At 50.1% G+C, this 115,343-nt stretch carries 89 protein-coding genes, 1 tRNA gene, 1 rRNA gene and 1 riboswitch (1 of these 92 running past the window's edge); of the genes, 44 read left to right on the plus strand and 47 right to left on the minus strand.

Annotation, left to right across the window (positions count from 1 at the left end; translation table 11 throughout):
* A 16S ribosomal RNA gene (locus tag GJJ30_RS07060) occupies positions 1–123 on the minus strand; the annotation flags it as partial.
* 247 nt (positions 124–370) lie between these two features.
* Positions 371–2,002: an L-glutamate gamma-semialdehyde dehydrogenase gene (pruA, locus tag GJJ30_RS07065; protein ID WP_154174463.1), complete on the minus strand. Its 1,632-nt coding sequence runs from the start codon at positions 2,000–2,002 to the stop codon at positions 371–373.
* Positions 2,003–2,160: 158 nt separating this feature from the next.
* On the opposite strand from pruA, the gene thrC reads away from it, so the two are divergent.
* Positions 2,161–3,465 (plus strand): threonine synthase, encoded by a 1,305-nt coding sequence (thrC, locus tag GJJ30_RS07070; RefSeq protein WP_154174464.1) that lies wholly within the window; start codon positions 2,161–2,163, stop codon positions 3,463–3,465.
* 38 nt (positions 3,466–3,503) lie between these two features.
* Here thrC and GJJ30_RS07075 read toward each other — a convergent pair whose 3' ends face one another.
* The 6 genes from GJJ30_RS07075 to GJJ30_RS07100 all read right to left on the minus strand — a co-directional run bounded on the left by GJJ30_RS07075 (position 3,504) and on the right by GJJ30_RS07100 (position 14,384).
* Positions 3,504–5,312: a tetratricopeptide repeat protein gene (locus GJJ30_RS07075; RefSeq protein WP_229313015.1), complete on the minus strand. Its 1,809-nt coding sequence runs from the start codon at positions 5,310–5,312 to the stop codon at positions 3,504–3,506.
* A 452-nt stretch (positions 5,313–5,764) separates the two neighbouring features.
* A complete protein-coding gene (locus tag GJJ30_RS07080; protein WP_154174465.1) occupies positions 5,765–7,372 on the minus strand; it encodes an Ig-like domain-containing domain in 1,608 nt (535 codons plus the stop codon).
* A 57-nt stretch (positions 7,373–7,429) separates the two neighbouring features.
* A complete protein-coding gene (locus GJJ30_RS07085) occupies positions 7,430–8,320 on the minus strand; it encodes a class I SAM-dependent methyltransferase (protein ID WP_154174466.1) in 891 nt (296 codons plus the stop codon).
* Position 8,321: 1 nt separating this feature from the next.
* Positions 8,322–10,184, minus strand: coding sequence for a tRNA uridine-5-carboxymethylaminomethyl(34) synthesis enzyme MnmG (gene mnmG, locus GJJ30_RS07090; protein WP_154174467.1), 1,863 nt, complete (start codon positions 10,182–10,184; stop codon positions 8,322–8,324).
* 182 nt (positions 10,185–10,366) lie between these two features.
* Positions 10,367–13,882, minus strand: coding sequence for a DUF4175 family protein (locus GJJ30_RS07095; protein WP_310588208.1), 3,516 nt, complete (start codon positions 13,880–13,882; stop codon positions 10,367–10,369).
* 115 nt (positions 13,883–13,997) lie between these two features.
* Positions 13,998–14,384 (minus strand): hypothetical protein, encoded by a 387-nt coding sequence (locus GJJ30_RS07100; RefSeq protein ID WP_154174469.1) that lies wholly within the window; start codon positions 14,382–14,384, stop codon positions 13,998–14,000.
* A 133-nt stretch (positions 14,385–14,517) separates the two neighbouring features.
* Between GJJ30_RS07100 and GJJ30_RS07105 the strand changes: the two genes are divergently transcribed.
* Positions 14,518–15,234 (plus strand): ComF family protein, encoded by a 717-nt coding sequence (locus GJJ30_RS07105; protein WP_310588209.1) that lies wholly within the window; start codon positions 14,518–14,520, stop codon positions 15,232–15,234.
* Positions 15,235–15,269: 35 nt separating this feature from the next.
* Here the strand turns inward: GJJ30_RS07105 and GJJ30_RS07110 are convergent, their stop codons facing one another.
* The 6 genes from GJJ30_RS07110 to GJJ30_RS07135 all read right to left on the minus strand — a co-directional run bounded on the left by GJJ30_RS07110 (position 15,270) and on the right by GJJ30_RS07135 (position 22,617).
* Entirely contained in the window at positions 15,270–16,532 is a 1,263-nt protein-coding gene (locus GJJ30_RS07110; RefSeq protein WP_154174470.1) for an SUMF1/EgtB/PvdO family nonheme iron enzyme, read from the minus strand.
* Between the two features lie 89 nt (positions 16,533–16,621).
* Positions 16,622–20,035, minus strand: coding sequence for a transcription-repair coupling factor (gene mfd / locus GJJ30_RS07115; RefSeq protein ID WP_154174471.1), 3,414 nt, complete (start codon positions 20,033–20,035; stop codon positions 16,622–16,624).
* Between the two features lie 93 nt (positions 20,036–20,128).
* On the minus strand, positions 20,129–20,566 hold the full coding sequence (locus tag GJJ30_RS07120; protein ID WP_154174472.1) for a barstar family protein: 438 nt from the start codon (positions 20,564–20,566) through the stop codon (positions 20,129–20,131).
* A gap of 32 nt (positions 20,567–20,598) precedes the next feature.
* Entirely contained in the window at positions 20,599–20,895 is a 297-nt protein-coding gene (locus GJJ30_RS07125) for a muconolactone Delta-isomerase family protein (protein ID WP_154174473.1), read from the minus strand.
* A gap of 14 nt (positions 20,896–20,909) precedes the next feature.
* On the minus strand, positions 20,910–21,575 hold the full coding sequence (locus GJJ30_RS07130) for an alpha/beta hydrolase (RefSeq protein WP_154174474.1): 666 nt from the start codon (positions 21,573–21,575) through the stop codon (positions 20,910–20,912).
* Between the two features lie 100 nt (positions 21,576–21,675).
* Positions 21,676–22,617, minus strand: coding sequence for a ring-cleaving dioxygenase (locus tag GJJ30_RS07135; RefSeq protein WP_154174475.1), 942 nt, complete (start codon positions 22,615–22,617; stop codon positions 21,676–21,678).
* 166 nt (positions 22,618–22,783) lie between these two features.
* A riboswitch (TPP riboswitch) is annotated at positions 22,784–22,881 on the plus strand.
* A gap of 93 nt (positions 22,882–22,974) precedes the next feature.
* On the opposite strand from GJJ30_RS07135, the gene GJJ30_RS07140 reads away from it, so the two are divergent.
* Positions 22,975–25,356, plus strand: coding sequence for a TonB-dependent receptor (locus tag GJJ30_RS07140; RefSeq protein ID WP_154174476.1), 2,382 nt, complete (start codon positions 22,975–22,977; stop codon positions 25,354–25,356).
* A 108-nt stretch (positions 25,357–25,464) separates the two neighbouring features.
* Here the strand turns inward: GJJ30_RS07140 and GJJ30_RS07145 are convergent, their stop codons facing one another.
* The 3 genes from GJJ30_RS07145 to GJJ30_RS07155 are packed head-to-tail and all read right to left on the minus strand — an operon-like array spanning position 25,465 to position 27,051.
* Positions 25,465–25,659, minus strand: coding sequence for a DUF2283 domain-containing protein (locus GJJ30_RS07145; protein WP_154174477.1), 195 nt, complete (start codon positions 25,657–25,659; stop codon positions 25,465–25,467).
* Positions 25,656–25,904: a DUF4258 domain-containing protein gene (locus GJJ30_RS07150; protein WP_154174478.1), complete on the minus strand. Its 249-nt coding sequence runs from the start codon at positions 25,902–25,904 to the stop codon at positions 25,656–25,658. The genes GJJ30_RS07145 and GJJ30_RS07150 overlap by 4 nt, the downstream gene beginning before the upstream one ends.
* A 7-nt stretch (positions 25,905–25,911) precedes the next feature.
* Entirely contained in the window at positions 25,912–27,051 is a 1,140-nt protein-coding gene (locus GJJ30_RS07155) for a cystathionine gamma-synthase (protein ID WP_154174479.1), read from the minus strand.
* A gap of 66 nt (positions 27,052–27,117) precedes the next feature.
* Between GJJ30_RS07155 and GJJ30_RS07160 the strand changes: the two genes are divergently transcribed.
* The gene (locus GJJ30_RS07160; RefSeq protein ID WP_310588210.1) at positions 27,118–27,795 is read left to right on the plus strand and encodes a TVP38/TMEM64 family protein; all 678 of its coding nucleotides are present in this window, start codon (positions 27,118–27,120) and stop codon (positions 27,793–27,795) included.
* Here the strand turns inward: GJJ30_RS07160 and GJJ30_RS07165 are convergent.
* From GJJ30_RS07165 to GJJ30_RS07175, 3 genes are all read right to left on the minus strand, one after another.
* Complete coding sequence (locus GJJ30_RS07165) at positions 27,792–28,550, minus strand: alpha/beta fold hydrolase (protein WP_154174480.1); 759 nt, start codon at positions 28,548–28,550, stop codon at positions 27,792–27,794. The two genes, GJJ30_RS07160 and GJJ30_RS07165, sit on opposite strands and share 4 nt — an antisense overlap.
* Before the next feature lie 60 nt (positions 28,551–28,610).
* A protein-coding gene (gene prfB / locus GJJ30_RS07170; RefSeq protein WP_154174481.1) for a peptide chain release factor 2 occupies positions 28,611–29,688 on the minus strand; the annotation gives its coding sequence in 2 pieces (ribosomal slippage) (positions 28,611–29,627 and positions 29,629–29,688; 1,077 coding nt in all).
* A 122-nt stretch (positions 29,689–29,810) separates the two neighbouring features.
* Positions 29,811–30,335: an RpnC/YadD family protein gene (locus GJJ30_RS07175; protein WP_154174482.1), complete on the minus strand. Its 525-nt coding sequence runs from the start codon at positions 30,333–30,335 to the stop codon at positions 29,811–29,813.
* A gap of 361 nt (positions 30,336–30,696) precedes the next feature.
* Between GJJ30_RS07175 and lpdA the strand changes: the two genes are divergently transcribed.
* The 3 genes from lpdA to GJJ30_RS07190 all read left to right on the plus strand — a co-directional run bounded on the left by lpdA (position 30,697) and on the right by GJJ30_RS07190 (position 35,124).
* Entirely contained in the window at positions 30,697–32,097 is a 1,401-nt protein-coding gene (gene lpdA / locus GJJ30_RS07180; protein ID WP_154174483.1) for a dihydrolipoyl dehydrogenase, read from the plus strand.
* Positions 32,098–32,301: 204 nt separating this feature from the next.
* Positions 32,302–33,987, plus strand: a complete 1,686-nt coding sequence (locus GJJ30_RS07185) for a hypothetical protein (RefSeq protein ID WP_154174484.1) — start codon at positions 32,302–32,304, stop codon at positions 33,985–33,987.
* Between the two features lie 342 nt (positions 33,988–34,329).
* On the plus strand, positions 34,330–35,124 hold the full coding sequence (locus GJJ30_RS07190) for a Rossmann-like and DUF2520 domain-containing protein (protein WP_154174485.1): 795 nt from the start codon (positions 34,330–34,332) through the stop codon (positions 35,122–35,124).
* A 6-nt stretch (positions 35,125–35,130) separates the two neighbouring features.
* Here GJJ30_RS07190 and GJJ30_RS07195 read toward each other — a convergent pair whose 3' ends face one another.
* Positions 35,131–36,357, minus strand: coding sequence for an AGE family epimerase/isomerase (locus tag GJJ30_RS07195; RefSeq protein WP_154174486.1), 1,227 nt, complete (start codon positions 36,355–36,357; stop codon positions 35,131–35,133).
* Between the two features lie 169 nt (positions 36,358–36,526).
* Between GJJ30_RS07195 and GJJ30_RS07200 the strand changes: the two genes are divergently transcribed.
* On the plus strand, positions 36,527–37,081 hold the full coding sequence (locus GJJ30_RS07200; protein ID WP_154174487.1) for a KdsC family phosphatase: 555 nt from the start codon (positions 36,527–36,529) through the stop codon (positions 37,079–37,081).
* A 1-nt stretch (position 37,082) separates the two neighbouring features.
* Here the strand turns inward: GJJ30_RS07200 and GJJ30_RS07205 are convergent, their stop codons facing one another.
* The gene (locus GJJ30_RS07205; RefSeq protein ID WP_154174488.1) at positions 37,083–37,901 is read right to left on the minus strand and encodes an aminotransferase class IV; all 819 of its coding nucleotides are present in this window, start codon (positions 37,899–37,901) and stop codon (positions 37,083–37,085) included.
* A 156-nt stretch (positions 37,902–38,057) separates the two neighbouring features.
* On the minus strand, positions 38,058–39,725 hold the full coding sequence (ettA, locus tag GJJ30_RS07210) for an energy-dependent translational throttle protein EttA (RefSeq protein WP_154174489.1): 1,668 nt from the start codon (positions 39,723–39,725) through the stop codon (positions 38,058–38,060).
* A gap of 71 nt (positions 39,726–39,796) precedes the next feature.
* On the opposite strand from ettA, the gene GJJ30_RS07215 reads away from it, so the two are divergent.
* Positions 39,797–41,167 carry a DUF349 domain-containing protein gene (locus GJJ30_RS07215; protein WP_154174490.1) on the plus strand — a complete coding sequence of 457 codons (1,371 nt, stop codon included), beginning with the start codon at positions 39,797–39,799 and terminating at the stop codon, positions 41,165–41,167.
* A gap of 106 nt (positions 41,168–41,273) precedes the next feature.
* Here the strand turns inward: GJJ30_RS07215 and GJJ30_RS07220 are convergent, their stop codons facing one another.
* Entirely contained in the window at positions 41,274–43,094 is a 1,821-nt protein-coding gene (locus GJJ30_RS07220; RefSeq protein WP_229313016.1) for a glycosyltransferase, read from the minus strand.
* Positions 43,095–43,279: 185 nt separating this feature from the next.
* Between GJJ30_RS07220 and purU the strand changes: the two genes are divergently transcribed.
* From purU to GJJ30_RS07240, 4 genes are all read left to right on the plus strand, one after another.
* Positions 43,280–44,119 (plus strand): formyltetrahydrofolate deformylase, encoded by an 840-nt coding sequence (gene purU, locus GJJ30_RS07225; RefSeq protein ID WP_154174491.1) that lies wholly within the window; start codon positions 43,280–43,282, stop codon positions 44,117–44,119.
* An 81-nt stretch (positions 44,120–44,200) separates the two neighbouring features.
* A complete protein-coding gene (locus GJJ30_RS07230) occupies positions 44,201–47,035 on the plus strand; it encodes an AsmA family protein (RefSeq protein ID WP_154174492.1) in 2,835 nt (944 codons plus the stop codon).
* Positions 47,032–48,105, plus strand: a complete 1,074-nt coding sequence (locus GJJ30_RS07235; RefSeq protein ID WP_154174493.1) for a DUF4421 domain-containing protein — start codon at positions 47,032–47,034, stop codon at positions 48,103–48,105. The genes GJJ30_RS07230 and GJJ30_RS07235 overlap by 4 nt, the downstream gene beginning before the upstream one ends.
* Before the next feature lie 132 nt (positions 48,106–48,237).
* The gene (locus GJJ30_RS07240; RefSeq protein WP_154174494.1) at positions 48,238–49,902 is read left to right on the plus strand and encodes a sodium/sugar symporter; all 1,665 of its coding nucleotides are present in this window, start codon (positions 48,238–48,240) and stop codon (positions 49,900–49,902) included.
* An 89-nt stretch (positions 49,903–49,991) separates the two neighbouring features.
* Here the strand turns inward: GJJ30_RS07240 and GJJ30_RS07245 are convergent, their stop codons facing one another.
* Positions 49,992–50,732, minus strand: coding sequence for a copper homeostasis protein CutC (locus tag GJJ30_RS07245; protein ID WP_154174495.1), 741 nt, complete (start codon positions 50,730–50,732; stop codon positions 49,992–49,994).
* 196 nt (positions 50,733–50,928) lie between these two features.
* Here GJJ30_RS07245 and GJJ30_RS07250 point away from each other — a divergent pair, with 196 nt between their 5' ends.
* Positions 50,929–51,150, plus strand: coding sequence for a DUF2795 domain-containing protein (locus tag GJJ30_RS07250; protein ID WP_009284883.1), 222 nt, complete (start codon positions 50,929–50,931; stop codon positions 51,148–51,150).
* 80 nt (positions 51,151–51,230) lie between these two features.
* Here the strand turns inward: GJJ30_RS07250 and GJJ30_RS07255 are convergent, their stop codons facing one another.
* The gene (locus GJJ30_RS07255) at positions 51,231–51,674 is read right to left on the minus strand and encodes a sterol desaturase family protein (RefSeq protein ID WP_154174496.1); all 444 of its coding nucleotides are present in this window, start codon (positions 51,672–51,674) and stop codon (positions 51,231–51,233) included.
* 203 nt (positions 51,675–51,877) lie between these two features.
* On the opposite strand from GJJ30_RS07255, the gene GJJ30_RS07260 reads away from it, so the two are divergent.
* The 11 genes from GJJ30_RS07260 (at position 51,878) to GJJ30_RS07310 (ending at position 66,444) form a co-directional block, all read left to right on the plus strand.
* A complete protein-coding gene (locus tag GJJ30_RS07260) occupies positions 51,878–52,522 on the plus strand; it encodes an AlbA family DNA-binding domain-containing protein (RefSeq protein ID WP_154174497.1) in 645 nt (214 codons plus the stop codon).
* A 285-nt stretch (positions 52,523–52,807) separates the two neighbouring features.
* Complete coding sequence (locus GJJ30_RS07265; protein WP_154174498.1) at positions 52,808–54,562, plus strand: tetratricopeptide repeat protein; 1,755 nt, start codon at positions 52,808–52,810, stop codon at positions 54,560–54,562.
* A complete protein-coding gene (gene lolB1, locus GJJ30_RS07270) occupies positions 54,555–55,406 on the plus strand; it encodes a lipoprotein insertase outer membrane protein LolB1 (protein WP_154174499.1) in 852 nt (283 codons plus the stop codon). Before GJJ30_RS07265 ends, lolB1 begins: the two co-directional genes overlap by 8 nt.
* Positions 55,407–55,514: 108 nt before the next feature.
* On the plus strand, positions 55,515–56,867 hold the full coding sequence (locus GJJ30_RS07275) for a murein hydrolase activator EnvC family protein (protein WP_229313017.1): 1,353 nt from the start codon (positions 55,515–55,517) through the stop codon (positions 56,865–56,867).
* Between the two features lie 133 nt (positions 56,868–57,000).
* Positions 57,001–57,819, plus strand: a complete 819-nt coding sequence (gene panB, locus GJJ30_RS07280) for a 3-methyl-2-oxobutanoate hydroxymethyltransferase (protein ID WP_154174501.1) — start codon at positions 57,001–57,003, stop codon at positions 57,817–57,819.
* A gap of 55 nt (positions 57,820–57,874) precedes the next feature.
* Positions 57,875–58,600, plus strand: a complete 726-nt coding sequence (locus GJJ30_RS07285) for an RluA family pseudouridine synthase (RefSeq protein WP_154174502.1) — start codon at positions 57,875–57,877, stop codon at positions 58,598–58,600.
* A 531-nt stretch (positions 58,601–59,131) separates the two neighbouring features.
* A complete protein-coding gene (gene mutL / locus GJJ30_RS07290) occupies positions 59,132–61,072 on the plus strand; it encodes a DNA mismatch repair endonuclease MutL (RefSeq protein WP_154174503.1) in 1,941 nt (646 codons plus the stop codon).
* A gap of 36 nt (positions 61,073–61,108) precedes the next feature.
* Positions 61,109–61,882: a rhomboid family intramembrane serine protease gene (locus GJJ30_RS07295; protein ID WP_154174918.1), complete on the plus strand. Its 774-nt coding sequence runs from the start codon at positions 61,109–61,111 to the stop codon at positions 61,880–61,882.
* 3 nt (positions 61,883–61,885) lie between these two features.
* Entirely contained in the window at positions 61,886–62,806 is a 921-nt protein-coding gene (locus GJJ30_RS07300; protein WP_154174504.1) for a rhomboid family intramembrane serine protease, read from the plus strand.
* Positions 62,807–63,090: 284 nt separating this feature from the next.
* A complete protein-coding gene (dxs, locus tag GJJ30_RS07305) occupies positions 63,091–65,025 on the plus strand; it encodes a 1-deoxy-D-xylulose-5-phosphate synthase (RefSeq protein WP_154174505.1) in 1,935 nt (644 codons plus the stop codon).
* A gap of 141 nt (positions 65,026–65,166) precedes the next feature.
* Positions 65,167–66,444, plus strand: coding sequence for an aspartate kinase (locus tag GJJ30_RS07310; RefSeq protein ID WP_154174506.1), 1,278 nt, complete (start codon positions 65,167–65,169; stop codon positions 66,442–66,444).
* Here GJJ30_RS07310 and GJJ30_RS07315 read toward each other — a convergent pair.
* Positions 66,441–67,475, minus strand: coding sequence for a PorP/SprF family type IX secretion system membrane protein (locus GJJ30_RS07315; protein WP_154174507.1), 1,035 nt, complete (start codon positions 67,473–67,475; stop codon positions 66,441–66,443). The two genes, GJJ30_RS07310 and GJJ30_RS07315, sit on opposite strands and share 4 nt — an antisense overlap.
* 253 nt (positions 67,476–67,728) lie before the next feature.
* Here GJJ30_RS07315 and GJJ30_RS07320 point away from each other — a divergent pair, with 253 nt between their 5' ends.
* Positions 67,729–71,826 carry a PKD domain-containing protein gene (locus tag GJJ30_RS07320; RefSeq protein ID WP_154174508.1) on the plus strand — a complete coding sequence of 1,366 codons (4,098 nt, stop codon included), beginning with the start codon at positions 67,729–67,731 and terminating at the stop codon, positions 71,824–71,826.
* 111 nt (positions 71,827–71,937) lie between these two features.
* Entirely contained in the window at positions 71,938–72,966 is a 1,029-nt protein-coding gene (gene ruvB / locus GJJ30_RS07325) for a Holliday junction branch migration DNA helicase RuvB (protein WP_154174509.1), read from the plus strand.
* Positions 72,967–73,004: 38 nt separating this feature from the next.
* On the opposite strand, the gene GJJ30_RS07330 is transcribed toward ruvB, so the two are convergent.
* The 4 genes from GJJ30_RS07330 to era form a co-directional block, all read right to left on the minus strand.
* Positions 73,005–73,313 carry an ArsR/SmtB family transcription factor gene (locus tag GJJ30_RS07330; RefSeq protein ID WP_154174510.1) on the minus strand — a complete coding sequence of 103 codons (309 nt, stop codon included), beginning with the start codon at positions 73,311–73,313 and terminating at the stop codon, positions 73,005–73,007.
* Positions 73,314–73,482: 169 nt separating this feature from the next.
* The gene (locus GJJ30_RS07335; protein WP_229313019.1) at positions 73,483–74,406 is read right to left on the minus strand and encodes a DMT family transporter; all 924 of its coding nucleotides are present in this window, start codon (positions 74,404–74,406) and stop codon (positions 73,483–73,485) included.
* The gene (der, locus tag GJJ30_RS07340) at positions 74,403–75,710 is read right to left on the minus strand and encodes a ribosome biogenesis GTPase Der (RefSeq protein WP_154174511.1); all 1,308 of its coding nucleotides are present in this window, start codon (positions 75,708–75,710) and stop codon (positions 74,403–74,405) included. Before der ends, GJJ30_RS07335 begins: the two co-directional genes overlap by 4 nt.
* Before the next feature lie 117 nt (positions 75,711–75,827).
* Positions 75,828–76,745 carry a GTPase Era gene (gene era, locus GJJ30_RS07345; protein WP_154174512.1) on the minus strand — a complete coding sequence of 306 codons (918 nt, stop codon included), beginning with the start codon at positions 76,743–76,745 and terminating at the stop codon, positions 75,828–75,830.
* A 128-nt stretch (positions 76,746–76,873) separates the two neighbouring features.
* Between era and GJJ30_RS07350 the strand changes: the two genes are divergently transcribed.
* The 6 genes from GJJ30_RS07350 (at position 76,874) to GJJ30_RS07375 (ending at position 84,275) form a co-directional block, all read left to right on the plus strand.
* Positions 76,874–76,946, plus strand: a tRNA-Met gene (locus GJJ30_RS07350).
* Between the two features lie 298 nt (positions 76,947–77,244).
* On the plus strand, positions 77,245–78,837 hold the full coding sequence (locus GJJ30_RS07355; RefSeq protein WP_154174513.1) for a hybrid sensor histidine kinase/response regulator: 1,593 nt from the start codon (positions 77,245–77,247) through the stop codon (positions 78,835–78,837).
* 21 nt (positions 78,838–78,858) lie between these two features.
* The gene (locus GJJ30_RS07360; RefSeq protein ID WP_154174514.1) at positions 78,859–82,461 is read left to right on the plus strand and encodes a response regulator; all 3,603 of its coding nucleotides are present in this window, start codon (positions 78,859–78,861) and stop codon (positions 82,459–82,461) included.
* Positions 82,462–82,517: 56 nt separating this feature from the next.
* Positions 82,518–82,883, plus strand: coding sequence for a response regulator (locus GJJ30_RS07365; RefSeq protein ID WP_154174515.1), 366 nt, complete (start codon positions 82,518–82,520; stop codon positions 82,881–82,883).
* A gap of 10 nt (positions 82,884–82,893) precedes the next feature.
* Entirely contained in the window at positions 82,894–83,703 is an 810-nt protein-coding gene (locus GJJ30_RS07370) for a CheR family methyltransferase (RefSeq protein ID WP_154174516.1), read from the plus strand.
* Positions 83,685–84,275 carry a chemotaxis protein CheB gene (locus GJJ30_RS07375; protein WP_154174517.1) on the plus strand — a complete coding sequence of 197 codons (591 nt, stop codon included), beginning with the start codon at positions 83,685–83,687 and terminating at the stop codon, positions 84,273–84,275. Before GJJ30_RS07370 ends, GJJ30_RS07375 begins: the two co-directional genes overlap by 19 nt.
* A gap of 3 nt (positions 84,276–84,278) precedes the next feature.
* Here GJJ30_RS07375 and GJJ30_RS07380 read toward each other — a convergent pair whose 3' ends face one another.
* Positions 84,279–85,055, minus strand: coding sequence for a hypothetical protein (locus GJJ30_RS07380; protein WP_154174518.1), 777 nt, complete (start codon positions 85,053–85,055; stop codon positions 84,279–84,281).
* Between the two features lie 247 nt (positions 85,056–85,302).
* On the opposite strand from GJJ30_RS07380, the gene GJJ30_RS07385 reads away from it, so the two are divergent.
* Positions 85,303–86,928, plus strand: coding sequence for an amidohydrolase family protein (locus GJJ30_RS07385; RefSeq protein ID WP_154174519.1), 1,626 nt, complete (start codon positions 85,303–85,305; stop codon positions 86,926–86,928).
* 107 nt (positions 86,929–87,035) lie between these two features.
* On the opposite strand, the gene GJJ30_RS07390 is transcribed toward GJJ30_RS07385, so the two are convergent.
* Positions 87,036–88,631 carry a M28 family peptidase gene (locus GJJ30_RS07390; RefSeq protein WP_154174520.1) on the minus strand — a complete coding sequence of 532 codons (1,596 nt, stop codon included), beginning with the start codon at positions 88,629–88,631 and terminating at the stop codon, positions 87,036–87,038.
* A gap of 324 nt (positions 88,632–88,955) precedes the next feature.
* Between GJJ30_RS07390 and GJJ30_RS07395 the strand changes: the two genes are divergently transcribed.
* Entirely contained in the window at positions 88,956–89,804 is an 849-nt protein-coding gene (locus tag GJJ30_RS07395; protein ID WP_154174521.1) for an alpha/beta hydrolase family protein, read from the plus strand.
* 23 nt (positions 89,805–89,827) lie between these two features.
* Here the strand turns inward: GJJ30_RS07395 and GJJ30_RS07400 are convergent, their stop codons facing one another.
* Positions 89,828–90,817, minus strand: coding sequence for a lysylphosphatidylglycerol synthase transmembrane domain-containing protein (locus GJJ30_RS07400; protein WP_154174522.1), 990 nt, complete (start codon positions 90,815–90,817; stop codon positions 89,828–89,830).
* A gap of 149 nt (positions 90,818–90,966) precedes the next feature.
* Here GJJ30_RS07400 and GJJ30_RS07405 point away from each other — a divergent pair, with 149 nt between their 5' ends.
* Genes GJJ30_RS07405 through GJJ30_RS07420 form a run of 4 tightly spaced genes read left to right on the plus strand, consistent with a single transcriptional unit; the run spans position 90,967 to position 95,295 of the window.
* Positions 90,967–93,054 (plus strand): DUF7657 domain-containing protein, encoded by a 2,088-nt coding sequence (locus tag GJJ30_RS07405; protein WP_229313021.1) that lies wholly within the window; start codon positions 90,967–90,969, stop codon positions 93,052–93,054.
* A 3-nt stretch (positions 93,055–93,057) separates the two neighbouring features.
* A complete protein-coding gene (locus GJJ30_RS07410; protein WP_154174523.1) occupies positions 93,058–93,804 on the plus strand; it encodes a glycosyltransferase family 2 protein in 747 nt (248 codons plus the stop codon).
* Positions 93,785–94,189, plus strand: a complete 405-nt coding sequence (locus GJJ30_RS07415) for a DUF2304 domain-containing protein (protein WP_154174524.1) — start codon at positions 93,785–93,787, stop codon at positions 94,187–94,189. Before GJJ30_RS07410 ends, GJJ30_RS07415 begins: the two co-directional genes overlap by 20 nt.
* Positions 94,186–95,295, plus strand: coding sequence for a glycosyltransferase family 2 protein (locus tag GJJ30_RS07420; protein ID WP_154174525.1), 1,110 nt, complete (start codon positions 94,186–94,188; stop codon positions 95,293–95,295). The genes GJJ30_RS07415 and GJJ30_RS07420 overlap by 4 nt, the downstream gene beginning before the upstream one ends.
* Here GJJ30_RS07420 and GJJ30_RS07425 read toward each other — a convergent pair.
* Genes GJJ30_RS07425 through GJJ30_RS07435 form a run of 3 tightly spaced genes read right to left on the minus strand, consistent with a single transcriptional unit; the run spans position 95,272 to position 99,203 of the window.
* A complete protein-coding gene (locus GJJ30_RS07425; RefSeq protein ID WP_154174526.1) occupies positions 95,272–97,095 on the minus strand; it encodes a hypothetical protein in 1,824 nt (607 codons plus the stop codon). The genes GJJ30_RS07420 and GJJ30_RS07425 overlap by 24 nt on opposite strands.
* A gap of 24 nt (positions 97,096–97,119) precedes the next feature.
* Positions 97,120–97,983 carry an FkbM family methyltransferase gene (locus GJJ30_RS07430; RefSeq protein ID WP_154174527.1) on the minus strand — a complete coding sequence of 288 codons (864 nt, stop codon included), beginning with the start codon at positions 97,981–97,983 and terminating at the stop codon, positions 97,120–97,122.
* Between the two features lie 11 nt (positions 97,984–97,994).
* Entirely contained in the window at positions 97,995–99,203 is a 1,209-nt protein-coding gene (locus tag GJJ30_RS07435; RefSeq protein ID WP_154174528.1) for a glycosyltransferase family 9 protein, read from the minus strand.
* A gap of 144 nt (positions 99,204–99,347) precedes the next feature.
* Between GJJ30_RS07435 and gcvP the strand changes: the two genes are divergently transcribed.
* Positions 99,348–102,230 (plus strand): aminomethyl-transferring glycine dehydrogenase, encoded by a 2,883-nt coding sequence (gcvP, locus tag GJJ30_RS07440; RefSeq protein ID WP_154174529.1) that lies wholly within the window; start codon positions 99,348–99,350, stop codon positions 102,228–102,230.
* Between the two features lie 130 nt (positions 102,231–102,360).
* Here gcvP and GJJ30_RS07445 read toward each other — a convergent pair whose 3' ends face one another.
* The 3 genes from GJJ30_RS07445 to GJJ30_RS07455 all read right to left on the minus strand — a co-directional run bounded on the left by GJJ30_RS07445 (position 102,361) and on the right by GJJ30_RS07455 (position 104,946).
* Positions 102,361–102,744, minus strand: coding sequence for a DUF5618 family protein (locus tag GJJ30_RS07445; RefSeq protein WP_154174530.1), 384 nt, complete (start codon positions 102,742–102,744; stop codon positions 102,361–102,363).
* A gap of 86 nt (positions 102,745–102,830) precedes the next feature.
* The gene (locus tag GJJ30_RS07450) at positions 102,831–103,490 is read right to left on the minus strand and encodes a phosphatidylserine decarboxylase family protein (protein WP_154174531.1); all 660 of its coding nucleotides are present in this window, start codon (positions 103,488–103,490) and stop codon (positions 102,831–102,833) included.
* A 181-nt stretch (positions 103,491–103,671) separates the two neighbouring features.
* The gene (locus GJJ30_RS07455) at positions 103,672–104,946 is read right to left on the minus strand and encodes a Glu/Leu/Phe/Val family dehydrogenase (protein WP_205880542.1); all 1,275 of its coding nucleotides are present in this window, start codon (positions 104,944–104,946) and stop codon (positions 103,672–103,674) included.
* A gap of 336 nt (positions 104,947–105,282) precedes the next feature.
* Here GJJ30_RS07455 and GJJ30_RS07460 point away from each other — a divergent pair, with 336 nt between their 5' ends.
* From GJJ30_RS07460 to GJJ30_RS07475, 4 genes are all read left to right on the plus strand, one after another.
* The gene (locus tag GJJ30_RS07460; RefSeq protein ID WP_154174532.1) at positions 105,283–105,666 is read left to right on the plus strand and encodes a TraR/DksA family transcriptional regulator; all 384 of its coding nucleotides are present in this window, start codon (positions 105,283–105,285) and stop codon (positions 105,664–105,666) included.
* A gap of 207 nt (positions 105,667–105,873) precedes the next feature.
* Positions 105,874–106,299: a phage holin family protein gene (locus GJJ30_RS07465; RefSeq protein ID WP_154174533.1), complete on the plus strand. Its 426-nt coding sequence runs from the start codon at positions 105,874–105,876 to the stop codon at positions 106,297–106,299.
* A gap of 101 nt (positions 106,300–106,400) precedes the next feature.
* On the plus strand, positions 106,401–106,835 hold the full coding sequence (locus tag GJJ30_RS07470) for a hypothetical protein (RefSeq protein WP_154174534.1): 435 nt from the start codon (positions 106,401–106,403) through the stop codon (positions 106,833–106,835).
* Positions 106,798–107,586, plus strand: a complete 789-nt coding sequence (locus tag GJJ30_RS07475) for a phosphoglycerol geranylgeranyltransferase (RefSeq protein WP_154174535.1) — start codon at positions 106,798–106,800, stop codon at positions 107,584–107,586. Before GJJ30_RS07470 ends, GJJ30_RS07475 begins: the two co-directional genes overlap by 38 nt.
* 81 nt (positions 107,587–107,667) lie before the next feature.
* On the opposite strand, the gene GJJ30_RS07480 is transcribed toward GJJ30_RS07475, so the two are convergent.
* From GJJ30_RS07480 to GJJ30_RS07510, 7 genes are all read right to left on the minus strand, one after another.
* Positions 107,668–108,594, minus strand: a complete 927-nt coding sequence (locus tag GJJ30_RS07480; RefSeq protein WP_124908273.1) for an AraC family transcriptional regulator — start codon at positions 108,592–108,594, stop codon at positions 107,668–107,670.
* A 171-nt stretch (positions 108,595–108,765) separates the two neighbouring features.
* Positions 108,766–109,905, minus strand: coding sequence for an acyl-CoA dehydrogenase (locus tag GJJ30_RS07485; RefSeq protein WP_205880548.1), 1,140 nt, complete (start codon positions 109,903–109,905; stop codon positions 108,766–108,768).
* A 163-nt stretch (positions 109,906–110,068) separates the two neighbouring features.
* Positions 110,069–111,043 (minus strand): NADPH:quinone oxidoreductase family protein, encoded by a 975-nt coding sequence (locus GJJ30_RS07490; RefSeq protein ID WP_154174537.1) that lies wholly within the window; start codon positions 111,041–111,043, stop codon positions 110,069–110,071.
* An 84-nt stretch (positions 111,044–111,127) separates the two neighbouring features.
* On the minus strand, positions 111,128–111,664 hold the full coding sequence (locus GJJ30_RS07495) for a hypothetical protein (protein WP_154174538.1): 537 nt from the start codon (positions 111,662–111,664) through the stop codon (positions 111,128–111,130).
* Positions 111,665–111,675: 11 nt separating this feature from the next.
* Positions 111,676–112,896, minus strand: coding sequence for a pirin (locus GJJ30_RS07500; RefSeq protein WP_154174539.1), 1,221 nt, complete (start codon positions 112,894–112,896; stop codon positions 111,676–111,678).
* Positions 112,897–113,077: 181 nt separating this feature from the next.
* Complete coding sequence (locus tag GJJ30_RS07505) at positions 113,078–114,151, minus strand: phosphotransferase family protein (protein ID WP_154174540.1); 1,074 nt, start codon at positions 114,149–114,151, stop codon at positions 113,078–113,080.
* Positions 114,144–115,343, minus strand: the 3' portion of a protein-coding gene (locus GJJ30_RS07510; protein WP_154174541.1) for an acyl-CoA dehydrogenase family protein. 21 nt of this gene lie beyond the right edge of the window; the window shows 1,200 of its 1,221 coding nt (coding positions 22–1,221); its start codon lies off the right edge, out of view; its stop codon occupies positions 114,144–114,146. The genes GJJ30_RS07505 and GJJ30_RS07510 overlap by 8 nt, the downstream gene beginning before the upstream one ends.

Raw genomic sequence — 115,343 nt, forward strand, 5'->3', positions numbered from 1 at the left:
GAGGTAGATTGTTTACGCGTTACGCACCCGTACGCCACTAATCCCCGAAGGAATCCGTTCGACTTGCATGTATTAGGCCTGCCGCTAGCGTTCATCCTGAGCCAGGATCAAACTCTCCATTGTAAATGATTTGTACTTATACTTTACGCAGAAACCTTACTTCTTACTTACTTGGTCAACTTGTCAAAGAACGTGTTTTCCTCGCTTGGAAAACTGTTGCTGAACGCTTCCGTCCAGCCGTATTATCTATTTGGGACTGCAAAGATAGCGGTTTGTTTTGCTCAGCGCAAGTCCTTTTTTGAAAAAAGTTGATTTACCGAAACATTCTTTTTTCAATGCAATTCTATCTCCTTAATTACGCATTTTAACCTTATTCACCTGCCAAAAACGGATACCGGAAATCGGTTGGCGGCACCAATGTCTCTTTGATCGTTCGGGCCGAAACCCAGCGGTATAAATTCAGTAACGAACCGGCTTTATCATTAGTCCCGGACCCGCGGGCTCCGCCGAAAGGTTGCTGGCCAACCACCGCTCCCGTCGGCTTGTCGTTGATGTAGAAATTTCCGGCCGCGTTCGACAGTTTTTTGGTCACCAGTTCAATGGCGTAACGGTCTTTTGCGAAAAATGCGCCCGTTAAGGCATACGGCGAAGTCTGATCTACCAGTTCAATGGTTTGCTCGAAATTGTCGGGATGATAAATGTAAACCGTCAAAACCGGGCCGAATATTTCCTCGCACATGGTTACATAAAGCGGATTGGCGGCTACCAAAACCGTTGGTTCCACAAAAAAACCGTTGGTTTTATCCACATTTCCGCCCGCGATCACCTCAACTGTCGGGTCATTTTTTGCATTTTCAATGTACTTGCTGATCTTGTCAAACGCTTTTTCGTCAATAACCGCGTTTACAAAATTCCCGAAGTCTTCGACACTTCCCATTTTAATAGCCTGTAAGTCAGCTACAATATATTCCCGAATCTGATCCCAAAGAGTCGATGGAATGTAGGCGCGGGATGCTGCGGAGCATTTCTGTCCCTGATATTCGAAGGCTCCACGGACTAACGCCGTTGCTGCGGCTTTCGGATCGGCGGATTCGTGGATCAATACGAAATCCTTCCCACCGGTTTCGCCAACGACGCGCGGATAGGATTTGTACTGGTGAATGTTTTCGCCAATTTTTTTCCAGATTTGTTGAAAAACGCCGGTACTTCCCGTGAAGTGAATGCCCGCAAAATCCGGGTGTTTGAAAATGACTTCGCCGGCCAGCGGACCGTCTACGTAAATCAAATTGATGACTCCGTCGGGCAATCCGGCTTCTTTCAGCACTTCCATGATTACCTGCGCCGAATAGATTTGCTGATAAGCCGGTTTCCAAACGACGGTGTTTCCCATCATGGCGGGTGCCGTTGGCAAATTTCCGGCGATGGCCGTAAAGTTGAAGGGCGTCAATGCGAAAACGAAGCCTTCCAGCGGGCGGTATTCCGAGCGGTTCCAGACACCCGCCGATGAGCGTGGCTGCTGGCTGTAGATTTCCGTCGCATAATGGACATTAAACCGCAGAAAGTCAATTAGTTCGCAAGCCGAATCGATTTCAGCCTGATACGCATTTTTCGACTGACCCAGCATCGTGGCGGCATTGATCTTATAGCGGTAAGGGCCCGCCAGCAGCTCGGCGGCTTTTAGAAAAATGCTGGCGCGGTGTTCCCAGGATAGATTGGCCCATTGTTCTTTCGCATTTAAAGCGGCCGTAATGGCCTGCTCGACGTGGGATTGATCTCCTTCGTGGAAATAACCCAGAATCTGATGGCGGTTATGGGGGGCTACTAATTCTTTCTGAGCATCGGTTCGCACCTCGTCTGCCCCGATATACATGGGAATATCAACGGTTTTTGAAGACGCTTCGGCCAGTGCCGCTTTCAATTTTGCGCGCTCGTCGGAACCGGGACGATATTCTTTAACCGGCTCATTTTGTGGAATTGGTACCTGAAAAAAGCCTACTGACATACGTTTGTTGATTTTTGAAGCCTGCTAAATTAGATAATGGAAAGCAAACGATTAAGGTTCCTTATCCATTGTGAACCGGTTTTTGGCATTTGTCGAATCTTTTGTTCGGTTAACGGTTTGGGGTTTCGTAACTTGCGGCAATTTTTCAGCTCTTTATCATGAAGTTTTACAGTACGAATAATCCTTCTGTCCGGGTTTCGATGGAAGAGGCTTTGCTCCGAAGTTTGCCCGCAGACCGGGGCCTGTATATGCCGGAAACGATCCCATTTATGGGCGTAGATTTCTTTAATTCCATTTCGGGCGGCTCGCTGTCGGATATCGGATTTCAGATCAGCTCGGCGCTTTTCAAGGATTCGATTCCATCCGATAAACTGGAAGAACTGGTTCATCACGCTTTTCCGTTCGATACGCCGGTTGTGACGCTGGAAGACGGAAAGACGCACGTTCTGGAGTTGTTTCACGGTCCATCGCTGGCTTTTAAGGACGTTGGTGCGCGCTACATGGCGGCCATGATGGGCTATTTTCTGGAAAAATCGAACCGGGAAGTACACATTCTGGTAGCCACGTCCGGCGATACGGGCGGAGCCGTGGCGATGGGCTTTTTGGGCGTTCCCGGTATTAAAGTAACGATCCTGTATCCAAGCGGTCGCGTGAGTGAGCTACAGGAAAAACAGTTGACGACGCTCGGGCAGAACATTACGGCCATTGAAGTAGATGGTTCGTTTGACGATTGTCAGGCGCTGGTCAAAACCGCTTTTACCGACAGCGAATTGAATCAGCAGTTTAGTTTGGCTTCGGCCAATTCAATCAATATTTTCCGGCTAATCCCGCAAAGTTTCTACTACGCCCGGGCCTACGGTCAGGTGAAGCATTTAGGAAAACCGGTGGTTTTTTCGACGCCAAGCGGTAATTTCGGCAATCTGAGTGCCGGTGCGCTGGCTTATAAAATGGGATTGCCGGTTCAACAATTCATTGCGTCAACGAATCGGAACTACGTGGTCCCGAAGTACCTGGAAACCGGAATTTATGAACCGAAACCGTCGGTAGAAACCATTTCAAACGCAATGGACGTTGGCGCGCCGAGCAATTTCGTGCGATTAACTCACCTGTTTGACGACAATTTTGAAGCGTTAAAGCAAATTCTGAGCGGTTATTATTTTGATGATGAACAAACCAAACAGGCGATGGCGGCTGTTTATCAACAATTTGATTATGTCATGTGTCCGCACACGGCCGTTGGCTACTTAGGTTTGAAGAATTATCAACAATCCCACCCGGATGTGTGTGGAATATCACTCGCCACCGCGCATCCGGCGAAGTTCAAAGAACTCGTTGAGTCAGTTATCCACAAACCGGTGGAAATCCCGGCGGAGCTGGAAGAATTAATGAATCGTCCGAAACACAGTTTTAAGATGAAGGCCGACTTCACGGAATTCAAGGAATTCCTTCTGCAAACAGCCTGAAAATGAAAAAGTCCCGCCGAGTTGGTGGGACTTTTTCATTAATTGATCGTATCTCCCCGCAAGGCCCTAAACCGCTTTCGGGCTTCTGCACCGAAAATACTGCCTGGGTATTTCTGCAAAAGCTGGTTGTAAAGCTCCATCGCCCTGGGCTTATCCTGTTTGTTTTCCTCGTACGTTTTTGCCGTCAGAAAAAGCGCATCATCGCCCAGCACATCTTCGCTGTATTTGGCTGAAATCTGCTCCAAATCCTTCAAAGCTTCGTCAACCTTGTTTTGCTTAATGAGCGTGTTCGCCCGCAGCCACAAAATATTATCGGCCAGGCTGTGATCTTTGTATTTGGCGTACATTTCGTAGAGCGCCAAAGCCGCCGAATCGACTTTATTCTGGAACAGCATTAACTCAATCGAAGCGAACTCCTTCATGGCGGTTTCGTTGCTGTCCGAATCCATACCGGTATTGTCCATAATGAGCAAACTGAGCGCCCCGGCATCGTTGGCAATTTCCCGACTAGTGGCCTGTTTCAGAATATCCAATACCTCTTTCGACAGCTCAAATTCGCCTTTGTAATAGTGTAAACGGGCGTTCCGTAGTTTGGCTTCATAACCGAGCAATTCCTCTTTCTGCGATTTTTCAACCTGCGAATACAACAAGGTTGCTTCCCAGGGCTCACCTTTCAAGAGATAAATATCGCCCATGTCCAGCTTACAGCGGTCGATAAACGCTTTTTCGTTTTTGCTGATTTCGGTGGCCAGTTGCAGAATCGTTATCGCCGTATCTTTTTCGTCCAGGTAAAAAGCGTACAGATTGGCCGTGCTGCGGAGTGCTTCCAGCGTGCGGTTATTCTTGCCCAGTTCCTGGAACATCTTCTGGTAATCGGCAATCAGCTTCCGGATTTCGGAATTATCCACCGGATAGGTGTTCTTTACCTGCTCTTCCCGCGCCTTGATGACGAGCCGCCGGGCGAATGCGTAGAGCTGTCCCTGTGGATATTCCTTCGCTACGTACTCAAACATGGCCGCTGCGTTCTTATAATCTTTATTCTGGAGTGCAACCGCACCCAGATCATAAACGCGTACACCGGTCAATTTTAAGCGTTTGTCGAGGGCCCGTTCCTGAATGAATGCTTTATAGAAGTCCTTCTTCTGCGTCAGATACCAAACCAGCATTTCGGTGTAAAACATCTCGTTCGGATTTTCCTGCACTTTCTTGTACAAAACCGTCTCGAGCATTTTCTGATCGGCGTCTTTCAGATTGTCCTGCAACATGGCCTGCACGTTGTCCCGGTTACCCGGTATCAGTCCCCAATGCAGCAATTCGTCGATCATATTCTCCTTCTGGCCCACTGCGCCGTACAGACGCGCCAGTTCGCCGGCGTAGGCCAGCGGTTCCCGGCTTTGTTCCCGGCCTTTTTTCAGCACTTTAATGGCCCATGTAGCTTTGTGTTTTTCGGCAAAGTCCTGCGCCAGTTCAGGTAAGCCGTTTACATTGCTGCTGGCCACCGATATAGCCTTGTTAAAATAAACGTCCGCTTTAGCCGAGTCATTCCGGCTTTCTTCCAGAATACCGGCCTGCAGGAGTACATACGGATTTTTGTCGTCCGATTTTACCAGGCGCCGAATCACTTTTTCCGCATCCGCGATTTTGTTCAATTTTACCGCACTCTCCACATACTGACTCATGAGCTGTTTACTGGCTCCGGTTTTCATCAGTTTCTGATAGATCGTGTATGCTTTTTCAAATTCTCCTTTTTTGAAATATTCATCGGCCAGATCCGGACCTTCCTGGGCAAACCCACTAACCAAGCCGACTACCAGCAGCATAATCAGTACTCCTGCTATCTTCTTCATTTTTCTTTTTTATTAATTTAAAAAATAAAGGGTTTAAAAGGTTGTTGCCTGTGGATATGTGGACAAGTTCTTTTTGCACATTTGATTTTCAATACTGTGGATAAGTATTTTGAGTTATCCACAACCAAATTTTGTTTATCCACACATAACTAATTGAAAATCAATATAATTTTAATTTATCCACATTTGCAATCCGATAAAGTAAGGCTATTCAGACACATTTCCACAAGATACAATTTAAACATTTCCACGTGTTAATGAATGGTAGAATAAGTTGTGGAAAATAATGGAGTTGTACACTATCCACACCTGACAATTTTCTTATCCACATGGGTATGCGGTTTGTCCACAGCAACTTTTGTTCCCTTTCACATTTTCTCCACACTATCCACAGGGTTTTCCACTTACTTTTCCACTGATTATTTGTGTTTTTTTAATTTCACATTGACCTTTCAAAAGGCGTCCAAATCTTCTGTTATGTCAAAGTTGGCTTTAATGGGTATGATGCCTTTGTTTCGGGTGAAGAAGTAGATAGGTTCGGGCAGGCGGTTTTCGGTCAGATCGCCACTGTCCCACCGTCCGTTTCCATTTTCATCGATGATAACACGGAGCCGGTAGCGACCCGGTTTTATGTTAACGAATCGGTAGGTCAGGTTGTTTGATTGCTTATCGACGAGCTTGAAATTTTCATCCAATAATTCAATAATGAACTGCTTGGCTGTCGTGTTGATCTTCCCCGTTAGCACGCCGTACTTCTCGGGATCACGGATGAAGTAATTCAATTCCGCAGCCGTCGTCGAGTCGTTCAAGACACTAATAAATGCTCCTCTGCCCAACCGAAGTACGACGCTGTTTTTAGCCGTTGTTACTTTGGTTAGGATGAACCGGGTTTGGTTGTCTTCCCACCGATAGTCTTCAGGAGCCAGCGGGATGCGGTTGGTCGTGTCGCTGAAAAGCCGGAGCGAATCGGTGGTGATGTGTTTCATCGGTTTTGAAAATTGCAACACCACCTCCATCTTCCGGTCAACGTCGCCGTTGTCGGCGGGCTTGGCAGTGATCGTAACCGGCTCCAATGTTTCCCGGCGCGTAGGGGTTCGGAACTTGAATTTCTGGGTAAGCTCGGCTTTATTCTTCAACGAATCCGTCACTGTAATCTTTAATCGAACCGTATCCGTTGTCGCCCGTGAATTAAAAAAAGTGAGTTCCGTCGGCGTTCTGAAATACGAGGGGAGGCTGTCCTGGGGATTTGTAAACTGTACTTTATAGCTTTCTATACCTCTGTCAAAGACATATGTATACGTATTGACGAGCTGCTGCGTCCTCACGGAGCGTGGAGGAGTATTGTAAAACGAAAATAATTGCAATTTTATCGTGTCATTATTTGCTTTCAAATCAAGATCGCCCTTCAATAATGCCATTTTTTCGGTATTCGGATTTAGAATATAATTTAAATTTTTATCATCAAATGCGAAGATCTTATAGCGCCCATCCTTCACATTTTCCAATAAGAACACACCGGAGGTATCGGTTCGCGTGAAATAGTATGGTTTTACTTTGGTCGGCGTCAGTGTGTCGTTCACGACGTATAAGCCGACCAGCGTGTTCAAAGTAGGCTGTCCGGTTTGAATGTCCGTCACCTTCCCTCCTACCCTAAGCGAGTCAATCGTGCTGCCGGTACTGAAAACCAGTTTGAGACTCAGGGCCGGGTTGTTCTCCGTAACGTCTTTTACGGCATCCGTGAAATTGAACGTATAAGTTGTATTCTCCTTGAACGGTTTATCGAAAACCAGGCGCAAGCTGGTGGGCTTTATCTTGGGTTTAAAAGGCGATTCCGGTTCGGGCGTGATAAGCACTTTCTGGTTGGCATTTTCAACCCGAATGTATTCGTTGAAAAAGAGCTCGATCGATTTTTCATTGAAATTCTTCTGTTTATTGATCGGCGTACTCTTCACCAAAACCGGTGCCAGCGTATCTTTTTTACCTCCGATTGGTGCGGCATATTGCGAACACGAATTCAGAAAAACAGCAATGATGGCGAATAATGCGAGTGCTTGTTTCATTAGTTGGCATAAAAAACCCTGAACAGGTGGGCTATTCAGGGCGTGAGAATTAATTGATTATTGAGCCTGAGCAACGTAAATCAAGCTTGAATAATTACCTCCATTCTGATAAGCGGCCCAATTAGAACGAATGCCATTCCAAAAACTTTCAAGGTAAGCGGGCTTTCCGTCCCGGTTTTTCGTGCTGAGCATGTTCACATAAAAGGCATCGAACAGCATCGGGCGCTGTTCTTTCAACTCAAAACCGTATCGTTTCAACAACGTTTTCATAACGTCTGGCGCAAAATGGTAAAGGTGCCGGGGCACATCATAAGCGGCCCAGAACGCCTTGTAATGCTGCGCATCCCACGACTGATAGTTTGGAACAGCAATCACCAGATAGCCTTTTTGCCGACTGTGGTTTCGGATCCATTCCAGTGTTTCCGACAACTCGTGCACGTGTTCCAATACGTGCCACATCGTGATGACATCGTATTTCTGCTCCTCTTCCAGTTCAAAAATTGACTTTTTTAACGGTACTTTAGTTCGCTCAAAAGCCTGCTGACGCGTGTTTGCATCAGGTTCCGTACCCATTATTTTCCAACCTGCTTCCTGACTGGCCGAGAGAAAATAACCGGAACCGCAACCAATATCCAGTAGCTGACCTTTTCGTGGAGACAGGCTGGTGATCAGTTTGACTTTCTGCTGAACTGTAATTTTCCGGACCGAATGGTACAGCTGACTAATGATTCCCTTGCGCGTATCGCTGTGCGAAATGTACTCTTCGGACTGATAAAACCGCCCAATCTCCGCTTCCACCGGACGCGGATTCGTCGCTTTAAAACCGCACTGCTCGCAACTCTGAATAGTAAATTCGTTTTTCGAAACCAGAAAATCGGTACACGTTAGCCAGTTTGAAAACGACTGATTTCCACAAACCGGGCACTCCCTAAGGTGTTCAAGTGTCATGCTAGCGCCCTAAATAAATCATCAAAATGGAAATGTCTGAAGCACTGACACCGCTAATGCGCGATGCCTGGCCAATGGTTTGCGGTCGGATTCGCTTTAACTTTTCACGTCCTTCGAACGATAAAGCCGACAACCGGTCGAAGTCAAAATCCGGTCGGATCAGCAGCGTTTCGAGCTTTTCGGTTTTCTCAACCATCAGCCTTTCCTTCTCAATGTAGCTCTCATATTTTACCAGGATAACCGCTTCCTCGATGGTTTCTTCGTTGAACGCATGTAGGTAATCAGCGACATTTTCGCTCAGGGAGATGAGTTCCTTGTGGTTAATTTCCGGGCGCCGTAGCAATGAATATGGCGAGGTTTTCTCCCGAATCTGCGCGCTGCCCAGTGAATCTAAAACCGTATTGATGGTCTCCGGCTGCACGCGCATCTGCTTCATCTCCTCCAGAATAGCCGCTACGTTTGCTTTTTTAGCCTGCATCAAATCATACCGCTCCTGCGTTGCCAGCCCGATTTCGTAGCCTTTTTCGGTTAATCGGAGGTCCGCATTATCCTGGCGGAGGATGGTTCGGTACTCCGCGCGGGACGTAAACATACGGTAAGGTTCCTCAGTGCCTTTCGTAATCAGGTCATCGATCAGCACACCAATGTACGCTTCCGAGCGTTTCAGGGTAAACTCTCCCAATTCCTTTGCCGAATTATGGGCGTTTATTCCGGCGATCAAACCCTGACAAGCGGCCTCTTCGTAGCCGGTTGTTCCGTTGATTTGACCGGCAAAAAATAGCCCGCCGATCAACTGGGTCTCCAGCGTTTGCTTCAATTGCGTCGGCGGAAAGTAGTCGTATTCCACCGCATAGCCCGGGCGAAACATCTTGGCATTTTCAAAACCGGGTATTTTCCGCAGGGCTTTGATCTGCACATCTTCTGGCAATGAGGTTGAAAAACCGTTCACATAAACCTCGACGGTGTCCCAGCCTTCCGGTTCTACAAAAATCTGGTGCCGGTCTTTGTCCGCGAAACGATTTATTTTATCCTCTACCGACGGGCAGTACCGGGGCCCCAAACCCTTGATACGGCCTGTAAACATGGGTGAACGTTCAAAACCGGTTTTCAGAATTTCGTGAACTTCCGGGTTTGTGTAGGTAATCCAGCAGTGCCGTTGCTTGGTTAATGCCGGGGTGTTGAGGTAGGAAAACTTGCCGGGATTCTCATCACCGGGCTGTTCTTCCATTAAATTGTAGTTCAAACTTCGTCCATCCACCCGGGGCGGAGTACCGGTTTTCATACGCCCGGATTCGAATCCGAGCTGTACCAACTGCTCGGTTAAACCGCTGGCTGAGCGCTCGGCGGTTCTGCCTCCTCCGAAAGTTTTTTCGCCAATGTAGATTTTTCCATTCAGGAAAGTTCCGTTTGTAAGTACAACGGAATCGGCCTGAATTTCCATCCCCATGCTGGTTTTCACGCCGGTTACCCGTTGGTTTTTTACCGTGATTTCGGTGACCATATCCTGCCAGAAATCCAGATTTGGTGTTTCTTCCAGCGTTTTGCGCCACTCAGCCGCGAACAACATCCGGTCACTTTGGCAACGCGGACTCCACATAGCCGGACCTTTTGACCGGTTGAGCATCCGAAACTGAATCATTGATTTATCGCTGATGATTCCGGATTGTCCACCGAGGGCGTCAATTTCCCGAACGATTTGCCCTTTGGCCACACCACCCATTGCCGGGTTGCACGACATTTGAGCAATAGTCTGCATGTTCATTGTAATCAGTAAAACTGACGAGCCCATTGTGGCCGCAGCTGTAGCCGCTTCGCAACCGGCATGTCCCGCACCAACTACGATGACATCATACTTATTAAACATAAAGCGTGAAATTTTACAAAGTTTGAAAAAATGTTCCACGTGGAAACATTTCACAGTGCGCAACAAAAAAACGCAAATACAAAAATAGAAAATAAAATACGAGCAAAAGATGAGAATTGTTAAAATCAACGCAGCAACGAACGAAAAGATTCAAAATAAAAAAGGGGCCGGAGCCCCTTAACTTACTTTAACTTTTTGAGATACGAATCAACTTCGCGTTTGTAAAAAGGTGAAAAATCGGGCGGAACGGATCGCAACAATTCAACTTGTTTTTGCTTGTCCTTTACCAATTGTTCGTATTGTGGTGGCGGTTTTCGCATAACCGGTTTTGCCTGTTCCGCTTTCCGCTGCAAATCTTCTTCCTGCTCTTTAATGGCTTTTTCCGATTCCAGCAAGCGAATTAACATTTCCTGCTGGCGTTTAATAGTATTCTGGGTGACGCGTTTGTTGACAAGATCCGTTTCGGTCTCATCCATTTTATTCATGATGTCATTCATTTCACCACCCAATTTTTTGCCCAATTCAGTGCCTTTTTGAGCATCCTGAAGTTCTTTCAGCATCCGGCGCATCATAGCTTGCTCAGCCGCCAGTCGGGAAAGTTCTTCCGACATACCGCGTCCGCCTTTGCCGCCCTGCCCTTCTTTCATGAGTTTCTGCATGCGCTCGTTCAACTGCTTCTGCATCTCTCCCATCGACATAGCCTTGCCTTTCCCCTTCTTCTTACCCTTACTACCTTTGCCCGAAGCCGACATCTGACTCATCTGTTGCTCCTGCATTTGCTTGAACACATCGCTCAACATCAGGGCCAAATTATTGATAGATGTCATGGCAAATTGCTGCTTCGATGTAGCAACATTTAATCGACGTTCGCGGATATATTTGACGCTCTCATCCATGTAACCCTTCATGTTGTTGAGCTCACGAGTCACAAACGTCTGAATCTGGAGCACCCGATTGGCCAGCGCATAAAGACTATCTTCGATAATTTTAGCGTCATCCTGCAGCTTCAATTGATCCTGAGCGAGCTTTACAAAACGCGGATCCTGCAACGAAACTGCCTTGAAATCTTTCATAACGCGTTCCTGATCGAATGAAAGTTGTATCAGATTTTCAAGAATGTCACGCAGATCATCCATGTTTTCCTGCGACTCTTCCATCTCCGCCGACTGCATCTGCTGCTCCAGCTGCTCGCTCAACTTCTTCATTTGCTTGGCCGCATTCTTCTGGGATTTCGATGCTTTGTCGTTCTGTTTCTGATCCAGTTGCTTCTGGCTTTCCTGTTGCTCATTACTGATTTCCTGCTGAAGATCTTCGTGCGTATCCTGTTTTTCCGCATTCTTCATCTCCTCGGCCATCTTTTCAATATCCTTCAGATCTTCCCGAGTCTTTTCAAATTCCTTATTGAGTTCTTCCTGTTTTTTGCTCAACTCCGAATTCTCGTCCTTTTTGGCGTTATCGTCCTTTTTCGAATCGCCGTTTTGATCCTTCTTATCGCCATTTTCGTCCTTTTTGGACTGCTGATTTTCATCCTTTTTCGACTGAGCGTTCTCGTCTTTTTTCGACTTTGCATCTTCATCCTTTTTGGATTTGGCATCGTCTTTTTTCGGCTGCGCCTTATCGTTCTTATCTTTTTGAGCTTCCAGCTTCTCGGTTTCGCTCGCTAATTTCTCCTGCTTTTCGGCCTGCTTTTCGAGGTCTTTGATGGCGTTTTCCATCTTCTGTTCCATCTGAAGTTGCTTGAAAAGCTCCAATGCCCGCTCCAATTCCTTCTCCAGATTTTTCTCTTTGTTCTTCAGCCGATCGAGCATATCGATCATTTTGTCGTCCTGCTTCTGCTCCAGCATTTTTTTCAGTTCCTCGTAGAGCTTCTGCGTTTCGGGGTCCATCAGTTCATTCATGAGCTTTTGCAGCTGCTCGAATTTCTGAAGCATTTCCGGATTCTGATTATTAAACCGCTGCTGACGTTCGTTGCTGGTTTTGTTTTGCTCCTGCAGTTCTTTCAGTTCCTGCATCAATTCCTCCCGCTTTTTCAGCAAGTCTTCTGCCTGTTTCTTATCCTGAAAATCCAGATTCTTTTTCGTCTGAAGGCGGTTTTCCAGCGTGTTCAGATTCTTTTTCAGTTGCTGGGCTTTCGTCAGCGTTTTACTAATCTGGTTCTCAGTTTGCTGAGAGGAGCGTTCAGCCTCTTCGGCCAGCTTGGCCTGATCGGGAACGGCAAACTGAGCAAAGGTGGAACGAGCGCTTTTGTAGCCGTTAATCACGTCGTTGTCCCAAACCTGAACGAAGTATTCCAGCCGGTCGCCGGGCTGCATTTTCAGGCTGTCGAGGCCCCACTGATAATAAAAATTCTGCGTAGCCGCCGACCGGTTGAACGGAATGGCGCGGGTTAAGAATTTATCGGGAGCGTTCTGACCCGCCCGAATCACTTTGTACTGGACTTTCAAATTGGAAAAACCGTAGTCGTCGGTGATGGTCCCACCCAGCATTACATAGTTGTAGAACGTCGTGTCCTTGAAGTTTTCCAGTGAAACCTGCGGGAATTTGTCGTTAACGACATTCAGCGTATACTGAATATTATCGCGGCTGGCGGCCACTTTATTCTTCAGCGAAACCGAATACGTCGATGATTTTTTCACGACACGCGAAAATTCGAACTCGTCCGACGATTGTTTATCGGCGATCAAACCGCGCGGGTCGCCCGCAAACCGGATCAAAACCGAATCCGTATTGGCGGCCGAAAACCGCCAGGTGACTTGCGTGCCTTCCGGCACCAGCAAGTTGCCAACGTTCGAAAGTTGCTCAGACGGTTTATTCAAATACCCCGGATAAACCAGGCTAACGTCAAAAGAGAGTAGGCCCGGGCGATCCAGAACGACTAACTCATAACCCGGTGAAGCAAACCCGACGGATTCAAACCGAAACGGAATGTTCCGCTGAACATTGTCAAATGTGTAGGAAAAATGCCCCTTACCGTCGTTGTTGAGCTTAAAGCGCGTCTGATTGGAAACCAGGTAAACATCCTGCGGCAGTGTATTTCCTTTCAGTTCGAGTTCCAGCGTATAGTCCTCGTTCCGGAAGGCTTTGAGATTCTTATTCCGCAATTGAAACTGAAACGGCGCTTCTTCCGCAAACTCCTGATCGTAACTGATGATGCGTTTCGAGGTGCTGGTCAGAAATGCCGGATACAGCAACAGCAAACCGCCAATAATAAACGCCGGGATGATGGCGTATTTCACAAACCGGCGGTTCTGATTGATTTGAATGGCATCGGCAAACCGCACAATCAGCAATTGTTTAGACCGCTGGTTAATGCTGGCTTCGAGCAGGTCGCTCTGCTGGCGGGTCAGGGCGCGGAGTTGCAGCGTGTTCAGCAGCTTATCCCCTACTTCCGGGAAAAACCGCCCGATCTGTTGCGCGGCTTCTTCGTTGGTCAGCGATTTTCCAATGCCGTACAAATGCACCAGCGGGTTGATCACCCAGTAGTACAGCGCCGTCAGCATAACCGCTAAGGAACCAAAGAACAGAATGCCTCGGACGGGTGAACTAAACCGGCCGAAAAATTCAGCCGTGTTCATCAGCAAATAGACCGATAACGAAAAAGCAATGAAAAAAATGGCGCCTTTGGCAACCTGATTGATATAAAATTTCTTTCGGTATTCTTCAATACGCAGCAGCAGCGTTTGAATTGAGTCTTGCATCTGCATCGGTCAGTTCGAAAAGGGTTAATACTGCTTCATTAAATACACTTCGGGTATCTTGTAAATGAAGATAATCAATTGATCACTAACATCCTTCTGATAACGAAAAAGATCGTTAGACAATTTTATCCGATGGCCCGTCACCTGCGTTTTCGGGTTCGTCGAGGTATTCATTGAAGTACGTAATGACGTGGAGTTTCAGAAAATTTTCCTGCGTCAATAAGTCAATGTACGGAAGTTTCTGAACCAGCTTCCAGTGTGGCCAGCCATCCTGATCGGTGCCAACCAACTCGTAATAGCCCGACAGGCTCAGGACTTTGCAAATGGCGATGTGCATTAGATCCTGCTTTTGCTCTTTCGTGAAAACCTGAGTTCCACGACCCAATTCCTGCACACCAATCAAAAACAAGACGCTATTCAGATCCGCCGGGCGCTTGCCGACGGTTTTTTCCAGATAATCCAGCACCTGCTCCCATTCCTGTTCAATTTCCTGAGTGATCATACTTTTTACTTATTGTGCGTTTTTTATCTCGTTTTTATGACTTTTTACGACCTCATTCGTCACATAGTACAGAACAAAAGAGGACCGCAAAAACCGGTTTGTTGCATTAAAACTTTTTTGCCTGATTAAGTTCGTGAAAATCATTGGAAAACTAATTGTAGACGGCTTTCAGGAGCTGTTAAACCTGTTCTATCCAAACCCGTGTTTGCTGTGTCAGAATACGCTGCAAAGCCAGGAAGAACTGGTCTGTACCGCTTGCCGGTTTCAGTTACCCGAAACCGGTCAACACCGGGGTGAAGCGCTGGTGTCAGGACAGGCTAAGTTTGCCGGAAAAATTCCGGTGGAGTTTGTGTACGCTTATCTGTATTTTACCAAAAAGGGAAAAACGCAGAAACTGATTCACGCCTTGAAATACCGCGACTGCAAAGAAGTCGGCAGTTTGCTGGGACGCTGGTACGGTTTTCAGTTGAAGAACGATATCCGGTTACACGAGCAAATCGACCTGATTGTGGGCGTTCCCCTGCATTCGGCAAAACTGCGGCAGCGGGGCTACAACCAGAGCGACTGGTTTGCCCAGGGCTTGTCGGAAAGTCTGGAAATACCGTGGAGCGATCAGGCGCTCGTCCGAAATCAATATACAATCAGTCAGACCGGAAAAGACCGGATCGGGCGCTGGCAGAACGTCAGCCATGTGTTCAGCGTGAAAAACCCTGATTTAGTGGCAAATAAGCGGATATTACTGGTAGATGACGTTCTGACTACCGGAGCAACTTTGGAGGCCTGTACAGCGGCTTTACTGGCCGCAAACAGCCGTTCGGTCGGGATTATAACAGTAGCGGCCACCCGGTAGTCGAGTGGCCGCTGAAGGGTTTAGGAAGGAGTGTCTTATTTGTTCCGTCCTCCGGCAATCATCGCACAACGGAAACCAATCGTTGCGGTTGCCGAATCCTGTGCTAAAAACCGGCGGGTTCCCGGAGCCAGCCAGTAGGCTACATCAGCCCACGAGCCACCTTTGTAAACCCGTAATTTATCGTTAATGATTGAGTTACCATTTTTAGTATCGTAATTTTTTTCTTCATCCTGATAACCGTCCCGACGCAGCGGGTTCAGATCATTCATGTCCTGATACGACAACGGACGGTAAACGTCATAAACCCACTCGTTCACGTTACCGGCCATATTATACAAGCCGAAGTCGTTTGGCGGATACGTGTAAATCTCAGCCGTAATGATGGCAGCATCGTTCGATTTTCCGGCAATACCGGCGTAGTCACCACGACCGCGTTTGAAGTTCGCCAGCATCTGGCCTTGCTTGCGGCCTTTCTTGGCGTTCCGGACCGACGAACCATCCCAGGGATAAATCCGCTGATTCGACTGGTTTTCGTCGATATATTGCGTACCGATCATCGCTTTTGAAGCATATTCCCATTCGGCTTCCGACGGCAGACGGTAATTCGGCAACACGTTACCGCTTTCCATTGACGCTGTGGTTTGCGAATTTTTGGCTACGGCCTGTTCAGCAACCGGAGCGGCTTCTTCTTTTTTCTTCCGTTTCAGGGAGAAACCTTTTTTCTTGCCGGATGAGCTGCCTTTCGAAGCCAGGTTTGCATTAACCGCATCAGTCCGCCAGGTTGAATAATCCACGGCCTGCTCCCATGACACCCCAACAACCGGGTAATACCGGAAACCGGGGAAACGGAGGTATTGCGTTACGTAGGGGTCGTTATACGACAGCGGGTTTTTCCAAACGTTCGTGTCGGGCAACGCGCGGGTGTAAATTTCTTCCGATGAATCGCGCTGAATCGCGTCGAGGTATTCCAGGTAGTGAATGTTGGCAATTTCCGTTTCGTCCATGTAGAACGACTGAATACTGACGGTACGCTCCCGGTTGTCACGCGAGTTCATGACATCTTCTTCAAGTGCACCCATCGTGAAACGACCGCCTTCGATGAACACCAGGTTCGGACCAGCCGACTGACCTCTGTACTTCGCTACCTGAAATCCATTCTCCTTGTTGTAATTAATACCGGTGGCCGTACTCTCTTTTCCCGGCTTCACGCTGGTTGGGTGCTTGGGCTTACACGCGCCTAAAACTGCGGCAAACGCCAGCAGGTAGACCATCGACCGTAACGGTTGTTTTCGATTCATTGTGATTAGGTAACTAATAGAAGTTCAAAATTACAGTATGTCAGGCAAACTTTCACGATTACGAACAACCAGAAACGCAATTCCGGTTATTATTCCACCATCTGACTCAACACATCGTCCATCTGATCGACTGTATTTACGTCTCGTTGCGTAAAAATCAGTTTTCCTTTAAGGTCTTTTAATGAGCAGGTTGCCGAATTTTTCTTGACGTAATCAATTACTTTGCCAAACTGCCCGGAGTTGAAGAAAACGTCATTCCCAGAAGAAACGAAGGTTCCCTTCATGATATTATTCTTCAGCGTCAATTTTTCAAGCTGTAAACGCTCTGCTTTCCAGCGAACGGTCACTAATTTGATGAGATTTTCAACTTCTTCCGGCATCGGGCCAAACCGATCGATAATCGAATGTTGAAAACTCGTTAATTCCTTCTGATTTTGGATGTTATCCAGCTGATTATACAACGACAAACGCTCCGATATATTGGCTACGTATTTTTCAGGAATCAACACCTGCAAATCCGTCTCAATTAGCGTATCAGGCAGCAGCGTTTTCAGGCTATCCTCATTCGGCATGAAGAGGTTTTTAAACTCCGTTTCTTTCAGCTCCTGAACGGCTTCGTCCAGAATCTTGTGGTACATTTCAAAACCGAGGTCATTGACAAAACCGCTCTGCTCGGCTCCTAACAAATTCCCGGCGCCCCGGATATCGAGGTCGCGCATTGCAATCTTGAAGCCTTCGCCAAGTTCCGAAAAATCCTCGAGCGTTTGCAGCCGTTTGCGCGCGTCGGACGTAATGACCGATACCGGTGGCGTCATCAGATAACAGAAGGCCTTCTTGTTGGATCGCCCAACCCGACCGCGCATCTGGTGCAGATCCGACAAACCGAACATGTGAGCCTGATTAATGATAATCGTGTTGGCGTTCGGAATATCCAGACCGGATTCGATGATGTTGGTCGAAACCAGCACGTCCGATTCGCCTTCGATAAACCGGGTCATAACCCGCTCCAGGCGATCGCCTTCCATCTGGCCGTGGGCCACCGACACGCGGGCGTCGGGCACTAGGCGCATAATCAAATTGGCAATTGACTCAATGTCGCTGACGCGGTTGTGCACAAAAAACACCTGTCCACCCCGCCGGACTTCGTAACTAACCGCATCGCGAATCACGGTTTCGCTGAACGTATGCACTTCCGTCGTCACCGGCTGGCGGTTGGCTGGCGGTGTTGCGATGACGGAAAGGTCGCGCGCACCCATGAGCGAGAAGTGCAGCGTCCGCGGAATAGGCGTTGCCGTGAGGGTCAGCACATCGACATCCACCCGCATTTCTTTTAACCGGTCCTTCGTTTTGACGCCAAATTTCTGTTCCTCGTCGACGATGAGCAACCCTAAATCCTTGAATTTGATGTCTTTGTTTACAATCCGGTGCGTGCCGATCAGAATTCCGGTTTCGCCGGAAGCCACACGCTTCAGCGTTTCCTTGATCTGAGCCGCAGTCCGAAACCGGTTGATATATTCAATTTTCACCGGAAAATTGGCCAGTCGTTCCTTAAATGTATTGTGGTGCTGCATGGCCAGAATCGTGGTTGGCACCAAAACCGCCACCTGCTTATTGTCCGTCACGGCTTTAAAAGCCGCCCGAATGGCCACCTCGGTCTTCCCAAAACCGACATCCCCGCAGACCAGCCGGTCCATCGGGTGCGATTGTTCCATATCTGCTTTGACGTCCGACGTTGCCTTGGCCTGATCGGGCGTGTCTTCGTAGATAAACGACGATTCGAGTTCGGCCTGAAGAAAGCTGTCGGGCGAAAACGCAAAACCGGGCGCCTGCCGCCGTTTGGCGTAGAGCGAAATCAATTCTTTCGCAATGTCTTTAACCTGCTTTTTAACGCGCGATTTTTTCAGCTCCCATTCCTGCGAACCGAGCTTGCTCATGACCGGCGGAGTACCTTCTTTGCCGGTGTATTTCGCAATTTTGTGCAAACTGTGAATGCTGACCAGCAGAATGTCGTTGTCGCGGTAAATCAGCCGAATCGCTTCCTGCTCGCGCCCGCCCACGTCCACTTTTTCAAGACCCGCAAACCGCCCGATGCCGTAATCGACGTGCGTCACGTAATCGCCCGCCTGAAGTGTTTTTAACTCCCGCAGGGTCAGGGCTTTCGACTTGGAGAATTTATCGCGGACGCGGTATTTGTAATAGCGGTCGAAAATCTGATGATCCGTGTAACAAACCACTTTCGTTTGTTCATCGATGAATCCTTCTTTCAGCGAAATGCCCAGCGACTGAAATTTGAGAAACGGATCAAGTTCTTCGAAAATGGTTTTCAGTCGTTCCTGTTGCTTGTAGGACTCGGCCGCGATGATATTGGTGTAGCCTCTCGACTGATTATCCGCCAGATTGTCGACCAGCCGCTTGAAATCCTTATTAAACGACGGCTGCGCCTTAGAACTATATAGCAGAGGGCGTTGGGCAGAGGGTAAACCATCTTGCTCATCGGCAAGCTCCCTGCCCTCTGCCCTCTGCCCCTTGCTTTTAAAATAAAACCGGCGGCCAAATTCCACCGTCCGGAAGGTTTTGATCTGGTTGAGCAAACCCCGGCGGGTTTCGAACAGCACGTTCGGGTCCGAAACCACCTGAATGCCGCCTTTGCCGCCGATCAGGCTAGCCAGGCTTTGCTCGGCTTTCTCGAAATTTTTGTCGATAATTTCGAGCGTCAGTTCCACGTCTTTAAACCAGATCGTGGCCGTATTTGGGAGAAATTCCAGAAACGGTTCGCGCGTTTCGTGAATCAGCTTGTTTTCAATGTTGGGAATGATGCTGATCTGATCGACCGGATCGGTGGAAAGCTGGCTTTCGGGGTTGAACAACCGGATGCTTTCAATTTCGTCGCCGAACAGTTCGATGCGGTATGGAAACTCACTGGCAAACGAAAAAACGTCGATAATCCCCCCGCGAATTGAAAACTGACCGGCTTCGTACACAAAATCGGTTTTCTCGAAATCGTAACTATTGAGCAGTTCATTGATGAAATTGGCGTCCAGCTTGTCCCCGGTTTTGACGGACAGCGTATTGGCCCGCAACGACCGTTTGTTGATCACTTTTTCCGACAGAGCCTCTGGATAGGTCACCACCAAAACCGGTTCCTGCGAATCGAGATTGAGTTTATTCAGGACTTCGGCCCGCATCAATACGTTTGCATTTTCAATCTCTTCGTATTGATACGGTTTTTTGTATGACATCGGGAAAAACAGCACCTCTTTCTCCAGCAGATTCTGCAAATCATTGTAGAAATAAGAAGCTTCTTCCCGGTCGCTTAAAACGAACAAAAATGTGGAGGGATTCATGCGGTAAACAGACGCAGCCAGCACGGCATCCAGGCTCCCGATAATGCCTTTTAGTTGAATTCGGGCTGGTTCGGTGGTAGATGGCTGACGGAATTGTTCACCAATAATTTTGATGAAACTATCTTCGGTATAAAGCGTAATTAAATCGGCTACTTTCATAGAAAATATAAAATACCAAAAGCCGCAGGGACGAAAATCTCCATGCGGCAAAAGCATCCAATTAACCGTGGATAGGCGGTTTTTGTTGCAAAATTAAACGGCGCGATCGTACGCAAAATCCTCTTTCTCGAAGAGAGCAACCAACGAATCACTGGGTTGAAACAGAATCACCAGCTGCCGGGACGCAACGCCCTCTTCCTCCTCATCGACCCACTTCCAGTCTTCGGCAGCCGCGTCCAGAATATTTAAAACGTCAACTTTCTTGGCGTCACTTTTCTCCTGCGACAAAAAAGCGTCCGTATCCGTAATGTAAACCGCAATTTTATCCTCCTCCAGCCAATCCAGATCGTTCAGGGCGTCGTCGAGCGATTCCAGGCCGAATTCAAACTCGTCGGGAAACCGGAGTTCGCGGGCAATCTGCTCGTAAAACTGCTTCAGAGTTTTGGCCTGCTGACCGTCGATCCGGGCCAGCCGAAAATCAGCGTACGGTTTCAGGTCTGAATCCGAGGAAACGAATCGAAAATTGGCCATGTAAAACGGGAAAAATAACCCGGCAAAAGTAGTTAATTCAACGAAAACAAGGGCATTCGTAACGAAACGATATTATTGAACATCAGTTCCGTAATGGTCGGGTCCATGAAGTTGATCAACGGAAACTCCGAAATAATTTCCATCGCTTCAAATTCCGTCTGGGCCTTGACGACGCACCACAGCTTCTGGCGATCGAAGGATAAAGCATAAGTCAGCAGCTTGCCACTTTCCATCAGCTCATTGACTTTCAAACGCTGGTGCGGAATTTTTACCGTAAATTCCTCGGTCATTTCGGCCGGGAGATTGATTTCTACCATAAACTGACTCATCGGACGTGGTAGGTTTAAGTGTACAACTCACGAATGGGCGCGCCGGAGGTCGGCGAACCGGCAATTAACTGGTTAACAATCTTTAACTCATCTTCGTTGACCGAATGCGGAAAATTTGGATATAATTTCATTTTCACTTCCGCACCCATTGCCCGGAACACCCCTTCCGACTCGATCACCCGGTCTTTCGGAATGTGTGGATCGATATCACTGCACCCCAGAAAAACCGGAGTTTCGTCCAGTTCGCCTTCATACAGCCGGGGTGTACCCGGCGGGCCGATCAAACCGCCACTCAGCCCGAAAACACCGCCGTAGGGCATCGCATGACGAGCAACAAATTCCAGCGCCAGACAGGCCCCCTGCGAAAAACCGAGCCAGAAAATCTGGGGCGTTTTGAAGTTGTAATCCGATTGCAGCCGGGCGCGCAGGCTGGTCAATACCTGTAAGGCCGACGACAAATACGGTTCGTTCTGCTCCAGCGGGCTCAGGAACGAATACGGATACCAGGTGCCCTGGCTGGCCTGCGGGGCAACGAAAGCAAAGTCTTTGTCGGTAATGTACTCGGACAGCGACAGAATATCCCGGGCGGAAGCCCCCCGACCGTGCACCATGACCATGACTTTGGACGCTTTTTCCAGTGGTTGTCCGGCCGTAAGAAAGTTGTTGGGATCGTGTATCATCGTTTAGGGGGCAGAGGGCCTGGGGCGAAGGGCATAGGGTGCTTTGCAAAAGTAGAATGCGTCAGCCACCCCATGCCCCAACCCCTATGCCCCCTGCTATTTATTTCACTTCAATTTTCGGTAAAGCCGCTTCGATTTTCGCGCGACGAGGTTCGTACCACTCGGGCAATTTAAGCGTTTTCCCCAATTCAGCAACCGGTTCATCGACCGCAAACCCCGGAGGATTGGTGGCCACTTCGAACAAAATACCGCCCGGTTCGCGGAAATAAATGCTGTGGAAATAGTTCCGATCCTGAACGGGAGTAACCTGATAACCGGCTTCCAGCAGTTGCTGTTGCAACACGATCTGCGATTCATCGCTGTCGGTCGAGAAGGCAACGTGGTGCACCGAACCATTGCCCTGGTGCGCCCGAACGTCGTTGGGCGAATGTTTCACGTCCACGTAATTGCCCGAGCCGCCTATGCCCGCCTGAAACCGGAACAAACCGGCCTCTTCAGATACCAACGTGTGACCAAGCGATTCGGTTAATAATTTTACCGTATCGTCGACTTTAAATTCGTTTAAGGTAACGGTATGAAAGCCCCTGATCGCGTGTTCGACGGGAATAAAACCGTTCGACCAGCCGGGCCGTTGGTCGTTATCGTGAGCCACCAGCTCGATGCCCATGCCGTCGAAATCTTCAAACCGCAAATAGGTTTCATTAAATCGTTGGTACGGCCCCGAAAAAGGAATGTTGAATTCGTGCAGCCGGTTGGTCCAGAAATTCAAAGAAGCTGTTGGAACGGAAAAAGCCGTGTAGGTCAGTTGTCCCCCACCCTTCCGGCCCCGTGGAATGCCTTTGCCGTACGGAAAGAACGTCAGAATACTGCCCGGCGACCCGGTCTCGTCCCCGTAATACAGGTGATAAACATCCGGCGCATCGAAATTGATGGTTTTTTTGACCAATCGTAATCCCAGAATGTGCGTATAAAAATCGACATTGCTTTGGGCATCACCGGCCAGAGCCGTAACGTGGTGTAATCCATTGACGAGCGTTTCCATAGATAAAGTCAGTTTATGAGAGCAATAATAGTCAAATTTGTTTTAAATGTATCGACATTTAATGTATATACATTTAAATTAAAAAGAAAGTTCATATGGTTCAAATATTCTTGTCAGATCGCCATTTCGTTAGCATGACAACAAAAAAGCATTACTTTTGCACCGCTAATCTTACTAAGGGGTGCCTCAATATAACGGGCTGAGATTATACCCATTGAACCTGCACCGGGTAATGCCGGCGAAGGGACGTAACGGAAGGATTCAGAGCGTAAGGTTCTGATTTTGTAAAACTTACTAAAACATTTTAACCACAACAGATAGGTCGGCCCCTTGCCTATTGTAAACTTTTCATGTCCTATGAAAAAAGTTACAGCCTATCTTGTTGGCACGACCGCACTCGTTTTGCTGACGTGCCTGCCCTCCTGGGCCCAACTTTCACTTTCCGGAACCGTCAGTGACGCCGACGGCGGAACCCTGCCCGGAGCCGCCATTGCCGTGGAAGGAACGTACAAAGGCACCTTTTCCGACGCCAACGGCGCATTTCGGCTGACCAACTTAAAAGCGGGTTCGGTGCAAGTACGGGTTTCGCTGCTGGGTTTCGAGCCGGTTTTGCAATCCGTGGAACTCCGCCAGGACGCTCAGATTGCGGTTTCTTTAACCAAAACCGCCGTTGCGATCGATGAGGTCGTCGTCAGTGCGACGCGGGCCAATCAGAAGTCGGCGATTGCCTACACCAACGTTTCGGTGAAGGAATTGAACAAGCAGAATCTGGGGCAGGATATTCCGCTACTGCTCAATTTTACGCCTTCGCTGGTCACGACTTCCGACGCGGGTGCGGGCGTGGGCTACACCGGTTTTCGGATTCGGGGCTCGGATGCGACGCGGATCAATGTGACGGTCAACGGCATACCGTACAATGACGCCGAATCGCAGGGTACGTTCTGGGTCAACATGCCGGATCTGGCGTCGTCGGTGAGCAGCATCCAGATTCAGCGGGGCGTCGGTACCTCCACCAACGGCGCGGGAGCTTTTGGGGCATCGGTCAACGTGCAGACCAACAGTTTCGAGAAAAATCCCTACGGCGAGGTGGACGTTTCCGGCGGTTCGTTCAATACGCTGAAAACCACCGTGAAAGCCGGTTCTGGTTTGCTCAATAATCATTTTGTGGTCGATGCCCGGCTTTCCCGGATTACCTCCGACGGCTATATCGATCGGGCTTCTTCGAACCTGAAGTCGTTTTACGTTTCCAGCGGCTGGTACGGCAGGAAAAGCTTCGTGCGGCTGAATGTCTTTTCAGGTATGGAGAAAACGTACCAGGCCTGGAATGGCGTACCGGAAAACCTGCTGAAAACCAATCGGACGTATAATTCCTATACCTACGACAACGAGGTGGATAATTACCAGCAGGATCATTATCAGTTGATTAGTTCGCATGAGTTGAGTAAAAACTGGCGGCTGAATGCCTCGTTGCATTACACCCAGGGGCGGGGTTATTACGAACAATACCGGGCTGACAACAAACTGTCCGATTACGGTTTGCCGTCCATCGTCATCCGGGACTCGACTATCAGCAAAACCGATCTGATTCGTCGGCAGTGGCTGGATAACGACTTTTACGGGGCGGTTTTTTCGCTGGATTACAACAGTTTCGGAAAACTGACGGCTAACATCGGCGGGGGCTGGAACAAATACACCGGTAAACATTACGGCGAAGTGATCTGGGCGCGGTTTGCCAGTACGAGCAACATCCGGCAGCGGTATTACGACAACGACGCGACTAAAACGGATTTTAACCTCTACGGAAAAGTGTACTACCAGTTTACGTCTAAATTCAACGCCTACGTCGATTTGCAGGTTCGGACGGTCGGGTATTCATTTCTGGGTTTCAATCAACAGGGTCAGAATGTCCAGCAGGATGCGGATTTGAGCTTTTTCAACCCCAAAGCGGGCGTTACCTACGCCCTGAACGACCGCAGCAGCGTGTATGCTTCGTACGGCGTGGGGCACCGCGAACCAAACCGCAATGACTACACTCAATCGACACCCGCCAGCCGCCCGAAAGCGGAAACCCTGAACGACTGGGAGGCCGGTTACAAACTGCAAACTCAACGGCTGGCGTTTTCGGCGAATCTGTTCTACATGAAATACAAAAACGAGCTGATTTTGACGGGGCAGATCAATGACGTCGGTGCCCAAAATCGGGTAAACGTGCCAAAAAGTTACCGCGCGGGCATCGAACTGGAAGCCGGAACTGTGCTGGCAAAGCAACTCCGCTGGAATGTCAATGCGTCGTTTAGCCAGAACAAAGTCAAATCGTTTACGGAATACCTGGATAATTACGATACCGGAAAACAAACGATAAACCAATATACCAACACCGACATTGCGTTTGCGCCCAACACCATCGTTGGGTCGCAGTTGCTCTATACACCGGCTAAAGGGCTGGAAATCGGGTTCTTATCGAAATACGTCGGGAAGCAATACATGGACAATACGTCCAACGAAAACCGTAAACTGGATGCGTATTTTGTGAACGACCTGCGGTTTATCTACACGCTGAAGCCGAAAGGCATGAATGAAATTACCTTTTCGCTTCTGCTGAACAACGTTTTTGCCGAACTCTACGAATCGAACGGTTACACGTTCAGCTACCTTTCGGAAGGTAAAACCGTTACGGAAAATTACTACTACCCGCAGGCTGGCCGGAATTTTCTGGCGGGGGTGCGAATTAAATTCTGAACCGTCCAGAACTGGGATTACCCGGATTTAAGGATTAAGAGGATTTTATTGCGTAGCCATTCTAGTTAATCCTTAAATCCGGGTAATCCCAGTTCAGGACGGGTAATTTTATGCCATTTCTATCTCAAATTTAGTTGGATTGACCTGAGTGTTGGATGCATTCAAAACTTCAATCCCGACCAAAGTTCCTGTTTCAGAGTAATCCAGAATAACGCCCGGTTTTTCTTCATCGCTTTCTGCCACAGATTCATCGCTGAGACGGATATAAAGTATATCGGTTTCTTTGTCGTATTTTACTTTCATGTGTATTTGCTCAATTTAGAGGTTCGATATACCGTTTTAACCAAATTCGGGGTCTTTTCGGAATTAACAAAAATTCTGATAAGATAAGTTTTATCAGCTTGAATGACAATTGCTTGATAAATAACTTGCCCTATGCCGTCGGGAATTATCTTATCAGGATTATTCAAAACCTCGTGAACAACTTTTACCGAAATGCCGCGCAAAGTCATCTGTTCAATGGCATGGCGGGATAACTCAAATTCCATAGTATTATCATCCAATCGCCCGCTCCAGATCCTTGATCAGATCATCAACATCTTCAATCCCAACGCTTAAGCGAATCAGCGTATCTTTCAAACCGTTCTTTTCGCGTTCTTCCTTCGGGATGCTGGCGTGGGTCATTGAAGCCGGGTGCGTGCAGAGCGACTCCACCCCACCCAGCGATTCGCCGAGCGAAAACACCTGAAAACTCTCCATTACCCGAACGGCTTCCGGCAGCGAATCGCCGTGGAGTTCGAACGATACCATGCCGCCAAAACCGCGCATTTGTCGTTTCGCCAGCTCGTGCTGCGGGTGGTTTTCCAGGCCCGGATAATTTACCTTACTGACCTTAGGGTGCTGGCTCAGGTACTGGGCGATTTTCAGGGCGTTTTCGCAATGCCGCTGCATCCGAATATGAAGCGTTTTGATCCCGCGTAATACTAGAAAACAATCCTGCGGCCCCGGCACCGCCCCGCACGCATTCTGAATAAATTCGAGCCGTTTGGTCAGCTCGTCGTCGTTCAGAATGAGGGCGCCCATTACCGTATCGGAATGACCGCCGAGGTATTTCGTCGCCGAATGCAGCACGATATCGGCACCTAGATCCAGCGGGTTTTGCAGGTACGGCGACGCAAACGTATTGTCAACAACCAGCAACGTATTTTTAGCTTTCGTAATGGCCGCAATGCTTTGAATATCAACGATCCGCAGCAACGGATTGGTGGGTGTTTCAATCCAGACCATCTTGGTCGCGGGCGTGATGGCGGTCTCCAGCGCCGACGGATTTTCGAGGCCGATAAACTTGAATTTCAGGCCGTATTCCTGAAAAACCCGCACCATAATCCGGTACGTGCCGCCGTAGAGGTCGTTGCTGGCAATGATCTCGTCGCCGGGTTTGAACAGCTTCAGGATGGCGTCGGTAGCGGCCAGACCGGATGCGTAGCAAATCCCGTGTTGGCCGTTTTCGAGCGCGGCCAGGTTGTTTTGCAACACCGTCCGGGTCGGGTTTTGCGTGCGGGCGTACTCGTAGCCCTTGTGCTTTCCGGGCGATTCCTGCACGTAGGTCGACGTCTGATAGATGGGCGTCATAATCGCGCCCGTCGTGGGGTCCGGTTCGATGCCGGCGTGGATGGCTTTCGTGGCGAATTTCATACCCGAAGGTAATGCGGTTTTACAAATGGTACCAGTCCAAATGAGGAAATGGTGTAATTTTGGCGCGTGAAAGTAAACCAATTTAAAGTTTTATCGGGACCGGCGCTGGCAGGAATCGTGCTGTCGGTGGCTCCCCTCCTGTTCAGTTCGGCGCTTACGTACCTGACCCTTTCGAATGAATCGCTGATTGCCCAATTCAACGGTTGGGAATGGCTGGTGGTGACGATTGCCTGTTGTTTTACCTCCGCGTTTGCGCTTACTCCCCCGACCTTTCTGGCCCTGATTTTCGGCTATTTCCTGGGTTGGAACTCCTTATTGCCGCTGTTTGCGCTTAACATGATCTGCATTTTACTGGTAAACCGAATGGTTCACTGGTTCGATCAGGACCGGTTTGTGCGGTTTATCGAGCAGAATCCGAAGGCCCGGAACGTACTGGAACGCATTCGCGACCAGGAATTGAAAGTCATTTTTTACACCAAATTATCGCCGGTTTTGCCGTTTGCCGTCACCAACCTGGTGTTTGCCTTGTCCGGTGCGCGACTTCGCAATATTCTCCTGGGCGGTTTTCTGGGCATGATTCCGCGGACACTGGTAGCGGTTTGGACGGCGCAACAGGCCAAAGAAATCCGGACGCTGGTTGAAAATCCGAATGCCGGAAGCTGGACGCAAATCGCGATTGGGGTGCTGCTGCTGGCGTCGGTGGTCGGGTTATTTTCGGTGCTAAACCGGGTCTTGAAACGTTAAAGAATCTTCGCGACTTTTTCGATCAATCGGTTGTGACCGGTTTTCAAAACCGTTAGTTCGTAGGCTTGCAACCGGCGGGTCAGGGGTGTCAAAAAAGAAACCGGCAAAATTTGGTCAAAATGCCCTACAAAAAACCGGATTCGGATGGGATGCTGGTGAAAGAGCTCGCTTACTTTCCGGTGATCAAATTGCAATTCCCGAAAATACACCCAGGAGTTGTACACTGACTCCCGCTGCTGTTCCGTCGAAAGCGTGTTTTCGGCAAATTTCAGGGCACTTCGGTTGAGCAATCCAACCGATAAAAAAAACTGCCCCAGTCGGTGCAACAACGGCATGTGTTTCAGCAAATACCGGAAAAGTTGTCGGCCCAAACCGGTACTCGTTGCCATTCGGTACCACGGGCTGACCGTAATGCCATCGGGAGCGAGTAGGACCAGTTCGTCGACACGTTGGGAAAACGCTTCGGCGACAGCCAGCGCAAACCGCCCGCCCATGCTGAACCCAATGACGGAAAACCGTTCGATCCGGTGCTGGCTCAGAAATTCCTGCATAATTTCCCGGAACGCTTGTTTGGTCAGCACGTCGTCGGCCACTTTAGCAGGTTGGGCGCCGTGAAAAAACAGGTCGAAAGCGTAGACGGCATACCGACCTTCCAGCGCAGCCGCCAGCGGTTCGAAAGCCCGGTGGTCCTGGCCGATGCCGTGAAAAGCCAGTAAAGGAATGGGGCCGTCTGACAGCTTAAAAACCGGGAGCATAGCTAAATAGACAAGAAACGGCCGTCCCCGGCAAGTATTCAACCGCCGGGGACAAAACCGCTAATCCTGCATCAGCAGGTACGATTTGATAAAACCGTCCAGATCGCCGTTCAAAACCGCGTCGGTATTGGAGGTCTGAAAACCGGTCCGATGGTCTTTCACCCGGCGGTCGTCGAGGACATAACTGCGGATTTGCGAACCCCACTCGATTTTCTTCTTGCTGGCTTCCACTTCGGCCCGGGCCGCGTTGCGTTTCTCCACTTCGATCTGATACAGCTTCGATTTCAACAGCCGCATCGCTACTTCCTTGTTTTGCAACTGGCTCCGTTCCTGCTGGCATTCGATGATCAGGCCCGACGGTCTGTGGCGCAGCCGTACGGCGGTTTCCACCTTGTTGACGTTCTGACCACCCGCTCCGCCCGATCGGAACGTATCCCACTCAATATCAGCCGGATTGACATCAATCTCGATCGAATCGTCGATCAGTGGATAGGCATAAACCGAAGCAAATGAGGTATGCCGCCGGGCGTTGGCGTCGAAGGGCGAAACCCGCACAAGCCGGTGAACGCCGTTTTCGGATTTCAGAAAACCGTAGGCCAACGGGCCGTCCACTTCCAGCGTCGCCGACTTGATGCCCGCGCCGTCACCGGGTTGGTAATCCACCTGTTTGACTTTGTAGCCGTGTTTTTCGGACCACATCAGGTACATGCGGTAGAGCATATCGGCCCAGTCCTGGCTTTCGGTTCCGCCCGCGCCGGAGTTGATTTCCAACACCGCACTGAGCTGATCCTCCTCGTTGCTGAGCATTTTTTTCAGCTCCAGATCGTCCAGTGCCGCCTTCACTTTTTCGCCTTCCGCGTCGATTTCCTCTTCCGAAACGTCACCGGCTTCGTAGAATTCGAACAGCGTTTCGAGGTCCGCCAGCAGCGAATCGACCTGCTCGTAGCCGGTCGTCCAGCCTTTCAGGACGCGGACCTGTTTCATGGTTTTTTCGGCCCCTTCGGCGTCCTGCCAGAACTCCGGCTGGCTGGTCCGGTCTTCTAAATCAGCGAGTTGTTCTTTCTTGCTATCGTAGTCAAAGATACCCCCTCAGGGCCTCTACTCTGGCCCTCACGTCCTTTAATTGGTCGGTCGTCATGATGCGTGAAACAATGATTGATGTAAGAATAAGTCCGCAAAGATACGGTTTTGCCAACCGCAATCCGAATGCAACAAAAAAGCGGATGATTTCATCCGCTTCTCAATTTCTATTAAAACCGGCTAAGCGCCTTTTTGTTGTACGTCGAGAACCAGCCTGAGCGGAACATCCAAAAGCTCGGCAATTTGCTCAGTGGATAATAAATTTTTCTGAATAGCGGAGAGAATTAAGGTTCGCTTGGCCTGCTCCTGACCCATTCGAACGCCATTTTCGGTGCCTTCCCGAACGCCTTCTTTGATGCCTTCCTCGCGGCCTTTGATGTACAGCCGGTCGATGGTGATGTCGAATCCGTTTGCCATGGTTTCTGCTTCTTCTGAAACGATTGATTGAAAATTACGGAGTTGTGACAAGATTTCCAACTGCCGGATGAATTTGCCCAATTGCATATGATCGGGTGCTGCCTGGTGCAGATTACGCAAAATCTCGCCAATCACTTCGCGCGGTTCTTCAGCCTGAAAGTCTGCTAAAACCGTCAGTATCAGTTCTTCCGGTTTTTTAGAGTTAATAAATTGCTGATACGGAATTTCGCTCAGGTTGATAAGTTGATAGCTATACCGTAAAGTTCCGATAGGCAATTCAACGGGCATTCTGGCGCGATTGTGCGCCTGTCTGGGAGTAGAACTCCCCTATTTGAACTGCCCCCAACCCCCTGAAGGGGGCTTTACCATACTCAATTTAAAAGCCCCCTTTAGGGGGTTGGGGGCAGACTTCTAGGGTAGAAAATAAGCTTTTTAGACAGCGACGAGACATAAAGCCAGAAATTCCGAAGTGGTTTTTCCTTAGACGTCATCGGGTCCAAAAAGTCATTCCCGAAAACCGGGCAGATGGGCAAGCTGGTCGGAATGAAGTAGGTAAATCAACTTTTCAGGCTAACTTTGCGTTCCCCTGATGGAGTTCATTCGGGGCTTCCTGAGGTTAATTCTTCACGTTCATTAACATTCCTCAAATATGGCATCACAATATGATGTAATTGTTCTCGGCAGTGGCCCTGGTGGCTACGTCGCTGCTATTCGTGCGTCGCAACTGGGTTTCAAAACGGCCATTATCGAACGCGAAAGTCTGGGTGGAATCTGCCTGAACTGGGGCTGTATTCCCACCAAAGCTTTGTTGAAAAGTGCACAGGTTTTTGAATACATCAAACATTCTGAAAATTACGGTATTACCATCAATGGCGAATCCAAGCCCGATTTTCCGGCGGTGATCAAACGCAGCCGGGGTGTGGCCGACTCCATGAGCAAGGGGATTGCGTTCCTGATGCGGAAAAATAAAATCGATGTGCTGCTCGGCAACGGAAAAGTAAAACCGGGTAAGAAAATCGACGTAACGGATAAAGACGGTAAAACCACCGAATACGAAGCCAAACACATCATCATTGCCACCGGCGGTCGCGCCCGCGCCCTGCCTGCCGTGCCCATCGATGGCGAAAAAGTGATTGAATACCGCAAGGCGATGTCGCTGGCGAAACAACCCGAATCGATGCTGGTGATTGGTTCCGGCGCCATCGGTGTGGAGTTTGCCTACGTATACGCAACGATGGGTACGAAAGTGACCATCGTTGAATTTCTGCCGCGTATCGTGCCGGTCGAAGACGAGGAAGTCTCGAAAGAACTGGCGAAGCAGTACAAGAAGCTGGGCATCGATATTTACACCAGCTCGGAAGTAACGAAAGTAGATACGAGCGGCAAACTGAGCAAAGTGTACGTCAAGACGCCGGACGGCGAAAAGACGTTCGAGGTTGAAACCGTGCTGTCGGCCGCTGGCGTTGTCGCCAACATTGAGAACATCGGTCTGGAAGAAACCGGTATTAAAACCGAGCGTGGTAAAATCACCACGGATGATTATTATCGGACAAACGTTGAGGGTTATTACGCCATCGGCGACTGTACGAAAGGCCAGGCCCTGGCGCACGTAGCATCGGCAGAAGGCATCATTTGTGTCGAAAAAATCGCCGGTCTGGATCATGTCGAACCGATGAACTACAACAATATTCCGGGCTGTACGTACTGCCAGCCTGAAATCGCGTCGGTGGGCTACACGGAAGCAGCCGCGAAAGAAGCCGGTTATGAAATTCTGGTGGGAAAATTCCCGCTGTCGGCTTCGGGTAAGGCCAAAGCCGCCGGGGCACCGGAAGGGTTCGTGAAGGTAATTTTCGACAAAAAATACGGCGAGTGGTTAGGCGCTCACTTTATCGGCTATAACGTTACTGAAATTGTTGCCGAAGTGGTGGCTGCCCGCCGTCTGGAAACAACGGGTCACGAAATCCTGAAAGCGGTTCACCCCCACCCGACCATTTCGGAATCGATCAAAGATGCCACAGAAGCGGCTTACGGAGAAGCCATTCACCTCTAAGTCAACCGAATAACGGTTTTTATTCCAGAACCCCGCAGCGAAAGTTGCGGGGTTTTGCTTTTACGATTCAGTCGGCAAAATGCACAGTTGATAAGGCGGTTTTTCCGTTTGCCGACAACTCATCTTTCCTGCCGCGCCGGATCGTTTACTTTTGTCGTACGGTTTGCAAAACCGCCCATTAACAACAAATACGACTAAACGACCATGAAAAAACCAGTACTGCTCTGGTTGGCGGTTACGTTCTCCGTAGCGGCCAATGCCCAAGACCTCATGACCGGCCCACTGGCCGGTGTCTCGACCCAACTGCAATCCGTTAAAACCGGTAATGCCCAGTTTGTTCAGAAAATCGAAGCTTCCCAACCGAATTACCGGGCCACCTTTTCTGTCACCAAAACCAGCGATAAAGGCAAAGGTGACGAAAACACCTACTTCCTGAACCTGTCGGATCTGGACGTTTCGACAGTGACGTATAAAGTAGAACGCGACGTAATTGCGGTTATGGCGGACACAAAACAGCACCGGAAATTTGTCCGCTACAGCGAAAACGGCGAACTGAAGAATCTGACGGATCGGGTGAAACTCTACGCCGACAATCCGGACATCGCCAAAGCCCTGGTCGAATCCTTGAAAAAAGTGATTCAGGCGGCTGAAAAAGCCTACAAACCGACCCGGACGCCCGAGACGCTGGACGAATTGCGGACGTGGCTGAAAGCCAACATCGGCAACGAAGCCATCGGTTCGGAGAAATACGAACAGGCGCTGACATTCGACTACGACAACCCGTTGCGGGCGGTTTTTCGCCGAAGCGAGGTGAGCGCGAAAGGTTCGGCATCTTCCGAAACGTATTCGTTCAACCTCGGCGATTTGGCGCTGGAAGGTTTGCAAGTCGAAACGAAAGGCAAACGGCTGGAACTGTCGCTGGTGACGCAGCAGAAGCAAAAGCTGATGGGTTACGCCAAAGACGGCAAGCTGGACAATGTGGTTCAGACATTTGAAATTATCGGTAGCGACGCCGACAAGATTCGCGATATTGCCGGAGCCTGGCGCAAACTGATTCCGCTGGCAGTTAAGCAATTGGAGTCGCGCAAACCGACGTTTGCCAATATGACAGGCGCTCAGAAATACCTGGAATCGAGCATAACGTCCGCCAAAACCAACGACCGGACGATTGAGCAAACCTTAAAACCGGATTGCATCTGCACGTATACCCGGCGCGAAACGTACAACAAGAACAATACCGAGGAAGTCTACGAATTCAATCTGGCCGATCTGGCCGAAAAAGGCGCGAAACTGGGCGTCGATAAAGAACTGTATACCATCGAATTAAAAACGCGCGACAACCGCCGGTTTATCGGTTACACCAAAAACGGCGTTCGTCAGAATTATGTCTCCCAGCTAGAATTAGCGGCTGATAACCTGGAGAATGTCCGGTACATGTCGCAGGCGGTTGAGAAAGCGGTTCAGTTGTGTGCATTGTCCCGGAAAAGTCCGGTGCCGACGGGTAGCCAGCAGGCCCGGCTCGACTGGATTAAGGAGCAACTGCCGAAAGATCTGGGCGAAAAAGAGCCAACCAGTTACGCGCTGACCACCGACAACGGCACTTGCGACCTGAAATTGACGGTGACGCAGGGTGGCAGGAAAGTATCGGAACTCGTCTACGATCTGGCGCTGAAAGACCTGAATGCCGACGCAACCAACTTTGATGTAGACGGCAAAAATGTCTACGTCAACCTGGTGACGAAAGGCAAAGAAAAACTGGTAAAAACATACAAAGACGGAAAGCCTTCCGACTATGTCCACACGGTAAAAATCCAGCTTGGCGATATTGAAAAGGGCCGCTACGTGGCCGAAGCCTTCAAGCAGTTGATTCGGAACTGCGTATCGAATTGAGTTATAGTTAGGTTAATGGATGTTAACCCGCAGAACTCCCGATAGCTCTGCGGGTTTTTATTCAATTAATATGTTGTGTGTACAATCTAACAATGTTAGATTTGCTAAAAACCCTTTAAATCATGCCAAATCATGAATAATTCAGCTATAACAAGCTGGTAAAACCGCAATTCCTTTTACTTTGCCAGCTACAGCAAAAAGCGCTGACCGGACTGCTGTCAATAAAAGATACATTTCGAAGTTGCATAATGGATTTCAAGTGCAAAAATCTAACAGTGTTAGCTGGTAATGAGATAGTTACCGTTTTTTCGTATATGTATACTTAGAAATTAACCTGACTCGATGAAACTATCGTTTATCGGTGCCGGAAATCTGGCCTGGCATTTGGCAATGGCTTTCGAAAACGCCGGAAATTTCATTTGCGAAGTATACAGCCGGGATGAAAAAAACGCCCGGCGGCTCGTTTCGATGCTGTACGATGCCCGGGTAAATCCGGATTTGAATTTTGCCGAAAGTGAGTCGGAACTGTTCGTGCTGGCTATTCCCGACGATGCGATTGAAGACGTTGCTGCCCAGTTGGTACTGCCCGAAAACGCGCTGGTGGTGCATACTTCCGGTAGTAAATCGCTCGAAATCCTTCGGCGGTTGATGGATATTTACAGCGACGTGCCGGTGCGAACGGGCGTATTTTACCCGCTTCAGACGTTCAGCAAAGGGACCAACGCGCTCCATTTTGAAGAGATTCCGCTGTGTATCGAAGCCAGCGACAAAGAGACCGAAACGCAGTTGGTTGCGCTGGGGCAGGAACTGAGTAAAATCGTTTATCTGGTCAATTCGCACGAGCGGAAAGTGCTGCACGTGGCCGCCGTTTTTGCCTGTAACTTCACGAATTATCTCCTCGGTATTGCCAAGGATCTGACCGATTCCGAAAACCTGGAGTTCGATTTACTGAAACCGCTCATCGAAGAAACGTTCCAGAAAGCGCTCGATGCCCGGCATCCGGCGCTGGTACAAACCGGTCCGGCCCGGCGCGGAGATGTGAACACGCTGAGCCTGCATCTGGACTATTTGTCGGACAAGCCGGAGCTGCTTCGACTGTATAAAATGCTGTCGGACGGTATTCAGCAACGGCGTTAAAACCGCTCAGCCAATCGGGCGATTGGGGCGCATAGCCGACCGGTTTTTGTTTTCCAAAACCGCCAGTTGTTCGAGTGCGCGCCAGGTTTGGTATAATCCTTTGACTAAATGGTAACACCCCTTTTCGGGCGTCGCCTTGCTGCTCAAAACCGGTTGTCCCTTGCGATCGAGCACACCAAACCACTCCTTGTTGATCTTGTCGGGAAAATGGTGCCAGGTGTATTCGTGTACTTTTCGAACCCACTTCAGGCAATCGTTCTGGCGGGTATGCATGTAGCCCCGCGAAAAAACCGCCAGGGCTTCGGAATGCACCCAACCCAGTTTCCGTTCCCATTCGCTGTAAATACTGGGCCGTTCCTTCAGATCCGCGTACTGAAAAAAACCGCCGGACGGTTCATCCCAACTGATGTCGGCCAGATGAAGCGCCATCTGGACCGCTTGCTGAGCCAGTCGGCGGTTGCCGGTTAGTTCGGCGGCATCAAGCAGGTAGTTGGCGGTTTCGAAGACGTAGCCGCCGTGCAGACGTCGCCCCGGTGCGCTGTCGCAAAACGAGCCGCCGGGCAAAACGTTTTCTCGCAAAACCGTAATGCGTTTGTCAAAAAACTCATTCTGAATTTCGCTCAGAACCGCTTCGTAAGCCTGTTTGTAAAATTCTGGTTCGAGCAACGGGCGGGTTTCCAGCAAGGCTTTCAGCAACAGCATGGGTTCGCTGAGGTGCTTCAACTGCCGGAATCCGCCCAGTTCGGTTTCCCACTGGTCGCGCTGCTGCTGGCGGTGAGTAAGGATGGCAAGGATGGTTTTTCGGGCAAGGTCCGCAAAGAGTGGATCGTGGGTTGCCTGGTATACTTGCGCAAGCGCCATCGCGGCTGTGCAATCCGGCACAATGGTTTTCGCCGGAGCCACGGGTCTCCCCCGCCGGTCGACAACGGCCAGCCAGCGGTTTTGGTGCTGGCCATATTTCAGCAGAAAATCCGCGCCGTGTCGGGCCAGTTCGAGCCACTGCGGAATGGCGTCAACCTGATTGTACAGAAACGAAAATGCCCAGACCTGCTGCGCCTGCAGATGAATGAATTTATCGCTATCGAATACGTCGCCCTGATCCGTAAGCGCATTAAAATAGCCCCCACAAACCGTGTCGCGGCTGTGTTGGGTCCAGAAGGGAATGATTGTTCGGAAAAGACTTTCCTGATACTCGGCAGCCAGTTTACTAAAATCCATCAAAATTTTCTGCATTCATTGGCGTTCTCGAAACTATAAGAAAATTGGAGTAAACGGAAATAAAACCGACTGAACGCGTATTTTTGGGAACACGGATCAACCGGATTGAATGGATTCGTGCGGATTAAAATCTGTTTTGATCTACTCAATCCGTGTTCCTATCGTTCCATTAATCTGAAAGAATATGGCCGCTTTACAGGAGCGATTCAAAAAAATAACCACTTTTATTTTCGACGTCGACGGCGTCATGACGGATGGCAGCGTGAACGCGCTCGAGTCGGGCGAACAATTCCGGACGTTCAATGTGCGGGACGGATACGCCATCGAGCGGGCGGTTCATTCCGGTTACCGGGTAGCGGTTTTGTCGGCGGGGAATCAGTTGGGCGTTCGGAAGCGGCTGGAATTCCTGAAAATCAAAGATATTTTCATGGGCGGGCCAACGGATCAAAAGCTCTACGCCTATCTGGGCTACCTGAACCGCGACAAAATCAACGAATCAGAGGTGCTATACATGGGCGACGACATTCCGGACCTTCCCGTTCTTTCCCGCCCGAATCTGCTCAGCACCTGTCCGGCCGATGCCGCCAATGAAATACAGGCCGTCTGCGATTACATTTCGCCCGTTGCGGGCGGACGCGGAGCCGTTCGGGATGTTATTGAGCAGGTTATGAAAGCGCAGGGCAAATGGCTGTCGTGGCTACCCACCAGTGAGCCGTTCAAATTGGACAATGAACGATAGCTTACCAGTTGCCCACCAGTTCATTAAACTCTTCCAGCAAAAACAGCGTCCGTTTGCCCGGTTTTCCGTCGCCGATGGTGAGGTCGCCAATCTGAACAATGGGCAATACTTTTTTGGTCGAACTGGTCGTAAAAGCTTCGTCGGCGTCGTAGAGTTCCGAGAGCAAAACCGGGCGTTCTTCCACCTGAAAATCGTTCTGCGCCAAGTGCATCACCGTTCGGCGGGTAATGCCGTGCAGAATATTGCGGTTAGGGGTAATCAGCCGGTCGCCTTTGAAAAGGAAGAAATTACTGCGGCTCAGTTCGCTGATTTCGCCGTTTTTCTGGTAAAGAACATCCGAGGCCCGGGCCGACCGAATGGCCTGCGCCAGCAGAATAACCCGTTTGTAATCCGTGCTTTTCACCTCGGCCATCTCGCGAACGTAGTCGTCGAGAATCACCTTGATGCCTTCCTCAAACTGGGTATGCGGCATGGGGTGAAGTTCCTCGGTAATCATGACCAGGTTCGGATGCACCACGCTGATGCTGTCGGGGCTGTAACCGCCCGTCATCACAAAGCGTATAGCAACGTCCGGCAGACTGCTTTTCCCGATCAGTTCGATCACGACGCCATAAGCTTCCTCTTTCTGGATCGGCAGCGGCAGGTGCATCTTGGCGGCCGAATTGGCAAACCGCTCCCAATACCAGTCCCACTGAAAGGGCCGACCGTTGTAGGTCCGGAAATAATCGAAAAGCCCGAAACCGCGCAGCAGCCCGAGGTCGGTAACGCCGAACGCAATCTGCTCGACGGGGAGAATAGATCCGTTGAAATAACCGTACATAAATATCCAATCTATCTGAACCAGGATTCCGCGGATGAAAGGATTAACAGGAAATAAAAAATAGATTATTGCAGCTAATCCTGGTTAATCCTTTCATCCGTTTAATCCCAGTTCAAGACAATCTTAGTTAATCCTTCGCGTAATCCCAGTTCAGGATTATACCAGTTTCTTATACTTAATCCGCTTCGGTGTGGCATCGCTGCCGAGCCGTTTTTTGCGGTTTTCTTCGTATTCGGAGAAGTTGCCTTCAAACCAGTAGACCTGCGAATCACCTTCGAACGCCAGGATGTGTGTGGCCACGCGGTCGAGAAACCAGCGGTCGTGGGAAATGACCACGGCGCAACCGGCGAAGTTTTCCAATCCCTCTTCCAGCGCCCGCAGCGTGTTAACATCCAGGTCGTTGGTCGGCTCATCGAGCAGCAGCAGATTGGCGCCTTCCTTCAGCATCATCGCCAGGTGAACGCGGTTGCGCTCTCCACCCGACAGGTTTCCGATCTTCTTTTCCTGATCGGAACCGGTAAAGTTGAACCGGCTGACGTAGGCGCGGGCGTTAACCTGCTTACCACCCAGAATCACCCAGTCATTGCCGCCAGTGATGGTTTGAAAAACCGTTTTGTCGGCGTCGAGTCCGTCGTGTTCCTGATCAACGTAAGCCCACTTCACGGTTTCGCCGACTTCAAACGTACCGTTTTGCGGTTTTTCCTTGCCCGTAATGAGTTTGAACAAAGTCGTTTTCCCGGCACCGTTCGGTCCGATAATACCGACGATTCCACCTTGTGGCAACTGAAAATCGAGGTGTTCGAACAATAGCCGGTCGCCGAAGGCCTTGGTAACGTCGTGAGCTTCAATGACTTTTGAGCCCAGCCGCGGCCCGGCCGGAATAAAGATTTCCAGCTTGTCTTCTTTCTGGCGATTGTCTTCGCTCAGCAGTTTTTCGTAGGCACCCAGCCGCGCTTTCGACTTGGCCTGACGGGCTTTGGGAGCCATCCGAACCCATTCGAGCTCGCGTTGCAGGGTTTTCTGGCGCTTGGATTCCTGTTTCTCTTCTTTGGCCAGGCGGTTTTGCTTCTGATCGAGCCACGATGAATAGTTGCCTTTCCAGGGAATGCCTTCGCCCCGATCCAGCTCCAGAATCCAGCCCGCGACGTTGTCCAGAAAATACCGGTCGTGAGTCACGGCGATAACCGTTCCGGCATATTGGCGTAAATGTTCTTCCAGCCACAACACCGACTCGGCATCCAAATGGTTGGTCGGTTCGTCGAGCAATAGCACGTCGGGTTGTTTCAGCAGCAGGCGGCAAAGTGCCACCCGGCGTTTTTCACCACCCGAAAGATTCGCGATTTTGGCGTCTGAAGGCGGGCAACGGAGCGCATCCATCGCCTTTTCAAGCCGGTTATCCAACTCCCAGGCATTCAGATGGTCGAGCTTTTCCTGAACCTCTCCCTGCCGGGCAATCAGTTTGTCAAAATCCGCATCGGGGTCGCCGAATGCTTCGTTAATCTGATCAAATTCCTTCAGTAAATCAACCGTTTCCTGCACACCTTCTTCCACCACTTCTTTCACGGTTTTGGTGCCATCGAGCTGCGGTTCCTGTTCCAGCATACCGACGGAATAGCCCGGTGAGAAAACAACATCTCCCTGAAAATTCTTATCAATACCGGCAATGATGCGCAAAAGGGTCGATTTACCGGAACCGTTCAAGCCTAAAACGCCGATTTTTGCACCATAAAAAAAGGAAAGGTAGATATTCTTTAGGATTTGTCGGTTTGGCGGAATAATTTTACTGACACCCGCCATGGAAAATATAATCGTTTCCTGACTCATTGGTTTGATTACTTTTTTAGGTGGCAAATATCAACAATTAAACCCATAGCTCAGTCTTAAAGAGTAAAATAATGGAACAAGCTCAATTGGTAGACGAATACGGTTACGTCAAAGACGGAAAGGTATTCTTATCGAGCTACCTCAGCTATCCGGACCGACAAATCGGTGAAGTGAAACGCACAGAACAGGAAGCGCTCGATTATTTCAAAAATCGGTTTACCATTGCCGAAAACAAGGTAAATCAGTTAGAGCAGGAGGTCACGGATGCCCAGAATAAGGGGTCGTACCTGACTAAACTCGTTCAACTGCGAAAAAAACTGCTCAGTTTCGACGCAATCGGCAATTTCATCCCCCTGCTAAACCGGCTCGACGAACAGGAAGAAATTCTGGTTGAACTGATTCGGACCAACCAGCTTAAAAACCTCGAAATCAAGCACGCACTGCTGGCTGAAGCCGAAATGGTGGCCGACAGCACCGAATGGCGGGAAACCGCTGAAAAGCTCCAGGAAATCAAGTTAAAATGGATCAAAACCGGTCCGGTAGATAAAGAACTGGACGAAACCATTGAGACTCGTTTCAGCGAAACCCTCGATAACTTTTTTCAGCGTCGGCGCGAATTCTTCAACGAGCAGAACAAGGTTATTCAGGAGCGCATGGACCGCTACGACAACCTGATCTGGCAGGCCGAACGGGCGGTGCGGAGCATCTACGAAGCCGACCGCAGCCGGCCCTTCAAACGCGATAATCTGGAAGGTGAAGCCCTCGAACGGGCGAATCTGGCCGAAGAGCGCTATATGAAAGCGCTGACGGAAGCCTATCACCTGATCCGGAATCTGAACAACGAATGGAAAGAAGTCGGTGAAGTGCCGATTAAGAAGTCCGGGAAAATTCTGAAGAAATACCGCCGGGCTACCAAAACCATTTTTGATCGCTACAACCTGGCGCGCGGTATTCAGCCGAAAGTTCGGATCGACCCACGCGTGGAGCAACAGATGAAAATGGCCGACGAAGCCGAAAAACTGGCCAAGCAGTCCAACATTCCGGCAGCTGCTGATCGGGCCAAAGAACTGCTCAATCAGTGGAAGGAAATCAAGATTCCGTTCAAACTGGTGGACAAAGCGGTTTCGGAGCGGTTCCGGTCTTCGTGCGATAAAATCTTCGAATTGAATTACCTCGAACGCGTCATCAGCCGCAAATACCCGGCATTTGAACTCAAAAGCCGCTCCGAACAGTTGCGGACGAAAGTTCGGGAACTGGAGTATCTCGTTCGTCGCGAAAAAAGCGATCTCGCCATGTCGATGAGCAGCATGGACACGCTGGGCCGCCCTGGCAACGAAGATGCGGACAAGATGATGATGAGCAAGGTAAATACCCAAAAACGTAAAATTGCGATGAAAGAACAAATACTGACGGAATTCAACAAAGAGCTGAATCAGTATTGAAATAGAATAGAGAGGATAAAAAAAAGAGAAGAGACGATTGACCATCGACAATTGACGATAGTTCTGCATCGGAGCTATCGTCAATGGTCGATGGTCAATCGTCTTTTCACGGTTTCCGGCGTTTCAGGGCCAGGTCGTGGGCGGTATCGTAGTAGGAACGGAGGTTGGTCCAGTCAAAGACTTCGGCGATATTTTCGACGCGGTTGCGCTGCGTAATCCGGTCGCGTTGCGAAAGCCGGACGAAACGAAACATGATATTGGCCAGTTGGTCAGCCGCTTCATTGAAGGATTGCGTTTTGCGATTGACGACGTAAATACCCCGATTTTCGTAATCGCGCATGATCTGCATAATGAAATCGCCAAAACCGGACAGGTCGCTGGTGACGGTTGGAATCCCCCGCACCACACATTCCAGGGGCGTATACCCCCAGGGTTCGTAGTAACTTGGAAAAACCCCCAGGTGACAACCTCGTACAAACTGGCCGTAATCCAAGCCAAAAAGCGGATTGGTCGAGGAAATAAAGTCGGGGTGGTAAACGACTTTCACCCGGTCGTGGGCGTTGTTGACCAATTGAACCTGCCGAATAAACCGCACCATATCGTCTTCTTCGACCAGGTCGTGAGTCACGAACGGCGGTAACTGCTTGGTCTTGAAACTCTGAATGGTCCGCCGGAGCCGGAGCCGCCAGTATTCATCCACAAACTGATTCAAATCCGGCAGGTTGATGTCTTCACCCGCTGCGGCATTCAGAAATAACTTATCACCCAACTGATTTTCAATGGCTTTGCAGGTTTCCTGAATCTCGTCGAGCAATGCGCGGCTGTGGAGTACGTCGGGGTTGATGGAGCGGAACGGTTGTTTGGTAATCATGAACATCACCACCGTCATATCCATGTTGGCTTCGCGCATTTTCCAGTTCAGCCGGGCGAGCGCTTCGAGCGTGATGTCGTAGCCTTTGTTGCTGAACTCAAACCGCCCTGACGTGAAAAAGTAGAGTGTTTTTTCCAGATCGAACGAATAACTCTGGAAAAAGTGACCCATCACAAACTCGTGAATCCGCTCCTTGAATTTGACGTGCAGGTTCTGAAATTCGTGCACCGCCGTAAACCGCACGATATTCAACCCGTTCGGTAGAATGAGATCGGGAACGCGGCCCAGAAAAACCTCGCATTCGCGGGCGGTAACGTCACTGACGGTCGTAAAGACGTGCGATTGCTGCGCCGACAGTCGTTCAATGGTTGCCTGAGCCTCAATGTTGTAGTGCTGGGCTTCGCGTTTCCAGTCGAAAAACGGCAGTTTTCCGTAAAAACCGGATTCATTCTGCGCCAGGTAGCGGCCCAGCATGGTCGCGTGGGTTGTAAAAACCGTAGCCACTTTGACGTTGTCCCGGCGCAGGTCCGGCAAACCGCTGCTGGCCATCCACTCGTGAAAATGAACGGCAATATCGACGTGACGCGCGCTTTCGGCGGCCAGTTCCGTCAGGAAAATTCGCACCAGTTCGCCAAAACCGACCACCTGATTAACGAGGTCTTCGACGCCCAGCGTTGAAATCTGGTAGCGTTCCCAAAGCTGGTATTTAACCTGCTCGATGGCGGGGCCGAGGCTTTGAATACCAAACAAAACCACCCGGGGTTTGCCGGTGATGAGCCAGTGACCGTATTGCACTTCCAACCCTCTGGAACGCATGCTTTGCACCACGCGGCCGATTTCGGTGCCGTCGTCGTGCGTAATCGGTTCAAATTCAACAGCTGCCCGTTGGGGAAAATAAGGTCCGAGCAGAATATAATCCGTGTCCCATTTTTCAACCATCGACGGGACCTTCGACCGGATAACGGTGTAAATACCGCCTACCTGGTTACAAACTTCCCAGGCAACTTCAATGAGCAATTTTCGCTTAGATGGAGAGAGCAATGATTCCAATGCCATACAATTTGTTAGGGGTGGCTAGCCTACCTGTTTCCACGTGTCTGATCAACGGGTAGTTGTACCCGTCGAATGGTTTATATATCGTACCCCAAATAGAATACTTAATGGCCTATTCAGTCGTGGAAAGGCGATTCGCGAGGTGATTTTACTACTTTTACACTAACTTTCAAATTATCAATTCGTTCATGCCTACCGAAACACGTCACATTCTGTTAATGGACGGCCCCGACAGTACGGGACTCATTCACCGCGTCACCGGCGTACTGGCGCACTACAATCTGAATATCATTCGTAACGCCGAATACGTGAGCCCCGACCGGCAGTTTTTCATGCGCACCGAATTCGAAGGTAGTTACGATTCCGCCGTTTTGTCTGACAACCTGAAACAGACTTTACCGCCGGGCATCAATCTCCGTATTAATCCTAAAAAAAAGAAAAATATTATTGTTTTTGTTACCAAAGAGCACCATTGCCTGGCAGAGCTTTTGATTCGCTACGCCTTCAATGAGCTCGATGCGGACATTTTAGCCGTGGTCAGCAACTACAATACGCTGCAACCGCTGGTGAGCAAGTTCGGTATTCCGTTTCATTATGTTACGCACGAACACAAAACCCGCGAAGAACACGAGGAAGCCATTACCCGGACATTATCTATTTATGAACCGGAATACATCGTGCTGGCCAAGTACATGCGGGTGTTGACGCCCTCGTTCGTGAAACAATTCCCGAATCGGATTGTCAATATTCACCATTCGTTTTTACCCGCGTTCATGGGCGCAAGTCCCTACCGGCAGGCGTATGACCGGGGTGTTAAAATCATCGGTGCAACCGCCCATTTTGTGAACAACGATCTGGACGAAGGCCCGATTATTGCCCAGAATATCAAGGAGGTAGATCACCGGCACACGGCGGCCGATATGGCAACGGAAGGCAAGGACGTGGAGAAAATCGTGCTGTCGCAGGCGCTCAAACTGGTCTTCAACGACCGCGTTTTTATCCACCAGAACCGGACCATCATTTTGTGAGTCGAACAGAGTGACCCCGACCGGTGTTTAGTAAGAACCGGCTATTTTGTCGGCCAACGAGTCTCAACGGTTTGTAAACGCATGGCGAGGTTTTCTCACTGGATCAAAATAGGCGCTGCCATGGCGGGCGTACTGCTGCTGGTGGGCCTGCTGCTTCCGCTTCTGCTGACAACCGTCTACAAGGAAAAAGTCATTCTGGCCGTTCGCGACGAATTTGCCACGCATTCCGAACAGCGGCTGGCCGATTTCAGCGTGGATTTTTCGTTACTCAGCCATTTTCCCAATCTCGCCATCCAACTCCACGATCTTTCGATACACGACAATAAAGGCGAAAAACCGCTCGAAATTGTCGGGATTGATCAGGCCAATCTGGTGCTGAGTATCGGTGATTTATTTCGGGAAAGCCGCACGGTTCGGGAAGTTGTGCTTCGTGGAATTCGTTACAACCAATGGGTAGATTCGACCGGGCAAAAAACCGGTTTTGCCTGGAAAACCGAACGCCCGTCGGATACCACACATACCCACTCGGTCGAAATTCCGGAAATCCGGATCGAAGACGCAACGGTGACAGTTGTCAACGGCTATAAGCATAATGCGTTTTCAATGACCATCCAGCAGGCTGATCTGCGCGGCCAACTCAACCACCCGACGCTGCAACTGGAAGGGAAACTCGATGGCCGAATCGAATACATCAAAAACCGCACGCTGACGATGTTTCGGTCTCAGCCTTTCACGGCCGACATCCATTACGCTTACAATCCATCGAACAAAACCGGTACGTTCACCCGGAGCCAGTTGCGGGTAAACGGCGCTCCGATCCGGCTGATGGGCAGCCACATGAAACTTCCCGGCAACGAAGGAACTTACGTGGACCTGGGTCTGATGGGTACGCAACCGGCGTATAAATTTCTGGCGGCCTTGCTGCCGGATTCGCTCAAACGCTACGCCGGGGATACGGCGTTGAAAGGGAATGTGGCTTTCCGGTTTCGCATGAAAGGGCGTAGCAATCCGACGGTTCGACCCCACAACGACATTCGGTTTCACCTGCAGGCTAAAAACTACCACTGGCCCAAAACTCCGGTGGTTTTTCAAACCGTGCAGCTGCGCGGCAACTGGAACAATGGGGCCGGTAATTCCCGCGAAACCACGAAGTTGACGCTCGAACAATTCCAGGTTCAAACCGGGAAGGATACGCTGGAGGTACGGGGAAACCTGATCAATTTGGTTTCGCCGGTCGTCGACGCGAAAATAAACGGAAACTTATCGCTCCTGCAGCTGGCACAATTCATGAACTGGCCCGGCGACTCACTTTATTCCGGCACGGCTTCGGTCGATCTCGCCGTTCGGAGCCCGTTGCTGTATTCGAACGTGGCGCGGCCTTCCGACGTTGAGCCTTTCTGGAGCGGAATGCTCGTCATCCGGAATGGCTGCCTTCATTTTCCCAAACCGTCAGGGCGCTGCACGGCGCTGAATGCCGACATTCATTTTTTGCCCGAAAACAACATGCTTCGGATTCAGGAAGTAGTCGGAAAACTGGAAGGGCGTTCGTTTAAGATTAATGGTGAAATAACCAATTTGCTGCGGTATGTCTTGAGCGGAAACCGGGCCACGCACCCAGTCCGAACCAAACTGGCCGCGCATTGGCAGGAACTGGATTTCTCGAAACCAATGCCGCCTGCTCCCCGAAAAACCGGTCCCGAAAAAGTACCGACTTCGACGGATAGTTTGCTGGCCGGACTGCTGTTCGGAACCGAATATTCGGCCAGTATTCAGATCGACCGCATCCGGCTGCCATCGCGCGAAGATTTGAGCGATATGTCGTTTGTGGTTCATAAAAAAGGCGAACAGGTCCAGGTGCCGCAATTGCTTTGCCGAACCACGCTGGGCGGAAAAATCGCCGGTTTGGGGCATTTTCAACTGAATGAAGACGGTATTCAGGAACCGTATGCGGCCCTGAGCCTGTCGTATGAACGGCTGGACCTGCAAAAAATGGTGGCTTTGCTGGCCGGATTGAACAGCATGCAGGCGGCTTATAAACGCCCGGCTTCGCATTCTAAGAAAGCCGCTATCAGTGATTACCGGTTTGATGTGGAAGTGAAAGCCCAAAAACTGGACTACCAAACGCTGAAAGGGGACGATTTTGGTTTAAAAACCATCATTAAAGACGAAACCGCGCAGCTGGAACGGCTGACGATGAATGTCTTTGGCGGACGTTTGGGCTCCCACGGCCTGATGCGGCTGGGTCGGCCGGAAGGGTTTCCGGTGACGCTCAACGTGACGCTTCAGAAAATCGATTTGTACCAGCTGTTCCGGGCGGCCGAGGAAATGAAAATCGACGTGCTGAAGAGTGACAACATTCGGGGAAATGTCGATTGCGCCATGACGCTGCGGACAGAATTGAACAACGATTTTCTGCCGGACATCAACAAAATAACCGCCTACACGAAAGCGTCGATCCGGCAGATGGAGCTGATCGAAGTGCAGCCGATTCAGCAGGCGCTGCGGTTTTTGCCGAAAGCCAAAACGAGTCATATTTACTTCGAAGACCTGGACGCCCGGTTTTTGCTGCACCAGAACCGGATTCTGATGCCGGATATGAATCTGACCAGCAACCTTTCGTATTTACACCTGAACGGCGATTATACACTGAACAAAAAAGCCGCTTTTCTGGTCGAAATCAGTCTGACGGATTTGCTCTTCGGTAACAACAAACGACGCATCCGGCAAATCCAGGAACCCGACTCGACCCGAACCTCCCGGGGGTTAAAAAACCACCTGTTGCTTCAGCGCGATCTCGGAAAATACCGTATGAAACTGTTTGGCCGTCGCGACTTTGAAGCTCAGAAACAAACCCTGCAGTCGGAATGGCATGCCGAATTGAATCGGCACCGCATTGACACTACTTTTGCCCAATGAAGCAAGGTGCGAAGTCTGGAAATGACCTCAACAATGTCCGAAAACCGGCGGTTTTCTGGCTTTGCTTTTCGTGCGGTTTTCTGCTGCTGAGCGGTCCGGAAACACGGGCCCAAACCCGTCGTAACCGTGAAATTGACACCGCGTACGTAAAGACTTTCCCCGGAAAACTGACCGGACGGACGTTCCTTTCCCAAAAGTATACCTCCTTTGTTCTGTCGACTCCGGCGCGCTCGTCGACGTCGCTGCGTTTTCGCCCCAATTCCTCGCTGGATCTGGGTGTCGGCGCAACTTTCAAAGCCTTTACGCTGAATCTGGGGTACGGGTTGTCGTTCCTGAACAATCCTGAAAAAGGCAAAACCCGGGATATTGACCTGCAAACGCATGTGTATCTGCGAAAGTGGGTGCTCGACGGCTTCGCCCAGTTTTACACCGGTTATTACCTGACCCCACGCGGAAACGGATTGGCTGATCCGACGCGGTATTACCACCGGCCCGATATTGGGGCCTATGTGGTCGGCGGCTCGATTCGGCGGATGTTCAATTTTCGGCGGTTTTCGTTCCGGGCCGCATTGGTTCAGAACGAGTGGCAGAAGAAATCGGCAGGAACGTGGCTGGCCGGTTTTCAACTGCATTACGGAATCATCCGGGGCGACAGCGCCCTTGTTCCCGGCTCGCTGCAAACCGATTTTCCCATAGAAGCGGTGCGCCGGATGCGGTTTTTAAAATTAGGCCCCGGCGCGGGTTATGCCTACACGTTTGTGTATCGGGAACATTTTTTTGCCACCGGTTCGCTGACGGCCAATTTGAGCGCGACGTTCAGTAAGGAAATCTTTCAGCCCGGCCAGTTGACCTACGGAAATGTACGTCCCGACCTGCTTTTTCGGGCCGTTGCTGGTTACAACAGCGATAAATGGTGCCTGACGCTGAGTTGGATCAACGGCTCGCTGTCGGTTCAGAGTCCTTTTTATCGTTACGTCATTCACACCGGTAATTACCGGTTCACCGTCGCCCGGCGGTTTCAGACCAGCCGTCGCCTGCAGAAACTCGTTCCGGAAACGATCAAAATCTGATTTATCCGGCGGTTTTTATTCCAAACAATAATCCAACGGGGCAGAATATTGGGCCGAAAATGTTCTCTAAATTATTATCTTTCGAGCCGTAATAATCCTACGCTCATTTCTTTCCTGTTATAAGTAGCCATTATGCAAAAATTACAAACGCTCGACTACGCTGTTTTCTTTATTTATTTCATCATCGTAGCGTCTTACGGCTACTGGATTTACCAACGAAAGAAGACGAAAGAAACCTCTTCCACTGATTTTTTTCTCGCCGAGGGTTCCCTAACCTGGTGGGCCATCGGATCGTCCCTAATTGCGTCCAACATTTCGGCTGAACAGTTCATTGGCGCTTCCGGCGACGGTTTTGCGATGGGGCTGGCCATCGCGACGTACGAGTGGATGGCAGCCGCAACACTCATTGTTGTGGCCGTATTTTTTATGCCCATTTACCTCAAAAACCGGATTTTCACCATGCCCCAGTTTTTGACCAAGCGGTATAACAATACCGTAGCGATGATCATGGCCATTTTCTGGCTTTTTCTCTACATCCTGGTCAATCTGACGTCGATTCTGTTTCTGGGCGCGCTGGCGGTTTCAACCATTTCGGGGCTAAACTTTACGTTATGCATGTTTGGGCTGGCGGTTTTTGCGGTTATTATTACGCTGGGCGGCATGAAGGTAATTGGCTATACGGACGTAATTCAGGTGTTTTTTCTGATTCTGGGCGGGCTTGCCACGACCTATCTGGCGATTAATCTGGTGTCGTCGGAAAATGGCACAACCGGCATTCTCAATGGTTTCAATCACATGCTGGCCAAGTCGGAAGACCACTTTCACATGATCTTCCCGAAAGGCCATCCGCATTATGCTTCGCTGCCCGGTCTGACGGTCCTGATTGGCGGTATGTGGATCGTAAACCTGAATTATTGGGGTTGTAATCAGTACATTACGCAACGGGCCTTGGGGGCCGATTTGAAAACCGCCCGTGAGGGAATTCTTTTTGCGGCCTTTCTCAAGTTGCTCATGCCCATTATTGTGGTGCTGCCCGGTATTGCCGCCTATACGTTATACCAGCAAGGGCTGTTTCAGCAGGAAATGCTGGACGCGACGGGAGAAGTCAATAAAGACCACGCCTATCCGGTTTTGCTGAACCTGTTGCCGGCCGGTCTGAAAGGACTTTCGTTTGCCGCGCTGACGGCTGCGGTCGTGGCGTCCCTGGCGGGAAAAGCCAACTCAATTTCAACGATCTTTACGCTCGATATTTTCAAGAAATACATTTCGCCGAACGCCAGCGAACAGAAGCTGGTGCGGGTGGGCCGGATCGCCATCTGGGTATCGATGCTGATGGCCATTTTCATTTCGCCGTTCATGGGAATCGACAAAAAAGGCGGTTTTCAGTTTATCCAGGAAATGACCGGTTTGGTTTCGCCGGGCGTTTTTGCCGCCTTTATCATGGGCTTCTTCTGGAAAAAAACCAACTCGTCCGGTGCTTTATTCGCGATTGTGGGCGGATTTCTGTTATCCCTGTTTTTCAAATACATGCTGCCCGGTATGGTTAATCTGGAATTTCTGGCGCCGGTTGGTTTCGCCGTACCGAATCCGGATGGCATCTACACGATTCCATTTCTGGACACCATGGGCTTTGTATTCCTGATCTGTGTAGCGGTAATGATCGTTCTCGGCCTGCAAAAGCCAAGTGACAAAGGGCTTGAAATCGACAGCACCATGTTCAAAACGTCGTCGAACTTCGCCATCGGAGCCGTCATCGTTCTGGCGATTATCACGTTCTTGTACGCGTACTTCTGGTAAAAGAGAGAAATTGTTTCGCGGAGTTGAGCGGAGAAAAAGGGAGTTAAGCAGAGAAAATATAGCCTCCGCTTAACTCCCTTTTTCTCCGCTCAACTCCGCGAAACAGCCACGTTTTTGATCACTTCTTTCACGATCTCGCTGCTCGTACTCAACCACTCGTATTCGCTCATCGCCACCGAAGCCATCGGGACGTCGGGGTTGCGGTATTCCATTCCGCTGTTCATCACCTTTTTTCCGGTTAAATGGAGCGCATGAACGCCCGCTGCGGCCAGTCGGGCGGCATTGGCGGGCGTGACTCCCGCTCCGGCCATGATCTCGATTCGATCACCGGCCTGTTCGGCCAATTTCTTCAGAAGCGGGATTCCGGCTTCGGCGCTGGCCTTTTGTCCCGAGGTCAGAATGCGTTTGGCTCCCGTCCGAATCACGGCTTCCAGCGCTTCCAGCGGGTCGCGCGTCAGGTCGAAAGCCCGGTGGAAGGTCACAGGCAGCGGATGCGCTAGTTGAACCAAATCAGCGGTTTTTTCTTCATCCACTGTTCCGTTGGCTTTCAGCAACCCCAGCACCACGCCGTCGGCACCGGTTTTTTTAGCGGTTTCAATATCCCGGCGCATGACGGCCAGCTCGGTTTCATTGTACAGGAAATCACCACCACGGGGCCGAATCATGACGTAAAGGTCAATCGTTAGCTGCTCGCGCGCCAGTTCGATCAGGCCAAGGCTGGGCGTGGTTCCGCCCTCCCCCGCCCCACCGCACAATTCGATCCGGGCAGCTCCGCTGGCCTGGGCAATTAGGCAGGATTCAAGTGAAAAGGCGCAGATTTCAATTTTCATTGATTAGTAGGTCGTTAGAAATAAGAAAAGTTTGGGAAAGAATACAAACATTTCTAGCCACGAATCCGTTAAATGGCCTAAATAGCCTGTCAAACGTTTCTGAAAGAATTTTCGGGGAAATGTATAGGATATTCATATTTTTTTACTTTTGCACAATTTTACGACAATCAGTCGTCATATTTTAGCAGAAACGCTTATGTATTGGACACTCGAATTGGCATCCTATCTGGAAGATGCCCCCTGGCCGGCTACCAAAGATGAGTTGATCGATTATTCGATCCGCTCTGGCGCTCCATTAGAAGTAGTCGAAAACCTGCAGGAGTTGGAGGACGACGGTCAGCCCTACGAGAGTATCGAGGAAATATGGCCTGATTACCCAACTAAGGACGATTTCTTCTTCAACGAAGACGAATACTAGCCGGTTGACACCCTGGAATTGACCCAAAAAGGTACAGCCCCATGGTTGTGCCTTTTTGGGTTTTAACTATTTCTGGCTCACTATTTTTTCCGGTATTTCTTCGGAGCGTACAAAAAACCGAAGGCTTCGGCTCCCTGGCGTTTGTGCACCTTGTGGTGGATGTAGTGCGCCCGAATGATGCGTTGCAGGTACGGATGGCGGGTATTAAACCGGATTTTGATGCGCCGGTGTACAATCACATCGTGAAAGATAAAATAAAAAATACCGTATAGCGTCACGCCAATACCGATGGGCGCCAGAAACCAGAGCGGCTCGACTTCACTCCCGACTACCACCATTCCGACGGCCACCAGACTGAATACCACGCTGAACCAGTCATTCCGCTCCAGAAAACCGGCGTGATGATTGTGGTGCGAATGGTGCCAGCGCCACATAAAACCGTGCATGATGTACTTGTGGGTCCACCAGGCTACTCCCTCCATTCCGACGAATGTGACCAGTGCAATGACAACGTTTACGACCATTTTTTCGTTATCCAATCAAAACCAACTAAAAGGTAAAACCACTAACTAGATTAACTGGTTAATACTGAGAACCACTGACGAAATTAGTGCATTTTCCGGTAAAATAGTTGTGTAAACCTTTGGTTCGTATTGCTTAAAACGGTTATATTTAAAAGCAAGGGAGGGCTGGCAACCTTTCTGATACCTACACAGCCGACACACGGATGGACTACAGGGCGCTCAAGGAACTGGTTAGACAGGGTGAGGGAACGCATCTCGAATTCAAATTAAAGTCCAATCACCCCGAACGGATTATTCGTGAAATTGTGGCATTTGCCAACACGGAAGGCGGCAAGCTGCTGATCGGCATTGGCGACGACAAAAGCATTCAGGGCCTCAAACACGTTGACGAAGATGAGTACCTGCTGGAACGGGCCATCGAACGGTATTGCTCGCCCGCCATTGACTACACGATGGAGCGCGTGCTCCTGTCCAACGAGCGGGAGGTGCTGGTCATTACCGTTCCGGAAAGTGAACGAAAACCGCATTACGTCGACGATCCGCTCAACGACAGCCGACGCGTCTATATTCGCGTCGACGACAAAGCCGTACAGGCCAGCAAGGAAGTTCGCGAGATCCTGAAAGGCGAAACCGCCGAACGATCCATTCGCTTTACATACGGTGACAAAGAGCAGACGCTGATGCAGCATCTGGATCGAAACCAGAGCATTACTGTCGATCTGTTTGCCAACATTGCGAACATTCCACGGAAAATGGCCTCCCGCACGCTGGTTTTGCTGGTACTCGCCAATGTGCTGGAAATCCACCCGAATGAGATCGTGGACCGGTTTACAACGCGAATGGGATGAATGGATAAAATATCGAATACTGAATAGCGAATATTGAAGTTGAAACAGCTATTTCGACATTCGTTATTCACTATTCGGTGTTCGATATTAAAACGTTATCATAGACAACCTTCCTGCCGATCATCCTGTCTTTACCGGGTGACTAATCCAATGTTTTCCACTAACTTTGTATATTGTGACAGGCGGCACCCGGTTGTTGCAATAGAGAATGTGCCTAACACGTTTGAACTGAGAGGCCCGGCAGGGAATTCTCGATCGTTCAATTTATACTAAGAATCGCGACAGATGCACAATCTGGTAAAATCCAATTGGCGGAAATGGCTGGTTGCCGGTATCGGTTGCCTGATGGTGTGCGCGATCACACCCGCTGAGGCACAGCGTAAAAACAGGGATAAGGAAGTAAAGCCGAAAGAAGGCGCCCGGGGCGTTGAGGAATCCCTGTTTACGGAAGGAATGAAGTTCATGATGATGGACGAACCTTCGAAAGCCGTAGCGCAATTTCAGAAAGTTATTCAGCTTTATCCCGAAAATCCGGCGGCTCAGTATGCGACGGCCACGGCGCTGATGAAGCTGAACAAGCCCGACGAGGCCCTGCCGTTTGCCCAGAAAGCCGTTCAACTCGACAAGGGCGTCAACAAGTATTACGTGCTGCAACTGGCTGAATTACTGGTGAAACAAAAACGGTATTCCGACGCCGAAAATCTCTACGAAGAGCTGATCAAAAAAAGCCCCGACAACATCGAATACGGCGTTGAACTGGCGGCTATTTACCTGTTCGATGATAAACCGGATAAAGCCCTCGACATGTACGACAAAGTGGAGAAGGCGACCGGCATGAACGAAGAAATTGTCCGGCAGAAACAGCGGATTTATTTAAAGCAGAACAAGGTTGAAAAAGCCATTCAGGAAGCCGAAAAACTGGTGGCTTCCGAACCGGGCGAAACCGATTATTTGCTGGAAGGTGCCGAACTGCTGATCGCCAACGAACGCAACGACCAGGCGGTTGACTGGCTTCAGCGGGCGTTGAAAGTCAATTCGGATTTGCCGCAGGCGCACGTCATGCTGGCCGATTTGTACCGCAAACAGGGCAACCTGGAAAAGTGCAGCCAGGAACTGGATAAGGTATTCTCAAATCCCAATCTGGAAGCCGACATCAAAGCGCGAATTTTGATGAGCTACGTCAAAATGGTTGGCAACGACGAGAAAGCGAAACAAAGCGCGGTAAAGCTCGCCAAAGAGCTTGCCACTGCTCATCCGAAAGACGCCCGCTCGCAGGCCATGTATGCGGATTTGCTGGCGCAGGATGGCAAAAAAGCCGAAGCACGCAACTATTACGTCAAAGCCGCCCACCTGGACAAAGCCACCTACGAAGTCTGGGGCGCGATTCTGCAACTTGACAGCGAACTCAATCAGGTCGACAGCATGCTGGTTCATTCCGAACAGGCGCTCGAATTGTTCCCGAATCAGGGTGTGATCTGGGCGTTTAACGGTTCCGCCAATTACTTTAAAAAACGGTATAAGGAAGCGATTGAAGCCTACGAAGAAACCCGGCGGTTATCGCCCACCAACACCGAACTGATGAAGAGCGTGAATGCGCAACTCGGCGACGTTTACAACGGCATGGGCGATCATCAGAAATCCGACGAAGCTTACGAGCAGGTGTTGAAAGAAGATCCCGACAACGACCACGTTCTGAACAATTACAGCTACTTTTTGTCTTTACGGAAAGAAAAACTACCGCTGGCGCTGCAAATGTCGGAGCGTCTGGTGGAGAAAAATCAGAATAATGCCACGTACCTGGATACCTACGCCTGGGTTTTGTACGTCATGAAAGATTATGCCAAGGCCCGCACGTACCTTGAAAAAGCGATGCAGGCCGACAAAAACGTGAGCGGTACGATTATCGAACACTACGGCGACGTGTTGTATCAGCTTGGCGAGCACGAAAAGGCGGTTGAGCAGTGGAAAAAAGCAAAACTCAAAGGAGAAACGACCGATCGGTTGGACAAGAAAATCGCAACCGGAAAAATTTATGAGTAAATCCCTTATTGGACTTTTGTGCGTCATCATGCTGATCACAGCAGACGGATGCCGTCGGCGGAGATTGTTCCGCAACGCCCCGCCTTCGCCCCCAGCAGATACGGTTTCAGCGTCACCCAAAATCCGCACCGATACTATTGCCACCGCTCCGCCCCCGGTTTTGCCTTCCATCGACCCCAATGCCAACGTTGATCAGGTTGATTTTGCCTATCTGACCGCTAAGTCGAAGGTTTCCTTTAAAAGTAAGGATCAGGACATCAACAATGCGAACGTAAACCTGCGGATCGATAAAGACAGCCTGATCTGGCTGTCGGTTTCGGGCGTAGGCGTTGAAGTGGCGCGGGCGCTGATTACAAAAGATTCCGTGGTGATTATGGACCGCATTCACCGCGAGTATTCGGTGTTTGATTACGCTTCCTTAAGTCAGCGGTTTAATTTTAACCTGGATTTTGGACTGATTCAGTCGCTTTTGGTCGGTAACCTGCCATTGCCCAAAGAACCCGCCCAACGGGTTAAAAATGAAAAGGATTTTTTGCTTCTGCGGCAACGCGAAGGCAAGGTGTTAGTGGATAATTACATTGGCGAACAAAACCGGAAACTGAAAAAGCTGCTGGTGGTTGAGCAGCCGACGAAAAATTCGCTGACGCTGGATTATGAGGATTTTACGGTGTTGAATAATTTCCTGTTTCCATACACCAGTCTGGTAACTGTCGATTACAAATCGAAAAACGACGGGCAACCTTATCAGACCGTCTTACGAATTCGACACAACAAAGTAGAGCTTACCGATAAAAATCCGGGTTTCCCGTTCAGCATTCCGCCAAAATTCCAGCGGAGACCGTAACTATCCCGGTATTGCAAGATGCTTATGACGTACAGAGTGGTTCGGGCTACCGATTGGAAGACTGTTATCCTTACGCTTACCCTATGCTGGCTGGCTGCTGGAAGCATTATGGCTCAGCAGCGAAGCCGTCAGCAGCTGGAAAAAGAGAAGAAACAGAATATCGAGAAAGTATCGCAGATTCGGACGATTCTGAAAAAAACCTCTTCGCAGAAACAGGCCACCCTGGGGCAGCTCAAAGCGCTGAATCAGGAAATTGCGGCCCAGTCCAAACAGATTAACCTGCTCACGGAAGACGTCAAACTGATGACATCCGAAATCCGGGAGCTGCGTCAGTCGTCGACTCAGTTGCAGAACAATCTGGAAAAACTCAAAAAAGAATACGGAGAAATGATTTATGCCGCCGACAAACGGCGTCAACAGGTCAATCCGCTCGGTTTTCTGTTTTCCGCCGAAAGTTTCAATCAACTGGTGGCGCGGTACAAATACCTCCAGCAGTATTCCGAAGCCCGCAAGGGGCAGGTGCGGCAGATGGAGAAAGTGCGGGAGCAAATGCTGGTGAAACAGCAGGATGTTGAGCGCAAAAAGAAACAGCAGCAGGGAACGCTGGCCGTGCAGGTGAACGAATCGAAACGCCTGGAAGGTCTCAAGGATGAGAAAAACCGCATGGCGACGGAACTGAGCGAAAAAGAACAAGACCTTCGCACCGAACTGACCGAAAGCCGGAAGGCGGTCAGTCGGCTGGAATCGGCCATTACGGAAATGATTCGCCGGGAAATTCGCGAGCGGGAAGAACGCGAACGTCTGGCTCGTCTGGCACGGTTAAAGGCAGAACGTGAACGGATTGCCCGCGAGAAGGCCGCAGCGGCAGCCGCAGCCAAAGCCGAACGGGCCGCAGCCGCCGAATCGGAAGCGAACAAACCGGAAGCTGCCGAACCCAAAACCGCTGAGCCCAAAGCCGCCGAACCGGCTTCGGAGGCCGCTGAACGAACCGCCCGTAAGCCCGACGAACGCCGGAATAACCTGCTGAATGACGAAGAAGCCGCCCTGGCGTCCTCGTTTGCATCGTCGAAAAACCGCTTGCCCTGGCCCGTTACGCGCGGGTTTATTTCGGATCATTACGGCGTTAAACCGCACCCGGTTTTGAAAGGCGTCATGCAGGATAACCCCGGAATCGATATTCAGACCACGCCCGGGGAAGTGGTGCGGGCGGTTTACGATGGCGTCGTGCAGTATACGACCTTCGTGACCGGTATGCACAACATCGTTGCCATTCAACACGGTGATTATTACACGGTCTACGCCAAACTGAAGAGTGTTTCGGTGCAGGTTGGGCAGCGCGTCAAGGCCCGCGAAGTGATTGGCGTGGTTGCCACCGACAAAGACGGCGTCGCGGAAGTCCAGTTTCAGGTCTGGAAAAGCACCAACCGGATGAACCCCGAATCCTGGCTGATCGACCGTTAGTGGTTTGGTTTCCGAAAACCAGGCGCGGTCCACCGAATCATTTTCCCAACTTCGTGGTTTTATTCCGTACAAATACCGGTAGATTGCCGACCAAATCCTGCTCACTGATTGCTTAAAACGGTTTACAAAACGAATGTCTGTTCATAATCCCGACGTCAAACGGATCACGACCCGCGTTATTCAGGAATTGAAAAGCAAGGGCGAAAAAATTTCGGCGCTGACCGCCTACGACTATTCGCTCGCCCGGCTGGTCGATGCCGCCGGAGTAGAGATTATTCTGGTTGGCGACTCGGCTTCCAACGTAATGGCCGGTCACGAAACCACCCTGCCGATTACGCTGGATCAGATGATTTACCACGCCACCTCGGTGGTTCGGGCCGTCAAGCGGGCGCTGGTGGTGGTCGATTTGCCGTTCGGTTCTTACCAGGGCAATTCGACAGAAGCGCTGCGGTCAGCCATTCGGATCATGAAGGAATCCGGCGCGCATTCCGTCAAAATGGAAGGCGGTTTAGAGGTGAAAGAGTCGATCATCCGCGTCCTGAGTGCGGGCGTTCCCGTGATGGGCCACCTGGGTTTAACACCCCAGTCGATCTATAAATTCGGGACGTATGCCGTTCGTGCCAAGGAGGAAACCGAAGCGCAGAAGCTGATGGAAGATGCCAAAATGCTCGAAGACATTGGCTGTTTTGGCGTCGTTTTGGAAAAAATTCCGGCGACCTTGACAAAGCAAGTTTCTGAAAGCCTGACGATTCCGACGATCGGAATTGGTGCCGGGCCGGATGCCGACGGCCAGATTCTGGTGCTGCACGATTTGCTGGGTATTAACAAAGAGTTCAAACCCCGGTTTTTACGTCGTTACGCTGACCTGCACGGCATTATTACCGAAGCCATCGAACACTATGTCGATGATGTGAAAGATCGCGAGTTTCCGAGCAAAGAAGAAGCTTATTAGGCATCGGCCGGTTTATTGCGGGCGTTAAGACGGGTTAAAACCCGTCTCTACCATTATGAAACAGAAATACGTCGTTGTATACGAAGATAACCACCTGATTGTGGTCAATAAAGAACCGGGAGTGTTGGTCCAGGCCGATAAAACCCGTGATGTACCGCTGCTTGATCTGATCAAGGAGTACATCAGAAAAAAGTACGATAAACCGGGCGATGTGTTTCTGGGAACCGTTCACCGGCTCGACCGGCCGGTTAGCGGGTTGGTCGTCTTTGCCCGCACGTCGAAGGCGCTGGAACGAATGAACGAGATTTTCCGGAAGCGTCAGGTGCAGAAAACGTATTGGGCGGTGGTTGGCCGAAAACCGAGGGAAGAAAAAGGTCGATTGACGCATTTTCTGCTCAAAGACGAAGCGACCAATACCGTAAAAGCCTACGAAGACGAAGTGCAGGGTTCGCAGCGCGCCGAACTGACCTACCGCTTACTCGGAAAAGTGAACGATCATTATCTGCTGGAAGTGAATCCGATCACGGGACGGCCGCATCAAATCCGGGTGCAACTGGCGAGTATGGGCTGCCCGATTCGGGGAGATATCAAGTACGGTTTTCCGCGGGCAAATCAGGACAGCAGCATCAATTTACATGCCAGACGGCTGTATTTTATTCATCCCGTCAAGAAAGAACCCCTGATCTGTAAAGCCGGGGTTCCGAATAATCCGTTCTGGGAAGAATTCTTATCGCTCGATCCCGAAGATTACAAGGACAAAAATCTTGATTTTATTTATTGATTACGGTGATTGGCAAAAGGGTGAACATAGAATCATCCTATTGAGACACCCGATTGCGTAACCATTCGGACAAAAAACCGGTAATCGTTGGATGGAAAACAGAATTTAGTAAAAACTTACTTTACGGTAGGTGTTACATCCGACCAAAACTGGTTGAGTACCCGCTCTGCCATCTGAATTGCTCCCTGTACGGCGCCGAATATCATGCATAACGGCAGGATAATTGGGAAAAAAACAATCCACTGCATGATCATGTTCAAATTGACCTTCTTCATCTCGTGTTTGGGTAAAGGGTGCCACTTTTATTAAGTCCAATGCGCTACAAATGACTTATTGTTGTTGAATAACGAACCGGAAAACGTAAATATTTCCGCCAATAGTTAAAAATAGTCTTGAATTATTTCAACAACAAGGAATCGAAAAAAAAGATTTAAAAATTTATAAAAGCTATTCTGGCTGGTTTTTCTTATGTCATGGAAAAACCGTAATTTGTTCTTCCATTAAGAATCTGAAATATTAGATAAATACAAAATGTTAAATATTATCCAACTGTTACCGGATTCAATTGCCAATCAGATCGCGGCAGGAGAAGTGGTGCAACGGCCGGCATCAGTGGTCAAGGAATTGTTGGAAAACTCAGTAGATGCCCAAGCAAAAACCGTACAAATTATTATTCGGGATGCCGGTAAATCACTGATTCAAATTATCGATGACGGTATCGGCATGTCAGAAACCGACGCCCGAATGAGTTTTGAGCGACACGCTACGTCGAAAATCCGCTCGTCAGACGATCTTTTTCGCATCCGCACGATGGGTTTTCGGGGCGAAGCACTGGCCTCGATTGCCGCCATTGCCCAAGTTGAACTCCGCACCCGCCGGTCCGATTCGGGCCGTGGCAGCGACGAATTGGGAACGCTGATCCGGATGGAAGGCTTTGAATTGAAAACCCAGGAATCGGTTTCGTGTTTGCCGGGAACAAATATTCTCGTAAAAAATTTATTTTTCAATGTTCCCGCCCGGCGCAATTTTCTGAAGACCAATTCGGTCGAGATGCGGCATATTCTGGATGAGTTTCAGCGCGTCGCCCTGGCGCATCCCGAAGTCGCATTCTCACTTTATCATAACGATTCGGAGGTGTATAACCTCCAGGCCGGGAAATTGAGCCGCCGGATTGTCGATCTCTTTGGAAAGCAATACCGGGAACAACTCGCTTCCTGTGAAGAAGAAACGCCTTATGTGAGCGTTCGGGGCTACATTGGCAAACCCGAATTTGCCCGAAAAACGCGCGGAGAGCAGTTTTTTTTCGTCAACTCCCGCTTCGTTAAACATAATTACCTGCACCACGCCGTCGTCGGTGCGTATGAAGGAACGATTCAGGACGGGTTTCATCCGTTTTATGTGTTGTTCATCGAAATTGATCCATCGCACATCGATATCAACATTCACCCGACCAAAACCGAAATCAAATTTGATGACGAACGGTCGGTTTACGCCATCGTGATGGCGGCCGTCCGAAAGGCGGTTGGCGTCTACAATTTAACCCCATCGCTCGATTTTGACGCCAATGTGAACTTCCTGCCGGTGACCCCGCTCCCCCGTCGATCGTCAGAAGCGCAGCCGGTTACCGAGCCGGAACCCAGAAACCGGTCGGCACTGCGTCCGATGTCACCGGCCTGGTCCGCGGAAGCTTCTGAACAAAAAGCCAATACCGGTTTTGATTTTCCGCGTAAGTCGGCCGCCAACTGGCAGGCGCTGTTTGAAGGTCTGGAGCCAACGGAAAAACCGGCGACGGAGGAAACGAACTTGTTCGAAAACCGCTCTTCAGCCGAAAAACCGTCCGAAACGGAGTCGGTAACGCTGGGGAGCCGGGTAAATAAACTGGTGACGTCTACGGTTGCGCTGGAAGGAACCGGGGCCATTATTCAGGTGCACAACCGCTACCTGGTGACGTCGGTACAGGCGGGTATGCTGGTCATCGATCAGCGCCGGGCCTACGAGCGGGTGCTCTACGACCAGTACCAGGCCGCACTGACCAAGCGCAATGGGGTTTCGCAGCAACTGCTGTTTCCGAAAACCGTGACGGTCATGCCGGTCGATTATAACCTGGCGCTCGAATTACGCGATGATCTGACCAGTCTAGGATTCCTTTTTGATGAAATCGGCCAGAATGCGTTTCTCATTCAGGGCGTACCGGCGCTTTCGGTGGGTGAAAATGAAGAAGAACTATTTGCGAATCTGCTGGCCCAACTCCGCGAAGATACGGGGCGGCTGAAGCTGGAGCGGGCCGAGGTGCTGGCGCGTTCGCTGGCCCGGCGGTCGGCCGCGCGGCAGCAGAAACAACTGGCCGAGCCGGAACAACGGGCGTTGGTCGACCAATTAATTGCGTCAACGAACCCATCATATACGCCCAACGGTGAACCGATTACAACTATATTGGCGTTGGATAAGTTAGCAGGATTATTTCGGTCCTGATATGATAAATTTGCCAGAAAACGTTACAACTTTATGATGCTTACGCCGGTTGTCAGGACGCTCCTGCTTATCAATGTCGGTTTCTTTGTTTTAAAACTGGCAGGAATCGACCTGATTCATTTTTTTGGGTTATACTCCTTGCTGTCACCGGCATTTGCGCCCCACCAGTTTGTAACCTACATGTTTTTGCATGCCGATTTTGGGCATATTTTCAGCAATATGCTGGGTTTGTTTTTCTTTGGCCCGATGCTTGAACAGGTTTGGGGGAGCAAACGGTTTACCATTTTTTACTTTATTACCGGTATTGGTGCCGGATTATTATTTTCGGGAATAAACTATTTTGAAGCCAGCCAGTTACGAGATGCAGTGGTTGCCTTTCAAAGCCAGCCGACACCGGAGTCATTAGAACTGTTTTTATCGGATCGGGGTCTATTGAGTCAGGGAGATAATTTTCTGAAAGTGTTTGAAGAAAACCCGACGGACCCTTCGTATATACGGGGAGCGATCCAGTTGGTGAATCAGTATCTCGAGCAGCAGTTAGACGTACCGATGGTAGGCGCTTCGGGGGCCATTTTTGGAATTTTGATGGCATTTGGATTATTATTTCCAAATACCGAACTTTTCCTATTATTTCCACCGATACCCATCAAGGCAAAGTACCTGGTGGCGTTTTATGGTGCATACGAACTCTATTCGGGGGTCTATAGGGCACAATCCGACAATGTGGCGCATTTCGCCCATATTGGCGGTATGCTCTTTGCTTTTATATTGGTAAAATATTGGGGAAAGCAACGAAATAATTTTTATTGAGTGATGAGTGGACTGTTAGATGACTTCCGGAGCGAATTCAACAAGCCCAACAATACGTTGGTGCAGTTGATTCTTATTAATACCATTGTCTTTTTACTGCTGTTGATCCTGAAAGTGATTCTGACACTGGCGGAGATGTCCGGCGTTTATACTCTGATCGTTGATCAACTTCGGTTACCCGCTTCGCTGAGCGTTTTCATCATGAAGCCGTGGACGATGATTACGTACTTCTTCACGCACGAAGACGTCTTTCACATTTTGTTCAACATGCTTTTTCTGTACTGGTTTGGGCGGTTGATCGACGAATACCTGGGAAACCGGCGACTGGTGGCGCTGTATATGCTGGGCGGTTTGGCGGGTGGTTTGGCTTACATCGCTATCTACAACCTGCTTCCCTACTTTCATGAGCAAGTGAGCGATTCCCGGATGCTGGGCGCTTCGGCGGCCGCTTTTTCCGTTGCCGTCGGCGCTTCTACCCTATTGCCTAATTACACCTTTCATCTGCTGTTTTTTGGCCCGGTCCGGATCAAATACATTGCTTTCTTTTACATCGTGCTGTCGTTGGCGCGGTCCATCGGCCCCAATGCCGGGGGCGATCTGTCCCATCTGGGCGGGGCGCTGGTCGGTTTTCTGTTTATCAAAATGCTTCAGAATGGCACGGATCTGGGCCAGCCTATTTACTGGGTCATGGACGGATGGCAGAGCCTGTTCCGGAAAAAACCGCCGGTTAAGGTATCCTACCGCCAGCGGAGCAGCGCCAGCATGAGCGCCGGTTCCTACGCGGCCCCCTCGTCGCCGTCGGCGGTTGCCATGCCGGATCAGGACGAAATTGATGCGATTCTGGATAAAATATCCCGTTCCGGTTACGAAAGCCTCACGCGGGAAGAGAAACAGAAACTATTTCGGGCCAGCCAGCGTGGATAGATTCTAAATTGTATTTTTCTCGCGGAAATTGTTCAGGTATTTTTGGCGGAAATACAGAACGAACGTTTAGTAAATTTACTAAAAAGCACGCAGAAACGTTATTTCGGCGTGCTTTTTAGGCCTATAGCCTTCCACAATGCTGATTTTTGAGAATCAGTTAATTGGATGTGCAAGTTGTGTTTTTTTTGTACTTTTGCCCGGCAAAGATTTCATGAATGAATGTGGTGAAACAGTTTGTTGCCACACGGAGTTTATGAAAAACAATTTACACTACCCTACTCACTATGTTGATCACTCCCGGCAAATTACTCGCCAAGATTGACACCCCGGACGACCTCCGTAATCTGGATCAAACCGACCTCCCCCAAGTCTGTGCTGAACTACGACAGTTTATTGTCGATAACGTATCAGTGTATGGCGGTCATTTTGGTGCCAGTCTGGGTGTTGTCGAATTGACGGTTGCCCTCCATTATGTTTTCAATACACCGGATGATCAGCTGGTTTGGGATGTGGGTCACCAGGCGTATGGCCATAAAATTCTGACCGGACGGCGCGATATTTTTCATACCAACCGGTTTTACAAAGGCTTATCCGGTTTTCCGAAACGGAAGGAAAGTCCGTATGATTCGTTTGGGGTTGGTCACTCGTCAACCTCCATCTCGGCGGCTCTGGGTATGGCCGTAGCCTCGCAACTCCAGAACAATCCGAAGCGGCACCACATTGCGGTAATTGGCGACGGTGCCATGACCGCCGGTCTGGCCTTCGAAGGCATGAACCACGCAGGCTCGACCGAAGCCGATCTGCTGATTATCCTGAACGATAACTGCATGTCCATCGATCCCAACGTGGGGGCCTTGCGGGAATACCTGACGGATATTACAACCTCGCCGACCTATAACAAGGTAAAAGACGAAGTCTGGAATCTGTTGGGCAAGATGAGCAATTTCGGCAAAAGCGCGCAGGACATCGTTTCGAAAATCGAAACCGGTTTGAAAGCGTCGCTGTTGAAGCAAAGCAATCTGTTCGAATCGCTGCATTTGCGGTATTTTGGCCCCATCGACGGCCACGATATCGATCATCTGGTGAGCGTGATGAACGATCTGAAAGACATTCCGGGTCCCAAACTGCTGCACTGCCTGACGGTGAAAGGCAAAGGCTACGGCCCCGCCGAAAAAGACCAGACCAAATGGCACGCGCCGGGTTTGTTCGATAAAGTGACGGGGGAAATTAAAAAGAAAATTTACGACAAACCGCAACCGCCTAAATACCAGGATGTTTTCGGGCATACGCTGGTGGAACTGGCGGAAGTCAACGAGAAAATTGTGGGCGTTACGCCCGCGATGCCGTCGGGTTCGTCGATGAATATTATGATGAAGGCCATTCCGGATCGGGCTTTCGATGTAGGTATTGCCGAACAACATGCCGTTACGTTCTCGGCGGGGATGGCGACGCAGGGTCAGGTGGTTTTTTGTAATATTTACTCCACCTTCATGCAGCGCGCCTACGATCAGGTGATCCACGACGTCTGCATTCAGGAATTACCGGTTATTTTTTGTCTTGATCGCGCCGGTTTTGCCGGAGCCGATGGCCCGACGCACCACGGCGCGTACGACCTGGCGTTTATGCGTTGCGTTCCGAACATGATCGTGGCCAGCCCGATGAACGAGCAGGAACTCCGAAACCTAATGTTTACGGCCCAGTCGGATACGATTCAGGACGGCACTCAGGCGTTTACGATCCGGTATCCGCGGGGTGAAGGCGTGATGCCCAACTGGCGGACTCCGCTGGAACAGGTTGAAATTGGCAAGGGACGCAAAATCCGGGATGGAAAAGACGTAGCCATTCTGACCATTGGACCCATCGGGAACTATGCCGTCACGGCCTGTGAATTTCTCGAAAAAGAAAGTATTCGGCCCGCGCATTACGACATGCGGTTTGTAAAACCGCTCGACGAAGCGATGCTGCACGAAATATTCCAACGGTACGACAACGTCATCACGGTAGAAGACGGTTGCTTAATGGGCGGTTTTGGCAGCGCGGTGGTTGAATTTATGACCGATCACGGCTACGTTGCGCGCGTCAAGCGGCTGGGAATTCCGGATGCGGTGATCGAGCACGGGGAGCAAATCGACCTGCACCGCGAATGCGGTTTTGATCCGCAGGGCATTGCCGACGCCGTGCGGGAACTGATCTACAGCAAACGGGTAGTAACTGCTTAAAATAACCTTTCAGGAAAACGGTGCCGGGTCGCCGGTGTGATTGAAGGGAAAGGATTCGCACGGATAAAACCGTATCAATCCGCTCCCGACATCAATCCCACTGGCGACCTGCCCTTTTCTTAGTCCTTTCAGATTCGTACAATGCAGGTATTTAAATTCGGCGGAGCATCGGTAAAAAACGCGCAGGGTATTCGCAATGTGGCCAGCATCATTCAACAGCAACCGCCCCGTGAATTAGTCGTAGTGATTTCGGCGATGGGCGAAACGACCAATGCGCTGGAAAAATTAACCTGGGCTTATCTGCGCCGAGAGCCGGAAAAAGACGCTATCTGGCAGCATATCCGTATTCAGCATGAGCAGACAATCAATGAATTAGCCAGCGCGGATTCGGAAGCCTTCCAACCGGTTTACGATTTGTTCTCGGCCGTTGAAACCATCCTGGATCAGGATCCCGAAGCTCCAGTCGATCAAGTTTACGACCAACTGGTCTCGTTTGGCGAATTGCTCTCAACCCGGATTATCAACGCCTATCTCAACCAATCCGGTTTAGATTCCTATTGGGTGGATGCCCGGCGGCTGATTCGAACGGATGATAGTTACCGGGAAGCAAAAGTAGACTGGAGCCAAACCGGTGAGCATATTACCGAAACGCTGGCCGATTTGCTGGATACCAGCGTTGTGATCACGCAGGGCTTTGTTGGAAATACAGGTGAAGGTCACACGACCACGCTGGGTCGCGACGGATCGGATTATACCGCTGCCATTTTCGCTTATTGCCTGGACGCCGAGCGCGTCACCATCTGGAAAGATGTGCCGGGCGTCCTGAATGCCGATCCCAAGTGGTTTGACGAAACCGTTAAAATTGACCAGTTGACCTATCAGGATGCCATCGAACTGGCGTATTACGGCGCCACGGTGATTCATCCGAAAACCATCAAACCGTTACAGAACAAGAACATTCCGCTCTACGTCCGGTCGTTTTTTCGTCCGGAGGAACCCGGAACTGTGATCGGGCATTTTGAAAAACACCTGCCTATTCCGTCGTTCATTTTCAAAATGAACCAGACGTTGATTTCGCTTCATCCGAAGGATTTCTCGTTCATTGCGGAAGCGAATCTGAGCAAAATTTTCGGGCATTTTGCGGAATACGGCGTGAAAATCAACCTGATGCAGAATACCGCCATCAGTTTTTCGGTCGTGGTCGATCACCGCCCGGAGCGATTGGCCCGGCTGATGCCACAGTTGCAGGAGGAATTTCGGATTAGTTACAACGAAGGTCTGGAACTCATCACGATCCGGCATTACGATGAGAAAACCATTGACCGGGTTCTGGTCAACAAAAAACTGCTGGTGGAGCAGAAAAGCCGGTATACCGTTCAACTCGTGGTGAAAGATATCGACCGTGCCCCCGAACTTTAGAACTTCGGACAGGAAAGCTGTTTGCGGGCGTTGCGGTTTTTGGGTTTGCCCGGAGGCCAGTTCTCAAAGGTGTACGACAGCGAGATTTCGTGAGCACCCCCGCTGCCCGGCCCCAGTGACGAAATGGTTGCGTCGTAACTGTAGCCAATCGAGAAGGCATCCTGACGAAAACCGACCAGGGCAATCAGCGACTCGCGGTTGGTGATATTGGGAGCGTATTTTTTCAGTGGCAAACCCCGGTACCAAAGCCCAACCACGATGGGTGAGTAGGTCATGTAAACGCCCAGATCCAACTGATCGTATTTGCCCTGATAGCGGTAATTAATCGCCGGAGAGATGGTTTTCTCGCGTTCCCATTCATCGCCCAGGCCGGTGAAGCCCGCAAACGGAATCCGCAACCCGGCGTGAATGCTTCCTTTCAGGGGCAGGCGGCTTTCGTCGCTCAGCACAAAAACACCCTGATTGGGTCGGCTGAGGTGATGGGCCGCCACGCCAATCCAGTACCAGTCGGAATACAGCAAACCGCCGGTTGAGAAATCCAGGTACTTCAGTTGCGGAGAGCCATTGGTCACCACCGGGTCCGTGGTCGGATTGCCGGTAAAACCGCCATTGTTATATTGATCGCCGAAGGTAAGGCCGAACCAGTTGATCGAACGGTTGACGTAAGACCCCTGTACGCCCAGCCGGACGAATGTTTCTTCAGCCACCCGAATCTGGTAAGAATATTGCAATCCAATGTCCGTGGAGCGAATGCGTCCCTGGCCCTGGTTGTCGCTTTGCAGCATCAAACCGACGCCACTGTTGTAGCGCTCGAAGAAATGGTCGACACTCACCATAGACGTTACGTAGTTGGTGACGGCGGGCCATTGATTCCGGTAATTGACGGTTACCCTCGGAGCCAGCGCTGAACCCGCAAAAGCCGGATTCAGGTACAGAGGAGCCGCATAAAACTGGGAAAATTGCGGGTCCTGCGCCCAAACCGTTCCGCCGATCAGCAAGCCAAGGAGAAGAAAAAAGTAACGTTTTAACATAACTGTATTTTTAAGCAAACAACTTGCCAAACTGGTTCGGATAAAACACTAACAGATAAACGTTTTTTTGCCGTAAAATTGCACTTGACAGATTAGATAAAGATAGTTGCAAATGATGAAACGGATGAATGGTAACTTATAAAATTTTTATAGCCGCCGTTTCGTTTACAATAACGTACTGCCCACCTCAACTGTTATGTTTATGAATGCAACCAGAAGCCGGGCCGGTATTTACTTGACTTTTTAGCAGCGAATGACAACCTATACAGGAATGGTACGGCGGTTGGGATGGATGCTTCTGTGTTGGGGGCTGTTTGTCGGCGCGGCCTATGCACAAACTGCCGTGCAGGGAATTAAGGTAAGCGGGAAACTGTGTATTGCCGACCCATCTTGCGATACGGGTGTGATGTTTGAAGATACCGTACCCAACGTGCGCTCCCGGGTCTGGAGTTTTGGCGACGGCGCTTCCGGTCAGGATACCTCTTCAGCCGCCAAACCCAAGCATTCTTACAATAATCCCGGTACTTATACGGTTACGCTGACCCGAACCATGCAGGATGGGTCGAAGCAAACCGCTTCAAGACCGATTACCATCGGTGTTCCGCCCACCCAATTTCAGAACTGGCGAACGGATACCATGTTGTGTAACGGGCAGAAAATAACACTCGATCCGTATCCAAACGGTGCACCGGCAGGGGCGAGTTATCTCTGGTATCCCAAAGGCGATACGACCCAAACCATTCAGGTCGATAGTGCGGGATGTTACTCGGTGGAAGTCTGGATTGGTTCACAAAAAGACAAGCCGAATGTCTGTTCAACAGAAAACCGCATCAACGTGCAGGTGTGCGGGCAGCAGCCGCAACAACAGGGCGCCAAGTGGTATTTCGGAAACAATGCCGGAATCGATTTTTCCGGCGGTAGCCCCAGCCCGCTGGACGATGGAAAACTGAATACCATCGAAGGGTCATCGTCCATCTCCAACACCAAAGGGCAGCTTCTCTTTTATACCGGCGGGGTTCTCATTTACGACAAAAATGGGAACCTGATGAAACCGCTCAATCCGGCCGACACGGCGCAGCTGCAGGGTAGTCAGAATTCGACCCAGTCGGCGTTAATTGTGCCGCAGCCGACCTGTAAAGGCTGTGAATACCTCTACCGGGTGTATACAACTTCTGAGATTAACGGCAAGAAAAACCTGACCGTGAGCCTGGTTGATATGCGTTATAATCAGGGAATTGGCGCTATTGTCGAGAAAAACACCCTGGTGGATTCCCTGACGACGGAGCGTCTGGCTTCAGTCCGGAATGATCGTGATACAACTTATTGGGTTATTTCGCACGATTACGGTAACAACAAGTTTCAGGTCTATCACGTAACGAAAGCCGGTGCGGAAGGTCCGGTCGAGTATGCCCTCGGCATGCCGCACGATACCACAACCAAGGGCGAAGGCTACATGAAAATCGGTCCGGCCGACACGACCGGGAACGGAAACCGCCCCATTGCGGTCGTGGTGCCCGGTCCGCCCACCAACTACGTCGAAACGTTTACGTTCAACGATTCGACCGGCGTCATGACTGCTGGTCCTTCCATCAACATCGGCCCGGCGCCACCGAAAGCGTACGGCGTCGAGTTCTCACCCGACGGCTCGAAACTCTATGTTACCTTACAGGGCGATACGGCGCACGCTTCCCAGATTCTGATTTATGACCTGACAAATCCGGACCCGGCCGCGATCGAAGCCTCCAAGACGGTTTTGGATAGTACAAAGGCGCGGGAATACGGCGCTTTGCAGATCGGTTCTGATGGTAAGATTTACGTGGCCATCAAAAACGGAAAAAGCCTGGGGGTGATCGAAAATCCGAACGATGCATTGCTGGCCCCCGCGACGTTCGATCCGAATGGTCTCAATCTGAATGGGCCAACGAGCCAACTGGGTTTGCCGAACATGGTCGCCAATTTCAACGAACCGTCCAGTTCACCCGGTTTTTCATATGCCGACACCTGCGCCGGTTCGCCCACCCAGTTTACGGCCACGCCCCGCTGTTCGCCTTTAAAAGATAATTATACCTGGAACTGGGGCGACAGCAGCGCGCCGTTCAGCACAACGGCTACGCAAGCCACGCATACGTTTCAGCAACCGGGCGTTTATCCCGTTAGCCTGCGTATTGTAACCATGCGTTCGGATGGAAGCATTTGTAAGGATACGTTGATCACGCAGAATGTAACCATTGTCAAAACCCCCGACCCAATTAATCTGGGGCCGGATATAGACAGTTGTAAGAATACCGTTACGCTGGATGCCAAAGTGGCGGCTGGTGTTTATATCTGGCTGCGAAATGGGCGGGTTCTGCGAGGGTATAATGAACGAACATTGACCGTGACGACCCCGGGCAGGCCGGGATACAACGGCATTACACCGGGGCGGTTTGTGGTTATTGCTGCGAACGGGGGCTGTTTTTCAAGTGATACGATCAACGTTTCCCTGCGTCGTCCGCCTAATTTTACGCTTGGCCCCGATACAACGCTTTGCCTGAACAGTTCCTTAACCTTAACTGCCCGCGGCAACGGATGGAACAGTTTCAAATGGAGCAATGGTTCGACGGAGCGTGAAACGACGATCAGTAAAGCGGGTCAGTATTCGGTTATTGTTGGCGATATCAACGGTTGCGAAAACACCGATACGGTGGCGGTGGTTGCCTTGCCAAAACCGGCAGTAACAGCCTTCATGACCCCTCCGAGCGGTTGTACGACCACCGACGGCAGCATCCGGCTCAGCGTTGGCTCGGCCACGGTTCGGCGGTTTGAGTGGAGTTTGGCTGGTCAACCGATTGGCGATACCACGGCGCTGTTGCAGGGCATCCGGGATGGGGAATACACTGTTCGGATCATCAGTAATAATGCCTGTACGGTCGATACCACGCTGAAGCTCCAGTCCAACAACAGCATTGAAGTAAAAGCCGATCCGCAGACGGCCCTGTGTACGGTTCCGCAAAGCGGTTCCATTCGACTTACGGTGGTGAAGGGGCGACCGACGGAGTTTATCTGGCGGGATGCCGCCGGCACGGTGGTCGGGAATGGGTCCGGTTTGACCGGTATTAACGGCGGGGTCTATAGCCTCGAAGCGCGTGATACCGGCGGCTGTCTCGATACCCTGAATAACATCCGCGTTCCGGTCGATACCACTGGTTTTGTATCCTTAGGCCCTGATCGGGGAAAATGCATCGGCGATACGATTCAACTGTCGTCGCTGATCCAAACGCCGGGCGATGTCTATCTGTGGAATAGCGGTCAAAATACACCATCGATCAATGTGACCAAAGCCGGGCCGTATCGTTTAACAGTTCGGAATTCGATTACGGGTTGCCAGGGTTCCGATGAGGTGGTGGTTACATTCAACGCGAAACCGGTCGTAGAAGCGGGTCCGCCACTGGAAACCTGCGCCAATGGCCCGGTGATTAACCTCGCCGGAGCGACGCCGATCGGCGGTTTCTGGACGGGCCGGGGCGTGGATAGTACCGGGCGGTTTACGCCAGCGGATAGTCTGGCAGGCACGCAGCCGATTGTGCTGACCTATTCGGCTTCCCAGGGCGGCTGTGTGGCTTCCGACCGAAAAATTGTGTTTGTTCAGGTGCCGCCAACCGTCAATCTCGGACCGGATACAACTTTATGCCCATCCCCGACTCTGCAATTGGCAGTAAGGAATGCATCAGCGGGAGCGACGTTCCGGTGGTCGACGGGCGCAACTACTTCGTCAATTAATCCGACCCAATCGGGGACTTATTCGGTGGTGGCAACGTCCGGCGTCTGTACGGCAACCGACGACGTGAAACTGACCTTTTTGCCTTTGCCGACCTTCGACCTGACCCGGGAAGTTCCCCTGTGCGTGGGTGATAACGGCAAAGCGACGTTACAGGTAACGGGAAACAGCTCGCTCACGTATTTCTGGCCGCATTCCGGCGACAGCACTCCGCGCATAACGGTTTTGGAAGTGGGGCGGTATGCCGTTCGGGTGACGGGTACCAACGGCTGCGCTGTGGTCGATACGGCGGTGGTTGTTGATAAATGCGAACCCCGCGTCGTCATTCCGGATGCCTTCACCCCGAACGGCGATGGCAACAACGATCTGCTCGACGTTTTCACGGCCTACGTAACGGATTTTGAACTTCGGGTATTCAACCGCTGGGGCGAAGTGATCTTTGTATCGAACGATCCGGAGAAGAAATGGGACGGCAATTACCGTGGACAGGCCTATCCGTCAATGGTTTATGCCTACACGGTGAACTTCAAAAGTCTGTATTATCCGGATCGGCCAAAAGTGCTGAAACGGGGCTCGATTCTGTTGGTTCGGTAGCGGAAATATGCCCGGAATTTCGTATATTTGAATGAAATCAGTGCCTGTGTAAACGGCTGAAAATCAGATTCGTTTAAGGCGTAAACAACAAATACGTTCATTCAGATACCGATGCGGAAAGACATTTTGAAAGGTACTAACGACGGTATGAGCGCGACCGAAAAGGAAATCGAACGCGCCTTACGTCCGCTGTCGTTTGAAGATTTTACGGGGCAGGCCAAAATCCTCGAAAACCTGCGGATTTTCGTCCAGGCCGCCCTGCAGCGCGGGGAAGCGCTCGACCATGTGCTGCTTCATGGCCCTCCGGGTTTGGGCAAAACCACCCTCTCGCACATCGTTGCGAATGAGTTGAATGCCAATATCAAGATGACGTCGGGACCGGTGCTCGACAAGCCCAGCGATCTCGCCGGTTTGCTCACGAACCTGCAGGAAAACGACGTACTTTTTATCGACGAGATTCACCGGCTGAATCCGGTGGTGGAAGAATACCTCTACTCGGCGATGGAAGATTATAAAATCGATATCATGCTCGATTCCGGCCCGAATGCGCGTACCGTTCAGATCAAACTGAATCCGTTTACGCTGATTGGCGCCACCACCCGCGCCGGTTTGCTGACCTCGCCCCTGCGCGCCCGGTTTGGGATTAACGCCCGGCTGGAATATTACGACGCGGCTTTGCTGACTAGCATCGTAAACCGCTCGGCGGCCATTCTGGGGACACCGATCGAAGATGCGGGCGCTTACGAGATTGCCCGCCGGAGCCGTGGGACGCCACGGATTGCCAATAACCTGCTCCGCCGGACGCGCGACTTTGCCCAGGTCAAAGGCAAGGGAATCATTACGGTTGAGATTGCTGAAATCGCCCTGCGCGCGCTCGATGTTGACCAGAATGGGCTGGACGAAATGGATAACCGGATTCTGTCGACGATCATCGACAAGTTTAAAGGTGGGCCGGTTGGTCTGTCAACCATTGCGACGGCCTGTGGCGATGAGGCCGAGACGATTGAAGAAGTTTATGAGCCGTTTTTAATTCAGGAAGGTTATCTGAAGCGAACGTCGCGCGGGAGGGAAGCTACTGAGAAGGCGTATAAACACCTGGGAATCGTACCCGTGTACCGGGATGGCGAGTTATTCTCCTGAAGAAACAAAAAGGGAAGCCGAGCTGCTTCCCTTTTTCATTAAATCATGATTTTGCTACGGTAGATACAATCAATAATCTCGGCAATTGAATCATCTACCAGGAAGTAGTAGATGTTTTTGCCACTCCGGCGGATTTCAAGGATTCCTTTGTCGCGCATGTTGATCAGGTGGTGCGAGATCAGCGATTGTTCCGCGTTCAGGTTCTTGTAAATGGTAGAGACGTTCAGTTCCTTGTGTTCATTCAGCATCTGAATGATTTTGATACGCAAGGGATGAGCGACGGCCTTTAAGACGTAAGCGGCTCGCTCAATCTTCTTTTCATCGTTAAGTACGGTTTCCTTTGTCATGATTCTCTGTGCATTTTAGGTGCGTAAAGCGACTGAAATTTAGTTATTTATACATCAATAGCAAAAAAATATGCACAGTAGGGTAGATATGTTAATCTATTTAAAAAGAGTGCAAATAAGTAGGTAAGTATTGGCTATTTTGAATCCATAACAGGAGGTATTCCGGTCGTCACTTACGTCCTTTCCAGCCAATCAGAAACACGCCGAATAAGACCAGCAACGTGCCCAGAAACTGATACGACGTGATGGTTTCATTCAGGAATGTTGTGGCCAGAATAATGGTGAAAATGGGGCCGATGCTGGCAACGATCGACGCATTGCCAGAACCAATGCGTTTGATTCCTTCCGCAATCAGGAAAGTAGGAATGACGGTAACCAAAACCGCCATCAGGAGCGCCAGCTGGTAGACGGGAGCAGGGAAGTTGAACAGGTTTAATCCGTTGGCAATCAGGCAATGAATGACAATAACAAGCGTTGCCACAATCATCGCGTAACAGGTATACCGCTGGGAGCCAACCCGGGCAATCATCGTATCACTGCCGACTAGATAAACCGCGTAGACCAAACCGCTCAGAATAACCCAGAACGCCCCCAGAAAAACGTCTTTCTGTTGTCCGGAGCTGATGTTCGGGACAAAGGCAACGATGATTCCGGCGTAGGTCAGTAAAACCGCCAGCAGTTGCAGCCGGTTGACCTTGCGGCCGTAAACCACCACACCGAGCAGGAGCACAAACGTAGGGTAAATGAACAGTAAGATGCGTTCCAGACTGGCCGTTATGTAGACGAGCCCGAGGAAATTCATGTAGCTGGCAATGTAATACCCCATAATGCCCAGCAATGCCAGCGTTAGCCAGCCCCGGGCCGATAACTGAACCGGCGGCCGCCGTTTGGCGAGTTTCAGGGCAATAAAAACGTAAAAAGGCAGTGCAAAAACCATCCTCATTGTCAACAGCGAAATGGTGTCGATCTGATACTGGTAAGCCAGCTTGATTAAAACACCCTTTAACGCAAAACAAAACGCTGCCAGAAAAACCAGCAGCGCTCCGATCCAATACCGTGTCCGTGAGGACGACGTTGGCTGTAAACCCATCATTTTTGTCGGAAAAATATCGTTATGGGCGCTCCGTCGAATCCGAAATGCTCACGAAGTTTATTTTCCAGAAACCGCTCATACGGTTCTTTGATGTATTGCGGGAGATTGCAAAAGAACACAAACGTTGGCGAGGGCGTTGGCAACTGAATCATGTACTTGATTTTGATCAGTTTACCCTTCGTAGCCGGGGGCGGATAATTCAGGATTTCCGGCTGCATGGCGTCGTTCAGCTTCGAGGTCGGAATTTTCTTGGTTTTGTTTTCGTAAACCTCCATTGCTTTTTCCATCACCTGAAAAATGCGCTGCTTTTCCACCACTGAAGCGAAAATAACCGGCAGATAATCGATCGGTGCCAGACGCTGCACAATTTCTTTCTTCCAGTTATCAGCGGTTTTGCTATCTTTTTCGACGGCGTCCCATTTGTTCACCATCAGCAAAACCCCTTTCTTGGCCCGAACTGCCTGCCCAATAATGTTCATATCCTGCGCTTCCAGACCCCGCGTGGCGTCGAGCATGACAATGACCACATCCGATTCTTCCAGCGCCTTCAGCGAGCGCATCACCGAGTAAAACTCAATATTATCTTTCACCTTCGCCTTGCGCCGGATACCGGCTGTATCGGTCAGGATAAAATCCTTGCCAAAAGCCCGGTAGCGCGTATCGATGGCGTCGCGGGTGGTTCCGGCAATGTCCGTTACGATGCTGCGTTCCTCACCCGTCAATACGTTCAAAAACGATGATTTACCCACGTTCGGGCGACCCAGAATGGCGATGCGCGGAATACCGGCGTTCGGATTTTCGACGCCATCATTGGGAAAATGTTTCACCACTTCGTCCAGCAAATCGCCCGTTCCGGTCCCCGTGATCGACGAAATCGGGAACGGATCGCCCAGGCCCAGCGAGTAAAATTCACCCACCGAATTCTGGCGCAGTACGGTTTCGGATTTGTTGGCCACCACGATGACCGGTTTTTTCGACCGGCGCAGCACGTCGGCAAAATCCTTGTCCAGATCGGTCAAACCGGCCATTGTATCAACCATAAACAGCAGCACGGAGGCCTCGTCGATGGCAATCTGTACCTGTTCCCGAATCGATTCTTCAAAAACGTCATCCGACCCGACGACATAACCGCCGGTATCGATCACGGTAAAATACTTCTCCGTCCAGTCGGCATAGCCGTAATGCCGGTCGCGCGTAACGCCCGGCTGATTATCCATAATGGCCTGGCGCTGTTCTACCAATTTATTAAACAGCGTCGATTTCCCGACATTCGGGCGGCCCACAATTGCTACAATATTTGCCATAACTTCGTTAAAAATGAGGAAAGAAGGAGCACAATCAGAGCGAAGCAGAATAAAAAGGAAGGGTTTGCAACCATTGCCGCCCTCTCTTTTCCGTTTCGCCCTGTGGCTGACCTTCGGTTAATCTTCGTACCCAAACCGTTTCAGCGCCCGTTCTTTCGTGCGCCAATCGGGTTCTACTTTTACGTATTGTTCAAGGAACACCTTCTTGCCAAAGAAGCGCTCCAGTTCCTCCCGGGCCATAATACCCGTTTTTTTAATCATTTTACCCCCTTCACCCAGCAAAATCGCCCGTTGAGTAGCCCGCTCAACCAGAATTTCGGACTGGATAACGATGATGTCGTCTTTTTCTTTAAAACCGATAATGACCACTTCGCAACTGTAAGGGACCTCTTTTTTGTAGTTCAGAAAAATCTTCTCGCGAATAATTTCGGAAGCAAAAAAGCGCTCAGGCCGGTCAGTGAGTTCGTCTTTCGGGAAATAAGGCGGATGCACCGGCAGGCGCGTCACAATGGCTTTAAATACGTGCTTAACGTTGACCGAGTTGAGTGCCGAAATGGGAATGATGGCTTCGGATTTGAAGTTCTCATTCCAGTACTTAATCTTCTCGTCAATCTGCTCGGGCGTCGCCAGATCGATTTTATTGATGAGCAACAAAACCGGTGTCTGCGTCTTTTGAAGCCGCTCGATCACGTCATCTTCGTCGTATTTCTCGAAAATGTCGGTCACGAACAGAATCACATCGGCATCTTCCAGCGAACCGCGCACAAAACTCATCATTGATTCGTGAAGGCGATATTGGGGTTTGATAATCCCCGGCGTGTCTGAATAGACCAACTGAAACTCCTGGCCGTCGTGCACTCCGTTGAGAATGCCCATGATGCGGTGGCGGGTGGTTTGGGCTTTTGAGGTAATAATTGAAAGCCGTTCGCCCACCAACTGATTCATCAGCGTCGACTTGCCGACATTCGGCTTTCCGATGATGCTGACATACCCGGCTTTATGGTCCGGCCCGTACGTTTCATTTGAACTATCCATGTAATTGACAACCAATGACTACAGAAAAAAATCCCCTCCGAGCTAAATTAATTTAGCGGGAGGGGTGAAATTTTTCACAAAGGTAATTGTTTTTTATGGAAATCTCCTTACCTTTGCAGTCCCAAGATCGCGGGATGGAGCAGTTGGTAGCTCGTTGGGCTCATAACCCAAAGGTCGCTGGTTCGAGTCCAGCTCCCGCTACAAAGACAAGGTCACACACTGTGTGGCCTTTTTTGTTTTATAATCGCACGTCCCTACCACTAAATACCCTTCAGCCCTTTCGCAAACTACTTAGAATAATAAGTTATTCTAAATGGAAGAAAACCGTCAGAAAACCAGCACATATGCCAAACTATCCGTCTGTAGGGATTTATTTATTCACTGGACCTCTATGAATTTGGATGCACCTGTCCGGTGGCCCTATCTTCACATTTCCTTTCAAAAGGAAAGCGGAAACACCCAAACGGCCTTTTCATAGCCCTAAACACCTGCATTGCGTATGATTTTAATTGTTGATGACAGGCCGGAAAATATTCTTCCTCTAAGAAAAATACTTGAATTGCACAGCTTCTCGGTCGACACTGCCGAGTCGGGCGAAGAAGCGTTGAAAAAAGTACTGAATACCAATTATGCCGTCATTATTCTGGATGTGCAAATGCCCGGAATGGACGGTTTTGAAGTCGCCAACGCCATTGCGGGGTTCAGCAAAGCCAAAGACACGTCAATCATCTTTCTGTCGGCAGTAAATACGGAGAAAAAATTCATTACCAAAGGTTACACGTCGGGCGGTGTGGATTACTTAACCAAACCGGTCGATCCGGATATTCTGGTTCTGAAAGTAAAAACCCTGCAACGGCTTTACCGGCAGCAACAGGAGTTAAGAGAAACCCAGAAGTCGCTCCAGAAAGAGATTGAGGTGCGAAAACAGGCGCAGGAGGAAATTGCCGGTCGCATGCAGGAATTGCGGTCGGTACTGGCCTCACTTCCGCAAATGGCGTTTACCATTGGCCCGGATGGCAATCTGGAATACGTCAATGAACACTGGTTTCGCTATTCCACCGATCAGCATGCTTTTCCACCAGCCCACCCCGATGACAAAAAAATGTGGGATGATTGGGATTTTTATCTGAAAAATGGAATTGAGTTTACGCGGGAAGTGCGCCTGAAAGAGCTCACAACGGGCGATTACCGATACCATTTATTACGGATATTGCCCATCCTGCAGCAGGGAAAACCGATTCGGTGGGTCGGAACGTTTACCGACATTCACCCGCAAAAACTAGCCGCTGAATTACTGGAGCAAAAAGTAGAATTACGGACAAAAGAACTCCTGAATAAAAACCTGGAACTTGAACGAAGTAATCACGAACTTCAGCAATTTACCTGGGTTGTTTCGCACGATTTAAAAGAACCGCTCCGGAAAATACAGATTTTGAATGACCTGATTAAGGAAAAATACTTATCAGAAAACTCAGAAGCAATTAGTTACCTGGATCGATCAATTAATTCGTCGGCGCGCATGTCCGGATTGATCAATGATTTACTTGCTTACGCCCAGTTATCGACACCCGCTTTATTTCAGCCAACGGATTTGACCAGTTTATTAAATGAGATCCTGGTTGATTTCGATGAAATTATTACCACCAAAAAGGCGGTTGTTAAGGTCGACCAGTTACCGGTTATTGATACCGTTCCAGGCCGGATCCGGCAGGTTTTTCAAAATCTGATCAGCAACGCACTGAAATTTTCCAAAAAGGAAATACCACCGGTTATTACCATCACGGCAGAACGTATTGCCGAAAAGTCCGTGGGTAGCGAACCGGCTCCGGAAGGCGGTTTTTATCGTATTGTAGTAAGCGATAACGGCATTGGGTTCGATGAAAAATTTATGGATCGTATTTTTGTCATTTTCCAGCGATTGACGGATCGGGCAAGTTACGAGGGTACCGGTATTGGTCTGGCAATTGCCAAAAAAAATATGGACAAACACAACGGAATTATTGCCGCCAGAAGTAAGGTAGATGAAGGAAGTCAATTTATTCTTATTCTCCCGTTACACCAGATTAACGAACCCGAAATCCAGGAAAGATAAGCGATTCTCAAGTGTATAGTTATGCCGCAAACGACCAACTCCGTAATCCGACAATTACAGATTGTCTTTTCCGTTTCAATCCTGCTACTGGTACTCAGTCTGGTAGCTTCATTTTATAGCACCCAGAAGTTGATCAGTAATTCGAAGTTGGTGAATCATACCAATCAGATTCTGATCGAAGCCGAAAACATCATTTCCTACGTAAAAGATGCCGAAACCGGTCAGCGCGGGTACTTGATTTCGCTCGATCCGCTCTTTTTACAGCCCTACTACGGAAGTCACGAGAAAGTAGATGCCAGCTATAAACTGGTCCGGGAATTAACCATTGATAATCCAATCCAGCAAAAAAACTTGGCAGATGTGAAGGCATTATATGAGGCAAAGTTTGTCCAGATGCAGCGGATTATTGACATGACTAAACGGAATAAATCGTTCACCCGAGATACCATTGCGCGTCATACTGAAATGATAAGAGGTAAGAAAATAATGGACGACCTCCGAATCATCATCAGTCAAATAAAAAAGGATGAAAATACGTTGCTGGAAGCCCGACTGGAACAGCAGCAAATTTATATCACCTATACGCCTTACCTGCTTTTAATTGCAGCCCTGATTTCAATAATTATCAGCGGGAGCACGTATATGCGGATCAAAAAAGATCTGGATGATCGGCTGGCCAAGCAGAAAGCCGATGAGGCAAGATATAGGGAAACCGCCGAGCGAATCACCATAATGGAAGATATTACATCGGAAATTGCCGATGGAAATTATGCCGCCCGAAGCCAGGATACGGCCGACGATGAATTGGGGCGAATTGCCAAAGCGCTGAACACGATGGCAGAATCGCTTGAAACAACTTTTACGGATTTGAATAATCGAAACTGGCTGCAAACCGGTTCAGCGAATATAAACGACGCCATTCGGGGCGAACGCGATCTGGAAAAACTAGCTGATAACCTCATTGCAACGCTTGCTAACTATATAAATGCACCGATCGGTACGGTTTATATTATTGACAATGACTCGGATTTTAAACTGGCCGGAAGCTATGCAGCAACCGATGCGCCAACAACGGTTAAAATTGGGCATGGTCTCATTGGTGAGGTTGTTAAGAACAGAAAACCGCTTATTATTCACGACCTTCCGCCCAATTATATCCGCGTTAATTCGTCCTTGGGTAACACACCTCCTTCGGCTTTAATCATTGTGCCTTTGATCTATTCAAAGGTGTGTATAGGGGTGATCGAAATCGGGCTTTTGAAAGCGCCGGAAGCTCTGGAAATCGAATTCTTAACTGCGAATCTGGAGACCATTGCGATTGGCGTCAATGCCGCGCTGGATTACGTAAAACTTCAGAATTTTCTGGAAGAAACGCAGGCGCAATCGGAAGAATTGCAGGCCCAGCATAATGAACTGGAAAATGTAAATGCCGAGCTGGAAGCACAGTCTTTAAAGCTGCAGGCGTCTGAAGAAGAACTACGGGTGCAGCAGGAAGAACTGCAGCAGACCAATTCCGAACTTGAAGAACGCAGCGTTTTGCTGGAGGAAAAAAATGAGGAAATTCAACGGAAAGCGGAGGAACTGGAACTAACGACCCGCTACAAGTCCGAGTTTCTGGCCAATATGTCCCACGAACTTCGGACGCCCCTCAATTCAATTCTGTTGCTGAGCCGGTTGTTGGCCGAAAACAACGAAGAAAATCTGTCGGAAGAACAAATCGATTATGCCAAAGTGATTCAGTCGTCCGGGAACGGGTTGCTCGGGTTGATTGATGAGATTCTGGATCTTTCCAAGATTGAAGCCGGTCAGATGAAGCTGGAGTATCTGGATGTTTCCGTTTCCGAAATAACCGATGAACTTCATGCCCTGTTTGCGCCACTGGCAAAAGAGAAGGGGTTGGATTTTAAAATTATTGCCGATAAAAATGTTCCGGCGGTTATTGAAACTGATAAGATGCGGCTCGGGCAAATCCTGAAGAATTTAATCTCTAATGCATTGAAATTCACTTCTAATGGCGGAGTAGTACTGACTATAAAGCGTTCAAAAAACTCGGATTCGATACTGAGTTTTGTGGTGAAAGATACGGGCATTGGCATACCTCCGGAAAAACAGCAGCTTATTTTTGAAGCATTTCAACAGGCCGACGGCTCGACCAAACGGAAATATGGCGGCACCGGTTTAGGCTTGTCCATCAGCCGCGAACTGACAAAGTTGCTAGGAGGAGAAATTGTATTATTCAGTAAAGTGAACGAAGGCAGCGAGTTTACGGTGAACATTCCCGTTAGCCATCTGCCTGAGAACAGTTTGCCGGAGAAAACGACGCAATTCGTAACCCGAAAACCGGAGCCGACGCCCGCCAAAGAAGCTGAAGTTTCGGATAAATACCTTAGCACGACCATTCCGGAAAACATCCCGGACGACCGGAATTCGATCACGGAACGCGACAGAGTTATTCTGATTATCGAAGACGATACGAATTTTGCCAGGTCGTTGCTGGATTATTCCCGGCAGAAAGGCTACAAAGGTATCGTCGCGGTTCGGGGTGACGAAGGATTGAAACTGGCTGGAATTTACAAACCGCTCGGTATTTTACTGGACATTCAGCTGCCGATTATGAGTGGCTGGCAGGTGATGGATGCGCTAAAAGCCGATTCGCAGACCCGCCATATTCCGGTGCATATCATGTCGTCGCACAAGTTAAAAAACGAAAGTTTACTGAAAGGGGCGGTTGATTTCGTGGATAAACCGATGGCTTTTGAGCAAATGCAGGAAGTCTTTAAAAAGATCGAATACGTCTTGAATCGGACAAGCAAGAAAGTACTGATTATTGAGGATAACCCTAAACACGCCAAAGCGCTGGCTTATTTTCTGGAGACATTCAACATCCATTCTGAGTTAAAAAGTAATGTGTCGGAAGGAGTAAATTCACTCCGGAAAGATGAGATCGACTGCGTTATTCTGGATATGGGCATTCCGGATTCGAAAGCGTACGAAACCCTGGAAGAAGCCAAGAAAAATCCGGGACTGGAAAATCTGCCGATCATTATTTTTACCGGGAAGAGCCTTTCACTGGCTGAAGAATTAAAAATTAAGAAATACGCCGATTCAATTATTATAAAAACCGCTCATTCGTACCAGCGCATGCTCGATGAAGTGTCGCTCTTTCTTCACCTAGTCGATGAAGCAAAAAAGACGGGCAGTACCAGCGGTAATTTTAAAAAGTTGGGCGCTTTGAGTCAGGTATTGGCGAATAAAACCGTATTGATTGCCGATGATGATGTACGGAATATTTTTTCACTTTCGAAAGCGCTGGAAACGTATAAAATGAACGTTATTACGGCACTGGATGGCAAGGAAGCCTACCAGAAACTTCAGGAAAACCCAAACATTGATGTAGTTTTGCTGGATATGATGATGCCGCAGATGGATGGCTATGAAACCGCTAAAAAAATCCGGGAAAATCACCAGTGGAAGAATTTACCGGTTATTGCCGTTACGGCGAAAGCCATGACGGGTGATCGGGAAAAATGCATTCAGGCGGGCGCATCCGATTACATTACCAAACCGGTTGATATTGATCAACTTATGTCGCTGTTGCGGGTCTGGCTCTATGAACGCTCGTAAGAATTATTTTAGCCGTACTTTTAATTCAATCGATTTTCGTAATTAAACTGGCAAAAATGGGTAAGAAGCGAATATTAATAATTGATGACGATGCCCGCAATATTTTTGCCCTGAGTGCAACTTTACGGGCCCGCGCTTTTGATTGCGTATCGTGCACAAGCGCGCGGGAAGCGTTGGATTTACTGAAAACGGAGGTCGTAATAGACGCTATTTTGATTGACATGATGATGCCCGAAATGGATGGCTATGAAGCTATCCCGCACATCAAAAATATCGCAAATAGGGTGCATACGCCTATTTTCGCCGTAACTGCGCAGGCAATGGTTGGCGATCGGGAAAAATGTTTGCAGGCCGGTGCAACGGATTATATCTCAAAACCGGTCGATGTGGATAGACTGTTGCAGTTATTATCGCACATTTAATGAGTTTACAATGATAGAGGAGGATGAGGTAGATCTGGTGTTAAATGATCTCTTTGAGTTATATGGTTATGACTTTACGAATTACGCGCGGGCGTCGTTGAAGCGACGAATCAACCGGTTATTTCTTCTCGATAAATTTCCCAGTTTTGCCGAATTTCGGTACCGGCTTAAATCGGATGCCGACTACATAAAACGAGTGATCGAAGGACTTACGGTAACGGTTACCGAGATGTTTCGCGATCCCTTATTTTATAAAATATTGCGGGCAGAAGTAATTCCATCGCTGGCGTCCAAGCCTTTTATTCGAATCTGGCACGCCGGATGTTCGACCGGTGAAGAAGTGTTTTCGATGGCTATTTTATTGAAAGAAGCCGGACTTCTGCATAAATCACTGCTTTATGCGACGGATTTAAATCCGGAAGTTCTTGAAAAGGCGCGGAAGGGAATTTTTCCGATCGTCCAGATGAAACAATATTCTGAAAACTACATTGAATCGGGCGGAAAAAACGATTTCTCAGCGTATTATACCGCGCAATACAGCCAGGCAAAATTTGTCGAAACACTGGCAGAACGAATGATTTTTTCGACTCATAATTTAGTTTCGGACCGTTCTTTCAATGAATTTGATCTCATTTTATGCCGAAACGTGCTGATTTATTTTGATAAATATTTGCAGGAACGCGTCCTGAATTTATTTAACGAAAGCATCGGAACACTCGGCTATTTGGCTTTGGGTTCCAAAGAAACCCTCAATTTTTCAGCCATCAAGCCGAATTATAAACAGATAAATAAAGAAAAAATATGGCGGAGAATAAGCTAAAAACCGCCTGTAAAGCTGTCGTTATCGGGGGCTCTGCGGGCAGTATTGAAGTATTGTTAAAACTGCTTCCTGCTTTATCTCCACCTTTGTCATTTGCGCTGATTATCGTTCTGCACCGCAAAAATTCGACCGATTCATCGCTGGTTAATCTGCTGGCGCTTAAAACAAACCTTCCGATTCGGGAGGTGGAAGACAAAGACGCGGCTGCTCCGGGCGAAATCTACCTGGCTCCCGCTGATTACCATCTGTTAATCGAAAAAGAAGAGATGTTTTCGCTCGATGATTCCGAAAAAGTGAATTACAGCCGCCCGTCGCTGGATGTTACGTTCGAGTCGGCGGCCGATGTTTACGGTTCTTCCCTGGTTGGCATTCTGTTGTCGGGTGCCAATGCCGACGGAACGGCGGGTTTAAATACGATCAAAAAAAAGGGCGGAATCATTGTCGCCCAAAAACCGGAAACCGCTCAGTCCAGTTTTATGCCCCAGCAGGCAATCCTTTATACGCCAATCGATTACGTATTTGATGTGGAAGAACTGACGGTTTTTGTCAATTCGCTTAATGCCAACGCTTGAACGTTACTGTTCTTCCACATTCCCCGCGCCCAGTTCCTGAAACAGCGTCTGCCAGTACTGCGTCACCGCCGGGTTGTTTTCTTTGACCGACGCATTCGGCGCAAACGGTAAAATCATCGAAATGTCGGGGCTGCCAATGGTGTACTGCTTCAACTGACCGGCGTCGGCTTTAGCCCACTCCTCCGCCTGTGCGTTGTCTTTCGGGGGCGTTTTGTGGAAATCCCGGCGCCCGGCGCGGTAAACACTTTCGACCATGTCGCTGAGGTAATATACTTTCACCGTCGCACCGGTTTCGTTGGCTTTGGCAATCACCGGCAAACTGGCCCAGATATCGGTTTCCTTACCCGACGACGACGGGTTGGGGGCCGCCAGTTGCTGCAACACGCGCTGACGAATAGCGGTTTTTTCCCGACCCAGCGACAAATCAAAACTGGTTTGGGCGGCTTCGCGGTCGGTGGCGTTGGCGCTGCTGATGTCATCCATCTCCGAGCGCGTCGTCACCGAGAGGGCGCGGGCCTTTGAGGTGTTTTCATGGATGAAATAAACGTCCAGTTTATCGCCTTTGTTCCTGATATTCTGTTCGATAATCTCATTGACTGCTCCCTGGTATTTCTGCGCGACAAATGCCTTGTTGGCGTTGACACTGACGGATTTATCCAAAAAGATCAGGGTATGGATGGGCTCGGTTTTGGCCGTTTTCGGATCGTTTTCTTTTCCCGAATCGGAAGAACAGGCCGCGAGAGTCAGAAGCAGGACGCAGCTAAAAACTATTTTTCTCATAGTTGCTTAACAATCATCAGATTTCCGGTTGTCGAATCGGTGGCAACGGTTTTTGTAAAACTTCCCCCACGGTGAGTTGTTTGGCGTTGGGACACTGATCCAGAATAATTTGTATTTTCTCTTTCAATAATTATCTGAATTACAGCTTTTACCGGACGCGGATGAAAACCGTATTCCGGAAAATCAAATGTACCAACAAACTCCGTATCTTGCTTACTCTGCTGATCAACAAACTATCCCATCTGGTATGAACCTCGTTTTTACCCGTTTTAGTCTGCTCTTCCTGGTCATTATTTCACTGGCTCATCGGCTACCGGCTCAGATCACGAACGCTCCCGCGCGCACCGAAGGCGACGGCCCGCACAAACGACTCATTATCCGGGGTGTTACCCTGATCAACAGCACCGGAGCGCCCCCGATCGGGCCGGTGGATATTGTGGTCGAGAAAAACCGCATTGCGCAGATCCGGCAGGTCGGTCATCCCGGCGTTCCAATTGATCCAAAAGCTCGTCCGCAACTGACGGCGGGCGACAAAGAACTGAATTGCGAAGGCATGTACCTGATGCCGGGCTTTGTTGATATGCACGGCCACATTGGCGGCAAAGCGCAGGGAACGCCGTCTGAATACGTTTTTAAGCTCTGGCTGGGCCACGGTATTACCACCATTCGCGATCCGTCGGCGGGCAACGGCCTGGATTGGGTGTTGGAACATCGCGGCAAAAGCGAGCGCAACGAGATTACGGCACCGCGCATTAAGGCGTACACGTCGTTTGGGCAGGGCGCGAAAGAACCCATCACAACGCCGGAGCAGGCCCGCGCCTGGGTGCGCGAAAATGCGAAGAAGGGCGCCGACGGGATTAAGTTTTTCGGGGCCGAACCGGCGGTTTTTCGGGCAGCTCTGGACGAAAATAAAAAACTGGGACTGCGCTCGGCCTGTCACCACGCCCAGCTGGAAGTGGCCCGGATGAACGCGCTGGCGACGGCCAAAGCCGGGCTGACCTCGATGGAACACTGGTACGGTTTGCCCGAAGCCCTGTTTGAAGACAAAACGATCCAGTCGTACCCGGCCGATTATAACTACAACAACGAGCAAAACCGCTTCGAGGAAGCCGGAAAACTCTGGCTGCAGGCGGCCAAACCGGGCACGGAAAAGTGGAATAAGGTGATGGACGAGCTGATTTCGCTGGACTTCACGCTTGATCCAACCTTCAATATTTACGAAGCCAACCGCGAGCTGATGCTGGCCCGCCGGTCGGAGTGGCACGACGAATATACGCTCCCGGCGCTCTGGCGGTTTTACGGACCGAGCCGGATTTCGCACGGTTCGTACTGGCACAATTGGGGCACGGAGCAGGAAGTGACCTGGAAGCGCAATTACCAGCTCTGGATGGCGTTTGTCAATGAATACAAAAACCGGGGAGGCCGCGTGACGACGGGTTCGGACTCGGGCTTTATTTACCAGTTATACGGTTTTGCCTACATCCGCGAGCTGGAACTCCTGCGCGAAGCCGGTTTTCATCCGCTCGAAGTGATTCGGGCGGCCACTTTGAAAGGGGCCGAAGCGCTCGGCATGGCCGATCAGATTGGCTCGGTGGAAGTCGGGAAGTTCGCTGATTTTGTGATTACGGAAGAAAACCCGCTGGCAAATCTGAAAGTGCTGTATGGCACCGGCGCGATTCATTTGAACGAGAAAAACGAAGTGACGCGGGTAGGAGGGGTGAAGTACACTGTAAAAGATGGCATTGTCTACGATGCCAAACAACTCCTGGCCGACGTCCGGAAGATTGTCGTGGAAGCCAAACAGAAAGAAAACTTCGAAATCGTCCAACCGGGCCTGCCGCCCAAACCCGCCAAGCTCTCGGGCGGGAATTAAAACCGTCTTGAACTTAGATTACGCAGATTAAAGGATTAACCAGGATGACTGGCGCGTTCAATAAATCGTAGTTAATCCTTTAATCTGCGTAATCCCGGTTCAGATGATTACGGTTTGTTACTATCCACAACCAGTTTATTATCCCGGTTCGCAATTTCCCAGGCGGTGTAAAACACCAGCCGGGCGGATTTTTCGGCCAGCTTGAAATTGATCTTCTCAACGTCGTCGCCGGGGCGGTGGTAGTCGGCGTGGAGGCCGTTGAAGTAAAAAATAATGGGGATTTTGTGCTTCGCGAAGTTGTAGTGGTCGGAGCGGTAATAAATCCGCTGCGGATCGCTGGGCTCGTTGTATTTGTAATCCAGTTCCAGCGCCGTGTATTTCCGATTGGCGTCTTCGCTGATCTGGTGCAGTTCCGACGATAATTTATCGGAACCAATGACGTAAATGTAGTTGTCGGATTTCCCTTCGTGCAGGTCGTCGACGCGGCCCACCATGTCGATGTTCAGGTCGCAGACGGTTTTGTCGAGCGGTAACACCGGGCTCATGTCGGTGTAATACTGCGATCCCAGCAGCCCTTTTTCTTCGCCCGAAACCGTCAGGAACAGCAGGCTCCGGCGCGGGCCGTGGCCTTCGGCTTTGGCTTTGGCAAACGCCTGCGCAATCTCAATAACCGACACCGTTCCCGAGCCGTCGTCGTTGGCGCCGTTGTTGACCTGACCATCCGGGTTGACGCCGATGTGATCATAATGCGCCGAAACCACGATCACTTCATCCTTTTTGTCTGTACCTTCCAGAAAACCGACTACGTTGCTGCTTTCGAGCAACACGTCTTTGCGCTCGGCTTTCACACTGATTTTCCCTTTCAGCGCGCCGGAATTTGTCTTACCGGTTTTGCTGATTTTGGCAGCCGCAGCCTGCAATTTGGCAGGAGTCGTATTGAGCAGTTCCGCGCCCATTTCCTGCGGAATCAGAAACGTGCCAACCGCGCCGATCTTCTCCATCGATGGTTTGAGGCTCAGGCGGTTAAACCGCCCCATCAGGGCTGTGCGCTCGGCTACCAACCGGCGGTAGGCTTCCGGCGATTCGGCCGAAACGATGAACACCTGCTCGGCGCCCTTGTCTTTGGCAATCGTTACTTTTTTCCGCAGATTTTCCTCGCTGCTCCATTCTGAAGGCTTATCGGAGTTGGTAATCAGATACGTACCGTTGGCTTTTTTAGGCTCGCCCTCCAGAATGACCACCGCTTTTCCCTGCACATTCACCTTCGCGTAGTCATTGTAGGTATCGGTCATAATTCCGTAGCCCACAAAAATGGTTTCGAACGCGGCTTCCTGCATCACGCCAAACAAACCGTTGACGATAAAATCCTTCGGATACGTGTACGTTTTGTCCCCGGCTTTGACGTAAAAATCGCCCCAGGTTTTCTGGTAAAGCGTAAATGGTTGAAAATAACCGGTTTTTCCGTCTTCGGTTTTGACGATGGGTTGCAGTTTTTCGGCGGCAAACTGCTTGGCAATGTAATCGGCGGCTTTCCGCTGGCCGGCCTTACCGGTTTCGCGGCCTTCCATATCGTCGGCTGCCAGCACGCGCAGGTGTTTTTCGAGGTCGGCGGCCTGAATGGTGTTGGCATAATCGGTGGCGGTTTGGGCCGTGGCCAGCTGCGCGAGCAACAGAAAACCGGCACTAAAAATCGAATATTTCATTGAGTTGTTGTGAAGAAAATGACAAAGTAAAAAGCAGGAACAGAGCTATTTCCATTCCTGCCTGCGCAAATATAAAACGAAAATGTGGGTTAATTCAGTGCCCCGTCCCCTGTTGTTACACAATCGCCACCGGCTGGATTTACGGCAATAGTTGCCAAACCGCTTGCTGCACTTTGTCGTTCCGAGCCCGGATTTAGGATTCTCTGCGCACCGCTCAGCGTTACACATCAAAAGTATCGTAAAATGCAACATGCGTCTCAGCGGTCCCGGGCGCGCAAACCCATCTTTGCTGAGATTTAACATGCTGTTCTAACAACATCTACGATGGAAAAAATAGTCATTACCGCTTCAGACGGGTATCAGCTGAGCGCTCTTTATGCCGCTCCTGTCACTAAAAACGTGGGCACTGTCGTCATCAGCTCGGCTACCGGGGTCCGGAAAGAATTTTACCTGCATTTTGCGCTTTTTCTCGTTGGCCAGGGATATACGGTTTTGCTGTATGATTACCGGGGAATCGGCGGATCGGCGCCGAACGATCTGCGTAAAATGGATGCGTTCATGCACGAGTGGGGAACCAAAGACATGAATGCGGTTCTCGATTACCTGGTCCGGGAAAAAGGCATGACGGATATTATCTGGCTGGGGCACAGCGTTGGTGCTCAGCTGATTGGCTTTCTGGAAAAACCACATTACATCCGCAAAGTGATTTCGATCAATTCGGCGCTGGGGTATTGGCGGTATTTCCCGTTTCCCATGAACTGGCTGATCTGGGGGCTCTGGTATTTTATTGGTCCGCTGATGGTTAAACTGTACGGGTATGGGGTGATGACCAAGATCGGCTGGGGTGAAAATCTGCCGCGCAACATGATGAAGGAATGGCGATCGTGGTGCCTCAACAAAACCTACTTTCGGGAGTCGCTGAGACAGGCGCTGCAATCCGATCAGTTTTCGCAGTTTACTATACCGATTACCTCCGTGTACATGAGCGACGATTTTATTGCCAATGACAAAACCGTACCGTTGATGTTGAAATTTTTTCCGAATTCTCCCCAACGAATCCGGAAGCTGTCTGTTCGGGAATTTACTCAGGAAAAGGTAGGGCATACGGGCATATTCCGGAAGAAATTCCGGCATAACCTCTGGCCGGTTCTGGTGGAAGAGATCCGAAAGTAAAAACCGGTAGCGACTTTCCACGTCTATTGACGCACCCGGTTTTTGGCCAGAATAGACGGCACGATTAAGAAGCTCAAACTACCCAGAAGTAAGTTGATTCCGAACCCGACGGCGTGCAGAAATGTCGCGACGGCTGCTCCTTCGGTGGGCGAAAAACCGTATAGCACCAGGACCCGGCTCACCAAAAAATGGTACGTACCGATGCCGCCCTGTGTCGGTACGGCCAGCCCGCCGAGGGAGCTGACGGCCAGAATAGCCAGGGCGGCCGTGGGAGGCAGGGAACGTGTACTGTCCAAAGCCATCAGTAGCCAGTAGGTACTAAGCCACGCGAAAAATTGACTTAACACTGTTAGAAGTACAAACAATAATGAATTGGGTAACTGACTTATGGCACTAAAACCCATCCAGAGCCCCTTAACACTGTTAGCTATTTTTTGCGTAAAAGTATGTTTCTGAATGGTCGAATTCCGTAACATGTACCAGAAAGCCCATCCCAGCACGGCTAAAATGATCAGTCCGCCGAAAAGAAGGGTCCAGCCGGTTTGGTCGGGAACCCGGAATGACAAACCGGACAGATACGATTGCATCCGGCTTAGTTCGAGCAGAATCGTAAGCAGCAGAACAACGCCCAGCATGAGCAAATCGATGATCCGCTCGGCCACTACCGAACCCACCCCCTGCGCGAACGGAACCTGATCGGTGCGCTGTAAGGTTGCGCAGCGGGTCAATTCGCCCGAACCCGGTACGATCAGGCTGGCAATCACGCCCGCGAGGGTGGCAACCGTCGCCCGAAAAGCCGTTGGAAAATACCCGAGTGCGAGCAACGGCTGCTGCCAGCGTTTGCCGCGCACCAGGTAATACAAAACCGTTGCGAAACCCACCAGCGCGATCCAGCCGTAGTGGGCCTGCCGGAATTGCCGTCCGATATCGACGAACGAAATATCCTTCAGGGCATACGTTAACAGGGCCAGCGCCAGGCCAAGCGGAAGGAGATTTCGGAGTTGTTTCTTCATTCAGTTTTTTTCGAATCGCCTGTAAGTTAGACAAACATCGATAATTTATGGCACATAATTTGACCCGAATCCTGCGTCCTACTACCTTTGAAAAGTACCTTGCCGGATATATTCCTGACTCTGCCCAATGCCAACTTGGTTAACCAAACATGTCAAAATCCAATAAAAGAAAGCCCGCGCCCATTCCGTTAAAACCCAAAACGGGCGATAGCCCAATCAGTGAAACCAGCAGGCCGGTTCAGTCGGCCGGAAAAAAAACGGATGCCTCAGTGGGAGACATCAAACCGGTGGTCGGCGGCTTCGAATTGATTCGGGTCGATTCCCGTCTGAAATGGTTTCTGGGCATTTGCATTGGCTTGTTTGTGCTTTTTACCCTTGCTAAAATCCACCCGATTTCCCTTTCCGTCTGGAACCAGATGTTGCCCGACGGCAGCGATGCCAAACGCGGCCTCATTTCCGGAACGCCCCGCACCATCCGGATGGACGATTACGCCGTCGGAACGCCCTGGATCCTATCCCAGGTGAACCGGGATTTTCCGGTTGAAAACGAGACGATTGGTGGCGAAAAGGCCCCAATTTTAACCGTTCCCACTCGCCATTTCAGCACCCTGTTCCGTCCGGAATTCTGGGGTTTTTTTCTGGTGAATACGGAATCGGCTTACGCCTGGGTCTGGAATATCCGGATCTGTCTGGCGGTCATTGGCGTTACGCTTATGTTACTGCTCCTGACCCGCAATAATTTCTGGTTATCCGTTTTTGGCAGTTTCTGGCTGCTGCTTTCGTCCGGTACGCAATCCTGGACGTATATACCTGCCAGTATGATTGCGGGTGCCAGTCTGATTTTTGTGGCAGCGGTCTATCTGTTATTCAGCCAAAACCGCCTGAGAATCATCGTGGCTGCCATTGCGCTGGCGTGGTTGCTGATGTATTACGCGCTGATCTTGTACCCACCCTACGAGGTTCCGATGGGTTACGTGCTGGTGGCTTTGCTTTTGGGGTATATCCTCAATCACTATGACCAGAAAAGGCTGCTGAATCAATGGCCCGTTAAGCTGGGTGGTGGAGTATTGGCACTTGCGGTTTTAGGAAGTTCGTTTTACCTCTATTACCAGGATGTAAAGCCAACGCTTGATGCCATCATGAACACCGTTTATCCGGGAAAACGGAGTGAACTGGGCGGAACCGGTTTTATCGCCAACTGGTTTTCGGAGTATTTTTCCTGGTCGGTTCAGGATACCAAATTTCCAAAAAACTGGCTGAATCACTGCGAATTGTCGCATTACATCACCTTCGCTCCGATCATCATTCCCGGTTTGATCGCGGCTTTTGTCATTACCCGCAAAATCGACTGGGCGCTGTTGTTTCTAGGTCTGTTTGTGATTGTCGGATATCTGTGGATTGAAGTCGGTTTTCCGCAATGGCTCGCCAAGATCACGTTATTCAGCATGAGCCCCACCCGGCGGACTCAGATTCCGTTCGGCATTGCCAACGTTTTGCTGACGGTTCTTTACCTGCACTACCTCGGAACGCACACGGTTCGGACGCGCTCGCTGTATACGGCCCTGAGCGTGGTGGGCGTGCTGGCTTTCATGATTTTTGCCGCCCAATTGAACATTAACGACTCGGACGGTTTTTTCAAATGGCATCAACTCTTTCTGCCGGTGTTGTTCTTCGCCGGGCTGGGAACGTTGCTGCTCGTAACCTGGCAGCCGCCGTATCGCAATCTGATTTTCTGCGGAGCGATGGTGGTTTTTCTGCTGCCGAATTTCAAACTGAATCCGGTATCGAAAGGGCTGGCGCCCCTTACGCAACACGCGCTGTACCGGGCCGTGCAGGATATTCACCAGCGCGAACCGCAGGCGAAATGGGTGGTTTATGGCAGCCAGTATGTGTCGTATCTGGTGACGGCCACTGGCGTCGATCTGTTAAGTGGCGTCAAGTACATTCCGCCCCGGAAGATTCTGAACGTACTCGATCCGCAGATGAAACGCGATTCGGCATATAACCGTTATGCCCATACCGTTTACAATAGCTACATCGATGGCCGGGATACCGTCATCATCCAGAATACGTTCGAGGACGGTTATCAGGTTTTGATGGACCCCTGTTCTCCTAAATTCAAGCAACTCAACGTCAAGTACATCGTTTTCGACCGGCAGCCACAGGCCGCCGAAATCCGGTGTATGAAACCGGTAACGACTTTAGGTTCCCTCCAGATTTACCGAATCAACGATTGAGCCATGCCCACTGAACGAATTCTGGTCATCGTCCCGTGTTACAATGAACAATCGGCCATTGCGTCGGTCGTCAATGAAATCAATCGGATCAGGCAATTGGTTGATTTACAGATCGATGTGCTGGTTGTCAATGACTGTTCGACGGATAATTCGCTGCAAGTCATCCGAGAGCTGGCGTGTATTCACCTGAATTTACCGGTTAATCTCGGGATCGGAGGGGCCATGCACGCCGGGTATAAATATGCGTTCCGGAATCAATATGACATTGCCGTTCAGATCGACGGCGACGGCCAGCATCCGGCCGACGAACTGGTGAAAATTCTGGAACCCATTCGGGCGGGCCGGGCCGACGTCGTGATCGGGTCCCGGTTTCTGAACAATACCGGTTTTCAATCGACCGCCTTACGGCGGATGGGCATTAATTACTTTCGCTGGCTAAATCAACTGTTGGTCGGACAAACAATTTTTGATAGTACGTCGGGCTTCCGGGCGTTCAACCGGCGAACCATCGCGATTGTCAATGATTATTATCCCGACGAATATCCTGAACCTGAGTCGATTGTTCAATTCGGTTTGCATAAACTCCGGATTCAGGAAGTACCCGTTATGATGCGCGATCGCCAGGGGGGCGTGTCGTCCATTACGTTTACCAAATCCATCTATTACATGTGGAAAGTGACACTCAGTACGCTTTTTGCTTATATTCGTTTGCGCAATAATCCGTACCGACATGGAAACCCTGCCTATTAGGATTCAGATACTGAGCATCGCCGGTGCGCTGGTATTCATGTTTGTGATCGCCCGGCTGATTATCAAAGGCCGGTTGCGCGAAGAATATTCCATCCTCTGGATTATCTGTACCATCATTCTGATTGTTTTTTCGATCTGGCGCCGGGGGCTGGAACAAATTGCGCTGCTGCTGGGCGTCTATTACCCGCCATCGCTGATTTTCCTGGCGGCCATTTTCGCCATTACGCTGTTTCTCGTTCACCTTTCCATCGTCAATTCCCGGATGCAGGAATCGATCAAGGATTTGACGCACGAACTGGCTTTTCTGAGGAAAGAAGTGGAAAAACTCCGGCAGAAAGAAACCGTGTCGGCCACCGGAATTGAAACGCCGGTCAACGAAAAATGACGGTTTCTGCCCTTTCCGATGCGCAGCCTGCCTGGGTGCCGGAGCTTAGTATCATCCTTGTTTCGTACAACAGCCTGTCTGATCTCCAGCGGTTTCTGCCCACTTTACGCGCCCAGAAAACCGGTTTTTCGTACGAAATTATCGTGGTCGATAACCACGGCAATGATGGTGTCCGGGATTGGATCAAAACCGCAAAGTCCCCGATTCGTTATTACCAGAATACAACGAATTCCGGGTATGCCGGAGGAAATAATCTCGGGTTGAAATACGCATCCGGGCGTTGGACGCTCTTTCTGAACCCCGATACAGCATTGTTGCCCGATTGCCTGGAGCGTTTGCGAAAAACCGCCCATGAATTTCCGGACGCGTTCATTACCCCGAAACTGCTCAATCCGGACGGTACGATCAACGCCTGTGGCAACGTCATGCATTACACCGGCATCACGACCTGCCGTGGGCTCAACGAACCGTCGGGCACCTACACGAATCTGGAAATCGTTCCATTGCTTTCGGGCGCGGCTTTTCTGGCGCCCACGCTGGCCCTCAGACGATTAGGTGGATTTGACGAAACGTACTTCATGTATTTTGAAGATACGGATCTTTCGCTTCGGGCGCGGCTGGCGGGTTATTCGCTGCTGTGTGACGCCCGCGCCGGTATCGTTCATCATTATAAACTAGGGATGAATCCGCGCAAGTTTTATCACCTGGAACGAAACCGGTTGCTGACGTTTCTCAAAATTTTTTCCCGCAAAACGCTGCTCCAGCTTCTTCCGGCCCTGCTGATTACCGAGGCCATGACCTGGGCTTACTCGCTGCGGGGCTGGGCCTATTTTCGGGCGCGTTTTCAAGGGTATTACTGGCTCTGGAAAAACCGCCCGGCCTGGCTCCAAAACCGCCGGACCATTCAGCAAAACCGGCAGATTCCGGACCAGGCGATCCTGAACGATTCGCTGCTCTCGCTACCGTTCGAACAGTTGGCAGGACCGGCGCTGGGGCGGTTTTTGAATGCGTTTACCCGGCCGCTCTTCCGGCTGCTGCGACCGTCTGCCAAACCGGAATTGACTCCGGAGCCAAAAACGCCTTTAGACGTCGAACGTGAGATTTAGCGGTTGATACGATTGCGTTCGGCCGTTGGTCAGGTGCAGCCACAGCGTGTAATGCCCCGGTTTGAGATCCGTTTTTTTGATGACGCAGGAAAAACCGGCACCCAGAAATTGCAGCGACTGGAGCTGATTGACCACATCATACCGAACGTGTTTAGCGGTTTCAAACGCGTAACTTTGCGCGCCGGATTGTGCAATCACCTGCGTCGTTACCCCTTCGGATGGCGTGCCGTTCAAAACCGCCCAGGACTGGAAGAAAACAAGGTAATCGTGCGTGGGGTAAGGCTTGGCGTCGCTCACGATATCGTTCGTAGCCGCCAGGTTTTTGGCATCGGTCGGTTGGGGTAAACTACGGATCTGATCGAACGTGATGTTCGGAAGCTGGTAAATTTTTTTCTTTAGAGCATCCTCAAAAATCACTTTTGCCTGTTTGGCGTCAGACCAGTACAGGATCAGGTTGTCTGTATTATCGTTGTAAAAAGCGCTGCTCAATTGCAGCAGCCGGGTGCGGTCTTCTACTTTTAAAAGGCCCTGCTGCTGCGAATTTCGGAACAGATACACCGAGATTAACAGAAATACCACGCCAACAACGGGCCGGGCGTACCGATGGGTTATGGTTTCCAGACTCATCACATACAAACCAATAAAGAGCACGACCGACAGAATGCCGTAACGTGGGCTAAATGCCTGCACGACCCCGAAGCCCGAGCGCGTGGCCATCAGCGAGAGGCAGGTGATGTAAGTAAACAGCAACAGGGCCGGAATGGCGGTGTTGCGGATAACGGTTTTTCGGAAAAGCTGCCAGCCAAATAAACCCAGGAACAAAAACAGGAAGAATTTTCCGGCGCGGGCCGGGTGTTCAGGTTTGGCCGAAAAAACAGAACCGCTGAGCGTAAAAAAGTAGTCGAAAGCGCGTGACGTATTGTTCACCAGCGAATCGTAAATGTCGGGATGGTGGGCGGGTTTAGCGTAGCGCCAGAAATAGAACGCAAAGGTCACAACGGTCAGACTCGTCCAGATGGCGAGTTTTTTATATTGTTTTAGCACGATTAAAACCGGAATACCGACCAGAAACGTGAACATGCCGTTGCCGCTCGTGAATGCGGCCGCCACGCCCGCCAGACAGGCCACGAAAAACCAGTTTGCTTTTTTAGGCGTCTGACTCAGGGCGTAAAAACTAAGAAGCGCAAAGACGACGACGTACAAATTTTGAAGCGAAGCCATCCCCCAGACGGTCAGTTCCCAGAAATGGAGCTGAAAAAGGCCGAAAGCCACCGGTACAAAATACAGCAGTTTATCGGCCAGCCGCAGTCCGGAAAAGGACGAACGGAACAGCAGATACGCTACGAAAACGAGCGACAGGTTGCCGACCAGAATCAGATGCCGGAAATTCAGCGAACCGTTCAGGTAATAATCCAGCAGGAAAACCAGCCGATCAAAAACGATCCGGTGTTCGTTGTGCTGCGAGAAAATAAGCCTGATCTGTTCGGCTGCCGAATGGGTGTTGAATAAATAGGTAGATAAAAATTTTAAGGCGCTGTCAAAATCGTCTTCAAAAGGTAAATTGACCGCGTTGTTGTAAACCGTTTGGTAATAAATAAAAACCGGTATGAGCAGCAAGCCAATTCCTAAAACCGCTTTGCCGATGACAAACACGGTTTTTTCGGGCTTCGGATCGGACGGTGTAGTGGGAGCTTTTTCGGCTTTTGGCGAAACCGCCGGTGATGTGGCTGCAGACCGGTTTTTAACGGCATCGGTTTTAGTTGACGTTGCCTGAGCGGCTTTGGGTTTTTGCTTCGCCATTGGATCAGTATCGTGCGGTAAAAATTAGGCTTTTTCGGGGTGGATAAAAAGCAGATTGATATACTTGTTGACCGGTTTTGATCCAAACTGATAGAGATGGTTGTAATCGGTTTCAACTACTTTTTTCTGTTCTTCATCCACGCGCCGGGGCTGGTATCCGTTGTCTTTCAACAGATCGAGATACGCTTTAGGCGTAATTCCGCTGTTGGTGAGTCCTCGCGGCCAAAACTCCGTCAAAATCAATGGTTTGTGTTGTTTCAGAATTTGCTCCCCGCCCTTCAGTGCAAAGTATTCAAATCCCTGAACATCAATTTTAATCATGTCCACTGGCTCGGTGATTACATCATCGAGCCGCAACGTCGGAACATCCACAAATTCTTTGAAATCACCGTCGTTATAAAGCCGGTAATCACCGGTGTTGAAAGGGTGCTTATACAGCCGCATCTGCCCGGCCCGATCGGAAATAGCAGCATTGTGAAGTACAGCATTGCTGACCTGATTCAGGGCGACGTTCTTTTGGAGAAGCGCAAAATTGGCGGGATCCGGTTCAAACGAAATGACTTTGCCGAATGTTGCTTTGCGGGCTACTTCGACCGTGTAATAACCGATGTTGGCGCCAATGTCCAGAAGTGTCGTGTGGTTTCCGACGTGCGAGAGTAATACTTCCGTTTCCAGTTCCTCGAATTTTGCGCGTCGGGCAATTTGCAGCGTATCGTTTTCATCCAGATAAAGTTGAATGTCGTTGACCGGATACGGTTTTTGGGTGTCAATTTTGCCCTTCAACCCTAATTTATAAGCGTAAATGGCGGCTTTAAAGCTAATCCGGTCGCCATCGAGTCCGGCCGCATCCAGCAGTTTCGTCGCGGTATTGATCAGGAAATCTTTCATGCGCAAACAAGTTATAGAGACAGAGACAGGCTATTGAGCTGGTGAATTTTTTGGGAAATAAGCCGTTGCGTCGATTTCTGATCAAGCTCATCCACAAAAATCGATTCAAAACCGGGTCGTGGCAAGGTCGCCCCCCGGCTGTTAACGTGGTCGTGAATGATGATAACAGGCTGGTTGCCAATCGGGAAAAACTCAAAACCGGTGCCGTTTTTCTTGTAAAAAGAAAGTACTGGGCACCAAATACCGGAAAAATGAGCGGGAAATGAATCCAGCGAGATCGCCAGACGCGCTCGTTTTGCCAGGGTCGCAATATCTTCGATGGTTAATTTTCCCACGGCATCAATCAGGCGATTTCGAAACGGTTTTAGCTCGTCATTTTCAAAAATACGCGACGACTGGTTGTTTTGTCCGCATAAGATGACCGCCAATTTGGTTTCATTTAACAGATTTTCCAACAGACGCTGCCAGAAAGCCACCGGCATGTTTTTCTCCTCCATGCCCGTTTCCGGAAAAAGTAACACAAAGGGCTGGTCAGCCACCGGAAATCCCAGCTTTGGGGTCAGGGCCTCCAGACCGGTTTCCTGAAAATAGAAAATGGGTTTGAGGCTTTCCAGACGGATATCCAGACCTAACTCATGGAAAAGCGGCATGCTGACGGCCAGATGATGAAAGGTACTTCCGCGCTCGGGAACAAAATATTCGGCATCCAGTAGTCCGCCAAACCGGCGGGTTCCCATTCCGATGCTTTTCTGAACGCTCAGAAACGGCAACAGAAAATGCGAAGTTGGGTCGGCGTACCGAATGTCGAGCGACAGGTCATAAACTTCCTGCCGCAATTGTCGAATAGCCTTCAGGCTGGTTTGCCAATGGATCAAAACTTTTTTCCAGAACGGAATCGGCCGGCGGTTACAGATTAAATGGTCCACATGAATCACCTGCCGGATATGCGGATTTCGTTTCCAGATCGGATCACACCAACTGCTGGCGACGACATCGATGATCGAGTTGGGATATTTCGTACGAATGAGGGGCAGAATATAGGAGAAGACGAGCGTATCGCCCAAATGCCCAAAAGTCAGCAGTAAAATTTTAGAGGGTTCCGTAAACGAAGAAGTTCGCTTTTTACTGAACAGCCAAACCAGCCCATCCGTGACAAAATCGACGGATCGGAGAAAAAGACGAATAAGCGGTTTTCGTTCGTAATAGCGTCGGACAGGCATGTCTACGATCGGATCTTAAGTAAAACGGGTTGAACTAAGCAGAGGTATACCCGATTCTGAGAAAATTAGATAACGCGTAAAACTTATAATTTTCGTAATTTCGTACATCCATCGAATTACTGTCTTTCGGTTACAACTCCATCAATGAAGCTTAATCCCAGCTATCAGGAACGTTTCGAAGACCGGCACAACGGTTCTGACGTTTCTCAAACGAATGCTATCCTGAAAACCATCGGCGTCGGCTCGGTGGACGAACTCATCGAACAAACGGTTCCCGCCCTCATCCGGCTCGAAAAACCGCTCGATTTGCCCGCAGCCAAATCCGAACATCAGTTTCTGGCTGATTTCAAGAAACTTGCTCAGCAAAATAAGATTTATAAATCGTACATCGGCACCGGTTATTACGATACCATCACGCCGAACGTCATCCTGCGCAATATACTGGAAAATCCGGCCTGGTATACGGCTTACACGCCTTATCAGGCCGAAATAGCTCAGGGGCGCCTGGAAGCACTGCTGAATTTCCAGACCGTGGTGATCGACCTCACCGGGATGGAAATCGCCAATGCCTCCCTGCTCGATGAGGCCACGGCCGCGGCCGAAGCGATGCACGTCCTGTTTGCCCAACGCTCGGCGGCCCGGAAATCGGCCATGACCTTTTTTGTGTCGGATCGTTGCCATCCGCAAACGATTGACGTCATCAAAACCCGTGCCACGCCCCTGGGCATCCAGGTGGAGGTGGGCGACCACCAGCAGGTCGACGTTACGCACGACGATCTGTTCGGGATGTTGCTGCAATACCCGGCTTCCGACGGGGAAGTATTCGACTACACCGACCTGATTGCGGCCGCCCACGAACACAACGTTTTTGTGGCCGTGGCCGCCGACCTGCTCAGCCTGACATTGCTGACTCCGCCGGGCGAAATGGGGGCCGATGTGGTCGTGGGTTCATCGCAGCGGTTTGGGGTTCCGATGGGCTACGGTGGTCCGCACGCAGCTTTTTTTGCCACCAAAGAGGCTTTCAAGCGCCAGATTCCAGGCCGTATTATCGGCGTTTCGGTCGATGCGGAAGGAAACCACGCGCTACGGATGGCCCTGCAAACCCGCGAGCAGCACATTCGCCGGGAAAAAGCAACTTCCAATATCTGTACAGCGCAGGTTCTGCTGGCCGTCATGGCGGGCAGTTACGCGGTTTATCACGGACCGCAACGACTCCGGGCCATTGCCGAGCGCGTACACGGTTTAACCAAATTGTTTGCGACGGTTTTACGCTGGAACGGCTATAAAATTCAGACGCATAATTACTTCGATACGGTTACCGTAGAAGTCGATGATGTGGAATCCCTGCGCAAATCGGCACGGACGGCGGGTGTTAACCTCCGGTATCTGGACGATGAGCGGGTCAGCGTTGCCTTTGACGAGGTGAAAAACGTTGATGACGTGGTTCAACTGCTGGACGTTTTTGGCGTCAACAGTTCCATTGACGCGGCTCTTGACACGCTGACGATTAACTGGCCGGAACGCCTGGTTCGCCAATCGGATTATTTGACGCACCCGGTTTTCAATACGCACCATACCGAGCACCAGATGTTGCGGTATTTAAAATCCCTGGAGGAAAAAGACCTTTCGCTGGTGCATTCGATGATTTCACTCGGTAGCTGTACCATGAAACTGAATGCGACCGCCGAAATGATTCCGGTCACCTGGCCGGAATTTGGAGCTTTACACCCGTTTGCGCCGAAAGATCAGGTGGCCGGTTACCAGAAACTGGTCGATGACTTGAGCCATTGGTTGTGCGAAATTACCGGTTTTTCCGCCGTATCGCTGCAACCCAACTCCGGTGCGCAGGGCGAATACGCCGGTTTGATGGTGATTCGGGCGTACCACGAAAGCCGGAACGACGGGCACCGCAACGTCTCCCTGATTCCGTCGTCGGCGCACGGTACCAACCCCGCCAGCGCCGTGATGGCCGGGATGAAAGTCGTGATTGTGAAGTGCGACGAACGCGGAAACATTGACGTGGCCGACCTGAAAGCGAAAGCCGAACAATACAGCAACGATCTGTCGTGCCTGATGGTGACGTATCCTTCGACACACGGCGTTTTTGAAGAAACGATCAAAGAAATTTGTGACATCATTCACGAGCACGGCGGTCAGGTGTACATGGATGGAGCCAACATGAACGCGCAGGTGGGACTCACCAGTCCGGCCACGATTGGCGCCGATGTTTGCCACCTGAACCTGCACAAGACCTTCTGCATTCCGCATGGCGGGGGCGGACCGGGCATGGGGCCGATCGGCGTTGTGCAACACCTGGCGCCCTTTCTGCCGGGCAATCCGATGGTGGAAACGGGCGGTAAACAGGCTATCCACGCCGTTTCGGCGGCTCCGTACGGTTCAGCCAGCATCCTGACCATTTCGTACGCGTACATTGCGATGATGGGGGGCGACGGTTTGACCAATGCCACCAAAACCGCTATTCTGAATGCCAATTACCTGAAAGCGCGGCTGGAAGAACATTACCCGATTTTGTATACCGGTAAAAACGGTCGTTGCGCGCACGAAATGATCGTCGATTGCCGGCCGTTCAAAGCTGCGGGAGTGGAAGTGGAAGACATCGCCAAGCGCCTGATGGACTACGGTTTTCACGCTCCGACGGTTTCGTTTCCGGTTCCGGGAACGATGATGATCGAGCCGACGGAATCGGAATCCAAAGACGAACTCGACCGGTTTTGCGAAGCGCTGATCAGCATCCGCGCCGAGATTCGCGAGCTGGAAGAAGGCAAAGCCGACAAGGCCAATAACGTTCTCAAAAACGCCCCGCATACGGTCAGTGTATTTATTGCCGACGAGTGGAATCGTCCTTACAGCCGCGAGAAAGCCGCTTTCCCGTTGCCGTACGTAAAAGCCCGCAAATTCTGGCCGAGTGTCAGCCGGATCGACAACGCATATGGCGACCGGAATCTGGTCTGCGCCTGTCTGCCGGTGGAAGAATACGCGTCGGAGGCTGTGGGAACGGCGTTGTAAATTCCTGGAAAGAAATAGAAAAGCCCTCGCTTCATTTTAGGCGAGGGCTTTTCTATTTAAAATCAAATCCCTGGATGATCTCGATGGGTTAATCTGTAGCGGTTTTATAATCCGCAGTAGGTTGGGATTGTTAAGCGTTAGCCGTCCCAATCCGGTTTTCAATCCAGTTTATGATCTTTTCCGCTTCGGTTAAACCGGCAGTTGCAACGCTTGCCGAGGGATTGCCATCGTAAGACATGGACAAGTGCAAGGTGTCGTAAGCGCTGATGAAAGCGTTCAGCAACTTCTTATCCAAAGGAGAAAGTTGTTGTTTATACCAGTCAACGTCTTTCCGGCCTTTTCCTTTTTTACCCAGAAAACCGTCTAAAGCGACCAGTACGCCAGCGTAAGCGGTGTGGCCCGCCATTTTAACGTATTTCGTGTCCAGGTAATACCCATCTTCTTTCCGGGCTTTTTCGCGCAGAATTTCTCGGGCATTATCAAGGTAGCGTCGGGCTTCCAATACGGTTTTCATACTCAGTTAACGTTTAGCAGCAGTTTTGATTCAAATCCTGAACAGGATTTTGACGAATAAAACCATGATTTGTCACTGGCAACTACCTACAAATCTGCGATTACCGTAATTCCGCCCTGCGTTTTCTCGCCAATTTTTACTTTGACCTCCGCATCCAGCGGCAGAAACAGATCGACGCGCGAACCGAATTTGATAAAGCCCAATTCGTGGCCCTGCTGCACCTGCTGCCCTTCTTTGGCGTACCAGACAATCCGGCGGGCGAGCGCACCGGCAATCTGGCGTAGGAGGATTTCGGCCCCGGTTTTGGCCTTCACCACCACGGAAGTTCGCTCGTTTTCGGTACTTGATTTCGGGTGCCAGGCCACCAGGTATTTTCCGGGATAATATTTAACGTAGTTGACGGTGCCGGTTACGGGATAAAAATTAATGTGGACGTTCAACGGCGACATGAAGATGGACACCTGCCGACGCGGAGCTTTGAAATATTCCGGTTCGTTCACTTCTTCAATCACCACGACGGTGCCGTCGCAGGGCGAAATGACGTGATTATCATTTAACGGAGTGGTTCGGCGGGGTTTACGGAAAAACTGCAGCACCAGAAAGAACAGGACCAGACTGACAACGAGGATAAGGGTGCTGGCTGTTTGGTTGCCGGTGAACAGGTAGAAGATGGATAAAAGATTGACTGCTAACAGGATAAAGGCTGTCCAGAACAAAATTTGATATCCTTCCTTGTGGATAGTCATACGAATGGGAAATCAGTTGCTTCTTATAAAGATGGGTAGAGCGGTGAAGGTACGAAACAAAGTACATTGGCTCCAATTCGCGGGTGACATTCAATCTCTACAAAAACAAAGATTTCAGTCCACAATGGAAGAAAACCGCATGAGTTGCTTCCTTTGTAGACTGAAATCCGTACTTAATTACTCAATAACCGCCCCGGTATTTATAGGTGCTGGCTACTTTGTCGATCGCAACGATGTAGGCGGCCAGCCGCATCGAGACCTTGTATTTCTGGGAGGTTTCGAACACGCGGTCGAACGCGTCTTTCATGTTGCGGTCGGCCCGGCGGTTGATCCGGTCGAGTGTCCATTTGTATCCGATGCGGTTTTGAACCCACTCAAAATACGAAACCGTTACGCCCCCGGCATTGGCCAGAATGTCCGGCACCACCATGATTCCTTTTTCGTTGATGATGTCGTCGGCGCTCGCCGAGGTGGGGCCGTTGGCGCCTTCCACGATCATTTTTGCCTGAATGGAATCGGCGTTTTCGGCGGTAATAACGTCTTCTTTTGCCGCCGGAACCAACACGTCGACCGGTAGAGCCAGCAGTTCTTCGTTCGTGATGCGTTCAGCACCGTTGAACCCTTCCAGGGTTCCTTTGTTGGCGTTCCGGTAGGCCAGAGCCGCGCCGATGTCGATGCCGCGATCGTTGTAATAACCGCCCGTTACATCGCTGACGGCCATAACCGTTACACCCCGTTCGTGCAGCAGTTCGGCCGCAAACGAACCCACGTTTCCAAAGCCCTGTACTGCCGCCGACGAGCGGTACGGATTCATGCGGAGTTTATCCATCGCCGACAAAGCCGCGACGGTAACACCCCGGCCCGTGGCTTCGGTGCGGCCCAGCGAACCGCCCAGAACAAGCGGTTTTCCGGTCACGACGCCGTTGATGGTCATGCCCCGCGATTTGGAATATTCGTCCATGAGCCACGCCATCTCGCGCGGGCCTGTACCCATATCCGGGGCCGGAATGTCGCGATCGGGGCCGAACACGTCGAGCATGGCCACGGTGTACGCCCGGATCAGTCGCTCAATTTCGCCGGCCGACATCTCGCGCGGGTTGCAGGCAATACCGCCTTTGGCCCCGCCATAGGGAATATCGACAACGGCGCATTTCCAGGTCATCCAGGCGGCCAGGGCCCGCACTTCGTCGAGCGTGACGGCCGGGTCGAGCCGGATGCCGCCTTTCGACGGACCCAGAATGGTGGAGTGAATAACGCGGTGACCTTCGAAAACTTTGATCGATCCGTTGTCCATTGTAATGGGTAAACCAACCATCACCTGCCGCGCGGGGACCTTCAAAATGTAGTACATTTCTTCGGTTACTCCCAGAAGCTGGGCTGCGGCATCGAACCGCGACATCATGGATTCAAGCGGATTCTCTTTATCTTTTATGGGGGCTGGTTCTATATAAGCCATAGTACTATTTTTTTAGTTGGCAGTCTGATGAAGCGCCACGGCAAAATTACCAAAAAAGATAACGATACTACTTATGAACTATTTTTTCGGGGATTAGTATAATTTTTGTTCCCAAAATCATGTATCCTATCCGGTTTTTTACGCAATACAACGTCACAACCAAGGAGTTATACCGCCAAATATTGATTGGTTTTTTCGAGTATTTGCCAATGACTATTTTTTGAACTTTTTTTTAAACGGTAGGCCTTATTGATTGAAAAAGAATCAATAGAGTTGTAATTTTGTTGTTTCATCGACGGAAAGAATATTCACCCACTTAACTAGCTGATCAGTGCTATGGTTCAGGAAGACAAGAAAAGGTACTCGGAGGAGGAGCTAAAAGAGTTCGAGGTGCTGATTAGCCAGAAGTTAGAAGCATCCCGGAGCGAGTTAAATTACATCAAGGAAACGCTCAGCAAGCGTAATGACAGTGGCACCGATAACACATCGGGTACGTCGAAATTACTGGAAGATGGTGCCGATACCAGTGAGCGCGAAAACTTCAGTCAGCTGGCGGCTCGTCAGCAGAAGTTTATTCAGCAATTGGAAGCCGCTCTGGTGCGGATCAAAAACGGAACGTACGGTATTTGTATCGATACCGGCAAACTGATTCCGAAAGAACGTCTCCGCGCCGTGCCACACACCCAGCAGACAATCGAAGCCAAACTGAAACGGTCGTAATTCAACGCGACTGTTTCCAGAAAATAGCTCTTTTTACTCTCCCGCTTCATCCACGAAGCGGGATTTTTTTTAGTATTGCGATGACTATTTGGTATTTTCCCGTCCAATAGAAAGATAGAAGCTGGAAAATCGTTTCGCGAACAAACATTTTCCAAACAAAATAGCTACTTATTGGTACTACTACAGCATCCCTAATGATAAATCGCCATGTTAGAGAAATTAGAAGAGATCAGGGAAAATATCTTTAAATACCTCGAAGCGCGCATTGAGCTTTTTAAGCTGGAGACGCGCAACCAGGTTGAACACATCGCCCTGAATGCCGTTCACGGAATTGTGCTCGGATTTCTGGCAACAATCACCACTATCTTTTTATTCTCATTATTAGCCGCTTATTTAAACGAAGTGCTCGATAGCCGTTATCTGGGATTTCTGATTGTGGCCGGTTTTTTCCTCCTGCTGACCCTGATCTGGGCCTTCGCAAAAGGGCCGGTGGAAGGCATGCTTCAAAGGATGACCTACCGGATTATTAAAAATGCGCAGGAGAAAAAAGCGGAAGAGCGGGCCGAAACTATTCAGGATTTGATGGCCCAAACCCGGGAGTCGCTCAATGAAAGCGGATCAATTAAGGAATAAATACTATAAATTTCCCTCGAATACTAACTAAGTAGCAAGCATTATCGTCAGTCAATCCATTTTTTTACTAATTTTAGAACGCTCATTTTATGGATACGAATGTGCCCTTTTCAGATACATCGGCCCGACGGGCTGAGTTGATGGAAGCCACCGAGCATTATAAAAGTTCGATTGAGTCCAACGTCAAGGAATTAAAAGAGGATGCCGTCGAAGCCGGCAAAACCGTGGCGTTGGTGGCTGGAGTCTGTTTAGCCGTCTTTGTTGTGGCCAGTATTGTGTTGCCTAAGTCTGATAAATCGGACAGCGACTACGATGAAGATGACTACGAAGAGGTAGGTAACAGTACCCGGGCGCATGTGCGACGGGCTGCTAAAGCCGCAGAAGAAGCTCCGGCCAAATCGGCAATCGGTGGTGCAATTACCGGAATCGTGACGTCAATTCTGACGAATCTGGCCCGGCAGCAGGTAACTGATTTCATTTCGCGTTTACGTCAGGATAATGCAACCACACACACACAGCCAGGACAATACCCGTAACCTGTTACTGAATACCCTGTATAGCCGCAAGGAAACAGGGCGAAAATCATTTGCCGTCTTGCTCGATCCTGATAAAATCGAGCAAGAATCGTTTAAGGACCTTTTGATTCGGAGTGTTGAAAACCGGGTTGATTTCTTTTTCGTGGGTGGCAGTCTGATTACCAACTTCATCCTGCGGGAAGTGATTGAAACCATTCGGACGTACACGAATATCCCGACCATTCTTTTTCCCGGAAATAGCCTTCACATCGAGCCCAGCGCCGATGCGATTCTGCTGCTTTCGCTCATTTCGGGCCGAAACCCGGAGTTTTTGATTGGCCAGCACGTCATTGCCGCCCCGCTTTTAAAGAAAAGTGGGTTGGAAATTCTGCCGACGGGTTACATGCTCGTCGATAGCGGTGTACAAACAACGGTTTCGTACATCAGCAATACAACCCCGCTTCCGTACGATAAACCGGGTGTGGCGGCCTGTACGGCAATGGCGGGCGAGATGCTCGGACTGAAATTGATCTACATGGATGCGGGCAGCGGAGCCCGCCGACCGGTTTCGCCGGAAATGATTGCCGCCGTTCGTTCGTGTGTTGATACGCCCATTGTGGTCGGCGGAGGCATCAATTCCGTGGAGCGGGCCCAGGCGGCTTTGCAGGCCGGAGCCGACGTCATTGTGGTGGGGAACGGTATCGAGAAAAATCCGGAATTGTTACCCGAAATTGCCGCCGTTGTTCAGGAGGTGAATCGACAACTAGCCTAATTATAAGAAGATTATAACGAAAAAAGGCCGGACGAAAAGGTTGTCAATCCTTTCGCCCGGCCTTTTGCATGGTACGGTTTTTTATACGTTCATCAGCGACTCCCGACGGCGCATTTTACCGGCCGGAATTCCAAACATCATCTTAAACCGGCGGCAGAAATACGCCGTGTCTTTGTAACCGACTTCGGCACCGATCGCCCGGATGCTTTTCTTCGACGTCCGGAGCAGCCCGACGGCGGCTTCCATGCGCTGGTATTCAATGTAATCCTGCGGGTTGATACCGGTCAGCATTTTGAAATACTGTCCGACGTAATCTTCAGAAACGTTGGCGACGTTCGCCAGCACCTTGTTCGACAAATCGCCACCCAGGTTGTCTTTGATGTAAGCAAAGATGTCGATCAGACGCGGATCTTTGAAGTACGTACTGTTGGTCACCAGTTGCTCAACGAACAGGCGGTTTTTCAGGATGTACCGAATGACTTCGATAACGATTTCCTCGGTTTTGATCTTGATGATCCGACCTTTACCGGCGGTATCCAGCATTTCTTCCGCCAGAATCTGGTTGATCGTCTGCACCAGCGAATCTTCCCGCTTGATGATAAACGGCGGTACGTCCAGTGAGTTGAAGAAGTTCACCGAGTCGAACACCTTCGCTTCAAACGACACATACCCAAACGAGTTCGGCATGTTGGCGATTTTCTGCGGGTCGCGATTGGCTTCAAAATACAGCTCCCGGTGAATCATAAACTCTTCGTTCGACACGGTTTTCGGTTGCGAAGCGTCGCCGTACGTGACGGTAATATGTTTACCGCCCGGAATAAACAACATATCACCGGTTTCCACCTTTACTTTTTCTTCGCCGAACGATACTTCGCCATTGTAGAGAACGGTCAAAGTATTTTCAACATCATAATAGTTTTTGATGGTTATGGGCTGTAAAATGCGGATGTTTCGGGCCTTGATGAACTTCACACCCAGCGATTCGATAATCTTATTATAGTCTTCCATAGGGGGAAAGTGATGTATCTACATTCAGTATATTGCAAAGTTGCACAAAACTAATAAATTGTACAAATCTAATACAACATTCGTTCTTGCGAAAAGATAAAAAAAATAGCGCGATACCAATAAAGTAGCGCGCATGTTTTTTAAAAAAATTGTGCTAACGGTAAAATAGTTCTATTTAAGTAGCTCCCGGGCGATCACTAATTTTTGGATTTCGGACGTACCTTCATAAATCTGTGTAATCTTGGCGTCGCGCATGAGCCGCTCCACGTGATACTCTTTTACGTAGCCGTAACCCCCGTGAATCTGAACGGCTTCCGTTGTGGCCCACATCGCAACGTCCGACGCAAATAATTTAGCCATCGCAGCCGCCTGCACGTAGTCCTGATGCTCGTCTTTCAGCCGGGCGGCTTTGTACACCAGCAAGCGGGCGGCTTCAATTTTGGTCGCCATTTCGGCCAGTTTAAACTGAATGGCCTGGTGATCAAAAATCTTTTTTCCGAACGACTGACGCTCCTGGGCGTATTTCAAGGCCAGTTCGTAGGCCCCGGCCGCAATGCCCAACGCCTGAGCCGCAATTCCGATGCGGCCGCCGTTCAGGGTTGACATGGCAAATTTGAAGCCAAAACCGTCGTCGCCGATGCGGTTTTCTTTCGGCACCTTCACGTCGGAAAACATCAGCGAATGCGTATCCGACGCCCGAATGCCCATTTTATCTTCTTTTTTCCCGACCACAAAACCGGGCTGGCCTTTTTCAACAATCAGGCAGTTGATGCCCCGGTGTTTCTTTTCCGCATCGGTTTGTGCCATCACCAGGTAGGTGCTGGCCGATCCGCCGTTCGTAATCCAGTTTTTGGTGCCATTCAGCAAATAATAATCGCCCTGGTCGATGGCGGTGGTGTGTTGGGAGGTTGCATCCGAGCCCGCTTCCGGTTCCGACAGGCAAAACGCGCCGATCACCTCGCCAGCCGCCAGCTTCGTCAGGTATTTCTGTTTCTGCTCTTCGGAGCCAAATGCCTCCAAACCCCAGCAAACCAGCGAGTTATTGACCGACATCACGACGGAGCACGACGCATCGACTTTGGAAATCTCTTCCATCGCAATCACGTACGAAACCGTATCCATGCCGCCCCCGCCGTAATCAGGTGACACCATCATGCCCAGAAAACCGAGCTCGCCCATGCGCCGAACCTGTTCCGCCGGAAATTTGGCCGCGTTGTCGCGCTCGATGACGCCGGGCAGGAGTTCCGTTTGCGCAAAATCCCGCGCGGCATCCCGCACGGCCAGTTGTTCTTCGGTCAGGTTAAAACTCAGACCAGACCGTTCAAGTGTGGAAGAAGACATCCGTTGTGAAGTATGTTGAAGTATATATATTCTGTTTATCTGATCAAATTTACCCCTAAATCCCCTGAGGGGGACTTTTGAATCTATAAATTCTAAGTCCAAGTCCCCTTCAGGGGATTTAGGGGTAAGAATTTCAGGGCGCAATCACCAGCTTTCCCATGACCTGCCGGTTCATCATTTCGGTCAGGGCCTGCGGAACTTTTTCGAGCGGATATTCCGCCTGAATGTGCGGTTTCATCTCACCTTTCTGGTAAAACCGCAGCAATTCCTGCACATTTTTGAAATTGTCTTTCGGCTGTTTTTCCGCGAACGCTCCCCAGAAAACGCCAACCACCGAACAGCCCTTCAGCAACGGCAGATTCAGCGGAATGGCCGGAATCTGACCGGCCGCAAAACCGACCACCAGATACCGCCCCCGCCAACTGACCGAGCGCAAAGCCGCTTCGCTCAGGTTGCCCCCAACCGGGTCATAAACGACATCGACGCCGGAGCCGCCGGTGAGTTCTTTGATCCGTTCGCGGAGGTCTTCGCGGTTGTAATTGATTGTTTCACTGGCACCGGTTTGGCGGCAAAGTGCCAGCTTTTCGTCGCTCGAAGCGGCTGCAATCACCTTTGCGCCCATGATCCGGCCCAGTTCGACAGCCGCCAGCCCAACACCCCCGGCGGCTCCCAGCACCAGCAAGGTTTCGCCCGGTTGCAGATTCGCACGATCTTTCAGGGCGTGGTACGAGGTGCCGTAGGTGTACATGAGGGAGGCCGCCGTCACGTAATCCATTCCCTGCGGAATCGGGAAAGTTTTAAAACCGTCGGCCAGCACTTCCTCGGCAAAACCGCCCCAGCCCGTCAGTGCAAAAACCGCATCACCGGTTTTCAAATGCGTGACGCCCTCGCCGACTTCCTTCACTGCCCCGGCTACTTCGCCACCGGGCGAAAACGGAAACGGCGGTTTGAACTGGTATTTGCCCTGAATCATCAGCGTGTCGGGGAAGTTGACCCCGCAGGCTTTCACCTGAATCACCAGCTTGCCTTTGGTGGCTTTTGGTGACTCGGTTTCTTCCAAGGTCAGGGTTTCGGGCGGGCCATACTGGCGGCAAAGAACGGCTTTCATCAGTAAGCAAGGAAATAGCACATATAGCACCGGTTAACTACCGAGAGAGACATCGCGCATCGCAAAAAGTAGAACTACTAAATTTTACTTGGGAGCAGAGTAGCCCCTGCCGTTGTTTAGATCTCGCAAAGTTGTAAATAAATCAAAGGCCGTTCCTTTATTTACCACCCAAGAAATCACAACTCCTAGTACTATTTCAGCATCTTCAACGTACCCCATACGACTATCTGCTCCACGTATTCCATCGTCGCCTATTCTATGACCACGAGTTAAAAAACAGTTTTTCTCCTCGTAAATTAAGTCTCTCGCTGGTTTAAAGTCGCTTCCGGTTGGCAGGTTCTGTTTAAGTAATTTACTAATACCTTTGTAATAGGTCTCGTACATTTTCTCTGGATCTTGAACACTGCTCAGAACCAATTTCTTTAATTCGTCTTCAGTATAAAACTCGCCAGCTGCATCAATAGTCAATTGTTGACCTTTTACTTGATCTGCTTTCATTAAAATTTCCAATCTTTCCTGATCTGCATCGCCTTTATCTGTTTCTTTATCAGGAATGGTTTTATCAGATTGGGATTCTTCTTCCGATGAGTTTTTCAATTCATCTTCGTTATCATCGATCATAATGAAGTAATTTAGAAATTAAAGATTGTTTGCAGCAAAGCATCCACACTGCCCTGAATAGTTTCTTTAGAAAAAACTTGTGTATTAAGAGTCTTTAAAGCAGATTCTGACTTAGGGATTTTATTTGCCAATTTACTTCCCCACGCGTGTTCATAGCCTTTTTCTCTTAAATCGAACAAATGATAAGCATAAACAAAAGACGAATGAACCTGTGCTGATTCTGCAAACTTTTTAACGATTATATCATCATTTATAAACGGCTCTACCTGACGTGACCTCTCTTTGCTAAAAAGAAATTTTCGTGCAAATGAATCAGCTTGATCATCATTCATTAGAAATAAATCAGGTTGCCCAGTTAGGTGGTAACCCCATTTCTCTAATTCTTCAAGATCGAATAAAGCATGGTGAAGCTCGTGAATAAGTACGTGCCAAAGTGTAGTATATCTTTTTTGGTAATCGGTGAGGACAATGCAAGGTTTACCTTTGATACAAAATGTAGCCCCCCGGACATTTACATTTGGCAAAGCAGGTTGATAAATTACAGTCACACCTAACCTATAAAGAGCTCTAACTACACTTACCAAACCATTTTCAACGTCAATAGTATAAGGACGAATTTTGGGAAGTATGTCTAATAAATCCTTTCTCGAATACGGATAAGGATTGTTTATTTTTATAAAATGGGTATGTGCAGACTTCACCCAAAAGTCGCGCATCAATGCGATAGGATCTTTCTTAACTCTACTAAAGGCTGCACCTGCATCTATTTGATTATATTCTGTTACATCAGAGAAGCCGAAATACTTATTTATCCTTTGTTCCATATCTATAATTGTAGATTTGGAACTAAAAAAACCGCTTGATTTGAGCTGTTGTATGTCAAAATTGCTAGAGAGAAAACTTGCCTTTCGTGCTTTGTCTATTTCACCAATTTGCTCAGCGTCCATCTGTTCAGCGTATATAGCTATAAAATCGTCTATCCTTATCCCTAGAAAATGAGATAATTTAATGGCTGTCACTAAGTCAACTCTTTTCGCAGTACCATTGATAATTGAGTTAAGCGATCGATAATCAATAGCAAATAGCTCAATAACCTTGTTCTCTGAGAGGTTCAACTCTGTTAAACGTTTGTCAACAGCTTGCTTTATAGAAGTAACGTTGAGGGTAGAAGATGTTACTTCGGGTTCAAAAAGCCGCCTGAACTCACCTAAGAAGAAATCATCCTTTGTCATTTCCTGTATATTTACAGTAAATATAGTTCTTATGGTTAATTCCGCAAAAAAAAGTCCTGCAAATTTGCAGGACTTTTTTTTGCGGTTATCAATTATTGGATTGGAACCATTCTAGAAATTTCAAGCTATAACATCAATTCTAAGTAAGTTTGTAGATCCCATTCAGCCTTCATAGAATATATTACATTTTGTTGTGTTCAATGGACTTCGTGCCTTTGCGGGCCAACGCCCGAACGCCCGACAGCAATTCGGCAAACCGGGGGTCCTGCGTCAGCCCTTTTTGGTAGCGGGTGTAAATTTGCTGAATCACGACCGAATTCTTGAACAAACCAAATATATAGTAGTATAAAATGCCTGACAAATCGCGGCCGCTGCGCTCGGCGTAACGATCGGCCACTTCCTGCCGCGTCAGATTTCCGGGTAGCCACGTCAGATTGAACGACTTTTCGAACGGTCCGTCGGCGGCTTCGGCCCAATAGGAAAGCGCCGTTCCGACGTCCATCAGCGGGTTGCCCACGGTACACATTTCCCAATCCAAAACCGCCCGAATGTCAGTCAGGTCGGCCGGATTCAGTACCACGTTGTCGTATTTGTAGTCATTGTGGAGCAAAGTCGGCGGATTTTCGGGCGGCAAATGATCCGTCAGCCAGCGGGCCAGCGCGTCCATGTCGGGCAATTCGTCGGTTTGGGCGTTCAGATAACGCCGGTGCCAGCCTTCCACCTGCCGACGAACGTAACCCTCCGGTTTTCCCAATTGAATCAGACCGGTTTTCTGAATGTCAAGTGCGTGCAACTGCACGAGATTATCGACCAGTGATTCCGACATCCGACGCATCGTTTCCGCCGAAATGCCCATTTGGGGAGCGGTATGCGCCCGCAGAATGACGCCCGCGACCCGCTTCATGACGTAAAACGGGCAGCCAAGCACGGTTTCATCTTCGCAGAAAACCACCGGCTCCGGAATTTTTGGGTAATTCGCCGACTGGAGCAGCGACAAAACCCGAAATTCCCGACCCATGTCGTGGCCGCCTTTGATCTGTTTTGCGCCAAAAGGTGGTCGGCGAAGGACGAACTCAACTCCCGCGTCAGTTTTAAGTAAATACGTCAGATTGGAATAACCGCCGGGAAACTGGCCGCATTCCGTGATGCTTCCAAAACCGGGAACCGTATCGTTCAAATAGGCATTCAAAACCGCCAGATCCAGCTCTTCGCCGGAGCGGACAGCGGTGGCGGAATCGGGTTTTAGTTCAGCCATTTTTCTTTTTTACGTCCAAACCGTAGTGTTTCAAAATGCTCCGCGCCAGCGCCGATTTATGCACTTCGTCGGCGCCATCGTAAATCCGCGCGCCCCGTTCGTGCCGGTAATACCAGGCTAGCAAAAGGTCGTCGGTAATGCCCATCGCGCCAAACGTCTGAATGGCGCGGTCCACCACTTTCAGCATGATGTTGGCGACAAAAAACTTGATGGCCGAGATTTCGTTGCGCACGCTGGCGGCTCCAAACCGGTCGATGTTGTGGGCCGTTCGCAAGACCATCAGCCGGGCTGCATCGATTTCGGCGCGGCTTTCGGCAATAAATCCCTGAATAAACTGCTTTTCGCCCAACGCGATGCCTGGTTCGATTTCGCGCGTGGCTGCCCGGCGACACATCAGGTCAAAACTCCGCTCGCTGATGCCGACCCAGCGCATGCAATGGTGAATCCGGCCCGGTCCCAGCCGCTCCTGCGCCAGCGTAAAACCCAGGCCTTCGCCCCCAATGAGGTTCGTAACCGGAACCCGCACGTTGTCGTAAAACACTTCCGAATGACTACCCCAGTGATCGCCGGAATCGCCCATGATGGAAATGTTACGGACCAGCCGAAAACCGGGCGTGTCGGTCGGCACCAGGATCATGCTGGCCCGGCGGTGGGGGGCGGCATCGGGATTGGTTACGGCCATGACAATGGCAAAAGCCGCTCCATCGGCGGAGGACGTAAACCACTTGTGACCGTTGATGACGTATTCGTTTCCTTCGCGAACGGCTGTTGTCCCGAGTTGCGTGGGATTCGAACCGGCAAATTCGGGCTCGGTCATCGAAAAACAGGAGCGAATCTGACCGGTTTTGAGGGGTTCCAGAAACTGCTCTTTGAGGTCGTCCGACGCGTGTTTGTGTAGCAACTCCATGTTACCGATGTCGGGTGCCTGGCAATTAAAGGTATAATGGCCAAACGGGCTGGTCGCCAGTACTTCGCTGATCTGCCCGAATTCGCACAAGCTCAGGCCCAAACCGCCTTCGTCGGAGCCGAATTGCAAGCCCCACAAACCGCTCTTTTTAACCAATTTGCGCTTCTGATCCAGCATGTTGGCAACTCTGGAAAATGGGCCGGTGAGGGATTCGGCGGTTTCGAGCGGAATGAGTTCGGTTTCGATAAAATCCCGGATGCGGGGAATCAGGGTGCGGGTTCGGTC

This window comes from Larkinella terrae (assembly GCF_009668025.1).
GTDB lineage: Bacteria > Bacteroidota > Bacteroidia > Cytophagales > Spirosomataceae > Larkinella > Larkinella terrae.

Excerpts from the sequence above, each read along its gene's own strand:
- pruA (WP_154174463.1), bottom strand. The coding sequence starts at position 2,002 with ATGTCAGTAGGCTTTTTTCAGGTACCAATTCCACAAAATGAGCCGGTT.
- thrC (WP_154174464.1), top strand. The coding sequence starts at position 2,161 with ATGAAGTTTTACAGTACGAATAATCCTTCTGTCCGGGTTTCGATGGAA.
- GJJ30_RS07075 (WP_229313015.1), bottom strand. The coding sequence starts at position 5,312 with ATGAAGAAGATAGCAGGAGTACTGATTATGCTGCTGGTAGTCGGCTTG.
- GJJ30_RS07080 (WP_154174465.1), bottom strand. The coding sequence starts at position 7,372 with ATGAAACAAGCACTCGCATTATTCGCCATCATTGCTGTTTTTCTGAAT.
- GJJ30_RS07085 (WP_154174466.1), bottom strand. The coding sequence starts at position 8,320 with ATGACACTTGAACACCTTAGGGAGTGCCCGGTTTGTGGAAATCAGTCG.
- mnmG (WP_154174467.1), bottom strand. The coding sequence starts at position 10,184 with ATGTTTAATAAGTATGATGTCATCGTAGTTGGTGCGGGACATGCCGGT.
- GJJ30_RS07095 (WP_310588208.1), bottom strand. The coding sequence starts at position 13,882 with ATGCAAGACTCAATTCAAACGCTGCTGCTGCGTATTGAAGAATACCGA.
- GJJ30_RS07100 (WP_154174469.1), bottom strand. The coding sequence starts at position 14,384 with ATGATCACTCAGGAAATTGAACAGGAATGGGAGCAGGTGCTGGATTAT.
- GJJ30_RS07110 (WP_154174470.1), bottom strand. The coding sequence starts at position 16,532 with ATGAATCGAAAACAACCGTTACGGTCGATGGTCTACCTGCTGGCGTTT.
- mfd (WP_154174471.1), bottom strand. The coding sequence starts at position 20,035 with ATGAAAGTAGCCGATTTAATTACGCTTTATACCGAAGATAGTTTCATC.
- GJJ30_RS07120 (WP_154174472.1), bottom strand. The coding sequence starts at position 20,566 with ATGGCCAATTTTCGATTCGTTTCCTCGGATTCAGACCTGAAACCGTAC.
- GJJ30_RS07125 (WP_154174473.1), bottom strand. The coding sequence starts at position 20,895 with ATGAGTCAGTTTATGGTAGAAATCAATCTCCCGGCCGAAATGACCGAG.
- GJJ30_RS07130 (WP_154174474.1), bottom strand. The coding sequence starts at position 21,575 with ATGATACACGATCCCAACAACTTTCTTACGGCCGGACAACCACTGGAA.
- GJJ30_RS07135 (WP_154174475.1), bottom strand. The coding sequence starts at position 22,617 with ATGGAAACGCTCGTCAATGGATTACACCACGTTACGGCTCTGGCCGGT.
- GJJ30_RS07140 (WP_154174476.1), top strand. The coding sequence starts at position 22,975 with ATGAAAAAAGTTACAGCCTATCTTGTTGGCACGACCGCACTCGTTTTG.
- GJJ30_RS07145 (WP_154174477.1), bottom strand. The coding sequence starts at position 25,659 with ATGAAAGTAAAATACGACAAAGAAACCGATATACTTTATATCCGTCTC.
- GJJ30_RS07150 (WP_154174478.1), bottom strand. The coding sequence starts at position 25,904 with ATGGAATTTGAGTTATCCCGCCATGCCATTGAACAGATGACTTTGCGC.
- GJJ30_RS07155 (WP_154174479.1), bottom strand. The coding sequence starts at position 27,051 with ATGAAATTCGCCACGAAAGCCATCCACGCCGGCATCGAACCGGACCCC.
- GJJ30_RS07165 (WP_154174480.1), bottom strand. The coding sequence starts at position 28,550 with ATGCTCCCGGTTTTTAAGCTGTCAGACGGCCCCATTCCTTTACTGGCT.
- GJJ30_RS07175 (WP_154174482.1), bottom strand. The coding sequence starts at position 30,335 with ATGCCCGTTGAATTGCCTATCGGAACTTTACGGTATAGCTATCAACTT.
- lpdA (WP_154174483.1), top strand. The coding sequence starts at position 30,697 with ATGGCATCACAATATGATGTAATTGTTCTCGGCAGTGGCCCTGGTGGC.
- GJJ30_RS07185 (WP_154174484.1), top strand. The coding sequence starts at position 32,302 with ATGAAAAAACCAGTACTGCTCTGGTTGGCGGTTACGTTCTCCGTAGCG.
- GJJ30_RS07190 (WP_154174485.1), top strand. The coding sequence starts at position 34,330 with ATGAAACTATCGTTTATCGGTGCCGGAAATCTGGCCTGGCATTTGGCA.
- GJJ30_RS07195 (WP_154174486.1), bottom strand. The coding sequence starts at position 36,357 with ATGCAGAAAATTTTGATGGATTTTAGTAAACTGGCTGCCGAGTATCAG.
- GJJ30_RS07200 (WP_154174487.1), top strand. The coding sequence starts at position 36,527 with ATGGCCGCTTTACAGGAGCGATTCAAAAAAATAACCACTTTTATTTTC.
- GJJ30_RS07205 (WP_154174488.1), bottom strand. The coding sequence starts at position 37,901 with ATGTACGGTTATTTCAACGGATCTATTCTCCCCGTCGAGCAGATTGCG.
- ettA (WP_154174489.1), bottom strand. The coding sequence starts at position 39,725 with ATGAGTCAGGAAACGATTATATTTTCCATGGCGGGTGTCAGTAAAATT.
- GJJ30_RS07215 (WP_154174490.1), top strand. The coding sequence starts at position 39,797 with ATGGAACAAGCTCAATTGGTAGACGAATACGGTTACGTCAAAGACGGA.
- GJJ30_RS07220 (WP_229313016.1), bottom strand. The coding sequence starts at position 43,094 with ATGGCATTGGAATCATTGCTCTCTCCATCTAAGCGAAAATTGCTCATT.
- purU (WP_154174491.1), top strand. The coding sequence starts at position 43,280 with ATGCCTACCGAAACACGTCACATTCTGTTAATGGACGGCCCCGACAGT.
- GJJ30_RS07230 (WP_154174492.1), top strand. The coding sequence starts at position 44,201 with ATGGCGAGGTTTTCTCACTGGATCAAAATAGGCGCTGCCATGGCGGGC.
- GJJ30_RS07235 (WP_154174493.1), top strand. The coding sequence starts at position 47,032 with ATGAAGCAAGGTGCGAAGTCTGGAAATGACCTCAACAATGTCCGAAAA.
- GJJ30_RS07240 (WP_154174494.1), top strand. The coding sequence starts at position 48,238 with ATGCAAAAATTACAAACGCTCGACTACGCTGTTTTCTTTATTTATTTC.
- GJJ30_RS07245 (WP_154174495.1), bottom strand. The coding sequence starts at position 50,732 with ATGAAAATTGAAATCTGCGCCTTTTCACTTGAATCCTGCCTAATTGCC.
- GJJ30_RS07250 (WP_009284883.1), top strand. The coding sequence starts at position 50,929 with ATGTATTGGACACTCGAATTGGCATCCTATCTGGAAGATGCCCCCTGG.
- GJJ30_RS07255 (WP_154174496.1), bottom strand. The coding sequence starts at position 51,674 with ATGGTCGTAAACGTTGTCATTGCACTGGTCACATTCGTCGGAATGGAG.
- GJJ30_RS07260 (WP_154174497.1), top strand. The coding sequence starts at position 51,878 with ATGGACTACAGGGCGCTCAAGGAACTGGTTAGACAGGGTGAGGGAACG.
- GJJ30_RS07265 (WP_154174498.1), top strand. The coding sequence starts at position 52,808 with ATGCACAATCTGGTAAAATCCAATTGGCGGAAATGGCTGGTTGCCGGT.
- lolB1 (WP_154174499.1), top strand. The coding sequence starts at position 54,555 with ATGAGTAAATCCCTTATTGGACTTTTGTGCGTCATCATGCTGATCACA.
- GJJ30_RS07275 (WP_229313017.1), top strand. The coding sequence starts at position 55,515 with ATGGCTCAGCAGCGAAGCCGTCAGCAGCTGGAAAAAGAGAAGAAACAG.
- panB (WP_154174501.1), top strand. The coding sequence starts at position 57,001 with ATGTCTGTTCATAATCCCGACGTCAAACGGATCACGACCCGCGTTATT.
- GJJ30_RS07285 (WP_154174502.1), top strand. The coding sequence starts at position 57,875 with ATGAAACAGAAATACGTCGTTGTATACGAAGATAACCACCTGATTGTG.
- mutL (WP_154174503.1), top strand. The coding sequence starts at position 59,132 with ATGTTAAATATTATCCAACTGTTACCGGATTCAATTGCCAATCAGATC.
- GJJ30_RS07295 (WP_154174918.1), top strand. The coding sequence starts at position 61,109 with ATGCTTACGCCGGTTGTCAGGACGCTCCTGCTTATCAATGTCGGTTTC.
- GJJ30_RS07300 (WP_154174504.1), top strand. The coding sequence starts at position 61,886 with ATGAGTGGACTGTTAGATGACTTCCGGAGCGAATTCAACAAGCCCAAC.
- dxs (WP_154174505.1), top strand. The coding sequence starts at position 63,091 with ATGTTGATCACTCCCGGCAAATTACTCGCCAAGATTGACACCCCGGAC.
- GJJ30_RS07310 (WP_154174506.1), top strand. The coding sequence starts at position 65,167 with ATGCAGGTATTTAAATTCGGCGGAGCATCGGTAAAAAACGCGCAGGGT.
- GJJ30_RS07315 (WP_154174507.1), bottom strand. The coding sequence starts at position 67,475 with ATGTTAAAACGTTACTTTTTTCTTCTCCTTGGCTTGCTGATCGGCGGA.
- GJJ30_RS07320 (WP_154174508.1), top strand. The coding sequence starts at position 67,729 with ATGACAACCTATACAGGAATGGTACGGCGGTTGGGATGGATGCTTCTG.
- ruvB (WP_154174509.1), top strand. The coding sequence starts at position 71,938 with ATGCGGAAAGACATTTTGAAAGGTACTAACGACGGTATGAGCGCGACC.
- GJJ30_RS07330 (WP_154174510.1), bottom strand. The coding sequence starts at position 73,313 with ATGACAAAGGAAACCGTACTTAACGATGAAAAGAAGATTGAGCGAGCC.
- GJJ30_RS07335 (WP_229313019.1), bottom strand. The coding sequence starts at position 74,406 with ATGATGGGTTTACAGCCAACGTCGTCCTCACGGACACGGTATTGGATC.
- der (WP_154174511.1), bottom strand. The coding sequence starts at position 75,710 with ATGGCAAATATTGTAGCAATTGTGGGCCGCCCGAATGTCGGGAAATCG.
- era (WP_154174512.1), bottom strand. The coding sequence starts at position 76,745 with ATGGATAGTTCAAATGAAACGTACGGGCCGGACCATAAAGCCGGGTAT.
- GJJ30_RS07355 (WP_154174513.1), top strand. The coding sequence starts at position 77,245 with ATGATTTTAATTGTTGATGACAGGCCGGAAAATATTCTTCCTCTAAGA.
- GJJ30_RS07360 (WP_154174514.1), top strand. The coding sequence starts at position 78,859 with ATGCCGCAAACGACCAACTCCGTAATCCGACAATTACAGATTGTCTTT.
- GJJ30_RS07365 (WP_154174515.1), top strand. The coding sequence starts at position 82,518 with ATGGGTAAGAAGCGAATATTAATAATTGATGACGATGCCCGCAATATT.
- GJJ30_RS07370 (WP_154174516.1), top strand. The coding sequence starts at position 82,894 with ATGATAGAGGAGGATGAGGTAGATCTGGTGTTAAATGATCTCTTTGAG.
- GJJ30_RS07375 (WP_154174517.1), top strand. The coding sequence starts at position 83,685 with ATGGCGGAGAATAAGCTAAAAACCGCCTGTAAAGCTGTCGTTATCGGG.
- GJJ30_RS07380 (WP_154174518.1), bottom strand. The coding sequence starts at position 85,055 with ATGAGAAAAATAGTTTTTAGCTGCGTCCTGCTTCTGACTCTCGCGGCC.
- GJJ30_RS07385 (WP_154174519.1), top strand. The coding sequence starts at position 85,303 with ATGAACCTCGTTTTTACCCGTTTTAGTCTGCTCTTCCTGGTCATTATT.
- GJJ30_RS07390 (WP_154174520.1), bottom strand. The coding sequence starts at position 88,631 with ATGAAATATTCGATTTTTAGTGCCGGTTTTCTGTTGCTCGCGCAGCTG.
- GJJ30_RS07395 (WP_154174521.1), top strand. The coding sequence starts at position 88,956 with ATGGAAAAAATAGTCATTACCGCTTCAGACGGGTATCAGCTGAGCGCT.
- GJJ30_RS07400 (WP_154174522.1), bottom strand. The coding sequence starts at position 90,817 with ATGAAGAAACAACTCCGAAATCTCCTTCCGCTTGGCCTGGCGCTGGCC.
- GJJ30_RS07405 (WP_229313021.1), top strand. The coding sequence starts at position 90,967 with ATGTCAAAATCCAATAAAAGAAAGCCCGCGCCCATTCCGTTAAAACCC.
- GJJ30_RS07410 (WP_154174523.1), top strand. The coding sequence starts at position 93,058 with ATGCCCACTGAACGAATTCTGGTCATCGTCCCGTGTTACAATGAACAA.
- GJJ30_RS07415 (WP_154174524.1), top strand. The coding sequence starts at position 93,785 with ATGGAAACCCTGCCTATTAGGATTCAGATACTGAGCATCGCCGGTGCG.
- GJJ30_RS07420 (WP_154174525.1), top strand. The coding sequence starts at position 94,186 with ATGACGGTTTCTGCCCTTTCCGATGCGCAGCCTGCCTGGGTGCCGGAG.
- GJJ30_RS07425 (WP_154174526.1), bottom strand. The coding sequence starts at position 97,095 with ATGGCGAAGCAAAAACCCAAAGCCGCTCAGGCAACGTCAACTAAAACC.
- GJJ30_RS07430 (WP_154174527.1), bottom strand. The coding sequence starts at position 97,983 with ATGAAAGATTTCCTGATCAATACCGCGACGAAACTGCTGGATGCGGCC.
- GJJ30_RS07435 (WP_154174528.1), bottom strand. The coding sequence starts at position 99,203 with ATGCCTGTCCGACGCTATTACGAACGAAAACCGCTTATTCGTCTTTTT.
- gcvP (WP_154174529.1), top strand. The coding sequence starts at position 99,348 with ATGAAGCTTAATCCCAGCTATCAGGAACGTTTCGAAGACCGGCACAAC.
- GJJ30_RS07445 (WP_154174530.1), bottom strand. The coding sequence starts at position 102,744 with ATGAAAACCGTATTGGAAGCCCGACGCTACCTTGATAATGCCCGAGAA.
- GJJ30_RS07450 (WP_154174531.1), bottom strand. The coding sequence starts at position 103,490 with ATGACTATCCACAAGGAAGGATATCAAATTTTGTTCTGGACAGCCTTT.
- GJJ30_RS07455 (WP_205880542.1), bottom strand. The coding sequence starts at position 104,946 with ATGGCTTATATAGAACCAGCCCCCATAAAAGATAAAGAGAATCCGCTT.
- GJJ30_RS07460 (WP_154174532.1), top strand. The coding sequence starts at position 105,283 with ATGGTTCAGGAAGACAAGAAAAGGTACTCGGAGGAGGAGCTAAAAGAG.
- GJJ30_RS07465 (WP_154174533.1), top strand. The coding sequence starts at position 105,874 with ATGTTAGAGAAATTAGAAGAGATCAGGGAAAATATCTTTAAATACCTC.
- GJJ30_RS07475 (WP_154174535.1), top strand. The coding sequence starts at position 106,798 with ATGCAACCACACACACACAGCCAGGACAATACCCGTAACCTGTTACTG.
- GJJ30_RS07480 (WP_124908273.1), bottom strand. The coding sequence starts at position 108,594 with ATGGAAGACTATAATAAGATTATCGAATCGCTGGGTGTGAAGTTCATC.
- GJJ30_RS07490 (WP_154174537.1), bottom strand. The coding sequence starts at position 111,043 with ATGAAAGCCGTTCTTTGCCGCCAGTATGGCCCGCCCGAAACCCTGACC.
- GJJ30_RS07495 (WP_154174538.1), bottom strand. The coding sequence starts at position 111,664 with ATGATCGATGATAACGAAGATGAATTGAAAAACTCATCGGAAGAAGAA.
- GJJ30_RS07500 (WP_154174539.1), bottom strand. The coding sequence starts at position 112,896 with ATGACAAAGGATGATTTCTTCTTAGGTGAGTTCAGGCGGCTTTTTGAA.
- GJJ30_RS07505 (WP_154174540.1), bottom strand. The coding sequence starts at position 114,151 with ATGGCTGAACTAAAACCCGATTCCGCCACCGCTGTCCGCTCCGGCGAA.